At 68.4% G+C, this 112763-nt stretch carries 98 protein-coding genes, 4 tRNA genes and 55 pseudogenes (2 of these 157 only partly in view); 40 read left to right on the forward strand and 117 right to left on the reverse strand.

All coding sequences use genetic code 11. The features are described 5' to 3' along the window. The 5 genes from G7085_RS04255 to G7085_RS04265 form a co-directional block, all read right to left on the reverse strand. Positions 1–798, reverse strand: the 5' end (the start) of a protein-coding gene (locus G7085_RS04255) for an ABC transporter permease (protein WP_231979205.1). The gene continues 1740 nt to the left of window position 1, outside the view; 798 of the gene's 2538 nt are visible here — the first part of the coding sequence; the start codon lies at positions 796–798; the stop codon falls past the left edge of the window. Further along, a complete protein-coding gene (locus tag G7085_RS23980; protein WP_331715462.1) occupies positions 786–1523 on the reverse strand; it encodes an ABC transporter ATP-binding protein in 738 nt (245 codons plus the stop codon). Before G7085_RS23980 ends, G7085_RS04255 begins: the two co-directional genes overlap by 13 nt. 177 nt (positions 1524–1700) lie before the next feature. Next, positions 1701–2318 (reverse strand): carbohydrate ABC transporter permease, encoded by a 618-nt coding sequence (locus G7085_RS04260; protein ID WP_331715463.1) that lies wholly within the window; start codon positions 2316–2318, stop codon positions 1701–1703. After that, positions 2312–2464 (reverse strand): hypothetical protein, encoded by a 153-nt coding sequence (locus tag G7085_RS23985; protein ID WP_231979206.1) that lies wholly within the window; start codon positions 2462–2464, stop codon positions 2312–2314. The genes G7085_RS04260 and G7085_RS23985 overlap by 7 nt, the downstream gene beginning before the upstream one ends. Positions 2465–2495: 31 nt before the next feature. Then, positions 2496–3011: a carbohydrate ABC transporter permease gene (locus G7085_RS04265; protein ID WP_197510077.1), complete on the reverse strand. Its 516-nt coding sequence runs from the start codon at positions 3009–3011 to the stop codon at positions 2496–2498. Positions 3012–3026: 15 nt separating this feature from the next. On the opposite strand from G7085_RS04265, the gene G7085_RS04270 reads away from it, so the two are divergent. Further along, positions 3027–3299 (forward strand): hypothetical protein, encoded by a 273-nt coding sequence (locus G7085_RS04270; RefSeq protein ID WP_197510078.1) that lies wholly within the window; start codon positions 3027–3029, stop codon positions 3297–3299. A 74-nt stretch (positions 3300–3373) separates the two neighbouring features. Next, complete coding sequence (locus tag G7085_RS04275) at positions 3374–3640, forward strand: hypothetical protein (protein WP_197510079.1); 267 nt, start codon at positions 3374–3376, stop codon at positions 3638–3640. 192 nt (positions 3641–3832) lie between these two features. On the opposite strand, the gene G7085_RS04280 is transcribed toward G7085_RS04275, so the two are convergent. Continuing rightward, positions 3833–4999 (reverse strand): ABC transporter substrate-binding protein, encoded by a 1167-nt coding sequence (locus tag G7085_RS04280; protein WP_197510080.1) that lies wholly within the window; start codon positions 4997–4999, stop codon positions 3833–3835. Positions 5000–5434: 435 nt separating this feature from the next. On the opposite strand from G7085_RS04280, the gene G7085_RS04285 reads away from it, so the two are divergent. After that, the gene (locus G7085_RS04285) at positions 5435–5815 is read left to right on the forward strand and encodes a phage holin family protein (RefSeq protein ID WP_197510081.1); all 381 of its coding nucleotides are present in this window, start codon (positions 5435–5437) and stop codon (positions 5813–5815) included. A 35-nt stretch (positions 5816–5850) separates the two neighbouring features. Here G7085_RS04285 and G7085_RS31990 read toward each other — a convergent pair whose 3' ends face one another. The 11 genes and pseudogenes from G7085_RS31990 to G7085_RS32005 all read right to left on the reverse strand — a co-directional run bounded on the left by G7085_RS31990 (position 5851) and on the right by G7085_RS32005 (position 10770). Next, positions 5851–6393, reverse strand: coding sequence for a carbohydrate ABC transporter permease (locus G7085_RS31990; protein ID WP_331715464.1), 543 nt, complete (start codon positions 6391–6393; stop codon positions 5851–5853). Positions 6394–6395: 2 nt separating this feature from the next. Beyond that, positions 6396–6638 carry an ABC transporter permease family protein gene (locus G7085_RS23995; protein WP_231979207.1) on the reverse strand — a complete coding sequence of 81 codons (243 nt, stop codon included), beginning with the start codon at positions 6636–6638 and terminating at the stop codon, positions 6396–6398. Positions 6639–6696: 58 nt separating this feature from the next. Continuing rightward, on the reverse strand, positions 6697–7026 hold the full coding sequence (locus tag G7085_RS24000; protein WP_231979958.1) for a carbohydrate ABC transporter permease: 330 nt from the start codon (positions 7024–7026) through the stop codon (positions 6697–6699). Beyond that, a complete protein-coding gene (locus G7085_RS24005) occupies positions 6930–7574 on the reverse strand; it encodes a carbohydrate ABC transporter permease (protein ID WP_231979208.1) in 645 nt (214 codons plus the stop codon). Before G7085_RS24005 ends, G7085_RS24000 begins: the two co-directional genes overlap by 97 nt. Positions 7575–7700: 126 nt before the next feature. After that, a complete protein-coding gene (locus G7085_RS04300) occupies positions 7701–8246 on the reverse strand; it encodes a hypothetical protein (RefSeq protein WP_197510082.1) in 546 nt (181 codons plus the stop codon). After that, positions 8192–8593, reverse strand: coding sequence for an extracellular solute-binding protein (locus G7085_RS04305; protein WP_231979959.1), 402 nt, complete (start codon positions 8591–8593; stop codon positions 8192–8194). The genes G7085_RS04300 and G7085_RS04305 overlap by 55 nt, the downstream gene beginning before the upstream one ends. After that, positions 8476–8793 carry a hypothetical protein gene (locus tag G7085_RS24010; protein WP_231980814.1) on the reverse strand — a complete coding sequence of 106 codons (318 nt, stop codon included), beginning with the start codon at positions 8791–8793 and terminating at the stop codon, positions 8476–8478. The genes G7085_RS04305 and G7085_RS24010 overlap by 118 nt, the downstream gene beginning before the upstream one ends. Beyond that, positions 8757–9122, reverse strand: coding sequence for a hypothetical protein (locus tag G7085_RS04310; protein WP_197510084.1), 366 nt, complete (start codon positions 9120–9122; stop codon positions 8757–8759). The genes G7085_RS24010 and G7085_RS04310 overlap by 37 nt, the downstream gene beginning before the upstream one ends. Before the next feature lie 5 nt (positions 9123–9127). After that, positions 9128–9574 (reverse strand): DUF3459 domain-containing protein, encoded by a 447-nt coding sequence (locus tag G7085_RS31995; RefSeq protein ID WP_331715921.1) that lies wholly within the window; start codon positions 9572–9574, stop codon positions 9128–9130. Next, positions 9560–10300, reverse strand: a pseudogene (locus tag G7085_RS32000) (alpha-amylase family glycosyl hydrolase); the annotation flags it as partial. The pseudogene G7085_RS32000 and the gene G7085_RS31995, both read right to left, overlap by 15 nt. Then, positions 10228–10770, reverse strand: a complete 543-nt coding sequence (locus G7085_RS32005; protein ID WP_331715465.1) for an alpha-amylase family glycosyl hydrolase — start codon at positions 10768–10770, stop codon at positions 10228–10230. The pseudogene G7085_RS32000 and the gene G7085_RS32005, both read right to left, overlap by 73 nt. 153 nt (positions 10771–10923) lie before the next feature. On the opposite strand from G7085_RS32005, the gene G7085_RS04320 reads away from it, so the two are divergent. Both G7085_RS04320 and G7085_RS04325 read left to right on the forward strand, forming a co-directional pair. Next, positions 10924–11385, forward strand: coding sequence for a LacI family DNA-binding transcriptional regulator (locus G7085_RS04320; RefSeq protein WP_197510085.1), 462 nt, complete (start codon positions 10924–10926; stop codon positions 11383–11385). After that, positions 11382–11932: pseudogene (locus G7085_RS04325) on the forward strand (LacI family DNA-binding transcriptional regulator). Before G7085_RS04320 ends, G7085_RS04325 begins: the two are co-directional and overlap by 4 nt. A 70-nt stretch (positions 11933–12002) precedes the next feature. On the opposite strand, the pseudogene rpsQ reads toward G7085_RS04325, so the two are convergent. The 22 genes and pseudogenes from rpsQ to G7085_RS04415 form a co-directional block, all read right to left on the reverse strand. Next, positions 12003–12274: pseudogene (gene rpsQ / locus G7085_RS04330) on the reverse strand (30S ribosomal protein S17). A 2-nt stretch (positions 12275–12276) separates the two neighbouring features. Next, positions 12277–12510: a 50S ribosomal protein L29 gene (rpmC, locus tag G7085_RS04335; protein ID WP_197510086.1), complete on the reverse strand. Its 234-nt coding sequence runs from the start codon at positions 12508–12510 to the stop codon at positions 12277–12279. Further along, positions 12510–12929, reverse strand: coding sequence for a 50S ribosomal protein L16 (gene rplP / locus G7085_RS04340; RefSeq protein ID WP_197510087.1), 420 nt, complete (start codon positions 12927–12929; stop codon positions 12510–12512). The genes rpmC and rplP overlap by 1 nt, the downstream gene beginning before the upstream one ends. 3 nt (positions 12930–12932) lie before the next feature. Continuing rightward, positions 12933–13741 (reverse strand): annotated as a pseudogene (gene rpsC, locus G7085_RS04345) (30S ribosomal protein S3). Positions 13742–13746: 5 nt separating this feature from the next. Next, positions 13747–14125 (reverse strand): annotated as a pseudogene (rplV, locus tag G7085_RS04350) (50S ribosomal protein L22); the annotation flags it as partial. A 44-nt stretch (positions 14126–14169) separates the two neighbouring features. After that, positions 14170–14451 carry a 30S ribosomal protein S19 gene (gene rpsS / locus G7085_RS04355; RefSeq protein ID WP_187721361.1) on the reverse strand — a complete coding sequence of 94 codons (282 nt, stop codon included), beginning with the start codon at positions 14449–14451 and terminating at the stop codon, positions 14170–14172. Positions 14452–14469: 18 nt separating this feature from the next. Continuing rightward, a pseudogene (gene rplB, locus G7085_RS04360) lies at positions 14470–15305 on the reverse strand (50S ribosomal protein L2). 3 nt (positions 15306–15308) lie between these two features. After that, positions 15309–15637: pseudogene (gene rplW / locus G7085_RS04365) on the reverse strand (50S ribosomal protein L23). Positions 15638–15645: 8 nt separating this feature from the next. Next, positions 15646–16559: pseudogene (rplD, locus tag G7085_RS04370) on the reverse strand (50S ribosomal protein L4, sunset domain variant). Next, positions 16556–17211 (reverse strand): annotated as a pseudogene (gene rplC, locus G7085_RS04375) (50S ribosomal protein L3). The pseudogenes rplD and rplC overlap by 4 nt, the downstream one beginning before the upstream one ends. 11 nt (positions 17212–17222) lie before the next feature. Next, a complete protein-coding gene (gene rpsJ / locus G7085_RS04380; protein ID WP_015071250.1) occupies positions 17223–17534 on the reverse strand; it encodes a 30S ribosomal protein S10 in 312 nt (103 codons plus the stop codon). 328 nt (positions 17535–17862) lie between these two features. Further along, positions 17863–18354, reverse strand: coding sequence for a radical SAM protein (locus tag G7085_RS24015; protein ID WP_331715467.1), 492 nt, complete (start codon positions 18352–18354; stop codon positions 17863–17865). Next, complete coding sequence (locus G7085_RS34035) at positions 18245–18655, reverse strand: 4Fe-4S cluster-binding domain-containing protein (RefSeq protein WP_408647032.1); 411 nt, start codon at positions 18653–18655, stop codon at positions 18245–18247. Before G7085_RS34035 ends, G7085_RS24015 begins: the two co-directional genes overlap by 110 nt. A 63-nt stretch (positions 18656–18718) precedes the next feature. After that, positions 18719–18874 carry a glycine radical domain-containing protein gene (locus tag G7085_RS24020; protein ID WP_408647033.1) on the reverse strand — a complete coding sequence of 52 codons (156 nt, stop codon included), beginning with the start codon at positions 18872–18874 and terminating at the stop codon, positions 18719–18721. After that, positions 18814–19230, reverse strand: a complete 417-nt coding sequence (locus G7085_RS34040; RefSeq protein WP_408647173.1) for a glycine radical domain-containing protein — start codon at positions 19228–19230, stop codon at positions 18814–18816. Before G7085_RS34040 ends, G7085_RS24020 begins: the two co-directional genes overlap by 61 nt. Further along, positions 19204–21067 (reverse strand): annotated as a pseudogene (locus G7085_RS34045) (pyruvate formate lyase family protein); the annotation flags it as partial. The gene G7085_RS34040 and the pseudogene G7085_RS34045, both read right to left, overlap by 27 nt. 79 nt (positions 21068–21146) lie before the next feature. Next, the gene (locus G7085_RS24040) at positions 21147–21317 is read right to left on the reverse strand and encodes a beta-galactosidase small subunit-related protein (RefSeq protein WP_331715469.1); all 171 of its coding nucleotides are present in this window, start codon (positions 21315–21317) and stop codon (positions 21147–21149) included. Between the two features lie 140 nt (positions 21318–21457). Further along, positions 21458–22269 (reverse strand): annotated as a pseudogene (locus tag G7085_RS24050) (beta-galactosidase small subunit-related protein); the annotation flags it as partial. A gap of 134 nt (positions 22270–22403) precedes the next feature. Beyond that, a pseudogene (locus G7085_RS34050) lies at positions 22404–23404 on the reverse strand (glycoside hydrolase family 2 TIM barrel-domain containing protein); the annotation flags it as partial. Next, the gene (locus tag G7085_RS04405; RefSeq protein ID WP_197510091.1) at positions 23401–23907 is read right to left on the reverse strand and encodes a sugar-binding domain-containing protein; all 507 of its coding nucleotides are present in this window, start codon (positions 23905–23907) and stop codon (positions 23401–23403) included. The pseudogene G7085_RS34050 and the gene G7085_RS04405, both read right to left, overlap by 4 nt. Before the next feature lie 235 nt (positions 23908–24142). Continuing rightward, on the reverse strand, positions 24143–24346 hold the full coding sequence (locus tag G7085_RS04410; protein WP_197510092.1) for an NUDIX hydrolase: 204 nt from the start codon (positions 24344–24346) through the stop codon (positions 24143–24145). 34 nt (positions 24347–24380) lie between these two features. Further along, entirely contained in the window at positions 24381–24656 is a 276-nt protein-coding gene (locus G7085_RS04415; protein WP_269451769.1) for an NUDIX domain-containing protein, read from the reverse strand. 213 nt (positions 24657–24869) lie between these two features. Here G7085_RS04415 and G7085_RS04420 point away from each other — a divergent pair, with 213 nt between their 5' ends. The 6 genes and pseudogenes from G7085_RS04420 to G7085_RS34070 all read left to right on the forward strand — a co-directional run bounded on the left by G7085_RS04420 (position 24870) and on the right by G7085_RS34070 (position 29121). After that, positions 24870–25514: a cyclic nucleotide-binding domain-containing protein gene (locus G7085_RS04420; RefSeq protein ID WP_197510094.1), complete on the forward strand. Its 645-nt coding sequence runs from the start codon at positions 24870–24872 to the stop codon at positions 25512–25514. Then, positions 25514–26643, forward strand: a pseudogene (locus G7085_RS04425) (DUF294 nucleotidyltransferase-like domain-containing protein). Before G7085_RS04420 ends, G7085_RS04425 begins: the two are co-directional and overlap by 1 nt. Positions 26644–26742: 99 nt before the next feature. Beyond that, positions 26743–27621 (forward strand): 3'-5' exonuclease, encoded by an 879-nt coding sequence (locus G7085_RS34055; RefSeq protein WP_408647034.1) that lies wholly within the window; start codon positions 26743–26745, stop codon positions 27619–27621. Further along, positions 27552–27890: a DEAD/DEAH box helicase family protein gene (locus tag G7085_RS34060; RefSeq protein WP_408647035.1), complete on the forward strand. Its 339-nt coding sequence runs from the start codon at positions 27552–27554 to the stop codon at positions 27888–27890. The genes G7085_RS34055 and G7085_RS34060 overlap by 70 nt, the downstream gene beginning before the upstream one ends. A gap of 68 nt (positions 27891–27958) precedes the next feature. Beyond that, a complete protein-coding gene (locus G7085_RS34065; RefSeq protein WP_408647036.1) occupies positions 27959–28603 on the forward strand; it encodes a DEAD/DEAH box helicase in 645 nt (214 codons plus the stop codon). After that, complete coding sequence (locus G7085_RS34070; protein WP_408647037.1) at positions 28603–29121, forward strand: hypothetical protein; 519 nt, start codon at positions 28603–28605, stop codon at positions 29119–29121. The genes G7085_RS34065 and G7085_RS34070 overlap by 1 nt, the downstream gene beginning before the upstream one ends. Before the next feature lie 9 nt (positions 29122–29130). On the opposite strand, the gene G7085_RS29395 is transcribed toward G7085_RS34070, so the two are convergent. The 4 genes and pseudogenes from G7085_RS29395 to G7085_RS04455 all read right to left on the reverse strand — a co-directional run bounded on the left by G7085_RS29395 (position 29131) and on the right by G7085_RS04455 (position 31082). Continuing rightward, positions 29131–29382, reverse strand: coding sequence for a hypothetical protein (locus G7085_RS29395; protein WP_197513030.1), 252 nt, complete (start codon positions 29380–29382; stop codon positions 29131–29133). 157 nt (positions 29383–29539) lie between these two features. Then, positions 29540–29659 (reverse strand): annotated as a pseudogene (locus tag G7085_RS32020) (hypothetical protein); the annotation flags it as partial. A gap of 32 nt (positions 29660–29691) precedes the next feature. Next, a pseudogene (locus G7085_RS32025) lies at positions 29692–29901 on the reverse strand (ATP-binding cassette domain-containing protein); the annotation flags it as partial. After that, positions 29829–31082, reverse strand: a complete 1254-nt coding sequence (locus G7085_RS04455; protein ID WP_197510099.1) for an ABC transporter ATP-binding protein — start codon at positions 31080–31082, stop codon at positions 29829–29831. The gene G7085_RS04455 and the pseudogene G7085_RS32025, both read right to left, overlap by 73 nt. A 230-nt stretch (positions 31083–31312) precedes the next feature. Here G7085_RS04455 and G7085_RS32030 point away from each other — a divergent pair, with 230 nt between their 5' ends. After that, positions 31313–31636 carry a hypothetical protein gene (locus G7085_RS32030; RefSeq protein ID WP_331715470.1) on the forward strand — a complete coding sequence of 108 codons (324 nt, stop codon included), beginning with the start codon at positions 31313–31315 and terminating at the stop codon, positions 31634–31636. Between the two features lie 187 nt (positions 31637–31823). Beyond that, positions 31824–32267: a glutathione S-transferase C-terminal domain-containing protein gene (locus G7085_RS32035; protein ID WP_331715471.1), complete on the forward strand. Its 444-nt coding sequence runs from the start codon at positions 31824–31826 to the stop codon at positions 32265–32267. Here G7085_RS32035 and G7085_RS04465 read toward each other — a convergent pair. The 3 genes from G7085_RS04465 to G7085_RS04475 all read right to left on the reverse strand — a co-directional run bounded on the left by G7085_RS04465 (position 32164) and on the right by G7085_RS04475 (position 33457). After that, positions 32164–32574 carry an A24 family peptidase gene (locus tag G7085_RS04465; protein ID WP_197510100.1) on the reverse strand — a complete coding sequence of 137 codons (411 nt, stop codon included), beginning with the start codon at positions 32572–32574 and terminating at the stop codon, positions 32164–32166. The two genes, G7085_RS32035 and G7085_RS04465, sit on opposite strands and share 104 nt — an antisense overlap. 355 nt (positions 32575–32929) lie before the next feature. Further along, complete coding sequence (locus G7085_RS04470; protein WP_197510101.1) at positions 32930–33148, reverse strand: type II secretion system F family protein; 219 nt, start codon at positions 33146–33148, stop codon at positions 32930–32932. 126 nt (positions 33149–33274) lie between these two features. Next, positions 33275–33457 (reverse strand): hypothetical protein, encoded by a 183-nt coding sequence (locus G7085_RS04475; protein WP_197510102.1) that lies wholly within the window; start codon positions 33455–33457, stop codon positions 33275–33277. Between the two features lie 559 nt (positions 33458–34016). Between G7085_RS04475 and G7085_RS04480 the strand changes: the two genes are divergently transcribed. Further along, positions 34017–34235 carry a hypothetical protein gene (locus G7085_RS04480; protein ID WP_197510103.1) on the forward strand — a complete coding sequence of 73 codons (219 nt, stop codon included), beginning with the start codon at positions 34017–34019 and terminating at the stop codon, positions 34233–34235. Further along, on the forward strand, positions 34235–34720 hold the full coding sequence (locus G7085_RS04485; RefSeq protein ID WP_197510104.1) for a hypothetical protein: 486 nt from the start codon (positions 34235–34237) through the stop codon (positions 34718–34720). Before G7085_RS04480 ends, G7085_RS04485 begins: the two co-directional genes overlap by 1 nt. On the opposite strand, the pseudogene G7085_RS29405 reads toward G7085_RS04485, so the two are convergent. The 3 genes and pseudogenes from G7085_RS29405 to G7085_RS04495 form a co-directional block, all read right to left on the reverse strand. Then, positions 34687–35027, reverse strand: a pseudogene (locus G7085_RS29405) (family 1 encapsulin nanocompartment shell protein). The gene G7085_RS04485 and the pseudogene G7085_RS29405 overlap by 34 nt on opposite strands. A gap of 10 nt (positions 35028–35037) precedes the next feature. Further along, on the reverse strand, positions 35038–35478 hold the full coding sequence (locus tag G7085_RS29410; RefSeq protein WP_269451771.1) for a family 1 encapsulin nanocompartment shell protein: 441 nt from the start codon (positions 35476–35478) through the stop codon (positions 35038–35040). After that, entirely contained in the window at positions 35478–36497 is a 1020-nt protein-coding gene (locus G7085_RS04495) for a Dyp-type peroxidase (protein WP_331715473.1), read from the reverse strand. Before G7085_RS04495 ends, G7085_RS29410 begins: the two co-directional genes overlap by 1 nt. Positions 36498–36653: 156 nt before the next feature. Between G7085_RS04495 and G7085_RS04500 the strand changes: the two are divergent. Then, positions 36654–38368: pseudogene (locus G7085_RS04500) on the forward strand (NAD-dependent malic enzyme). A gap of 40 nt (positions 38369–38408) precedes the next feature. Here the strand turns inward: G7085_RS04500 and gltX are convergent. Then, a pseudogene (gene gltX / locus G7085_RS29415) lies at positions 38409–39869 on the reverse strand (glutamate--tRNA ligase). A gap of 56 nt (positions 39870–39925) precedes the next feature. On the opposite strand from gltX, the gene G7085_RS04510 reads away from it, so the two are divergent. Both G7085_RS04510 and G7085_RS04515 read left to right on the forward strand, forming a co-directional pair. Then, positions 39926–40462: a DUF4112 domain-containing protein gene (locus G7085_RS04510; RefSeq protein WP_197510105.1), complete on the forward strand. Its 537-nt coding sequence runs from the start codon at positions 39926–39928 to the stop codon at positions 40460–40462. 30 nt (positions 40463–40492) lie between these two features. Beyond that, positions 40493–42167 (forward strand): annotated as a pseudogene (locus tag G7085_RS04515) (glutamine--tRNA ligase/YqeY domain fusion protein). A 140-nt stretch (positions 42168–42307) separates the two neighbouring features. Here the strand turns inward: G7085_RS04515 and tuf are convergent. From tuf to rplJ, 10 genes and pseudogenes are all read right to left on the reverse strand, one after another. After that, positions 42308–43505: pseudogene (gene tuf / locus G7085_RS04520) on the reverse strand (elongation factor Tu). A 290-nt stretch (positions 43506–43795) separates the two neighbouring features. Further along, positions 43796–45839 (reverse strand): annotated as a pseudogene (fusA, locus tag G7085_RS04525) (elongation factor G). Positions 45840–45950: 111 nt separating this feature from the next. Then, positions 45951–46421 carry a 30S ribosomal protein S7 gene (gene rpsG / locus G7085_RS04530; RefSeq protein ID WP_197510106.1) on the reverse strand — a complete coding sequence of 157 codons (471 nt, stop codon included), beginning with the start codon at positions 46419–46421 and terminating at the stop codon, positions 45951–45953. Further along, the gene (gene rpsL, locus G7085_RS04535; protein ID WP_077685961.1) at positions 46421–46792 is read right to left on the reverse strand and encodes a 30S ribosomal protein S12; all 372 of its coding nucleotides are present in this window, start codon (positions 46790–46792) and stop codon (positions 46421–46423) included. The genes rpsG and rpsL overlap by 1 nt, the downstream gene beginning before the upstream one ends. Positions 46793–47241: 449 nt before the next feature. Then, a pseudogene (locus tag G7085_RS34075) lies at positions 47242–49558 on the reverse strand (hypothetical protein). Continuing rightward, positions 49559–49966 (reverse strand): annotated as a pseudogene (locus G7085_RS34080) (DNA-directed RNA polymerase subunit beta'); the annotation flags it as partial. It lies immediately after the preceding pseudogene. Positions 49967–49980: 14 nt separating this feature from the next. Then, a pseudogene (locus G7085_RS34085) lies at positions 49981–51176 on the reverse strand (hypothetical protein). 81 nt (positions 51177–51257) lie between these two features. After that, positions 51258–54730, reverse strand: a pseudogene (rpoB, locus tag G7085_RS04545) (DNA-directed RNA polymerase subunit beta). 336 nt (positions 54731–55066) lie between these two features. Next, a complete protein-coding gene (rplL, locus tag G7085_RS04550; RefSeq protein WP_197512741.1) occupies positions 55067–55462 on the reverse strand; it encodes a 50S ribosomal protein L7/L12 in 396 nt (131 codons plus the stop codon). A 96-nt stretch (positions 55463–55558) separates the two neighbouring features. Continuing rightward, a pseudogene (rplJ, locus tag G7085_RS04555) lies at positions 55559–56134 on the reverse strand (50S ribosomal protein L10); the annotation flags it as partial. Positions 56135–56715: 581 nt separating this feature from the next. Between rplJ and G7085_RS04560 the strand changes: the two are divergent. From G7085_RS04560 to G7085_RS04570, 3 genes and pseudogenes are all read left to right on the forward strand, one after another. Then, the gene (locus G7085_RS04560; protein ID WP_231979966.1) at positions 56716–57384 is read left to right on the forward strand and encodes a transporter substrate-binding domain-containing protein; all 669 of its coding nucleotides are present in this window, start codon (positions 56716–56718) and stop codon (positions 57382–57384) included. A 220-nt stretch (positions 57385–57604) separates the two neighbouring features. Continuing rightward, positions 57605–58334, forward strand: a pseudogene (locus G7085_RS32040) (amino acid ABC transporter permease). A 5-nt stretch (positions 58335–58339) separates the two neighbouring features. Then, positions 58340–59089: pseudogene (locus G7085_RS04570) on the forward strand (amino acid ABC transporter ATP-binding protein). Positions 59090–59237: 148 nt separating this feature from the next. Here the strand turns inward: G7085_RS04570 and G7085_RS34090 are convergent. Then, entirely contained in the window at positions 59238–59777 is a 540-nt protein-coding gene (locus G7085_RS34090) for a DUF559 domain-containing protein (RefSeq protein WP_197510107.1), read from the reverse strand. Between the two features lie 68 nt (positions 59778–59845). Here G7085_RS34090 and G7085_RS34095 point away from each other — a divergent pair, with 68 nt between their 5' ends. Next, a complete protein-coding gene (locus G7085_RS34095) occupies positions 59846–60031 on the forward strand; it encodes a hypothetical protein (protein ID WP_197510108.1) in 186 nt (61 codons plus the stop codon). Between the two features lie 14 nt (positions 60032–60045). Here G7085_RS34095 and G7085_RS04585 read toward each other — a convergent pair whose 3' ends face one another. The 14 genes and pseudogenes from G7085_RS04585 to G7085_RS04635 form a co-directional block, all read right to left on the reverse strand. Further along, entirely contained in the window at positions 60046–60336 is a 291-nt protein-coding gene (locus G7085_RS04585) for a type IV toxin-antitoxin system AbiEi family antitoxin domain-containing protein (RefSeq protein WP_197510109.1), read from the reverse strand. A 345-nt stretch (positions 60337–60681) separates the two neighbouring features. Next, the gene (locus G7085_RS04590; protein ID WP_197510110.1) at positions 60682–60897 is read right to left on the reverse strand and encodes a Clp protease/crotonase-like domain-containing protein; all 216 of its coding nucleotides are present in this window, start codon (positions 60895–60897) and stop codon (positions 60682–60684) included. Continuing rightward, on the reverse strand, positions 60864–61178 hold the full coding sequence (locus G7085_RS24095; protein WP_197510111.1) for an enoyl-CoA hydratase/isomerase family protein: 315 nt from the start codon (positions 61176–61178) through the stop codon (positions 60864–60866). The genes G7085_RS04590 and G7085_RS24095 overlap by 34 nt, the downstream gene beginning before the upstream one ends. Then, the gene (locus G7085_RS29425) at positions 61175–61447 is read right to left on the reverse strand and encodes an enoyl-CoA hydratase/isomerase family protein (protein WP_197510112.1); all 273 of its coding nucleotides are present in this window, start codon (positions 61445–61447) and stop codon (positions 61175–61177) included. Before G7085_RS29425 ends, G7085_RS24095 begins: the two co-directional genes overlap by 4 nt. A 61-nt stretch (positions 61448–61508) precedes the next feature. Then, complete coding sequence (locus tag G7085_RS24100) at positions 61509–61703, reverse strand: hypothetical protein (RefSeq protein WP_231979215.1); 195 nt, start codon at positions 61701–61703, stop codon at positions 61509–61511. A 23-nt stretch (positions 61704–61726) separates the two neighbouring features. Then, positions 61727–61954, reverse strand: a pseudogene (locus G7085_RS34100) (pyroglutamyl-peptidase I family protein); the annotation flags it as partial. 35 nt (positions 61955–61989) lie between these two features. Next, positions 61990–62121 (reverse strand): annotated as a pseudogene (locus G7085_RS34105) (pyroglutamyl-peptidase I family protein); the annotation flags it as partial. Positions 62122–62226: 105 nt separating this feature from the next. Continuing rightward, positions 62227–62924, reverse strand: a pseudogene (gene rplA / locus G7085_RS04615) (50S ribosomal protein L1). A 95-nt stretch (positions 62925–63019) separates the two neighbouring features. Further along, entirely contained in the window at positions 63020–63448 is a 429-nt protein-coding gene (rplK, locus tag G7085_RS04620; RefSeq protein WP_197510114.1) for a 50S ribosomal protein L11, read from the reverse strand. Positions 63449–63459: 11 nt separating this feature from the next. Continuing rightward, positions 63460–63822: a transcription termination/antitermination protein NusG gene (gene nusG, locus G7085_RS34110; RefSeq protein WP_408647038.1), complete on the reverse strand. Its 363-nt coding sequence runs from the start codon at positions 63820–63822 to the stop codon at positions 63460–63462. Further along, positions 63819–63869: a hypothetical protein gene (locus G7085_RS34115; protein WP_408647174.1), complete on the reverse strand. Its 51-nt coding sequence runs from the start codon at positions 63867–63869 to the stop codon at positions 63819–63821. The genes nusG and G7085_RS34115 overlap by 4 nt, the downstream gene beginning before the upstream one ends. After that, complete coding sequence (locus tag G7085_RS34120; RefSeq protein ID WP_408647039.1) at positions 63860–64315, reverse strand: transcription termination/antitermination NusG family protein; 456 nt, start codon at positions 64313–64315, stop codon at positions 63860–63862. The genes G7085_RS34115 and G7085_RS34120 overlap by 10 nt, the downstream gene beginning before the upstream one ends. Continuing rightward, positions 64315–64863: a preprotein translocase subunit SecE gene (gene secE, locus G7085_RS32045; protein ID WP_331715474.1), complete on the reverse strand. Its 549-nt coding sequence runs from the start codon at positions 64861–64863 to the stop codon at positions 64315–64317. The genes G7085_RS34120 and secE overlap by 1 nt, the downstream gene beginning before the upstream one ends. Before the next feature lie 88 nt (positions 64864–64951). Next, positions 64952–65024 (reverse strand) — tRNA-Trp (locus tag G7085_RS04635). 387 nt (positions 65025–65411) lie between these two features. Between G7085_RS04635 and G7085_RS24110 the strand changes: the two genes are divergently transcribed. Next, complete coding sequence (locus tag G7085_RS24110; protein WP_231979967.1) at positions 65412–65645, forward strand: hypothetical protein; 234 nt, start codon at positions 65412–65414, stop codon at positions 65643–65645. Here the strand turns inward: G7085_RS24110 and G7085_RS24115 are convergent. The 5 genes and pseudogenes from G7085_RS24115 to G7085_RS24130 form a co-directional block, all read right to left on the reverse strand. Further along, on the reverse strand, positions 65610–67229 hold the full coding sequence (locus G7085_RS24115) for an ABC transporter ATP-binding protein (protein WP_331715923.1): 1620 nt from the start codon (positions 67227–67229) through the stop codon (positions 65610–65612). The two genes, G7085_RS24110 and G7085_RS24115, sit on opposite strands and share 36 nt — an antisense overlap. Next, positions 67111–67935, reverse strand: a complete 825-nt coding sequence (locus tag G7085_RS32050) for an ATP-binding cassette domain-containing protein (RefSeq protein ID WP_331715475.1) — start codon at positions 67933–67935, stop codon at positions 67111–67113. Before G7085_RS32050 ends, G7085_RS24115 begins: the two co-directional genes overlap by 119 nt. Beyond that, positions 67899–68174, reverse strand: a complete 276-nt coding sequence (locus tag G7085_RS24120; RefSeq protein WP_331715476.1) for a hypothetical protein — start codon at positions 68172–68174, stop codon at positions 67899–67901. The genes G7085_RS32050 and G7085_RS24120 overlap by 37 nt, the downstream gene beginning before the upstream one ends. After that, entirely contained in the window at positions 68165–68467 is a 303-nt protein-coding gene (locus tag G7085_RS24125) for a hypothetical protein (RefSeq protein ID WP_231979217.1), read from the reverse strand. The genes G7085_RS24120 and G7085_RS24125 overlap by 10 nt, the downstream gene beginning before the upstream one ends. Continuing rightward, positions 68464–69215: pseudogene (locus tag G7085_RS24130) on the reverse strand (ABC transporter transmembrane domain-containing protein). Before G7085_RS24130 ends, G7085_RS24125 begins: the two are co-directional and overlap by 4 nt. Before the next feature lie 202 nt (positions 69216–69417). Here G7085_RS24130 and G7085_RS04655 point away from each other — a divergent pair. Genes G7085_RS04655 through G7085_RS04665 form a run of 3 tightly spaced genes read left to right on the forward strand, consistent with a single transcriptional unit; the run spans position 69418 to position 70612 of the window. Next, positions 69418–69711 (forward strand): hypothetical protein, encoded by a 294-nt coding sequence (locus G7085_RS04655; RefSeq protein ID WP_197510116.1) that lies wholly within the window; start codon positions 69418–69420, stop codon positions 69709–69711. Next, on the forward strand, positions 69711–70091 hold the full coding sequence (locus G7085_RS04660) for a M20/M25/M40 family metallo-hydrolase (protein WP_197510117.1): 381 nt from the start codon (positions 69711–69713) through the stop codon (positions 70089–70091). The genes G7085_RS04655 and G7085_RS04660 overlap by 1 nt, the downstream gene beginning before the upstream one ends. Beyond that, positions 70037–70612 carry a peptidase dimerization domain-containing protein gene (locus G7085_RS04665; RefSeq protein WP_331715924.1) on the forward strand — a complete coding sequence of 192 codons (576 nt, stop codon included), beginning with the start codon at positions 70037–70039 and terminating at the stop codon, positions 70610–70612. The genes G7085_RS04660 and G7085_RS04665 overlap by 55 nt, the downstream gene beginning before the upstream one ends. On the opposite strand, the gene G7085_RS24140 is transcribed toward G7085_RS04665, so the two are convergent. The 11 genes and pseudogenes from G7085_RS24140 to G7085_RS04710 form a co-directional block, all read right to left on the reverse strand. Continuing rightward, on the reverse strand, positions 70584–70946 hold the full coding sequence (locus G7085_RS24140) for a peptidoglycan-binding domain-containing protein (protein WP_331715478.1): 363 nt from the start codon (positions 70944–70946) through the stop codon (positions 70584–70586). The two genes, G7085_RS04665 and G7085_RS24140, sit on opposite strands and share 29 nt — an antisense overlap. After that, positions 70922–71095: a hypothetical protein gene (locus tag G7085_RS24145; protein ID WP_231979219.1), complete on the reverse strand. Its 174-nt coding sequence runs from the start codon at positions 71093–71095 to the stop codon at positions 70922–70924. The genes G7085_RS24140 and G7085_RS24145 overlap by 25 nt, the downstream gene beginning before the upstream one ends. 8 nt (positions 71096–71103) lie before the next feature. Next, positions 71104–71460 (reverse strand): hypothetical protein, encoded by a 357-nt coding sequence (locus G7085_RS24150; RefSeq protein ID WP_231979220.1) that lies wholly within the window; start codon positions 71458–71460, stop codon positions 71104–71106. Between the two features lie 309 nt (positions 71461–71769). Then, positions 71770–72848, reverse strand: a pseudogene (locus G7085_RS04675) (UDP-N-acetylmuramate dehydrogenase). Next, entirely contained in the window at positions 72841–73221 is a 381-nt protein-coding gene (locus G7085_RS04680) for a MaoC/PaaZ C-terminal domain-containing protein (protein WP_197512745.1), read from the reverse strand. Before G7085_RS04680 ends, G7085_RS04675 begins: the two are co-directional and overlap by 8 nt. Before the next feature lie 35 nt (positions 73222–73256). Further along, positions 73257–73663: pseudogene (locus G7085_RS04685) on the reverse strand (FAS1-like dehydratase domain-containing protein); the annotation flags it as partial. Positions 73664–73838: 175 nt separating this feature from the next. Then, on the reverse strand, positions 73839–74009 hold the full coding sequence (gene rpmG / locus G7085_RS04690) for a 50S ribosomal protein L33 (protein ID WP_077684751.1): 171 nt from the start codon (positions 74007–74009) through the stop codon (positions 73839–73841). Positions 74010–74055: 46 nt separating this feature from the next. Then, positions 74056–74131, reverse strand: a tRNA-Met gene (locus G7085_RS04695). A gap of 41 nt (positions 74132–74172) precedes the next feature. Next, positions 74173–74245: transfer RNA gene (locus tag G7085_RS04700), tRNA-Thr, on the reverse strand. Positions 74246–74344: 99 nt separating this feature from the next. Beyond that, positions 74345–74875 (reverse strand): purine-nucleoside phosphorylase, encoded by a 531-nt coding sequence (locus G7085_RS04705; RefSeq protein WP_231979221.1) that lies wholly within the window; start codon positions 74873–74875, stop codon positions 74345–74347. A gap of 241 nt (positions 74876–75116) precedes the next feature. Continuing rightward, a tRNA-Tyr gene (locus G7085_RS04710) sits at positions 75117–75199 on the reverse strand. 186 nt (positions 75200–75385) lie between these two features. On the opposite strand from G7085_RS04710, the gene G7085_RS04715 reads away from it, so the two are divergent. The 3 genes and pseudogenes from G7085_RS04715 to G7085_RS04725 form a co-directional block, all read left to right on the forward strand. Beyond that, on the forward strand, positions 75386–75877 hold the full coding sequence (locus G7085_RS04715) for a YajQ family cyclic di-GMP-binding protein (protein ID WP_197510119.1): 492 nt from the start codon (positions 75386–75388) through the stop codon (positions 75875–75877). Further along, positions 75874–76404 (forward strand): GNAT family N-acetyltransferase, encoded by a 531-nt coding sequence (locus tag G7085_RS04720; RefSeq protein WP_269452025.1) that lies wholly within the window; start codon positions 75874–75876, stop codon positions 76402–76404. The genes G7085_RS04715 and G7085_RS04720 overlap by 4 nt, the downstream gene beginning before the upstream one ends. Beyond that, a pseudogene (locus G7085_RS04725) lies at positions 76401–77276 on the forward strand (exodeoxyribonuclease III); the annotation flags it as partial. The gene G7085_RS04720 and the pseudogene G7085_RS04725, both read left to right, overlap by 4 nt. Positions 77277–77298: 22 nt before the next feature. On the opposite strand, the gene G7085_RS04730 reads toward G7085_RS04725, so the two are convergent. From G7085_RS04730 to G7085_RS04750, 5 genes are read right to left on the reverse strand one after another with little or no spacing between them, the layout of a single operon-like run. Further along, the gene (locus G7085_RS04730; protein ID WP_197510121.1) at positions 77299–77520 is read right to left on the reverse strand and encodes a hypothetical protein; all 222 of its coding nucleotides are present in this window, start codon (positions 77518–77520) and stop codon (positions 77299–77301) included. Then, positions 77505–78788: a polyprenol phosphomannose-dependent alpha 1,6 mannosyltransferase MptB gene (gene mptB, locus G7085_RS04735; RefSeq protein WP_331715479.1), complete on the reverse strand. Its 1284-nt coding sequence runs from the start codon at positions 78786–78788 to the stop codon at positions 77505–77507. Before mptB ends, G7085_RS04730 begins: the two co-directional genes overlap by 16 nt. Continuing rightward, a complete protein-coding gene (locus G7085_RS04740; protein WP_197510123.1) occupies positions 78781–79098 on the reverse strand; it encodes a 4Fe-4S binding protein in 318 nt (105 codons plus the stop codon). Before G7085_RS04740 ends, mptB begins: the two co-directional genes overlap by 8 nt. After that, positions 79095–79844 carry an NADH-quinone oxidoreductase subunit C gene (locus tag G7085_RS04745; protein ID WP_197510124.1) on the reverse strand — a complete coding sequence of 250 codons (750 nt, stop codon included), beginning with the start codon at positions 79842–79844 and terminating at the stop codon, positions 79095–79097. The genes G7085_RS04740 and G7085_RS04745 overlap by 4 nt, the downstream gene beginning before the upstream one ends. Further along, positions 79841–79990, reverse strand: coding sequence for a hypothetical protein (locus G7085_RS04750; protein ID WP_197510125.1), 150 nt, complete (start codon positions 79988–79990; stop codon positions 79841–79843). The genes G7085_RS04745 and G7085_RS04750 overlap by 4 nt, the downstream gene beginning before the upstream one ends. 216 nt (positions 79991–80206) lie before the next feature. Between G7085_RS04750 and G7085_RS04755 the strand changes: the two genes are divergently transcribed. The 8 genes and pseudogenes from G7085_RS04755 to G7085_RS04790 all read left to right on the forward strand — a co-directional run bounded on the left by G7085_RS04755 (position 80207) and on the right by G7085_RS04790 (position 89460). Continuing rightward, on the forward strand, positions 80207–80569 hold the full coding sequence (locus tag G7085_RS04755) for a hypothetical protein (RefSeq protein ID WP_197510126.1): 363 nt from the start codon (positions 80207–80209) through the stop codon (positions 80567–80569). A gap of 240 nt (positions 80570–80809) precedes the next feature. Continuing rightward, a pseudogene (locus tag G7085_RS04760) lies at positions 80810–82599 on the forward strand (DEAD/DEAH box helicase); the annotation flags it as partial. After that, a complete protein-coding gene (locus G7085_RS29430; RefSeq protein WP_331715925.1) occupies positions 82573–83196 on the forward strand; it encodes a DEAD/DEAH box helicase in 624 nt (207 codons plus the stop codon). The pseudogene G7085_RS04760 and the gene G7085_RS29430, both read left to right, overlap by 27 nt. Positions 83197–83357: 161 nt before the next feature. After that, positions 83358–85162, forward strand: a pseudogene (locus tag G7085_RS04770) (2-oxoacid:acceptor oxidoreductase subunit alpha). 31 nt (positions 85163–85193) lie between these two features. Next, positions 85194–86226, forward strand: a pseudogene (locus G7085_RS04775) (2-oxoacid:ferredoxin oxidoreductase subunit beta). A gap of 353 nt (positions 86227–86579) precedes the next feature. Next, the gene (locus G7085_RS04780) at positions 86580–87068 is read left to right on the forward strand and encodes a hypothetical protein (RefSeq protein ID WP_197510128.1); all 489 of its coding nucleotides are present in this window, start codon (positions 86580–86582) and stop codon (positions 87066–87068) included. Then, positions 86993–87484: a hypothetical protein gene (locus tag G7085_RS04785; RefSeq protein WP_197510129.1), complete on the forward strand. Its 492-nt coding sequence runs from the start codon at positions 86993–86995 to the stop codon at positions 87482–87484. Before G7085_RS04780 ends, G7085_RS04785 begins: the two co-directional genes overlap by 76 nt. Positions 87485–87515: 31 nt before the next feature. Beyond that, positions 87516–89460 (forward strand): annotated as a pseudogene (locus G7085_RS04790) (M13 family metallopeptidase). Positions 89461–89524: 64 nt separating this feature from the next. On the opposite strand, the pseudogene G7085_RS04795 reads toward G7085_RS04790, so the two are convergent. From G7085_RS04795 to G7085_RS04870, 16 genes and pseudogenes are all read right to left on the reverse strand, one after another. After that, positions 89525–90487 (reverse strand): annotated as a pseudogene (locus G7085_RS04795) (polyprenyl synthetase family protein). Between the two features lie 20 nt (positions 90488–90507). Next, positions 90508–92089 (reverse strand): annotated as a pseudogene (gene nuoN, locus G7085_RS34125) (NADH-quinone oxidoreductase subunit NuoN). Between the two features lie 22 nt (positions 92090–92111). Next, positions 92112–93593 (reverse strand): annotated as a pseudogene (locus tag G7085_RS04805) (NADH-quinone oxidoreductase subunit M); the annotation flags it as partial. 15 nt (positions 93594–93608) lie between these two features. Then, positions 93609–95510, reverse strand: coding sequence for an NADH-quinone oxidoreductase subunit L (gene nuoL / locus G7085_RS04810; RefSeq protein WP_197510130.1), 1902 nt, complete (start codon positions 95508–95510; stop codon positions 93609–93611). A gap of 12 nt (positions 95511–95522) precedes the next feature. After that, on the reverse strand, positions 95523–95822 hold the full coding sequence (nuoK, locus tag G7085_RS04815; protein ID WP_197510131.1) for an NADH-quinone oxidoreductase subunit NuoK: 300 nt from the start codon (positions 95820–95822) through the stop codon (positions 95523–95525). Beyond that, positions 95819–96638, reverse strand: a pseudogene (locus G7085_RS04820) (NADH-quinone oxidoreductase subunit J). Before G7085_RS04820 ends, nuoK begins: the two are co-directional and overlap by 4 nt. Further along, positions 96635–97179: pseudogene (nuoI, locus tag G7085_RS04825) on the reverse strand (NADH-quinone oxidoreductase subunit NuoI). The pseudogenes G7085_RS04820 and nuoI overlap by 4 nt, the downstream one beginning before the upstream one ends. An 8-nt stretch (positions 97180–97187) precedes the next feature. After that, positions 97188–98518 (reverse strand): annotated as a pseudogene (nuoH, locus tag G7085_RS04830) (NADH-quinone oxidoreductase subunit NuoH). A 3-nt stretch (positions 98519–98521) separates the two neighbouring features. After that, positions 98522–100865, reverse strand: a pseudogene (locus tag G7085_RS04835) (NADH-quinone oxidoreductase subunit G). Positions 100866–100908: 43 nt separating this feature from the next. Then, positions 100909–102217, reverse strand: a pseudogene (nuoF, locus tag G7085_RS04840) (NADH-quinone oxidoreductase subunit NuoF). Continuing rightward, a pseudogene (gene nuoE / locus G7085_RS04845) lies at positions 102214–102951 on the reverse strand (NADH-quinone oxidoreductase subunit NuoE). Before nuoE ends, nuoF begins: the two co-directional pseudogenes overlap by 4 nt. Then, a pseudogene (locus tag G7085_RS04850) lies at positions 102948–104294 on the reverse strand (NADH-quinone oxidoreductase subunit D). The pseudogenes nuoE and G7085_RS04850 overlap by 4 nt, the downstream one beginning before the upstream one ends. Next, positions 104294–104982 (reverse strand): annotated as a pseudogene (locus tag G7085_RS24155) (NADH-quinone oxidoreductase subunit C). Before G7085_RS24155 ends, G7085_RS04850 begins: the two co-directional pseudogenes overlap by 1 nt. A gap of 95 nt (positions 104983–105077) precedes the next feature. Further along, a pseudogene (locus G7085_RS24160) lies at positions 105078–105529 on the reverse strand (NuoB/complex I 20 kDa subunit family protein); the annotation flags it as partial. 18 nt (positions 105530–105547) lie between these two features. Next, positions 105548–105879 (reverse strand): annotated as a pseudogene (locus G7085_RS04865) (NADH-quinone oxidoreductase subunit A). Between the two features lie 45 nt (positions 105880–105924). After that, positions 105925–107203 (reverse strand): annotated as a pseudogene (locus G7085_RS04870) (geranylgeranyl reductase family protein). A gap of 279 nt (positions 107204–107482) precedes the next feature. Between G7085_RS04870 and G7085_RS24165 the strand changes: the two are divergent. Then, complete coding sequence (locus G7085_RS24165) at positions 107483–107815, forward strand: hypothetical protein (protein WP_231979222.1); 333 nt, start codon at positions 107483–107485, stop codon at positions 107813–107815. After that, positions 107812–108831 (forward strand): isochorismate synthase, encoded by a 1020-nt coding sequence (locus G7085_RS04875; protein WP_231979223.1) that lies wholly within the window; start codon positions 107812–107814, stop codon positions 108829–108831. Before G7085_RS24165 ends, G7085_RS04875 begins: the two co-directional genes overlap by 4 nt. On the opposite strand, the gene G7085_RS04880 is transcribed toward G7085_RS04875, so the two are convergent. Continuing rightward, a complete protein-coding gene (locus G7085_RS04880; protein ID WP_231979224.1) occupies positions 108821–109318 on the reverse strand; it encodes a hypothetical protein in 498 nt (165 codons plus the stop codon). The genes G7085_RS04875 and G7085_RS04880 overlap by 11 nt on opposite strands. A 104-nt stretch (positions 109319–109422) precedes the next feature. On the opposite strand from G7085_RS04880, the gene G7085_RS29445 reads away from it, so the two are divergent. Beyond that, complete coding sequence (locus G7085_RS29445) at positions 109423–109545, forward strand: hypothetical protein (protein ID WP_269451774.1); 123 nt, start codon at positions 109423–109425, stop codon at positions 109543–109545. Between the two features lie 8 nt (positions 109546–109553). Here the strand turns inward: G7085_RS29445 and G7085_RS34130 are convergent. The 4 genes and pseudogenes from G7085_RS34130 to G7085_RS04900 all read right to left on the reverse strand — a co-directional run. Next, positions 109554–110104: pseudogene (locus G7085_RS34130) on the reverse strand (carbohydrate-binding domain-containing protein). 134 nt (positions 110105–110238) lie between these two features. Beyond that, positions 110239–111126, reverse strand: a complete 888-nt coding sequence (locus G7085_RS04890; RefSeq protein WP_331715926.1) for a polyphosphate polymerase domain-containing protein — start codon at positions 111124–111126, stop codon at positions 110239–110241. Positions 111127–111241: 115 nt separating this feature from the next. Continuing rightward, positions 111242–111831: pseudogene (locus G7085_RS04895) on the reverse strand (DUF4956 domain-containing protein). Positions 111832–111897: 66 nt separating this feature from the next. After that, positions 111898–112763, reverse strand: the end of a protein-coding gene (locus G7085_RS04900; protein WP_408647041.1) for a DUF6297 family protein. Its footprint extends 883 nt past the window's final position; only the last 866 of its 1749 coding nucleotides appear in the window; its start codon lies off the right edge, out of view; the stop codon is at positions 111898–111900.

Raw genomic sequence — 112763 nt, forward strand, 5'->3', positions numbered from 1 at the left:
CACCTGGGCGTAGGTGAGGTCGAGCTTGTTGCCCGGCGTCTTCACGGGCTCCTCATTGATGATCTGCTCGACCATGGAGTCGAGCTCGGCCGGGTCACGCAGGCCCATCGCGTAGAGGGCGAGGTCGCTGATGCCGCCGCTCGGGCTGAGCACCACGATGGTCTCGTCCGCGGCGCTCGGCCAGCGGCCCGCGACGACGTCGTACTGCGTATCGACGAGCGAAAGGTCGTCCATCAGCTCGGCGAACACCGATGTGCTGCCCATGGAGCCCATCAGGTTGGACTGGGACGCACCCTGCAGCCCGATCCGGGAGAAGGTGTCGTCGGGGTTGACCTGGCGCACTGCCTTGGTGGTGTCGGCGGCGTAGATCTGCGGCGTCACGTCGTAGGAGTACTCGATGGCGTTGACGTACCCGTCGATGCCTCCGCCGTCGCCATCGAGGAATCTCTTGAGCGATCCGAGGTCGTTGGTGCCGATCCCGCCGAACATGCTGGAGACCATGTCGACCTCGTGGACGTCGCCTGTCCGCTGGGCCTTGCCATCCATCTCGTCCATCAGGCCGGCCGAGGCGGCGAGCATGGAGCCGAGGTCGAAGCCCTGCTTCTGGATCGACAACGGATACATCGAGAGGGTGTCCTCCTCGACTCCCTTGATGTACGCGTTGACACCGTTGGCGAGCGCGAGGATCGCGGCGATGCCGATGATCCCGATGCTGCCCGCGAACGACGTCATCAGGGTGCGGCCCTTCTTCGTCATCAGATTGTTGAACGACAACGCGATGGCGGTCAGGAACGACATCCGGGTGCGCCTCGGCGCGGTGCGGGGCCCTGAGGCTCTGTTTCGGGCGCGAACGGGTTGGTGTCGGAGGATATGACGCCGTCGCGGAGCGACACGATGCGGGTCGCGTAATCCTCGGCCAGTTCGGGGTTGTGGGTGACCATCACGACGAGGCGGTCGCGGGCGATGCTCGTCAGGAGTGCCATGATCGCGACGCTGGTGGTGGAGTCGAGGGCGCCGGTCGGCTCGTCGGCGAGCAGGATCTCGGGGTCGTTGATGAGGGCACGGGCGATCGCCACCCGCTGCATCTGTCCGCCGGAGAGCTGGTTGGGCCGCTTGTGGACGTGCTCGGCGAGGCCGACCTCGGAAAGGGCCTCCAGCGCGCGGCTCCTGCGTTCGGCGGGTGAGACGCCCGCAAGCGTCAGGGCAAGTTCGACGTTGGCTAGCACCGTCTGGTGCGGGATCAGGTTGTAGGCCTGGAAGACGAACCCGATGCGGTTGTTGCGGTAGGTGTCCCAGTCGCGGTCGCGGTAGCTGTGCGTCTCGACGCCGTCGATGATGAGGTTGCCGGAGTCGTAGTGGTCGAGGCCGCCGACGACGTTGAGCAGGGTCGTCTTACCGGAGCCGGACGGCCCGAGGATCGCGACGAACTCGTTGTCGCGGAACGCGATCGAGACGTCGTTCAGCGCCACCTGCGTGAAGTCACCCGTCGTGTAGGACTTCCTCACATTGCGCAGCTCAAGCACCTGCTGACCCCTCCGGACGCCCGCATCCGACATGGAACGCCACGCCAATGCTAGGTGGGTCACCCAAGCGCGCGGCAATCGGCCGGGCGTCCGGGCATGTCCGTCACTTCTGGGATCCGGCCAGCAGCGCCTGCACGAAGTAGCGCTGGAAGGCGAAGAACACGATCAGCGGGACGATCATCGACAGGAAGGCCCAGAGGAGAGCACATCGATGTTGGAGCCGTACTGCCTCAGCTGCGACTGGATCGCCACCGTCAGCGGCATCGACTCCGCGTTGGTGAAGATGAGCGCCACGAGCATGTCGTTCCAGGTCCAGAGGAACTGGAAGATGGCGAGTGACGCGATCGCCGGCCTGCCGAGCGGCAGCACGACCGAGTAGAAGATCCGCCACTCCCCCGCCCCGTCGACGCGGGCCGCCTCCAGCAGCTCACTCGGGAACTGCACGAAGAAGTTGCGCAGGAGGAAGATGGCGAACGGGAGGCCGAACGCCACGTGGAAGGCGATCACGCCGACCACGGAGCCGAAGATCCCGATCTGGCCGAACAGCCGGGCCAGCGGGATCAACGCGACCTGGACCGGGACGGCCAGCAGCACGATGATCGCGATCAGCAGCCAGTCGCGGCCCGGGAACTTCAGCCACGCGAACGCGTAGGCCGCCACGGCGGCCATCAGCACCACGAGCACTGTCGCGGGCACCGCTATCACCACGGTGTTCAGGAACGACCCGGTGATCACCGGGTTCCTCAGCAGGTTCGCGTAGTTCTCCACCGTCAACTGTGCCGGTGCCGTCAGCACCTTCCACCAGCCGGAGGCGGAGTTGTCGCCGCTGCTGCGCAGCGAGGTGAGCAGGAGCCCAGTGTCGGGATGAGCCAGAAGACCGCGACGACGGCGAGCACGACGTTGACGATCGTCGAGTTGAGCGCCCGCATCACCTTCTGCATGGGGTGCGCTTCTGCACGATGGTGAGTTCGCTCATCGGCTCCGCTCCTCCCGGAACCGCCGGACGTTGATGATCATCGACGGGAGCACGAGGATGAGCAGCAGGATCGCGAGCGCGGATCCGAGCCCGTAGTCGTTGCCGCCGCCGAACGACACCGTCCACATCTCCACGGCGATCACGTTGGCGGCGGGTCGCGAGGCTCCGGGCGGGATGACATAGACCAGGTCGAAGATCTTCAGGACGTTGATGATCAGCGTGACGAGGACGACGACGAGCACCGGGGCGAGCAGCGGCGCGGTGATCCTGGTGAACACCTGCCACTCGTTCGCCCCGTCCACCCTCGCCGCCTCCTGCAGGTTGCGGTCCATGGCGGAGAGGCCCGAGGCGATCATCACCATCGCGAATCCCGCCCAGATCCAGACGTAGGCGAGGATCACGACGGCGTTGATGAACGTGGAACTGAGCCACGACACCCCGCTGGCGCCCTCGTCGAAGTTGGAGGCCGGGAGCGCAACCCGGTAGGCCTGACCGCTGTCGAGGCCCTCCAACAGGAAGGTCCCGTCGTGCGCGGTGGTCGCGGTCGCCGCGACCGATCCGTCTGCCGTGACGGCGTCGACGCGGACGCCCGGCAGGCCGGACTTGCCCTCGTCGATGGAGCCCTGGGTGCCCCGCCACCGCGGACCAGATCGAGGAAGACGGTGCCCGCGACCTGGTCGGGCCCGGGCTGCGCCGCTGCGGCCGCCTGGGCGGCGTCCTGGGGCAGGAGATCCTGCCGGATCCCGATGAGCGGGAAGTTGACGATCCTGCCGGGCCCGACCTCCCCTCGGTGGCGATGATCCCCTGCTCGGCCGTGATGCCCTGCTCGTCGCGCGGCTTGGCCCCCGGGTAGCTGGACTCGGGGCTGAACGCGTTGCGTACCCCGACGATGGCCGCATTCACGGCGCCGAGTTGGGGGTTCTCCTGGAACAGACCGCGGAAGATGACGCCCGCGGCCAGCATCGAGATGGCCATCGGCATGAAGATGATCAGCCGGAACGCCGTCTTCCACCTGAGCTTCTCCAGCAGCACCGCGAAGATCAGCCCGAGGACGGTGCACAGCAGCGGCGCGACCAGCACCCACAGGATGTTGTTGCGGATGGCGGTGAATGTCGTTTCGTTGGTGAACATCGCAACGTAGTTCTGCCAACCGACGAACCGGCCACCGGACCGGTCGAAGAAGGACCGCACCAGGGTGAACACGATCGGGTACACCACCAGGGCGCCCAGCACCACCAGCGCGGGGAGCAGGAAGGAGGCGATGATCAGCCCCTCCGGAGCCGACCCGGAGGCCGACCCGGCGGGGCAATGGAGGCTGTCATCGTCACGTCGCTCACTTGTAGGCTGCGACCGCCGCCGCCTCGAGGCGGTCCATGGTGCCCTGGACATCCTTCGGGTTCTCGTAGAAGGTGATCATCTCCTGCCAGAAGCCCTGTCCCTGGGTGCCACCGAAGGCGCTCGGGGTGAGGTCGGACATGTCGAACCGGAACGACTCGGCGCCCGTCAGGGCCTCGGCGATCTGCCTGGAGATGTCGTCCGGGTAGAGCGACGTGTCGACCTTGTTGTTCGGTGAGGTGAGTCCGCCCTTCGACACCCAGATGGAGGCCGACTCCGGGGAGGCCAGGTACTTCATGAGTGCCGTGGTGGCCTCGTCATCGGTGAACTGGATGGCCACGTCACCGCCGCCGACGACCGCGGGACCCGAGTTGTTGACCGACGGGAAGTCGAACAGGAGAGCCGTCTTGCCGACCTCGGAGTTGCCGTCCTGGGCGATGACGCCCGCCACGAAGTCGCCCTCGAAGACGGTGCCAGCCTGCGGGTTCGCGCCGAACACCTGGGTGATGGACTCCGGGAAGGTGCGCTGGGCACCTCCCGGCTCGACGAGGTCGGTGCCGAACAGGGTCGCCAGCACGTCGAGGGCCTCCTTGACGGAGGGATCGGTCCACGGGATCTCATGCCTGGTCAGCTGGTCGTACTTCTCGGGCCCGGCGGTGCGCAGGTAGACGTTCTCGAACCAGTCGGTCAGCGGCCAGCCGACGTCGGCGCCGATGGAGATGCCCGCGTAGCCGCTGTCACGGATCAACCCGAGTTCCTTCAGGAAACCGTCCCAGTCCTTCGGCGGGGTCGCTCCCGCATCGTTCCAGATGGTGGCGTTGTACCAGACTGTGGACTTGTTGGCCGCCTTGAACCAGACGCCGTACAGCTTGGAGTCCACGGTGCCGAGGTCGATCCAGGACTGGGAGTAGTTGTCCTTCACCAGTGCGGCGACGTCATCGGCGACCGGCTTGATGTCACCCTTGGTTGCGAGCTGCTCCATCAGCGCCGGCTGGCCGACCACCGCGACGTTCGGTGGCGTCCCACCCGCGAGTTGTCCGGAGATGTAGGTCGGCCCGTTGTCACCGAAGCTGGTGTAGGTCACCTTCGCCCCGGTCTCCTTCTCGAACTGCGACAGGACCGCCTCGAAGTTGGTCTGTTCGGCACCGGACCAGGCGGCAACCACGTTCAGCGTCGTGCCGGTGAAGTCTCCGAGTCCACCGCCGCCGGTTCCGGGGCTCTCAGCGGGGGTGGTGACGCCACTGTTCCCGTCGGGGCGGGTGGGGTGGTGCCGCCGCCGCACGCGGTGAGCAGCAGCGCACCTGCGAGGGCTGCGAAGGCGAGTGCTGGTAGTCGGGTGGTCGTGTGCCTGAACATGCAGGTCTCCTCAGATCCCGGCACGGGGCAACCTTGCGACCCGCGCCGTCGCGGTCAGTTACCCGACCAACCTAAACCGGGACGGGTACGGCGGTCCCCGCCCGGCCGGATCGCCGACGCGACACGCCAATCGGACGAGGGCCGTTTCCGCTGTGGGTGGGCCGGAGCCCCGAGCCATCGGTTTCAGGGACGGATCAGGGCGATCCCTCCTGCGGTGACGGCCCGGGACTGGCAGGGTGGGACCATGCGATTCCTCATGCGACTCATCGTCACGGCCCTTGCCACCGCAGTGGCCGTCTGGCTGGTCCCGGGTATCCACCTCGGTTCCGACAACCAGGTGGTCACCCTGCTCCTGGTGGCCCTGATCTTCGGTCTCGTCAACGCGATCATCAAGCCCCTCGTCACGGTCGTCAGCACGTGCCTCGTCGTGCTCTCGCTCGGCTTGTTCATGCTGGTGATCAACGCGGGCATGCTGCTGCTCACCTCCTGGCTGGCGGGCAATTTCGGGCTCGGTTTCCACGTCGCCGGCTTCTGGCCCGCCCTCTGGGGATCGCTGATCATCTCCGTCGTCGGCGCGATCCTCGGCGGGCTCCTCGGGAACAACCGCGAGCACACCGCCTCCTGATCACCCCTTGACGGCGCCTCCCATTCCGGCGCCGTTCAGGAACAACCTCTGGAACGCGAGGAAGAGGCCCACGGGATCAGCGTGGCGATCGCGAGCGATGCCAGGAACACGCCCAGGTCTACGGATCCCGCGATGGCAGGGAGCCTCACGGAGAGCGGCTGGATGGCCGGGTCCTTCAACACCAGCATCGGCCAGAGGAAGTCCTTCCAACTCGCGATGATCGCGAACACGCTGACGACGCCGAGGATCGGGCGCGACATCGGTAGCACGATCGACCAGAACAGCCGGAAGTTGCCCGCACCGTCGACCCGGGCCGCCTCGAAGATCTCGCGGGGAAGGCTGTCGAAGAAGCGCGCGACGAGCACGACGTTGAATGCGCTCGCGCCCGCGGGCAGCCACACAGCCCAGAACGAGTTGATCAGCGACCGCCCGATCAGCGGCGGGTCGAGAACCGTCAGGTACAGCGGGACCAGCAGCACGACGGCCGGCACGAACAGCGTCGCGAGCACCATCGCGTTCAGCGCCTTCCCGTACTTCGGCCGCAGCACGGACAGGACGTAGCCGCCCGTGGTGGCCACGATCATCTGCGAGGCCCAGGCCCCATCGCGAGCCACACGGTGTTCAGGAAGTAGCGGCTGATCTGGACCCTGTTCCACGCCTGCTCGATGTTCCCGAGCTTGATGCCGTTCGGAAACAGGGCCAGCGGCGTGCGGAGGATGTCCTGCGTGGGCGTGACCGCGAACTTGGCAAGCAGCAGCATCGGCCCGAGGCCCGCGACGATCAGCAGGAACAGCAGCACCGCGTGCGTGGCGCCGAGGCCCATCCTGACGAGCGGGGCCCGCCAGTCCGCCGGGAGACGATGCCGCGCTGGGCCCGCGCCCTCATGACCGGCTCCAGGAATTCGTCAGGCGGAAGTAGAGCAGCGAGAACAGCGCGAGGAACGCAGCGAGCATGAGCGACAGCGCCGTCGCCGCACCGTAGTTGCCACCGAGGCTGTTGGCGAACGCGTAGTTGTAGATCAGCAGCAGGACGGTGATCGTCGCGTGTGCGGGCCCACCACCGGTGAACAGGTACGGCTCGAGGAAGACCTGCGCGGTGGCGATGATCTGCAGGATCAGCGTGATGTAGATGACGCCACGCAGCTGAGGAAGGGTGACATGCCAGATCTTGCGCCAGATGCCCGCGCCGTCCATCTCGGCGGCCTCGTACAGCTCTGGCGGGACGCCGGTGAGGGCCGCGAGGTAGATGATGATGGTGCCCCTGCGCCCGCCCAGGTGGCGGCCAGCACGAGCGACGGCATGGCCCAGCCCGCGTCCTGATACCAGGGGAAGGGGCCGAGCCCGATCCAGCCGAGGATCGTGTTGAACACCCCGGTCGGGCTCGCGTCGTAGAAGAACTTCCAGAGGAGCACCGATACGACCGGAGGCACAACCACCGGAAGGTAGGCCAGCGCCGAGTAGAGGCCCTTGAACCGTCGGACCTCGCTCATCAGGACGGCGACCACCAGCGGGATCGGGAAGCCTATCAGCAGCGCCAGGAACGCGAAGTACACGGTGTTGCGCACGGCTATGCCCAGCAGCGGATCGTTCAGGACGTAGGCGAAGTTGTCGAGGCCGACGAACACCGCGGGATCGACGAGGTTCGTCTTCTGGAAGCTCATCACCACCGATCTGACGATGGGCAGCCAGGAGAACAGCCCGAAGATGAGCAGCAGGGCAGAGCGAAGACGAGGGTGCTCACTCCCCCGTTGCCCACCCAAGCTCTGATGTGGGCGGTGATGCCCTTCGCGGGCCGGGACACGGTCGTTGTCACGTGGGTCTGGTCTTTCCCTGGATGGAGGTGGGCGTGGGTGCGCCGGGGCTGGCCGGCGCACCCACGTCGGCTGTCACTTTGCGTCGAGCAGTGCCTGGGCCTGCTTGTTCACATCGGCGAGGAGCTTGTCGATGTCCGCATTCCGGTCGGTCAGCACGGCCTGCACGACCGGGTCGAGCAGCGCGTAGATCTCCTGCGTCTTCTGGCTCGGCTCACCCACGAGGTTGAGGTCGAACATGGTCGAGGTGTAACCCGTCATCTGAGCGAGCGGCACGTTGATGAGGTCCTTGATCCACGCCTGGTTCTCCTCGTACTGGGCCTGGTTGAACATCGGCAGGACGGGGGTTCCGACGGGCTGGTTGTTGGCGACCAGCGTCTTGGCATCGGCGATGGCGCGGTCCTTGTCGATCAGCTTGGCCAGGTAGAAGAAGTCGATCCACTTGATGGCCGCGTCCTTCTCGGCGTCGGTGGCGGAGGCGGGCATCGCCACGAGGGTGCCTCCGGTGAGGACACCCGCGTCCGCGCCCTCCTGCGGCATGGCGCCGAGCCCGTACATCTCCGGCTTCAGGCCGTTGGTCTGCACCATCGAGGTGTACACGTCGGAGCCGGAGGTGAACATGCCGATCTGACCGGCCGCGAACGCCTGGTTGATGCTGCCCAGTCGAACATGAAGTTGGAGCCCATCGAGTTGTCGCTCCAGCGCATCTCCTTGAGCATCTGCAGGGCAGCCTTCGTGCCCGCGTTGTCGAGAGTCGAGGTCGCCGTGCCATCAGCGTTGAGGGTCTGGACGCGGCCACCGTGGGCGAACGTGTTCGCGACGAGTTGCCAGCCCCCGGTGTTGTTCTGGGTCATCTGCATGTAGCCGGCGACGCCGGGGTTTGCCTCGGCGATCTTCCTGGCGGCCTCGCGGACCTCGGTCCAGGTGGTCGGCGGCTTGTCGGGATCGAGCCCGGCCGACCTGAACAGGTCACGGTTGATGTGGAGGCCCACCCGTAGACGTTCTTGGCCGGGATCGCGTAGACATGTCCGTCCGGCCCCTTGCCCGCGGCGAGCAGCGACTCGTTGAACTTGGAGGCATAGGGGAGCGTCGTGAACTGTGCGTCAAGATCGGAGATCTGCTTGTTCTCGATCAGGGTCCTGCCGTCGGTGAACGGGATCTCGAACACGTTGGGGAGCGTGCCGCCGCGAGCTGGGCCGCGAAGGTCGTGGCCTTCCACTCATACTCCTCGGGAACGATGTCGATCCCTGGGTTGGCCGTCTCGAACTCGGCCACCTGGGCGTTGAAGGCATCGATCGCCGCCTGCTCCGAGCCGGGCAACAGCGAGACGACGCGGAGGGTGACGGTCTGGGCCGCCGGGCTGGTGGCGCCGGGCGACGAGGTCCCATCCGGGGTGCCGGTCGGGCCTGCGGGGGTCTGACCGGAGCAGCCGACGAGGGCACCGGCGCCCACGAGTGCTGCCACGAGTGCGGCAACGCCGCGACGTGTGGTTGACATGGAACTCACTTCTCCTTCTTGTGGTGGCCGAGCCAGACTGCGTTATCGGGCTCGAGTTGGTCGTCGTGCAGAGCGGCACTCGACAGCAGAACGTGGGCTCCCGCAGGGAGGGCAACCGGGGTTGGGCCCAGGTTGACAAGGCACGTGACCTCGTCGTCGCCGCGGCCCCGCGCGAAGGCGAGCACGCCTGCATCCGAGTCGATCCAGGCGAAGTCCTCGCCCGCGAGGCCGGGGCGGTGTGGCGCACGGAGAGCGCCCGGCGGTAGAGGTTGAGCATCGACCCCGCGTCGGCGGCCTGGGTGTCGGCCGCGTAGTCCCCCACCAGGCCGGCTGGGGAAGCCAGGTGGCGACCTCGACCGGCGAGAAACCGACGTTGGGCTCCCCGCGCGCCAGGGCAGCGGCACCCGGCACCCGTCGCGGCCGGGGTCGGTACCCCCGGAGAGCAGGTACATCGGGTCCCTGCGCGCATCGTCCGGGATGTCCTCAACCTCGGGGAGGCCGAGTTCGTCGCCCTGGTAGATGTAGAGCGAGCCCGGGAGAGCCGCGGTGAGCAGGGCCGCAGCGCGCGCCCTGCGTCGGCCGAGCATCGGGTCTGAGGTGCGGCCGAACCGCTTGTCCTCGAACGCGAAGCCGGAATCCCTGCGGCCGTACCGGGTGACCGGTCGCGTGATGTCATGGTTTGAGAGCACCCATGTCGGAGGGGCGCCCACCAGGGCGTGCGCCGCAAGGGTGGCGTCGATCGACTCGCGCAGCTGGCCCTCTTCCCAGGGCCGGATCATGAAGTCGAAGTTGAAGGCGGTGTGCATCTCGTCGTTGCGCAGATAGTTCGCGAACCGCGCAGCGTCGGGCAGCCACACCTCCCCCACCAGCACCCGGGTGCCCGGGTACGCGTCGGCGAGCCGTCGCCACGCGCGGTAGACGTCGTGCACCTGGTCACGGTCGGTGTTGGGGTGCTGGCCGGGCCCATGGTGGTCGACGACGTCAGCGAGCTCGGGGTCCTTGATGAGCAGGGCGGCCGAGTCGACCCGGATGCCGGCGACCCCGCGGTCGAACCAGAAGCGGAGCACCGACTCGTGTTCCTCCCACACCTCGGGGTTCGCCCAGTTCAGGTCGGGCTGCTCCGGTGCGAACAGGTGGAGATACCACTGGCCCGGCCGGCCGTCCGCCTCCGTGACGCGGGTCCATGTCGGCCCGTGGAAGTTGGACGGCCACCGGTTCGGGGGATCCCGCCGTCGTCGCCCGCGCCGTCGCGGAACCAGAACCGCCCGCGGGCTGCCGATCCGGGCCCGGCCTCGAGCGCCTCGCGGAACCACCGGTGGGCGGATGAAACATGGTTGGGCACCACGTCGATGATCGTGCGGATCCCGAGGGTTGCCGCCTCGGCGATCAGCAGTTCCGCCTCCTCCAGCGTCCCGAGGTCGGGATGGATGGCCCGGTAGTCGGCAACGTCGTAGCCGCCGTCGATCAGCGGTGACGCGTACCACGGCGTGAACCAGATGGCGTCCACACCGAGCTTCACGAGGTAGGGCAGTGCCGCGCGCACACCGGCCAGGTCGCCGATCCCGTCTCCATCGCCGTCGGCGAAGCTGCGCGGGTAGATCTCGTAGATCACGGCGCGCCGCCACCAGGATGTGTCGTCAGCGAACACGTTGTCCCTCCCCAGACCAATCGGCGTTTACCGGTACACGTTTACCGATAAACGCGATGCTAAACTCTCCCATGGGCAGCCGTCAACCCGTGTTATCGGATCGTGACCGGAACAACCGTCCACGGGTAGGCTGCCGATTTCGGAGGGGTCAGCATGACAACGGTCAGGGACATCGCGGCTGAGGCCGGCGTGAGTGCGATGACGGTCTCCAACGTCCTCAACGGCCGCACCGACAAGGTGTCGGCCGCCACCGCCGAACGCATCCGCAGCATCATGGCCCGCACGGGTTACGTCCCCAACAGACCCGCCACCGCACTCTCCACGAGCCGGTCCAACATCGTGGCTCTCATCCACGCGGCCAGCGGTCAGCGCAGCCAGCCCAGCCCGCACGACTCGATCTTCCTCGACGAGGTCGAGCGCCGGATCACCAGCACAGGCCGGTTCCTGATGATCCGCTCCGCCGACGACGTCTCACACACCTCCGCAGAGCTCCGCTCGTGGAGGGTTGACGGCGCCATCGTGCTGGGCGCCTTCACCTCGGAGGCCGACGAGGTGCAGGCGCAACTGGGCCTCCCCTGGTCTTCGTCGACAACTACTCGACCTCGAGCCGGGTGAGCAGGGTAGGGCTCGACGACTTCCAGGGCGGCCTGCTCGCCGCCCGCGAGTTGATCGCGGCCGGGCACCGTCGCCTCGCCCTGGTCGCTCCCGGCGTCGACCGCCCCGGCGTCATCCACCAGCGCTGCCTCGGTTTCCGCGCAGCCGTCGCTGAGGCCGGCCTCGACCGGGACTCATTGGAACTGATCGACTGCGAGCCGTTCTTCGACGCCAGCCGAGAACTGGGGACAAGCCTCGCGGAGCGGCCCGATCGGGCCACCGGCATCTTCGCCACCGCCGACATCATCGCCATCGGGCTGTTGAAGGGCCTGGTCGAGGCCGGGGTGCGCGTGCCGGAGGAGGCCTCCATCGTCGGCTTCGACGACCTGCCCGAGGCGCGCTACGTGACCCCTCGCTCACCACGATCCGACAGGACATCCCCGCCAAGGCGAAGGCGGCGGTCGACGCGCTGCTCCAACTCATCGACGGCAGGGAGCGACCCGCCGAGGTGCGTCTCCCCGTGACGCTGTGCCGGCGCGGCTCCGTCGCGGAGGCACGCACCAGCTGACCGGTCCAGCAGACGTAGCAGGCCCGCACCTCCGGGGAGGTGCGGGCCTGCTGCGGGTAGGGCCTGTGCCTTACTTGGCGCGCTCGATGATCTCGACCAGGCGCCAGCGCTTCTGCGCCGACAGCGGACGGGTCTCCATCACGCGGACGAGGTCACCGGTGGCGGCCTCGTTGTTCTCATCGTGGGCCTTCAGCCGGATGGACTTCGTCATGACCTTGCCGTAGAGGGGTGCTTGACCCGATCCTCGACCATCACGACGATCGTCTTGTCCATCTTGTCGGACACGACGACGCCCTGGGCGACCTTACGCCTGCTGCGCTCGGTGGTGTTCTCTTCGCTCATTGTCAGTTCTCCTCGACGGCCGGCTCGTCCTCGATACCGAGGTTGCGTTCCTGCAGCACCGTGTAGATGCGGGCGATGTCCTTGCGGACGCCGTTGAGGCGGCTGCTCGACTCGAGCTGCCCCGTGGCGGCCTGGAAGCGGAGCCCGAAGGCCTCTTCCTTCAGCTCAACGATCTTGGCGTTGAGCTGGTCACGCGAAAGACCACGGAGATCGTGTGCCTTGAGAGACTTGCTCATCAGTTGTCACCTGCTTCGCGCTTGATGAAGCGTGCCTTGAAGGGCAGCTTGTGGATGGCCAGACGCATGGCCTCACGGGCCACTTCCTCCGGAACGCCGGAGAGCTCGAACAGAACGCGTCCGGGCTTGATGTTGGCGACCCACCACTCCGGCGAACCCTTACCGGAACCCATGCGGGTTTCGGCCGGCTTCTTGGTCAGGGGGCGGTCCGGGTACACGTTGATCCAGACCTTGCCGCCACGCTTGATGTGACGGGTCATGGCGATACGAGCGGCCTCGATCTGACGGTTGGTCAGGTAGGACGACTCGAGCGCCTGGATGCCGTAATCGCCGAAGGCCAGCTTCGTGCCGCCCTTGGCCGCACCATCCCGCTTGGGGTGGTGCTGCTTACGGAACTTAACTCGACGAGGAATCAGCATGACTTATGCTCCTGCGTTCTCAGTTGCGGGCGCAGCGGGGCCTCAGCCTGCGCTGCGTCGGCGCGACGGCGACCGCCGCGCTCGGGACGATCACCGCGCTCGCCGCGGGCCGGACGACGGCCCGGACGCTGACGGCCGGCGGGCGCACTGTTGCGGGCAGCCTTCTGGGCGGCGCGCTCTGCGCGGGTGCCGACGACGTCACCCTTGTAGATCCACACCTTGACGCCGATGCGACCGAACGTGGTGCGGGCCTCGTAGAAGCCGTAGTCGATATCGGCGCGGAGGGTGTGCAGCGGCACCTGGCCGTCGCGGTAACCCTCGGAGCGCGACATCTCAGCGCCGCCGAGACGACCGGAGCACTTGATGCGAATACCCTTGGCGCCCGCACGCATGGCGGTCTGCTGGGCCTTGCGCATGGCGCGACGGAAAGCGACACGGGCACCGAGCTGCTCGGCAACGCCCTGGGCGACAAGCTGAGCGTCGATCTCGGGGTTCTTGACCTCGAGGATGTTCAGCTGGACCTGCTTGCCGGTGAGCTTCTCGAGCTCGGCACGGACGCGCTCCGCCTCGGCGCCGTTACGGCCGATGACGATGCCCGGACGGGCGGCGTGCAGGAAAATGGTCACCCGCTCCGAGCGGCGCTCGATCTCGATGGACGAGATGCCGGCGCGCTCGAGCGTCTTGGTCAGGTACCCGCGGATCTTGACGTCCTCACCGACGAACTCCGAGTACTGCTTGTCGCTGTACCAACGGGAGACGTGGTCGGTGGTGATGCCGAGGCGGAAACCAATCGGGTTGATCTTCTGGCCCATTATCAGGCTCCCTTCGTCTCGCGGGGTTCGACGACCACGGTGATGTGCGAGCCGCGCTTCAGGATGCGGCTGGCCGATCCCTTGGCCGGGGCGGATCCGGCGGAGGGTCACGCCCTCGTCGACGAATGCCTTGGAGATGTACAGGTCATCGCCGCGGAGACCCTCAGAGGTCTCAGCGTTCGCGACCGCCGAGGCCACGACCTTGTACACGGGCTCGGAGGCCGCCTGAGGGGCGAACTTCAGGGCGACAAGGGCTTCCTTGACGCTCATGCCACGGACGAGGTCGATGACGCGACGAACCTTGGTGGGGCTCATACGGACGTGACGCGCGATGGCGTACGAGCCGTCGCGGTCCCGAGCAGGGCCTCGCGACGACGGCTGTTGCCGTTCTCGTTGCTCATAGTTGAATCAGTTCCTTATCTCGCGCCTCAGCGGCGACGGGCCTTCTTGTCGTCCTTCACGTGCCCCTTGAAGGTGCGCGTGGGAGCGAACTCGCCCAGCTTGTGACCGATCATGGACTCGGTGACGAACACCGGGACATGCTTGCGACCGTCGTGCACCGCGATGGTGTGCCCGAGCATGTCGGGAATGATCATCGAGCGGCGCGACCAGGTGCGGATGACGTTCTTGGTGCCCTTGTCGTTCTGGACTTCCACCTTCTTGAGCAGGTGGTCGTCGACGAAGGGGCCCTTCTTAAGGCTGCGTGGCATTGTTCTTGACTCTCCCTATCAGCGCTTCTTGCCGGTCTTGCGTCGACGGACGATGAGCCGGTTGCTCGCCTTGTTCTTGTCGCGGGTGCGGCCCTCGGGCTTGCCCCACGGGGAAACCGGGTGACGGCCACCGGAGGTGCGGCCCTCGCCACCACCGTGCGGGTGGTCGACCGGGTTCATCACGACACCGCGGACGGTCGGGCGGATGCCCTTCCAGCGGTTGCGGCCGGCCTTGCCCCAGTTGATGTTGGACTGCTCGGCGTTGCCGACCGTGCCGATCGTGGCGCGGCAGCGGACGTCGACCATGCGCATTTCGCCCGAGGGCATACGCAGCGTGGCGTACTTGCCCTCACGAGCGACGAGCTGGATCGCCGCACCGGCCGAGCGGCCGAGCTTCGCGCCGCCACCGGGACGCAGCTCCACGGCGTGCACCGTGGTGCCGACGGGGATCTGACGCAGTTCGAGGTTGTTGCCCGGCTTGATGTCGGAGCCCTCGCCCGCCGAGATGACGGTGCCCTGGGTCAGCCCGTTGGGGCGATGATGTAGCGCTTCTCGCCGTCCAGGTAGTGGAGCAGCGCGATGCGGGCGGTGCGGTTGGGGTCGTACTCGATGTGAGCGACCTTGGCCGGAACGCCGTCCTTGTCGTAGCGCTTGAAATCGATGATGCGGTAGGCCTGCTTGTGGCCGCCGCCGATGTGGCGCGTGGTGATGCGGCCGGTGTTGTTACGGCCACCGGTCTTCGTCTTCGGTGCGAGCAGCGACTTCTCCGGGGTGGAGCGAGTGAGCTCGACGAAGTCGGACACGCTGGAGCCACGACGGCCCGGCGTAGTCGGCTTGTACTTACGGATACCCATGAGTCAAAAATCCTTCTTCTTTATGAGCACCCGGTCAGCCGACCGGGCCCCGAAGATGTCGATGCTCTCGCCCTCGGCGAGGGTGACGATGGCACGCTTGGTGTCGGCCTTCTTGCCGAACCCGTAGCGGGTACGGCGGCGCTTGCCCTGGCGGTTGAGGGTGTTCACCGATGCCACCTTGACCCGAAGATCGTCTCAATGGCGATCTTGATCTCAGTCTTGTTGGCGTCGGGAGCGACGACGAAGGTGTACTTGCCGTCATCGAGCAGGTTGTAGCTCTTCTCGCTCACCACGGGACGCAGGATGACGTCGCGGTGATCGCGGATCTTCAGCGCAGTCGTCACTTGTCCTTCTCCTCGTTGTTGTTCGCGACGGCCGGGATGAACCCGGCAGCCTCGGCGGCCTCAGAGCTGTTGAACCAGATCTCGGCCTTCGTGCGGGTGTACCAGGGCGACTCCGGCGTGTGGTACTTGCCGGTGTTGGCGTTGCCCTTGATGTCGTACCCGGCGGGGGCTCCTCGCCACGGTAGACGCCCTCGGCCTCGGCCTCAGCGGCCGGAGCGGCGGGGGCCTCGGCAGCAGCCTCGGACGCGGTGGCGACGGCCTTGGCCGACTTGCCGGTCGCGGGGCCGGCGACAAAAGCCGCGAGCGCTGCAGAGGTGAACACGACCTTGTCGTTGACCAGCACGTCGTACGTGTTGAGCTGGTCGACGGCCAGAGCGTGGACGGTCGGGACGTTGCGGAGGCTCAGCCAGGCCACGTCCTCGAAGCGGTCGAGCACGACGAGCACCTTGCTGATGTCGCCGGCGACGGCGGTCAGCGAGGCGATTGCCGCCTTGGTCGAGGGCTTCTCACCCGAGACGAGCTCGGAGATGACGAACACGTGACCGTCGCGGGCCCGGTCGGAGAGGGCGCCACGCAGAGCGGCGGCGATCATCTTCTTGGGGGTGCGCTGCGAGTAGTCGCGCGGGGTCGGGCCGTGGACGACGCCACCGCCGGTCCAGATCGGCGAGCGACGCGAGCCGTGACGCGCACGGCCGGTGCCCTTCTGACGCCAGGGCTTGATGCCACCGCCGCGGACCTCGCCGCGGGTCTTGGTGTCATGCGTGCCCTGACGGGCGGCGGCCAGCTGGGCCACGACGACCTGGTGGATCAGCGGGATGTTGGTCTGCGTGTCGAACAGCTCACCGGGAAGGTCGGCCTTGCCTGCCTTCTTGCCCTTGGCGTCGATCACGTCAACAGTCAGATCGCTCATGCTGCGACACCCTTCTTAGCTGCGCTGCGGACGACGACGAAGTCGCCGTTGTTGCCGGGATGGCGCCGCGGACCAGCAGGAGGCCACGCTCGGCGTCAACCGCGTGAATCTTGAGGTTCTGGACGGTGACCTTGTCATTGCCCATGCGACCCGCCATGCGGAGGCCCTTGAAGACCCTGCCGGGGGTGGCGCAGCCACCGATGGAACCGGGCGAGCGGTGCTTGCGGTGCACACCGTGCGAGGCGCGCAGACCCTTGAAGCCGTGGCGCTTCATGACACCCGCGGTGCCCTTGCCCTTGGAGGTGCCGGTCACGTCGACGATCTCGCCGTCGGCGAAGACCTCGGCCGTCAGCTCCTGACCCAGCTGGAACTCGGACGCATCAGCGGTGCGGAGTTCAACCAGGTGCTTGCGGGCGGTGACGTCGGCCTTGGCGAAGTGCCCGGCCTCCGGCTTGGTGACCTTCTTGGCCTTGACGGCACCGAAGCCGAGCTGCACGGCGTTGTAGCCGTCAACCTCGGGGGTGCGGACCTGCGTCACGACGCAGGGACCGGCCTGGATCACGGTCACGGGGACGACCTTGTTGTTCTCGTCCCACAGCTGGGTCATGCCGAGCTTGGTGCCCAGGATGCCCTTCACGATTCGTTCACTCATTTCAGCAGACCTCACGGGAGCTTGATCTCGATGTCGACACCGGCCGGCAGATCGAGACGCATCAGCGAATCGACCGTCTTCGGCGTCGGATCGAGGATGTCGATCAGACGCTTGTGCGTGCGCATCTCGAAGTGCTCACGGCTGTCCTTGTACTTGTGGGGCGAACGGATAACGCAGAACACGTTCTTCTCCGTCGGCAGCGGCACGGGGCCCGCCACCTTCGCACCCGTGCGAGTCACGGTGTCGACGATTTTGCGCGCCGAGCTGTCGATGACCTCATGGTCATACGCCCGCAGCCTGATGCGGATCTTTTGTCCAGCCACAGTCGTTCCTTCTTCTCGTCCCTTTGGAAATTTCAAGTTCCTACGGGGTAAAACCCCTTGTCGCCCCGACCCCGCGCTCGGGAGTGTCGCGCCATCAGCCGCAAGATGAGACGTCCTTCTCGGGCCATTCAGCCTCTGAAGGTCTAATCTCGCGCTTGGGCAATCAGACCTCGCTCGGTGGGCGTCAGGCGCTTTCGCACCCTGCACCCCTCGCGGAGCAACCGTCATATTCTTTCACGGTCTCCCCCGCTCGCCAAATCGGGGGTGGCGAACCGCCTGCGACACGCCCGGCCGCGGGGCACGGGGGTGTCGAGGCGGTCCGTGGCCGTCAGTAGGTCGTCAGGCCACGGGCGCGGAAGATCCCACGCGCGGCCTCAACCTCGTCGTTGCCGGGTGGTCGGGCATCGCCCAACTGATACGGCATCCCGATCTCCTCCCACTTCGCCCTGCCCATCTGGTGGAAGGGCAGCACCTCGACCCGCTCGACGTTGCCGAGGGTGGCCGTGTAGTCCGCCACCGCCGCGACGTTGGCAGGGTCGTCGGTCAGCCCCGGCACCAGCACGAATCGGATCCAGGTGGCGATGCCGAGCCCGTCGAGGCGGCGTCCGAAGTCGAGGGTGGGTTGGAGGTCGCGGCCGGTCACCCGACGGTAGGTCTCCTCGTCGCCCGACTTCACGTCCAGGAGCACGAGGTCGACGTCGGCCAGCATCTCATCGGTGGCGTTGCGCCCGAGGAAGCCGGAGGTGTCGATGGCCGTGTGGATGCCCATCCCCTTCGCGCCCCGCAGGATGCGCGCCGCGAACGCCGGCTGCTGCAGCACCTCGCCGCCCGAAAGCGTGATGCCCCGCGGGTGGCGCGGAACACCCGCGGTAGCGACGGATCCGCGCCAGCAGGTCATCGGAGCGCACCGGCACGCCGCGGTTCGCGGCCATCGTGTCAGGGTTGTGGCAGTAGAGACATCTGAGCGGGCAGCCCGCGAGAAAGGTGGTCATCCGGGTGCCCGGTCCGTCGACGGCCGTGACCAGCTCCCAGGAGTGGACCGACCCGATCTCTCCGAGCCGCTGCGCAAGCAGGAGCTCGGAGCGCTCGATGTCACCGACGACGGGGATGCCGCCGAGCATGGCCGCACCCGTCGCGGCGGACGCCCGGCGCCGGCCGGGGCGTCCCGCAGGACGTCGGTCACGTCAGAGCGCCTCGTGGAAGGTCCGTGACAGGACGTCGAGCTGCTGCTCGCGCGTCAGCTTGACGAAGTTGACGGCGTATCCGGAGACGCGGATCGTCAACTGCGGGTAGTTGTCCGGGTTCTCCATCGCATCGAGCAGCGTCTCACGGTTGAGCACGTTGATGTTGGCGTGGTAGAGCCCCTCCCCATGCCCGCGTCGAGGATGCCCACCAGGTTGGCGATGCGCTCCTCCTCGGTGCGACCGAGCGCGCCGGGAGTGATGGTGTTGGTCAGCGAGATGCCGTCGAGGGCGTCGTCGTAGGACAGCTTGCCGACGCTCATCATGGAGGCGAGCATGCCGTGCGTGTCCGCACCGTTTTCCGGGTTGGCGCCGGGCGCGAACGGGGTGCCGGCCGCGTGGCCGGACGGGAACGCGCCGGTCGCCTTGCCGTAGACCACGTTCGACGTGATGGTGAGCACCGACTGGGTGGGAACCGCGTCGCGGTAGAGGTGGATCTTCCTGATCTTGTCCATCACGGTCCTGACGACGAGCTGCGCGATGTCGTCTGCGCGGTCGTCGTCGTTGCCGTAGCGGGGGAAGTCACCTTCGGTGATGTAGTCGATGACAAGACCGGAGTCGTCGCGCACCGGCGTGACGGTCGCGTAGCGGATCGCGGCGAGCGAATCGGCCACGATCGAGAGCCCCGCCATGCCGCAGCCCATGGTGCGCACGATCTCGTCGTCGTGCAGCGCCATCTCCATCGCCTCGTAGGCGTACCTGTCGTGGCAGTAGTGGATGATGTTCAGCGCCTCGACGTAGGTCTGGACGGCCCAGTCCAGCATGGCGTCGTACCTGGCCCAGACGGTGTCGAAGTCCAACGGCTCGTCGCCGGTGACCGGCTCGTAGCCGTCCATGATCTGCTTACCGCTGACCTCGTCGCGGCCGCCGTTGATGGCGTACAGCAGTGCCTTCGCGGTGTTGAGACGGGCACCGAAGAACTGCATCTGCTTGCCGATGGCCATCGGCGACACGCAGCACGCGATGGCCGTGTCGTCGCCCCAGTGGCCGCGGATCTGCGCGTCGGACTCGTACTGGATCGCCGAGGTCTCGATGGAGATCTGCGAGCAGAAGTTCTTGTACCCGCGGGCAGAGCCGCATCCCAGTAGATGGTGATGTTCGGCTCGGGGGCAGGGCCGAGGTTACGCAGGGTCTGCAGCAGGCGGAACGACGTCTTCGTCACCAGGGTGCGGCCGTCGTTGGCGAAGCCGCCGTCGGACCAGGTGGCCCAGTAGGGGTCGCCGGAGAAGATCTGGTCGTAGTCGATGGTGCGGAGGAACCGCACGATGCGCAGCTTCGTGACCAGCGCGTCGATGATCTCCTGCGCGTCGGACTCGGTGATGAGGCCGGCCGCGAGGTCGCGCTCGGCGTAGACGTCGAAGAAGCCCGAGAGTCGACCGATGCTCATGGCGGCACCGTCCTGGCTCTTCACCGAGGCGAGGTAGGCCAGGTACGTCCACTGCACGGCCTCATGGAAGGTGACGGCCGGGCGCGACAGGTCGAAGCCGTAGCTCTCGCCGAGGTTCCTGAGCTTCTTCAGCGCCTTGATCTGCTCGGAGTGCTCCTCGCGGTAGCGGGCCCAGTGTTCGCTGAACGGCTTGTCGGCCACCGAGTCCTTGTCGGCCTGCTTGGCCTCGATCAGCCGGTCGACACCGTAGAGGGCGACGCGGCGGTAGTCGCCGATGATGCGGCCGCGGCCGTAGGCGTCGGGCAGGCCGGTGATCAGGTGCGAGCTCCGGGCGGCGCGGATGCGCGGGTGTAGATGTCGAAGACGGCCTCGTTGTGCGTCTTGCGGTAGCGGGTGAAGATCTCCTTGATCCGGGGATCGGGCTCGAGCCCGGCCTCGCGCGTGGCCGTCTCGACCATCCGCCAACCGCCGGCAGGCATCATGGGCCGCTTCAGCGGGGTGTCGGTCTGGAGCCCGACGATGACGTCGTCGTCGGCGCAGATGTAGCCCGCGGGGAACGCGTCCACATCGCCGGGGATCGCAGTCTCCACGTCGTAGACGCGCCTGGCCCGCTCGACGCTCAGGAACTCGCGCTGCAGCGTGTCCCACACGTTGAGGGTCTTGGTCGTCGGGCCCTCAAGGAAGGACGCGTCACCCTCGAAGGGGTGAAGTTGGTGAGGATGAAGTCGCGCACGTCGATCGAGGTCTGCCACGCACCGGGGACGAAACCTCCCCACGGATCTTCGGGTACGAGTGAGTCTTCGCGGGTGGGGGCCGAGGCCGTCATATCGCTCCTGGGAGAGTCTTATCGTGACACGACGTACCGGCGCCCGGAATCCGGCCAGTGGCTCGGAACCAGGCGACACGGTACGTCGCTGTGGACTAAATACTACTCCTTGTAGGAAGTCGCTCCGACCACACCCGGTCGGATCAGGTCGGCCCGGATCAGGCGACGGTCAGGTCGATCGACCAGCCCGCGGCACGTGGCCGCAGCAGGTACTCCGGACGGACATCCGGCCCGCAGGAGCGCGACCCGAGCCCATGCTGCCGGGCGTCGAGGTACAGGTGCGTCGCCGACGAGGCAGGCAACTCGTGCGGGTGAGCCGCCGCCGCCACCTGGTGCGCGTCGTGGGCGCGCAGGGTGAACCCTGGCAGCTCCCCGCCACCCGCGAGGCCCTGACCGTGACGCCGAGGCCGGGGAGCGTCAGTTCACGCAGGTCGCTGCGATGACCGCTCTCCTGCGGCACGGCGTAGTTCACGACGAGGTCGTCGACCGTTGAGGAGAAACGACCCACGATCGCAGCCGAGCGCGAATCCGGGTAGTTCTCGGCGGGCCGGTGCCGAACCACTCAACCGCGCCGACGTCGGCCTGAAGCTCGAAGTGGAGACCGAGCCTCGGCCAGGTGCCCGGCCATCCGGCGGTGGGCGTGGCGCTGGCGTCAAGATGCAGGTCCGACCCACGCAGGGTCCAGATCAACTCAACCTCGACGGCCTGCCGGGTCGCGGCGGGCGCGTACCTGTGCCGCACGACGAGGCGACCTGGGGTGGCCTCGACGGCGAGGACGCGGCGCTGCAGCCGGTCGAGGCCCGCCTCACGCCACTGCTCCGCCGACGATGGGGCGGGGGCTCCCGCGCCGCGGGAGGCGACGGCCTCGACGTCGACGTAGGAGGGGAAGTCGCCGAGCGAGTCATTCTCGGTGGGGCGCGCCACAGCTCGAGCCTGGGGCCGTTCACCTCGCGTCCGGCCATCCGCACCAGGTCGCCGGTGCGGGCGTCGAAGGTGGCCTGGCCGAACGTGATCGTCCCCCGACCGTCTCGGGCGACCGGTCGTCGAGCGGCCTGGCGTCCCAGGCGGCCACGGAGGAGAGGAGCTGCTGGGCGTGCGAGACGCGGTGCCCCTCCCCGCCCACGGCGTCGCCTCGACGGTGACGGCCTCGACGGTGCGCCACAGCTCCCGTCGTGGGGCGCGAAGCTCGGAAGCGGGAGGCTCGTCTCCCCGCCGGGAGCGACCGGCGGCACCGCCAGGTCGCCGCGGCCGATAACGCGGCCGTCGAGCTCGTCGATCCACCGGAAGAGGAGGTCGGAGGTGTCGCCGTCGTGGCGGTGGTTCTCAATTGTCACCTGCCCGTCTCCGAGCCGGAGCTTGACCGGGGTGGTGACCGCCGCGAACTCCGCGAGCATAGGTGTGGGGGTGCCGTCCGAGAGCAGCATGCCGTCGCAGACGAATGAGCCGTCGTGGACGACCTCACCGAAGTCACCGCCGTAGCCGAAGAACTCCACGCCGTCGGGGGTGGTGGTGCGCAGGCCGTGGTCACGCCACTCCCAGACGAAGCCACCGTGCCACTGCGGCAGCGTGTCGAAGAGCCGCTCGTACTCGAGGAGCGCTCCGGCGCCGTTGCCCATGGCGTGCTCGTACTCGCACAGGATCATGGGGCGACCCGCGAGGACCGCGTTGCGGCCGGGCGTCGCCTCATGGTGGTTCCCGGTGCCCGCGGCCATGTCCTCCATGCCCTCGACCGTCTCGTACATCCGCGAGACGATGTCGGTGTAGCGGCCCTCGTAGTCGGGTTCGTAGTGGACGGGGCGCTCCGGGTCGCGGCGGTGCACCCACGCCGCCATCGCGGCCGTGTTCCGGCCGGTGCCGGCCTCGTTGCCGAGCGACCAGGCCACGATCGACGGATGGTTCTTGTCGCGCTCGACCATGCGCTCCACGCGGTCGACGAGCGCCTCACGCCAGCGCGGGTCGTCGGAGGGGTTGTCGACCCAGTCGCCGTCCCCGAAGCCGTGGGTCTCGTAGTCGCACTCGTCGATGACCCACAGCCCAGCTCGTCGGTGAGGTCGAAGAAGCGGGGGTGCGGCGGGTAGTGCGAGGTGCGTACCGCGTTGATGTTGTGGCGCTTCATCAGCTCGAGCTGGGCGCGCACGGCATCCTCGTCGAAGACGCGGCCGTGGTCGGGGTCGTACTCGTGGCGGTTGACGCCACGGATCCGGAGCTTGCGCCCGTTGACGCGCCACTCATGGCCGACGATCTCGATGCGTCGGAAGCCGAGCCGCAGGGTGAGGGTCTCGGCCGCGTTGGCGACCGTCGCGTCGTAGAGGCGCGGCCGGTCGGCGCTCCACGGGGCCACCTCGCCGACGGCGATGGGAGCGACTTCGGCTGGGGAGGCGAAACTCGTCTCGATGCCCAGTTCGGGGATCGTCACCGTGACGGGGAACGCCGCGGCGCGGAGCTCCGGAAGGACGGTGCCGTGGCCGGTGGCCGGGTCGAAGTCGGCGCGCAGCCAGACGTCGTCGATCCCCCGGCGGGGCGGGCGAGCACGGTCACCTCCCGGAAGATGCCCGGCAGCCACCACTGGTCCTGGTCCTCCAGATACGTGGCGGCCGACCACTGGTGGACGCGCACATGCAACACATTGCGACCGACGCGGGCCTGATCGGTCACGTCGAGCTCCTGGGCGAGGCGGCTGCCGCGGATGACGCCCACCTGCGCACCGTTCAGCGACACGATCGCCAGCGACTCGACGCCGTCGAAGCGGAGGTGGATCCGCTCGGTGAAGGCCTCGGGAAGGTCGAAGTCGACGCGGTAGTCGCCGGTGGGGTTCTCGTCGGGCACGAAGGGCGGCTCGACCGGGAACGGGTACGAGATGTTGGTGTAGGCCGGGCGTCCCCAGTCGTCGCGCCCCTGCAGCACCCAGTGGCTCGGCACGGCGATGTCATCCCAGCCGGAGTCGTCGAAGTCGATCCCATCGGCGCCCTCGGGAGCCAGATCGGGCGGTCGGAGAACCGGAACCGCCAGGTGCCGCTCAGGTCGATGCTGGCAGCGTTGGAAGCCAACCGTGACCTCGGCTGCACACGGCGTCCCGAACCGGGCGAAAAGGAGTAGATCTCCGACACATTTCCTCCATGGGGATCAGCGGTCGGCGGTTCCGACTCCCGCAATCCTATTGTGATGACAATGACCGGGGCGACTCGCCCAGTCGACGGCAGGCGCCGTCCCAACCGGCCGCGAGTTGCCGGACCAGGCCGGGTAGCTCGGGAGGGAACACCTCGATGCCCACTTCCTCGAGCACCTCCACCGCCATCCAGCAGACCTCGTCCATCGACTCGCGTTCCCCGTCCGTCCAGCCCGCATCGTGGGTGGCCATGGCGGCCGATGGGACCGTGACGAGGTAGTACTCCTCATCCTGGATGACGTCCCCGCGGCGAAGTCCAGCACCGCCCGGCGGGTGGCGACGGGCCGAGAAGCTCGTCGGGTGCCAGAGCGATCCCGCTCTCCTCCAGCACCTCACGCACCGCGGCCTGGCGCGGGCCCTCACCGGGCCCGATGCCTCCGCCGAGCGTGTACCACCAGCGTCGCCCGGGGTCGTCGACGTCGTGGGAGGAGGCGAGCAGGACCATGCCTGCCGGGTCGAGCACGACGACCCGCGCCGCCCGCCGGTGAGGGGGTGGGAGCATCCTCCGATGCTAGCCACCCAGGCTGGCCCCCGGAAAAATCGGCCAGTGGCCACTTCTGGTCGGTCTGCCTGTAAATAGTGGCCACTGAGTGGAGGGACGAGGGCGTGACCGCCTTGTTTGCGTCTGTTCCCGGCCGTGCAGGCCCCGGGCCAGTAGGCTTCCCGACATGTCCGAAGTGGCGGAGACGACGCAGTTTCTCGCGGGCCGGGAGCCATGGTCGCTGCTGCCCCCGGCAGGGTGCCCGCCCTCGCCCGGCAGGCCGTCGGCAGCTACGTGCGACGCGGGACGGTGATCCTCGAGGCCGGGGCCGCGCCGTCGATGATGCACGTCATCCGCTCCGGCGCCGTCGAGGTGCTCGACGCCGACGGGGCGCTCGTCACCCACGAGGAACAGGGCGCCTGCTTCGGGCAGGCCTCCATCATCGAGGAGCGACCCTCCCGCTTCACGTTCACCGCGATCGAGGACACGCTGCTGTGGTCGTTCAACGCCACCGTCGTGGCGGAACTCGTGGCGCTCCCGGAGGTGCGCCGCTTCTTCACGGAGTCGAGGCTGGCCGACGCGACCCGCAAGGTGCCCGAGGGCGGGCCCGTGCTGCAGGTGCCGCTGGGCGACATCGTGTCGAGGGCCCCGGTCACGATCGGGGACGACGTCACCGTGGGCGAGGCGGCTCGCCTGATGGACAGGGAGCGGATCTCCGCGATCATCGTCACCCGCGACGAGCGGCTCGCCGGGATCCTCACCGACCGCGACCTGCGCCGGGTGGTCGCAGGCGCCCTCCCGAGCGACACGCCACTCGCCGACGTCATGACCACCACCCGCGCACCATCCAGGCCGACGTGCTGGCGCTCGACGTGCTGATGAGCCTCGTGGAGCACCGGATCCACCACCTGCCTGTGCTCGACGGCGAGCGGATCGTCGGCATGGTGACGGCGGGCGACCTGATGCGGCTCGAGCGGTCGAGCCCGCTGTACCTGGTCGGCGACCTCAAGCACCGCCACGACGTCGCGGGTGCCGCCGAGGTGATGGCCAGGGTGCCGACCCTGGTGTCGCGGCTGCTGCGGCAGGACGCTACGGCCGAGGACGTCACCCGGATCGTGTCGCGCACCTCCGACGCCCTCTGGGAGCGACTTGCTGCGCTGGCCGAGGACAGGCTCGGGCCACCGCCGGTGCCCTACTGCTGGGTGGCGCTCGGCTCGCTCGCGCGGCAGGAGCAGGCGATGGGGTCCGACCAGGACCACGCGATGATCATCTCCGACGACATGGCGCCGGAACACGAGCCGTACTTCACCGCACTGGCGGAATGGCTGACGGCGGCGCTCGCGGAATGCGGGTTCCCGCTCTGCAACGGGGAGGCCATGGCCTCCAACCCCCGCTGGCGCAGGCGGCTCTCCGCGTGGGCGGGCGAGTTCGGCAACTGGCTCGGTTCCCCGACGTCGGAGGCGGTGCTGAACTCGTCGATCTTCTTCGACATGCGGCCCATCCACGGCGACCACACCCTCTTCGCCGCCCTGCAGGGACGCGTCCTCGCGACGGCGCCGACCTCGACGCGCTTCCTCGGGCACCTCGCACGCCACGCCAACGACATCGAGGTACCGATCGGGTTCATGCGCGGCTTCGTGGTGGAGCGCCGCGGCAGGCACCGCGACCGGCTCGACATCAAGCTCGGCGGCATCACCCCATCGTCGACGTGGCACGCCTCTACGCCCTCCGCTGGGGCCTTCCCCAGGTGGGCACCCGGGCCCGGCTGCGGGCCGCGTCCGAGCACGGCGTCGAGGTGCACAACCTGCTGGATGCACACGAGTTCCTCGGTTACACCCGGCTCCAGCATCAGGGCCGCATGATCGCGCAGGGGAAGGTGCCGGACAACTTCATCGACCCCATGGCGATCTCCGACTTCGAACGCCGCCACCTGCGCGAGGCCTTCGCCATCGTGCGGCGTGCCCAGTCGGCGCTCAATGTGACGTTCCAGACCCAGTTCATCTCATGAGGTGGCCGCGACGGCGGGGCAACGCCGCCCTCGCCGCGTCGGTCCCCGACGGCGGGCTGCGTCGTTTCCTGGAGACGCCCCTCCCCGCGCGGCACCCGGGTGCGGGAGCTCGGCCTCCTCGCCGTCGATCTGGAGACCACGGGCCTCGAGCCGGCCACCGACCACATCCTGTCGGTCGGCGCGATCGGCGTCGACGGGCTGACGGTGCGCTTCGCGACGGCGTACGGCTGCCTCGTCAACGCCGGCGTCGACGTCGGTCAGTCCGCCGTGATCCATCAACTCACCGACGACGAGGTGGCGGCAGACGGGATCGACCTGCCCGACGCGCTCGACCGGCTCTTCGACGCCCTCGCCGGCCGGGTGCTGCTCGCCACCACACCGGCATCGAGGTCGGCTTCCTCACCTCCGCCGTCCGGTCGCTCCACGGCATCGACATCGACATCCCGAGCGTCGACACGATGCGCCTTGCCATGCGGGCAATGGGTGAGGACGAGCCGCGCAGGCCAGATGCGCTTCGGCTGTGGCGGTTGCGGGCGCGGGCGGGTCTCCCCGGCTACCGGGGCACGACGCGCTCACCGACGCGCTGGCCTGCGCCGAGCTCTATCTGGCCCTCGCGCAGGAGCTCGGCGCGGCCACACTCGGGTCGCTGCAACGAGGTTGAGGGCCCAGACCCGTCCGGCGGATGACACCGTTGGGATTTGGCACTCCCGATGGCTAAAGTGGCCGACCGTATGTCGTCCTCGGCTCTTGAACATCTCTCCCCGGCCTTCCCCAGCGCGCAGCCTGGGAACCGCGTCGTCCCTCCGCGCCTGGCAGCAGGAGGCCCTCACCCAGTACGAAACCGACCAGCCCGCGACTTCCTCTGCGTCGCTACCCCGGGCGCAGGCAAGACGACCTTCGCGCTGCGGGTGGCCCGCACGCTGCTGCAGACCCGCGAGGTGCGTCGGATCGTCGTGGTCACGCCGACGGAGCACCTGAAGGTGCAGTGGGCCGATGCCGCGGCCCGGGTCGGCATCCAGCTCGACCCCGGCACCGGCGGCTCCTCGCGGAAGGGCCGTTCGAAGGAGTATGACGGATCCGCCGTCACGTACGCGGGTGTCGCGGCCAGGTCGTATGTCTACGAGGCCCTCTGCGTCTCGAAGGACGTGCTGGTGATCTTCGACGAGATCCACCACGCGGGTGATTCCAAGAGCTGGGGGAGGCCATCGTCTACGCCTTCCAGAACGCGAAGCGCCGCCTGTCGCTGACCGGAACCCCGTTCCGCTCCGACGACAACCCCATCCCGTTCGTCGCCTACGACGAGCTCGCGCCCGGCGTGAGCCAGTCGCGGGCCGACTACACCTACGGCTACGCCGAGGCGCTGGCCGACCACGTCGTGCGCCCCGTGCTGTTCATGAACTATGGCGGGCCGATGCGGTGGCGCACCAAGTCGGGCGACGAACTGGCCGCCGACCTCGGCGTACCCATGACGAAGGACCTCACCTCCGCCGCCTGGCGGACGGCGCTCGCCCCGCAGGGCGAGTGGGTCTCGGCCGTGCTGCGCGCCGCCGACCGCCGGCTCACCGAGGTGCGCCGCCACGTGCCGGACGCAGGCGGCCTCGTGATCGCGACCAACCAGACGACTGCGCGGGCCTACGCGAAGCTGCTGACCGACCTGACGGGCAGGCGTCCGTGCGTCGTGCTCTCCGATGACTCGAAGGCCAGCGCGCGGATCGACGAGTTCTCCGCCTCCGAGGACCGGTGGATGGTGGCCGTGCGCATGGTGTCGGAGGGGGTCGACGTGCCCGGCTCGCCGTCGGCGTCTACGCCACCGCGACGTCGACACCGCTGTTCTTCGCCCAGGCCGTGGGTCGCTTCGTGCGCAGCCGTCGCCGCGGCGAGGTGGCGACCGTGTTCCTGCCGACGGTGCCCGTCCTGCTCTCGCATGCGGCCACCATCGAACGCCAGCGCGACCACGTGATGGGCCGCCCGAAGACTGACGAGATGGACATCTGGGCCGAGACCGAGGCGCTGATGGAGGCGGCCAACCGCACCGATTCGGCCTCCGACGACCTGCTCGGATCCTTCGAGGCGCTCGAGTCGCAGGCGACGTTCGACCACGTGCTGTTCGACTCGCAGGCCTTCGGCATGCACGCCGAGCCCTCGTCGCAGGACGAGGCCGACTACCTCGGGCTTCCCGGGCTGCTGGAACCCAATCAGGTGAGTGTGCTGCTCGCCGATCGGCAGCGCAGGCAGTTGCGTCGCCGGGAGCGCGAGGACCGCACCGCCGAGCCGGAGGTGGCGCTGCACCGGGCGATCGCCTCGAAGCGCAAGGAACTCAACTCGCTGGTGGCCCAGTACGCGCGTGTCAAGGGCATCCCGCACAGCCACGTGCACGCCGACCTGCGTCGCGAATGCGGCGGGCCGAAGCTCGCCCAGGCCTCGCAGAAGGAGGTCGACGAGAGGCTCCAGACGCTGCGCGGCTGGCTGCGCGGATAGGGGCTGCTCTCAGTCGACCTGGGCCCATCCCGCGACGCTCGTACCGTTCAGGCCTGCGAAGGCCACCACCGGCAGCACCTCGCCGTCCTGGCGCGGAGGCTTGTCGGCCCGACGTTCCGGGTAGGCCGTCGCTTCGACGCCCTCGATCTTGGCCGCCTCCATCTGCTGGGCGGCGAGGCTGGCGTACAGGCCGCCGCGCGCCAGCAGTTCGGTGTGTGTGCCCGACTCGACGATGTGGCCCGCCTCGATGACGTGGATCACGTCGGCCCGACCACGGTCGAGAGCCGGTGGGCGATGGACAAGGTGGTGCGACCCGGGCGACGTTGTCGAGCGCCTCCTGGACGACCCGCTCAGAGACCGTGTCGAGCGCGCTCGTAGCCTCGTCGAGCAGCAGCACAGGCGGGTCCTTCAGCAGCACCCGGGCGATCGCGATCCGCTGCTTCTCGCCACCGGAGAGCCGGTAGCCGCGCTCCCCACGACCGTGTCGTAGCCGTCCTCGAAACTGGTGATGATGTGGTGGATGTTGGCTGAGACGCACGCTTTCTCGATCTGCTCCTGTGTGGCGTCGGGCATCGCGTAGAGCAGGTTCTCGCGGATGGTCGCGTGGAAGAGGTACGTCTCCTGCGACACGATGCCGACGTGGTCGATGATCGAGGCCTGCGTGAGCCGACGCACATCGGTGCCCGCGAAGGCCACGCTTCCACCCGTCACCTCGTAGAGCCGGGGCGCGAGGTAGAGCACGGTGGACTTGCCAGCGCCCGAGGGCCCGACGAAGGCCACATGCTGCCCTGGCTCCGCGGTGAAGTTGATCCCCGACAGGGTGGGCCGGGTGTCGGGGCCGCGTCCGGGTAGCGGAAGGTAACGTCGCTGAACTCGATGCGCCCGAGCGGGCCGGGGCCGTCGACCACCTCGATGGCGTCGGGCGCGTCGGAGATGGCAGGTGTCATGTCCAGGTACTCGAAGATGCGGGCGAAGATCGCGCTGGACGTCTGCAGGTCGAGCGCCACGCGCATCAGGCCCATGAGCGGCTGCAGCAGGCGGGCCTGCACCGTCGTGAAGGCGACGATCGTGCCCGCGGTGATGGTGTCGGCACCGCCGCCCAGCAGGTAGCCGGAGACGAGGTAGATCACGGCCGGGATGCTCGCCATGATCACCTGCACCACGGCGAAGAAGCCCTGCCCGCTCATGGCCCGCTTCACCTGCAACCCGATCTGGTTGGCGTTCTCGCCCTGGTAGCGGCCCGACTCGGTGCGCTGCCGGTTGAACGACTTGGAGAGCAGGATGCCGGAGACGCTGAGAGTCTCCTGCGTGATGGAGGTCAGCTCGGAGAGCGACTCCTGGGTCTGCGCGGCGATCCTTGCGCGCACCTGCCCCACCCGGCGCTGGATCAGCACGAGGATCGGCATCAGCACGACGGCGATCAGGGTGAGGCGCCAGTCGATCAGGATCATCGCGACGAGCGCGGAGATGACCGTGACCACGTTGCCGAGGATGCTGGTGACGGTGTTGGTGAGCACCCCGGACACGGCGCCGACGTCGTTCTGCAGCCGGGACTGGATGACGCCGGTCTTGGTACGGGTGAAGAACCCGAGCTCCATTGCCTGCAGGTGCTCGAAGAGCCGCACCCGCAGGTCGCCGGTGACCCGGTTACCGACCGTGGAGGTGAGCCAGGTCTGGGCCACGCCGAGCCCGGCCGACAGCAGGTAGAGGCCCACCATGGCGGCCACCAACTGCGCGAGCAGCCGCAGGTTGGGCGCGCCACCCTGCGGGAACAGCGCATCGTCGAAGACGCGCTGCACCAGCAGCGGGGGGATCACCGCGATCGCCGCTCCGAGGATGACGATGGCCGCGGTGCCCGCGATGCGTCCCTTGTAAGGCTGGAACAGCGTCACGATCCGACTTCCGAGGTCGGGAATCTCCGGCGCCTCTGCGTTCAGCTTGCGCTGCGCTTCCTCGTCCACTCCCCGGAATCCCCGGCCTCCACCGCCAACTGACATGAAAACAGGCTAGTGGGAACGGCCCCGGCGCGGGCGGATGACCAACCGGTATCCCTGGCCCGCATCCAGGCCCGCAGCCGACACCGTCGCCGTGTGCTCGACTCGTCGGCCCTGCGCTACCTTCCGGTGATCGACGAGGAGGCGCCGTCACCGATCGGCGGCCGCAGGGCGATCGGCCCGGGTAGGTTGGGGCCATGAGCCAGCAGTCAGAACACGGCACGGGCGGCGTCTACTCCGTGAAGGGCAAGGAGTTCACCCGCGACTCCCGCTACATCACCACCCGCATCGTGAAGAACCCGACGGACGGCAGCGGCGACTACCCCGTCGAGCCCGGCCGCTACCGCCTGATCGCCGCCTACGCCTGTCCGTGGGCCAACCGCGCCATCATCGACCGCGACCTGCTCGGGTTGCGCGACGTCATCTCGATGGGCAACCCCGGCCCGACGCACGACGCCGACTCCTGGACGTTCGACCTCGACCCGGCGGTGTCGATCCCGTCCTCGGCATCCCCCGCCTGAAGGACGCCTACCTCAAGCGGTTCCCCGACTACCCGCGCGGCATCACGGTACCCGCCATCGTCGACGAGACCACGGGCGAGGTGGTCACCAACGACTTCCCGCAGATCACCGAGGACCTGTTCTTCCAGTGGCGCGACTTCCACAAGGAGGGGCCCCGGACCTCTGGCCCGTCGACCTGCGTGAGGAGATGGACGAGGTGATGCGCCGCGTCTACACCGAGGTCAACAACGGCGTCTACCGCTGCGGCTTCGCCGGCTCCCAGGCGGCCTACGACGCCGCCTACGAGCGGCTGTTCACCGCTCTGGACTGGCTGGAGGAGCGCCTCGGGCGGAGCCGGTACCTGATGGGTGACGCGATCACCGAGGCCGACGTGCGGCTGTTCACGACGCTGGTGCGCTTCGACCCCGTCTACCACGGGCACTTCAAGTGCAACCGCAACAAGCTGATCGAGCTGCCCAACCTGTGGGGCTACGCCCGCGACCTGTTCCAGACGCCCGGGTTCGGCAACAACGTGAACTTCCAGCAGATCAAGGATCACTACTACAAGGTGCACACCGACCTGAACCCGCTCGGCATCGTGCCGCAGGGGCCGGATCTGAGCGGGTGGACCACCGCGCACGGGCGCGGCTGAGCTCAGCGCAGCAGCAGGGAGAGCGCGGCGGGCGCCAGAAGCACCCCGCCACCATGAAGGGGCCGAACGCGATGTCGGTGTCGCGCCCGGCCTTGCCGCTGACGAGCAGCGCGACGCTGGTCAGGCCGAACAGCACGAATCCGACCGCGGTGCCGAGCAGCGCGTACACGACGCCCGCCCACCCGCCGGCGAGCCAGCCGAGCGCCGCGCCGGTGCTCAGCCCGAGCTTCACGTCGCCGAGGCCGAAGCCCCGCGGGTTGATGAAGGCGAGCACGAACAGGAGGATGGCGTTCAGCAGCGCCGTCACCAGCGTCATCCCCAGTGGCCGAGGCCGGGCCGCTGACGGCCACCGGCAGCAGGAGCGCCACGAAACCGAGGAAGCCGAGCAGGGTGTAGCGGTCGGGCAGTCGGTGGCGGGCCAGGTCGATCCCGATGGCGATCCCCCAGGCGGCCGCGAGCACGAGGTAGGCGGGCAGCGCCCAGGGCTGGGGCACGACGAGCAACGCCCAGACGGCTACGGCCGCGGCCGTCACGGCGACGACCCACCCGCGCACCGGGCGCGGTGGGGCCTCGGTCGCGGGGCCTCGCTTTCGGTCACTATCCGAGTCCGCCAAAGGCCTGGATGGCATTGATCACGGCCGGGCCGAGGATCACCAGGAAGATCACCGGCAGGATGCACAGGATGAGGGGAAGACCACCTTGACGGGGATCTCCATGGCCTTCTTCTCCGCGTGCTGCCTGCGGGCGATCCGCATCTCGTCGGCCTGCGCCGTGAGGACGTCGGCCAGCGGGATGCCGTACGCCTCGGCCTGCACGACGGTGCGGAGGAAGCGGCGCAGCGGGGTCGATCCGGTGCGCATGGCGAGGTCGTCGTAGGCCACCCGCCTGCTCTGCCCACCTGGATGTCCTGCAGGGTGCGCACCAGCTCCCTGGCCAGCACCCCTTGCCGTTGCGGGCGATGCGCACCAGCGCCGAGTCGAACCCGAGGCCCGCCTGCACCGCAATGCTCATCTGGTCGAGGGTGTCGGCCAGTTCCAGGTCGACCCGAAGGCGAGGGCGCTCACCACTGCTCTGATCCGCTGGGACACCAGGCAGCAGGGCCAGCTGGACTCCTCAGAGCTCTCCGCGTTGGCCGCCGACGTGCGGATCGCGTTCGACACCGCCCGGGCCCACTCCGAGGCCGTCGGCATGGGGCATTTCCCCACGGATCTCCGCCCCAGGCCGAACGGGCGCTCAAGACGGCCCGCCTCGTCACCGACGGCGCCACCGCCGGAGAGCGCGCCACGGCCCTGCGCCAGGTCGCCTCGATCCTCGAATCACTTGCCCTCTACTACCTTCCCTCCCCGGCGAGGCGGTCCGGATGGTCGAGGGGCACCGGGTGCTGGCACTTCCCGGCAGGCTCTCGCGGCCCACAGAGGAGACCCAGGAATGATCTTCCCGTTCTGGACCACCGTCCCCGAGGACACTCCCCCGAAAAGCTGCAGGACACCTCGCTGCTCCTGCTTCCCGACGACCACGCGCAGGCCGCGGTGATGACGGTGGAGTACCCCGACAACAACGGGCACTGGACGATCCGCACGGCCAAGGTCGCGAGCCTCGAGCGGAGCCGCACGTTGACGCTGCGCGCCTCGGCGATCGGCCCCAGCTCGGCAAGGTCGTCCCGGGCAACGTGGAGCTCATCTCGATCCCCCGGTCGACTGGGCCGCCCTGGGCAACGAACCGATGCGACTCCGCACTCCCGTGTGCGCCGTGGCCAGCGCCCTGGTAGTCGGGATCATGATCCTCAGCTTCAACACGGTGGCCATCGCGATGGCCCTTCCCATGGGAGCCGCCGTCTGGGGCGGGCTCTGGGCGCTTCTACGGAAGCGGCGGCCGCTCCGGCTCCGCACCGCGGGCGACCTGCATCTGGACGGCTCCAACCTCGTCGACTACGCCCTCGCCCGGCGGCGCGGGAACGACCTGAGGTGATGACGCGCATCGAACGCCGGGCACTCATCGAGGCCCGCATCGACGCCGTGCGCGACGAGTACGGGCGGCTGTCCTCCGACATCGTCTACCGGATCGAGAGCCCAGCATTGTTCGACGCGGCGAGCCCGTTGACGGGCGCCTTCGAGAACGCCCTGGTCAGGGCCGGTTCACACGTCGATGACCTCGAGGAGTTCGACGACCTCGCCACCGAACTGGAGATCAGCTTCGCGGTGGCACGCGACCACGCCGAGACCCTCGGCATCGCCCACCTCCCGGAGTCGGCCCGACCCGATGCACGACGGGCCGGGAAGGCCGCGCAACTGGCGGCGGGAGCGACCTCGGACGGCGAGCGGCAGGCCGCCCTCGCGCAGGTGGTGCGGATCCTCGACTCCCTGGCGCTGCACTACCTACCGGCGCCGGAGGCGGCCCGACGCGCCATCACCGCCGGCGTTCAGGCGAGCGGAACCGCGGCCTCCGACGTGTAGTCGAGGAAGGTGAACGTCTCCTGCAGGTACAGCGTCACCGACGCCAGGTCGTGCGTCAGGTAGCCGATCTCGACATCGCTGCCCAACTGCAGGTCGTAGTCTCCCCGCGGGTCGTGAGCACGAAGGCGCCGTCGATCGCGGGCGCCCAGATGATGGGTCCGTCCACGAGCCGCTGGATGTGTTCGAGGATCGGGTAGCCGTGATCGGACGCCTCCGCCACCAACGTGTAGCTCTCCGCCGACATGAGCACGCTGTACGGCCCCTGCACGCCCGCGAGGCGGAGTTCGGTGACCGCGTGCGCGATCACATCGGGGATGTCACGGGGCTCGTTCGGCAACGCGAGGGCTTGTTGGACGCGTTGGCCCGGATACCGGGAATGCCCGCGGCCTCGTACCCTCGAAGATCGCGCGGTCCTCGGCGAACGCGAGCCGCCGTGCGGCCTCCTTCACCGGGTCCCAGTCGGAATCCTCCGCACCACGCTCAGCGTTGTCGATGTCCTCGCGGCTCACGATGAAGGGCACCCGCAGCCGCACCATGGGCTGCGCGACGCGCAGGTTCGCCTCGATCCCGTCGGCGGGCGGCTCGGTGGGCGCAAGATGGCCGGTGTTGGTGGCCGCCGCCTCCGGGCCGAGCGGGCCGGTGACGTCGACGACGCGGCGCCCCGCGATGTGGCGGCGGAACGTGCGCGCGGCCTCCTCCTCGATCTGTTCCCAGGCCACCGCGTTGACGGGGGCGAGTTCGCGGTACAGGTTGTTCATCAGTTCTGTCCTTTCAGGCTGCCGATGCGGAGCTGGCCGGCCGGTGCCGCGGGTGGCGCGGTGACGGCTGGCGCGGGTTCAGGGATGACGCGGGCCGCGGGCGGAGGGTCGTCGAGCAGCGCGCCCGGAGCAACGAAGAAGAGGCAGCCGGTGTGCGCCGTCGAGAACTCGAGGATGGCGTCGGTGGTGCCGGGCGGATCGCCGATGAACATGTTGTCGAGCATCCGCTCGGTGATCCCGGGGTCGCGGGAGTAGGCGATGTAGAACGTGCCGAACTCGCCGCGGCCGAGATCGCCGAACGGCATGTTGAGCCGCACGACCTCCAACTCCCGCCCAGCCTCGTCCTCGATGGCGTTGAGCCGAATGTGGGCGTCGGCGGGCAGTTGCTCGTCGGGAAGCTCGGTGTCCTCGAGCTTCCTGCGCCCGATCACCGCCTCCTGCTCCTCCACCGTCAGGGCCTTCCAAGCCGCGAGGTCGTGCAGGTACTTCTGGATGTGCACGTAGGCGCCGTCGGCGAAGCGGGGGTCGTCGTCGCCGATGGTGGTGGCCCGGTCCGCCTCGGCGCCGGTGGGGTTCTCGGTGCCGTCGACGAAGCCGAGCAGGTCGCGGGTGTCGAAGTAGCGGAAGCCGTTGACGGCATCGACCACGGTGACGGCACCCTCCAGCGCTTCGAGGATCCGGGCGGCCAACTCGAAGCAGAGGTCTGCCGTATCGGCCCGGATGTGGAAGAGCAGGTCGCCCGGCGTCGACGGCGCCGTGTGCCGCTCCCCGTTCACCGCACGGAACGGGTGCAGCCCGGCGGGACGCGGCCCGGCGAAGAGCCGGTCCCAGGCATCGGAACCGATCCCCGTCAGCAGTGTGAGTTCGCGCTCGGGGTAGCGGAACCCCACCGATCTCGTGAGCCCGGCCAGTTCGGGCAGGACGGCGTGGACGGCCCGCTCGCCACCGTTGTCGATGGTGACGACCAGGAACATCGCGGCGGGGGTGATCCGCCAGTTGTCAGAGTGGGAGGTGACCACGTCACCCACCCTAGCCCGCCGCCCCAGCGCCCCGGCCGAAACCGCGAAACGGGACGGCCCTCATCACGGCCCACCGGTCGACGGCCTGCTGCGGGGAGGCGGCACCGTGTGCCGGAAGCGCAACGAATCACCGGCGCGTGACACTAGGCTGGCGGCATGCCCAAACGCCAGTACGAGGTGTTGCCCGGCGGACACGGTTCGCGGGTCAAGATCAACGCACGGGGGCGCGCAGTGCTGCGCAACCCCCGCATCAACCGCGGCACCGCCTTCACGCAGGAGCAGCGCGACAAGCTGCGCCTCATCGGCCTGCTTCCGAGCAACGTCACGCCGCTGGAGGCGCAGGCCCGACGCGCATACGAGCGGTTCCGCCACGCCGAGACCGCGCTCGAGCAGTTCGCCTACCTGCAGGCGCTGCGCGAACGCAACACGGTGCTGTTCTACCGGCTGCTGAGCGACCATCTGCCCGAGATGATGCCGATCGTCTACACCCCCACGATCGGCGAGGCGATCAAGGAGTTCAGCCTGTGGTACCAGGCGGTCAACGGTGTGTTCCTCTCGATCAACCAGCCCGACATGGTCGAGCGGGCGCTGCGCTCCAGCGAACACGGCCCCGACGACATCGACCTGCTGATCGTGACCGACTCCGAGGGCATCCTCGGCATCGGCGACCAGGGCGTCGGGGCATCCAGATCTGCATGGGCAAGAAGTCGCTCTACACGGCGGCCGCGGGATGGACCCCGACCGCATCCTCGCCGTCGTGCTCGACGTCGGCACCGACAACCTGCGGCTGCTGAACGACGAGTTGTACATGGGTGAGCGCCACGGCCGCGTCCGCGGAGCCCGCTACGACGAGTTCATCGAGCAGTTCGTGACGGCGGCGTCGAAGGTCTACCCCCACGCGATGCTGCATTGGAGGACTTCGGCGCCGACAATGCACACCGGCTGCTCGACACCTACCGCGACCGGATCTGCACCTTCAACGACGACATCCAGGGCACCGCGGCCGTCGTGGCGAGCGCCGTGCTCGCCGGGTCAAGGGCAAGCGGGAGAAGCTCAGAGACCAGCGCTTCGTGATCCACGGCGGCGGCACCGCGGGCATCGGCATCGCCGACCTCCTGGTCGACCTGATGGTCAAGGGCGGGCTCAGCCCCGAGGAGGCGCGCCAGCGGTTCTGGATCACCAGCAGCCGTGGCCTGGTCACCGACGACGCGACGCAGAAGTTCCGCGACTTCCAGCGCCCGTACGCCCGGGGCATCGGCGAGTTGGGTGACTGGACGCTCGACCAGGTCGGGCACTACATGCTGCCCGACATCGTCCGGAACGTGCACCCCACCGTGCTGATCGGCACCTCGGGCCAGCCCGGTTCATTCACAGAGGACATCGTGGTCGACATGGCCGGCCACGTCGAGCGTCCGATGATCATGCCGCTGTCGAACCCGACCTCACTGACCGAGGCCCTACCCTCCGACCTGCTGCGGTGGACCGAGGGACGGGCCATGATCGCGACCGGCTCGCCGTTTCCTCCGGTCAGCTACGAGGGCGTCGCGTACACGATCGCCCAGGCCAACAACGCCCTCGTCTTCCCGGGCCTCGGGCTGGGCGTGGCGGTGTGCCGCGCGAACCGGGTGACCGACGCGATGATCGCCGCATCCGCCGAGGCCGTCGCTTCGCTGTCGGTCGTCCAGATCCGCGGCGACTCGCTGCTGCCGGGCATGCAGGACCTGCGCCGCGTCTCGTCGACGGTCGCCCTCGCGGTCGCCGCGGCGGCCGCGGAGGACGGCGTCGCCGACCGACCGCTCGCCCACCCCGTCGAGGAGATCTTCGACGCGATGTGGCAGCCGGTCTACCCCGAGCTGATCATCGAGGACTAAGCGTCCGGCCCGGCCACGACCGGGCCGGACACCCGCGCCGTCAGAGCCGGGCGCGCAGCGCGCGGAGCCTGGCCAGCGACGAGTCGCGGCCCAGGATCTCCACGGACTCGAAGAGCGGCGGCGATACGCGGCGCCCGGAGATGGCCACCCGGATCGGAGCGAAGGCGAACTTGGGCTTGATTCCCATGCCCTCCACGATGCGCTCTCGCAGGCCGGCCTGGATGGCCTCCGGCGTGAGCTCCACCGTCTCCACCACCTCGATCGCCGCGTCAAGCACCTCGGCCGCGTTCCGGGAAGGGCGGCCACCGCCTCAGGGTCGAGCACCAGGTCGGCGTCGGAGCCGAGGAGATAGTCGAGCTGCGGCAGGGCGTCGGCCAGCAGGACGAGCCGCTCCTGGATGATCGGCACGGCACGACGCAGCGTTTCGCGCTGCTCATCGGTCGGGTCGCTCCACTGGCCCGTCGCGCTGGCGAAGGCCGCGATCCGGTCGGCCAACTCATCGGAGGTCAGCGAACGGATGTAGTGGCCGTTCAGCCAGTCGAGCTTCTTCAGGTCGAAGATCGGGCCGACGGTGTTGACCTTGGCCCACGAGAAGTTCTCGACGAACTCCTCGAACGTCGACACCTCGTTCTCCTCATCGCCGGCGTAGCCCAGCAACTGGAGGAAGTTGCGCACGGCCTCGGGCAGGTAGCCCTGCTCGCGGAACCAGACGAGGCGCGCCGCCGGGTTCTTGCGCTTGGAGATCTTGGACTTGTCGGTGTTACGCAGCAGCGGCATGTGCGCGAACGCAGGCAACTCCCAGCCGAGCCAGCGGTACAGCAGGATGTGCTTGGGAGTCGACGAGATCCACTCCTCTCCACGCACGACGGTGTTGATCCCCATCAGGTGGTCGTCGACGACCACGGCGAGGTGGTAGGTCGGGAAGCCGTCAGCCTTCAGGATCACCTGGTCGTCGGGCGGGGCGCCTTCACGGTGCCGCGGATGATGTCGGCGAACTCGAGCGGGGCATCGTCGGGATCAGCATCCGCACGACGGGGGTCTCACTGAAGCCGGGCAGCTGGGCGCGCTCCTCGCGCGTCTTCCCGACGCACAACCGGTCGTAGCCGGTGGTCGACAGCTTCTGCCGGTTCTGCTCCTCGCGGAGTTCGGCGAGTCGCTCCGAGGAGCACCAGCAGTAGTAGGCGTGGCCGTCGGCGACCAACTGCTCGACGAACGGCTTGTACGTGTCGAGTCGCTCCGACTGCTTGTACGGCGCGTAGGGGCCGCCGACAGCGGGGCTCTCGTCGGGCGCGAGGGCCAGCCAGTCGAGCGAGTCGTAGATCTGCTGCTCGGAACCCTCGACCAGGCGGTTCTGGTCGGTGTCCTCGATGCGCAGCACGAACTGGCCACCCGTCTTCCTCGCCCAGGCGAGATCGAACAGCGCCATGAAGGCGGTGCCGACGTGGGGGTCGCCGGTGGGCGACGGAGCTACCCGGGTACGGGCTGGAACCTCATTAGTCATAGTGCCCCCAACTCTAGTGCCCCGGCCCGGCCCGGACCTCAGGCACACTTGGGGACATGACCAGTGAGGAGACGCCCGGCGCCGACGTTGTACCGACCACCCTCGAATCCGCGCGCTCACAGGCGGAGGCTGCGCTCGAGCCGGATCGACCCGCCAAGCTGACGCGCACCCTGACCTTCATCCTCGAGGACCTCGTGCCTGTGCCCGGCACGAAGATCCGGCTGGGCATCGATCCCGTCCTCAGCCTCATCCCGTGGGCGGGCACCGCCACCGGCGCGGTGTTCGGCTCGGCCGTGATGATCGACGCCATCCGGCTCCGCACCCCGGTACCCGTGCTGGTGCGCATGCTCGGCAACTGGGCGATCGACTGGCTGCTCGGCGTCATCCCGGGTGTCGGCACCCTGCTCGACTTCGCCTGGCGATCCAACAGCAAGAACCTCAAACTCCTCAACCGCACCATCGACGACCGGGCCCAGGTGCGCGACGCCTCGATCGCCTACTGGATCTCTGCGGCCGCCATCCTGTTCAGCATGCTGGCGCTCGCTGTACTCCTGCCGATCGCGCTGTTCGTGTGGCTCCTCACCCGCGCCTGAAGCCCCTCACCGAACCGGTAGCATACGGGCATGACTGATCCCGCCATGCCCTCCAACTTCATCTACGACGTCGTCTCCGGCGACGTCGCGCAGGGTGTACGCGGCGGACGGGTCCAGACGCGGTTCCCACCGGAGCCCAACGGCTACCTGCACATCGGCCACGCCAAGGCGATCGTGGTGGACTTCGGCGTCGCCGCCGACTTCGACGGCACCTGCTTCCTGCGGCTCGACGACACCAACCCCGAGACCGAGGACTCCGACTTCGTCGACTCGATCCTCGACGACATCCGCTGGCTCGGCTATGAGCCCACCGAGGAGCGCTACGCCTCCGACTACTTCGAGCAGCTGTACACCTGGGCCGAGGAGCTCATCGGCCGCGGGCTCGCCTACGTCGACGACCAGGACGGCGAGACCATCTCCGCCGGCCGCGGTGGATTCGGCAGGCCGGGCACCAACTCCCCTACCGGGCCGGAGCGTCGAGGAGAACCTCGACCTGTTCCGCCGGATGCGCGCCGGGGAGTTCGCCGAGGGCAGCCGGGTGCTCCGCGCGAAGATCGACATGTTCCACGAGAACATGCAGATGCGAGACCCGGTGATGTACCGGATCCGTCACGCGCACCACCACCGCACCGGCGACGCATGGTCGATCTACCCCACCTACGACTGGGCGCACGGCCAGTCCGATGCCATCGAGGGCACCACACACTCGATCTGCACCCTCGAGTTCGACTCGCACCGACCGCTCTACGACTGGTTCCTCGAGCAGTTGGGCGTCCAGGACGCCCCGCGTCAGTACGAGTTCGCCCGCCTCGAGCTCACCTACACCGTCACGTCGAAGCGCCGCCTCGCGAAGCTGGTGGCCGACGGAATCATGGACGGCTGGGACGACGCCCGGATGCCCACCCTGCGTGGCCTGAAGCGTCGCGGCTACCCCGCCTCCGCGATCCGCGCGTTCTGCCGCGAGGTCGGCACGACACGCACCAACTCCCGCCAGTCGATCGAGTACCTCGAGAGCTACGTCCGCCGCGAGCTGAACGCCACCGCCCAGCGCCGGATGGCCGTCCTGCGCCCCCTGAAGCTGCGCCTGACGAACTGGCCGACCGACGGGAACGGGCAGCCGGTCGTCGAGCACTTCGAGCTCTCCAACAACCCGGAGAACCCCGAGGACGGCACCAGGCTCGTCCCGTTCACCGGCGAGCTGTGGATCGAACAGGAGGACTTCCAGGAGGTTCCCCGCCGAAGTACTTCCGCCTCTCCCCGGCCGCGAGGTGCGCCTCCGCGGCGCCTACTTCGTCACCGCCACCGAGGCCGTCAAGGACGCCGACGGCAACGTGGTGGAGGTGCTCGCCACCTATGATCCGGAGACGAAGGGTGGCAACGCCCCGACGGCCGGCGGGTGAAGTCGACGATGCACTGGGTCTCGGCGCCGCACGCCGAGCAGGCCGCCGTAGCCCTCTACGAGCGGCTGTTCACGGCCGAGGCCCCGGGCGAACGGACGGGTGAGGCACTGGACGACCTCAACCCCGACTCCCGCGAGATGCTCACAGGCGCGAAGCTTGAGGGCGCCCTCACGAGCACCACACCCGGTGAGGTCGTGCAGTTCGAGCGACTCGGCTACTTCGCCGCCGACCTGGACACCCCGATGCTGTTCCACCGCACCGTCGGGCTCCGGGACGAGTGGGCCTCGCTGCAGAAGCGCGGCTGACCCGGCCCCGAACGACCTGAGGGTCCTGCCTCCGAGGAGGCAGGACCCCTTCGTCGTCCCCTCCCGGGACCGGACCGGGACGCACAGAGGGGCCGCGCGGTGATCCGCGCGGCCCCTCAGAGACTCAGTGAGTCAGGAGATCACTTGATGATCTTGGTGACGTTACCAGCGCCGACGGTGCGGCCGCCCTCACGGATGGCGAACTTGAGGTTCTCCTCCATGGCGATGGGCTTGTTCAGGTGAACGGTCATCTCGGTGTTGTCGCCGGGCATGACCATCTCGGTGCCAGCGGGAAGCTGGACAACGCCGGTCACGTCAGTCGTACGGAAGTAGAACTGGGGCGAGTAGTTGGAGAAGAACGGCTTGTGACGGCCACCCTCCTCCTTGGTGAGCACGTAGACGTTGGCGTCGAAGTCGGTGTGCGGGGTGGTCGACCCGGGCTTGATGACGACCATGCCGCGCTCGACATCTTCCTTCTTGGTGCCGCGGAGCAGCAGGCCGACGTTCTCGCCCGCGCGACCCTCGTCGAGAATCTTGCGGAACATCTCGACACCGGTGACGGTCGAGGTCTGCTTGTCGTCACGGATGCCGACGATGTCGACGACGTCGCCGGTCTTGACGATGCCGCGCTCGATGCGGCCGGTGATGACGGTGCCACGACCGGTGATCGTGAAGACGTCCTCAACGGGCATCAGGAAGGGCTTCTCGATGTCGCGCTCGGGCTGCGGATGTACTCGTCGACAGCGTTCATGAGCTCGATGATCGAGTCGGCCCACTTCTCCTCGCCCTGCAGGGCGGGGAAGGCGGCGACGCGGACGATCGGCAGGTTGTCGCCGTCGAACTCCTGGGCGGAGAGGATCTCGCGGAGCTCCATCTCGACAAGGTCGATCAGGTCGGCATCCTCGTCATCGATCATGTCGCACTTGTTGAGGGCGACGACGATCGCCGGCACGCCAACCTGGCGGGCCAGGAGGATGTGCTCGTGGGTCTGAGCCATCGGTCCGTCGGTGGCGGCGACCACGAGGATCGCGCCGTCCATCTGGGCGGCACCGGTGATCATGTTCTTGACGTAGTCGGCGTGGCCGGGGCAGTCAACGTGCGCGTAGTGACGCTTCTCGGTCTGGTACTCGACGTGCGAGATCGAGATGGTGATACCGCGCTGACGCTCCTCGGGAGCCTTGTCGATCTGGTCGAACGCAGAGACAGCGTTCCACTCGGGTAGCGGTCGTGAAGCACCTTCGTGATCGCCGCGGTGAGAGTGGTCTTGCCGTGGTCGACGTGTCCGATGGTGCCGATGTTTACGTGCGGCTTGGTCCGCTCAAACTTGGCCTTTGCCACGAGGGCTCCTTCTAAGTCTCGCCACGCGGGATTGCGCGGCGTCGGGGTTGTTCCTCTTCGAGGGTCGGCTACCCGGCACACAGCCGAACGCCATACCTACCACATCGTAGCGACCTTGGCCCCGTACAACAAACCGTTCGCGCGCCGGAAGACATCCGGTTCCCCGACCTCCCACTCCCCGACCCACCGGGTCTCCCACGGCGTGGAGGCAGCGTCTCCCGCGGTGGAGAATGCAACCGGCCGGGAGGTTTCCCTCCCGGCCGGTCAGTGGGTTCAGCGAGCGGTCAGGCTCACTCGCCCTTCGCCTTGGCGATGATCTCGTCAGCGATGTTCTTCGGCGTCTCCGCGTAGGAGTCGAACTCCATGGAGTACGACGCCTGGCCCGAGGTCTTCGAGCGCAGATCGCCGACGTAGCCGAACATCTCCGACAGCGGCACGATCGCGTTCACGACGCGGTTGCCGTGCTGCTCGTCCATCGAACGGACCTGGCCACGACGCGAGTTCAGGTCGCCGATGACGGTGCCGAGGTAATCCTCGGGCGTCGTCACCTCGACGGCCATCATCGGCTCGAGGATGGCCGGGTCGGCCTTGCGGGCCGCTTCCTTGAACGCCTGGGAGCCGGCGAGCTTGAACGCCATTTCCGAGGAGTCGACGTCGTGGTACGCGCCGTCAGTCAGGGTCGCCTTGATGTTGTCGACCGGGTAGCCGGCGAGGACGCCGAACTGCATGGCCTCACGGATGCCCTGATCCACCGCGGGATGTACTCGCGGGGAACGCGGCCGCCGGTGACGGCGTTGACGAACTCGTAGCCCGAACCCGGCTCCGTCGGCTCCAGATCGATGATGACGCGCGCGAACTGGCCGGAACCACCGGTCTGCTTCTTGTGCGTGTACTCGATCTTCTCGACCTTGCGACGCAGGGTCTCACGGTAGGCCACCTGGGGCTTGCCGATGTTGGCCTCGACCTTGAACTCCCGACGCATGCGGTCGATGAGCACGTCGAGGTGCAGCTCGCCCATGCCCGCGATGATCGTCTGGCCGGTCTCCTCGTCGGTGTGGACGCGGAAGGTCGGATCCTCCTCGGCGAGCCGCTGGATGGCGGTGCCGAGCTTCTCCTGGTCGGACTTCGTCTTGGGCTCGATGGCCTGCTCGATGACCGGTGCCGGGAACGTCATGGACTCCAGGACGATCGGGTTCGACGGGTCAGCGAGGGTCTCACCGGTGGTGGTGTCCTTCAGACCCATCACGGCGCAGATCATGCCTGCGCCGATCTGGTCGATCTCCTCACGCTTGTTGGCGTGCATCTGGTAGATCTTGCCGATGCGCTCCTTGCGGCCCTTGGTGGTGTTGAGCACCTGGGATCCCGAGTGCAGCACACCGGAGTAGATGCGCACGAAGGTCAACTTGCCCAGGTGCGGATCGGCGGCCACCTTGAACGCGAGGATGGAAAGCGGCTCGTCGTCCGACGGCTGGCGCTCCAGCACGACCGACTCGTCACCGGGCTTGAAGCCGTCGATGGCGGGCACGTCGAGCGGCGACGGCAGGTACGCGACGACCGCGTCGAGCAGGGGCTGGACGCCCTTGTTCTTGAACGAGGTGCCACACACGACAGCGGTGAAGGTGTTGGTGATGACACCCTTGCGGATCGCGGCCTTGATCTGCTCCACCGAGGCTCTTCGCCCTCGAGGTACAGCTCCATGATGTCGTCGTCAACGTCCGCGACGCGCTCGATCAGGGTGGCGTGGGCCTCCTTGGCGGCCTCGACGAGATCGGCGGGGATCTCCTCGACGTCGTAGTCCTCACCCATCACGGTCTCGCCGTGCCAGGTGAGGGCGCGCATCTCGACGAGGTCCACGACTCCGACGAAGTCACCCTCAGAGCCGATCGGCAGCTGCAGGAGGACCGGGTCGGTGTTCAGGCGCTCGCGGATCGTCTTGACGACGTGGTCGAACGAGGCACCGGTGCGGTCGAGCTTGTTGATGTAGCAGATGCGCGGGACGCCGTACTTGCTGGCCTGGCGCCACACCGTCATCGACTGGGGCTCAACGCCCGCCACGCCGTCGAACACCGCGACGGCGCCGTCGAGCACGCGGAGCGAACGCTCCACCTCGACGGTGAAGTCCACGTGTCCGGGGGTGTCGATGATGTTGATCAGGTTCTCGTGCCAGAAACAGGTGGTGGCGGCAGAGGTGATCGTGATGCCACGCTCCTGCTCCTGCTCCATCCAGTCCATGGTCGCCGCACCGTCGTGCGTCTCACCGATCTTGTGGTTCTTGCCCGTGTAGAACAGGATCCGCTCGGTGGTGGTGGTCTTACCGGCATCGATGTGCGCCATGATGCCGATGTTGCGAACCTTATTCAGGTCGGTCACTAGCTATGTCCTTTTTCGAAAGTATCAAGGATGAAGCGGTGAGTGCCCCGGCCCCAGAGGGACCGGGGCAGCAAATCACCAGCGGTAGTGCGCGAAGGCGCGGTTGGCCTCGGCCATCTTGTGCGTGTCCTCGCGGCGCTTCACGGAAGCGCCGAGGCCGTTGGAGGCGTCGAGGATCTCGTTCATCAGACGCTCGGTCATCGTCTTCTCGCGACGGGCGCGGGAGAAGCTGACCAGCCAGCGCATGGCGAGCGTGTTCTGACGGTTCGGCTTGACCTCGATCGGGACCTGGTAGGTCGCGCCACCGACGCGGCGGGACTTGACCTCGATCGACGGCTTGACGTTGTCGAGGGCCTTCTTCAGCGTGATGACCGGGTCGATACCGGTCTTCTCACGGGTGCCCTCGAGGGCGTTGTACACGATCGCCTGGGCGACGGTCTTCTTGCCGTCGAGCAGGATCTTGCTGACGAGCTGGGTGACCAGCTGCGAGCCGTAGACCGGATCGATGACGACCGGGCGCTTCGGGGCGGGACCCTTGCGAGGCATTACTTCTCCTTCTTCGCGCCGTAGCGGCTGCGAGCCTGCTTGCGGCCCTTGACACCCTGGGTGTCGAGAGCGCCGCGGATGATCTTGTAGCGCACGCCGGGGAGGTCCTTCACACGACCGCCACGGACGAGCACCATCGAGTGCTCCTGCAGGTTGTGGCCGACACCCGGGATGTAGGCGGTGACCTCGATGCCGGAGCTCAGACGCACACGCGCAACCTTGCGGAGGGCGGAGTTCGGCTTCTTCGGCGTCGTGGTGTACACACGCGTGCACACGCCGCGTCGCTGAGGGGAACCCTTCAGCGCGGGGGTCTTGTTCTTCGAGATCTTGTCTGTCCGGCCCTTGCGGACCAGCTGCTGGATTGTTGGCACCTGCTGGTATCACTTTCGTCTTGGTGGACTGTACGTTTATCTTCCCTGGCTGCAGCTTCCCTGCCGCGGTCAGGACACCTTGCGACCACGAATCAGATTCACTGCCGTGCGGACTCAGCAAGTCCACGCTCTCGTCTGCAACGGTTGAGAGCGATCCACCATGCCAGGGCACGCACAAAGGGGCCCGAGCAACCGGGCACCGCTGCAACATGCTACTCCACGCGCTGGCGGTGACCAAATGCGCGGGCCGTACCTACCCAACCACAAGGCATGATGCGGTGGCGAACCCGGACACGCCCTCCGTCAGATCCGCCCGCTCCCCGTCGGCCTGCCCTCCCCGGGGAGCCCGTTTTCCACCCTCCGGGCCGATTCCGGGCAGCGCCGGCCCATACCGCCGGGACGCGGAAAGGGCCCGCGACCGAGGTCGCGGGCCCTTTCCGGGATCAGATTCAGCGGATCTCGCCGAAGTCCATCTCGTCGAGCGGGACGGCGGGCCGACCACATCGGAACCGAACGAGTAGTCGTACGGGTCGTAGCTCATGGTGAACGCCGAGGCGCGGGCCTCTTCGGTGGGCTCCACCCGGATGTTGCGGTACCGCTCGAGGCCGGTACCAGCCGGGATCAGCTTGCCGAGGATGACGTTCTCCTTCAGGCCGACGAGCGAGTCGCTCTTGCCCTGGATGGCGGCATCCGTGAGGACCTTGGTCGTCTCCTGGAAGGAGGCGGCCGACAGCCACGAGTCCGTCGCGAGCGACGCCTTCGTGATACCCATCAGCACCGGGCGACCCTCCGCGGGCTTGCCACCCTCGGAGAGGGCCCGGCGGTTGGCGGCCTCGTAGGACGCGCGGTCGACGAGCTCACCCGGCATCATCGTGGTCTCGCCGGAGTCGATCACGGTGACGCGACGCAGCATCTGGCGGATGATGATCTCGATGTGCTTGTCGTGGATCGGGGCGCCCTGCGTGCGGTACACGCGCTGCACCTCCTCCACCAGGTGCTCCTGCACCTTGCGGAGACCACGGATACGCAGGACGTCCTGCGGGTCCACCTGGCCGGCGGTCAGCTGCTGACCGATGGACACGTGGACGCCGTCGCGGATCGCGATGCGCTCACCGTTGTGATCCTCGAACTCGAGACGCGTACGACGACCGACCGGGTACTCCAGGTCCTCGCCACCGTCGTCGCGCACGATGACGATCTTCCGCGAACGGTCGCCGTCCTCGATTCGCACGACGCCGTCGGCCTCGGTGATCGGGCCTTGCCCTTGGGCTGACGGGCCTCGAAGAGCTCGGTGACACGGGGCAGACCCTGCGTGATGTCGTCGCCGGCCACACCACCGGTGTGGAAGGTACGCATCGTGAGCTGGGTGCCGGGCTCACCGATCGACTGGGCCGCGACGATGCCGACAGCCTCGCCGACGTCCACCGTCTTGCCGGAGGCGAGCGAGCGGCCGTAGCACATGGCGCAGGTGCCGACCGACGACTCACAGGTGAGCACGGAGCGGACCTTGACCTTCGTCACACCGGCGTCGACCAGCGTGCGGATCTCGGCATCGCCGAGGTCGGTGCCCGCGGAGACCAGAACGTTGCCGTCCTTGTCTGCCACGTCGACGGCGAGGGTGCGGGCGTAGACCGCGGTCTCGACGTCGCCGGAGGTCTCGACCGTGGCGCCCTTGGCGAACGGCTCGGCGGAGATCAGAACCGGGCGACCGCTCTCATCCAGGCCAGGGGTGCTCCACGTCGCGATGACCTTGTTCAGGCCGCGCTCGGTGCCACAGTCCTCCTCGCGGATGATGACGTCCTGCGACACGTCGACCAGACGACGGGTCAGGTAACCCGAGTCGGCCGTGCGCAGAGCCGTGTCGGCCTGGCCCTTTCGACCACCGTGCGTCGAGATGAAGTACTCGAGGACCGAGAGACCCTCACGGAAGTTCGACTTGATGGGTCGGGCGATGATGTCGCCCTTCGGGTTGGCCACGAGGCCTCGCATGGCTGCGATCTGACGCATCTGCGTCATGTTTCCTCGTGCACCCGAGTCGACCATCATGAAGATCGGGTTGTCCTCGGTGAAGTTCTCCTTCATCGCCTCGGTCAACTCGGCCGTCGCGTCGGTCCAGATCGCGATGAGCTCCTGGCGGCGCTCGTCCTCGGTCACGGATCCACGCTCGTAGAGCTTGTCGATCTTGACTGCGCGGCGCTCGTAGCCCTCGAGGATCTCGGCCTTCTGCGGCGGCGTCTGCACGTCGGAGATGGAGACCGTGACGCCGGAGCGGGATGCCCAGCGGAAGCCCATGTCCTTCAGCGCATCGAGGGCCGCGGCGACCGTGACCTTCGGGTAGCGCTCGGCCAGTTCGTTGACGATCCGGCCGAGGACCTTCTTGCCCACCACGGTGTTGATGAACTCGAAGTCGTTGGGCAGCGCCTCGTTGAAGAGGGCGCGTCCCAGCGTGGTCGTGACCAGGTAGCTGCCGTCCTGGCGCGGCTCGAGGCCGGCCACGTTGACATCACGGAGCAGGATGCGGATGTTGGATCCGAGATCCAGATCACCCGCGTCGAACGCCATGATCGCCTCGGCGAGCGACGAGTACGAGTTGCCCTCACCCTTGCCCGGACGCACGAGCGTCAGGAAGTAGTGGCCGATGATCATGTCCTGGGTCGGCATGGTGACGGGGCGACCGTCGGCCGGCTTCAGGATGTTGTTCGTCGACAGCATCAGGACTCGCGCCTCGGCCTGGGCCTCGGCGGACAGCGGCAGGTGCACGGCCATCTGGTCACCGTCGAAGTCGGCGTTGAACGCCGTGCAGACGAGCGGGTGGATCTGGATTGCCTTGCCCTCGATGAGCTGGGGCTCGAACGCCTGGATGCCGAGGCGGTGCAGGGTAGGTGCACGGTTCAGCAGCACCGGGTGCTCGGCGATGACCTCTTCGAGGACGTCCCACACGACCGGGCGCTGACGCTCGACCATGCGCTTGGCGGCCTTGATGTTCTGGGCGTGGTTCAGATCGTCCAGTCGCTTCATGACGAACGGCTTGAACAGCTCGAGCGCCATGGCCTTCGGCAGGCCACACTGGTGCAGCTTGAGCTGCGGGCCGACCACGATGACCGAACGGCCCGAGTAGTCGACACGCTTACCGAGCAGGTTCTGACGGAAACGTCCCTGCTTGCCCTTGAGCATGTCGGAGATCGACTTCAGGGGACGGTTACCGGGCCGGTCACCGGGCGTCCGCGACGACCGTTGTCGAACAGGGAGTCGACGGCCTCCTGGAGCATGCGCTTCTCGTTGTTCACGATGATCTCGGGGGCGCCGAGATCGAGAAGCCGCTTCAGGCGGTTGTTGCGGTTGATGACGCGGCGGTACAGGTCGTTCAGGTCGGAGGTCGCGAAGCGGCCACCGTCGAGCTGCACCATCGGGCGGAGATCCGGCGGGATGACGGGGACGGCGTCCAGCACCATCGAGGCCGGGTGGTTGCCGCCGGTGAGGAAGGCGTTGACGACCTTGAGGCGCTTGAGCGCGCGGGTCTTGCGCTGGCCCTTGCCGGTGGCGATGGTTTCACGCAGCGACTCGGACTCGGCCTTGAGGTCGAAATCCTGGAGGCGCTTCTGGATCGCCTCGGCGCCCATCGAGCCCTCGAAGTACTTCGAGAAGCGCTTCTTCATCTCGCGGTAGAGCATCTCGTCGCCCTCGAGGTCCTGGACCTTGAGGGTCTTGAAGCGCTGCCACACCTCGTCGATGCGGTCGAGCTGACGCTGGGTGCGGGTGCGGAGCAGGCCCGCCTCCTTCTCAGCGGCCTCACGGACCTTGCGCTTGACGTCGGCCTTCGCGCCCTCTTCCTCGAGCTGGGCCAGATCCTCCTCGAGCTTGCGCATGCGCGCCTCGATGTCGGCGTCGCGGCGGGCGGCGACCTGCTTGGTCTCCACCTCGACCTTCGACTGCAGCGAGGCGAGGTCGCGGTGGCGGCCCTCCTCGTCGACGGAGGTGATCATGTGCGCGGCGAAGTAGATGACCTTCTCGAGGTCCTTCGGCGCGATGTCGAGCAGGTAGCCGAGGCGGCTGGGGACGCCCTTGAAGTACCAGATGTGGGTGACGGGGCGGCCAGCTCGATGTGCCCCATGCGCTCACGACGCACGTTGCTGCGGGTGACCTCGACGCCACAGCGCTCACAGATGATGCCCTTGAAGCGCACCCGCTTGTACTTGCCGCAGTAGCACTCCCAGTCACGGGTGGGGCCGAAGATCTTCTCGCAGAAGAGGCCGTCGCGCTCGGGCTTGAGCGTGCGGTAGTTGATGGTCTCCGGCTTCTTGACCTCGCCGTGTGACCATTCACGAATCTGGTCGGCGCTTGCGAGACCGATTCGCAGTTCGTCGTAGAAGTTCACGTCCAGCACGTTTTGCTTCTCTTTCCCCTACTTCGTGGCAGTAGGTGCCTTTGGAAAAGTCTGAGTTGTAGATCGGTGACTGAGGTGAACTCAGACTTCGCCGACGTCCAGGAAGTTGTCGGAACCGGGACGGCGACCGAGGTCGATGCCGAAGTCCTCGGCGGAGCGGATGTCGTCCTCGGACTCGCGCAGGTCAATGACCCGGCCGTCGTCGGAGAGCACCTCCACATTCAGACACAGCGACTTCATTTCCTTGACGAGAACCTTGAACGACTCCGGGATGCCCGGCTCGGGGATGTTCTCGCCCTTGACGATGGCCTCGTAGACCTTCACGCGGCCGGGGACGTCATCAGACTTGATCGTGAGGAGCTCCTGCAGTGCCCATGCGGCGCCGTAGGCCTCGAGGGCCCACACCTCCATCTCGCCGAAGCGCTGGCCACCGAACTGCGCCTTGCCACCGAGCGGCTGCTGGGTGATCATCGAGTACGGGCCGGTCGAACGTGCGTGGATCTTGTCGTCGACCAGGTGGTGGAGCTTCAGCATGTACATGTAGCCCACGCCGATCTTCTCCGGGTACTTGTCACCCGTGCGCCCGTCGAACAGCGACGCCTTACCGGACGAGTTGATGAGACGCTCACCGTCACGCGTCGGCAGGGAGTTGTCGAGCAGGCCCGCGATCTCGCGCTCGTTGGCGCCGTCGAAGACGGGCGTCGCAACCTTGGCGTCGCCCTCGACCCGGCCGAGGCCGACGTCACGGAGACGCTCGGCCCAGTCGGCCTGGACCTCGGTGATGTCCCAACCGGTCTTGGCGATCCAGCCGAGGTGGTTCTCCAGCACCTGGCCCACGTTCATGCGGGAGGGCACGCCGAGGGGGTTCAGGACGATGTCGACGGGGGTGCCGTCCTCGAGGAACGGCATGTCCTCGACGGGGAGGATCTTCGAGATGACGCCCTTGTTGCCGTGACGGCCTGCGAGCTTGTCACCGTCGGAGATCTTGCGCTTCTGGGCGACGTGGACGCGCACCAGCTGGTTGACGCCGGGCAGCAGCTCGTCGTCGTCCTCGCGGTTGAAGACGCGCACACCGATGACGGTGCCGGTCTCACCGTGGGGAACCTTCAGCGACGTGTCGCGGACCTCGCGGGCCTTCTCGCCGAAGATGGCGCGCAGCAGGCGCTCCTCGGGGTGAGCTCGGTCTCGCCCTTCGGGGTGACCTTGCCGACGAGGATATCGCCGGCGCCGACCTCGGCGCCGATGCGCACGATGCCACGCTCGTCGAGATCGGCGAGCATGTCGTCGGACACGTTCGGGATCTCACGGGTGATCTCCTCGGCGCCCAGCTTCGTGTCGCGGGCGTCAACCTCGTGCTCCTCGATGTGGATCGAGGTGAGGACGTCGTCCTGGACGATGCGCTGGCTGAGGATGATCGCGTCCTCGTAGTTCAGGCCCTCCCAGGGCATGAACGCCACCAGCAGGTTGCGGCCGAGCGCCAGCTCGCCCTGGTCGGTGCAGGGGCCGTCGGCCAGCGGGGTGCCGACCTCGACGCGGTCACCGGGCGCGACCAGCGGGCGCTGGTTGATGCAGGTGCCCGCGTTGGAGCGCACGAACTTGTCAAGCTTGAAGCTCGAGTAGGTGGCGTCGTCGTTGGTGATCTCGATGATGTCGGCGGCCACGGAGGTGACCACACCCGGCTTCTTGGCCAGGGTGACGTCACCGACGTCGACCGCAGCGCGGTACTCCATGCCGGTGCCGACGAACGGCGACTCGTTGCGGATCAGCGGGACGGCCTGACGCTGCATGTTGGCGCCCATGAGGGCTCGCGACGCGTCGTCGTGCTCGAGGAACGGGATCAGCGCGGTGGCGATGGAGACCATCTGACGCGGGGACACGTCCATGTACTCGACCTCGGCGACGGGAACCTCGTCGGCGTCGCCGTGCTTGAGGCGCACCAGCACGCGCTCCTCGGAGAGGTTGCCGTTGGAGTCGACTGCGGCGTTGGCCTGCGCGATCGAGTAGCGGTCCTCCTCGTCGGCGGTGAGGTAGTCGATCTGATCCGTGACCTTGCCGTCGACGACCTTGCGGTACGGCGTCTCGATGAAGCCGAAGGCGTTGACGCGGGCGAAGGAGGCGAGCGAGCCGATCAGGCCGATGTTCGGGCCTTCAGGGGTCTCGATCGGGCACATGCGGCCGTAGTGCGACGGGTGGACGTCACGGACCTCCATGCCGGCGCGGTCACGGGACAGACCGCCGGGGCCGAGCGCGGAGAGGCGGCGCTTGTGGGTCAGGCCCGCGAGCGGGTTGTTCTGATCCATGAACTGCGACAGCTGCGAGGTGCCGAAGAACTCCTTGAGCGCGGCGGTCACCGGGCGGATGTTGATCAGCGTCTGCGGCGTGATCGCCTCGATGTCCTGCGTGGTCATGCGGTCGCGGACAACGCGCTCCATGCGGCCGAGGCCGGTGCGGAGCTGGTTCTGGATCAGCTCACCGACGGTGCGGAGGCGACGGTTTCCGAAGTGGTCGATGTCATCGGCCTCGACGAGGACGTCGTCCAGCTTCTCCTGGTGCTCGTGGAGCGCGACGATGTACCGGATGGCCGACACGATGTCGTCGATCGTCAGGGTCTGCTGGTCGAACGGCAGCTCGAGACCGAGCTTCTTGTTGATCTTGTAACGACCGACCTTCGCGAGGTCGTACCGCTTCGGGTTGAAGTAGTAGTTGTCCAGCAGCTGCTGGGCCGCGTCGCGTGCCGGGGGCTCGCCCGGACGCAGCTTGCGGTAGATGTCGAGGAGCGCCTCGTCCTGGGTCTTGACCGAGTCCTTCTCGAGGGTCAGTCGCATCGACTCGTACTCGCCGAACTCCTCGAGGATCCTGTCCTCGCTCCAGCCGAGCGCCTTCAGCAGCACGGTGACGTTCTGCTTGCGCTTGCGGTCGAGGCGCATGAACACCATGTCACGCTTGTCGATCTCGAACTCGAGCCACGCGCCGCGCGACGGGATCACCTTGCAGGAGAAGATGTCCTTGTCGGACGTCTTGTCCGGGGTCTGCTCGAAGTAGACGCCGGGCGAGCGGACGAGCTGGGACACCACGACACGCTCGGTGCCGTTGATGATGAAGGTGCCGCGGTCGGTCATCAGCGGGAAATCGCCGATGAAGACGGTCTGCGACTTGATCTCGCCGGTGTCGTTGTTGACGAACTCGGCGGTCACGAAGAGTGGGGCGGCGTACGTGACGTCGCGGTCCTTGCACTCCTCGATGCTGTACTTCGGCTCCTCGAAGCGGTGGTCGCGGAACGACAGAGACATGGTCTCGTTGAAGTCCTCGATCGGGGAGATCTCAGCGAAGATCTCCTCGAGGCCGGAGCGGGTATTGACGTCGGTGCGTCCAGCGGAGAGCTGGGACTCCACCTTCTCGCGCCAGGTCTCGTTGCCGATCAGCCAGTTGTAGGCGTCGATCTGCAGGTCCAGGAGGTTGGGAACCTCCAGCGGCTCATGAATCTTCGCGAACGAGATTCGGCCAGTGGACGAGACGACATTGGTGTTCTTCAACGCAGAGCGCGAGGCGGCCAAGATTCGGTCCTTCCAAGAACGCTTGAAGCAGTTTTTCCGTGCACAGCGAACGACCCGTGTCAAGTAAACGGGCAGGGCGCATAGGCGGGCAAATGACCACTATATACCAAACGGTCATAGCACACAACTACCCCATCCCCGGGGGGGCATGCGGCTCAGAAGCAGGTCGACGTTGACCTCGCGCAAAATGATAGCGACTCGCCGCCACTGCGCAACCCTGACGCGCCGATTCCACGTCACCGGGCGGCATCGGGCGTGGTCAGCCGCAGAAGAGCCGTGGCCCGCCCCTCAGAGGGGACGGGCCACGTGCAGTTCAGATGCGCTACGCGCGTCGGGTCACTTGACCTCGACGGAGCCTCCGGCGGCCTCGAGGGCCTCCTTGGCCTTGGCAGCGGTCTCCTTGTCGACGCCCTCGAGCACCGGCTTCGGGGCGCCCTCAACGAGGTCCTTGGCCTCCTTCAGGCCGAGGGAGGTCAGAGCGCGCACCTCCTTGATGACGGCGATCTTCTTGTCGCCACCGGAGGTCAGGATGACGTCGACCTTGTCGGAGCCCTCCTCAGCGGCACCGGCATCGTCGCCACCGGCGGCGGCCGGGGCGGCAGCGGCAACCGCGACCGGGGCGGCAGCGGTGACCTCGAAGGTGTCCTCGAACAGCTTGACGAACTCGGAGAGCTCGATCAGGGTCATCTCCTTGAAGGCGTCAAGGAGCTCGTCGTTGGTGAGCTTCGCCATGTTGGCGTTCCTTTCGTAGAAAGCTTTGTGTGATCGCAGCGGGAGCTGCATCGCATCACTGATCAGCGGGCGCTGCTTCAGGTGCCGCTTCCGCGGCGGGGTCTCGTCCGTGGCGTCGGCGACAGGCGCGGAGCCTGCGCCACCGATCAGGGAGGGGTTGGCCTCTGCAGCGGTCTGCAGCGCACCAAGGACGCGGGCGCCCTTCGCGAGCGGGGCAGCCAGCATGTAGGCGGCCTTGGCCAGGTTGGCCTGCATTGCGCCGGCAAGCTTGGCAAGCAGGACCTCGCGGGATTCGAGGTCGGCAAGCTTCAGCACAGCCTTGGCGTCGAGGAACTTGCCCTCGAGGACGCCACCCTTGATCGACAGGGACGGATTGGCCTTTGCGAAGTCACGCAGCCCCTTGGTGGCGGCGGCGATGTCACCGGTGACGAACGCGATGGCAGTGGGGCCGGTGAGGGAATCCTCGATGCCCTCAATGCCAGCCTCACGGGCAGCGATCGTCGTCAGGGTGTTCTTCGCAACGGCGTAGGTGGCGTTCTCACCGAGGGATCGACGGAGTTCCTTCAGATCCTTGACGGTGAGACCGCGGTACTCGGTAAGCACTGCCGCCGCGGAGTTGCTGAACGATTCCGTCAGCTCCGCGACCGTGGCAGCCTTGTCCGGCCTCGCCATGTGGTCTCCTTCCGATTAGCAACCTCGGCGCTCCCGGCGGGAGCCCCAAGGGCCTCGACCACAACAAAAAAGCCCCTGCGCCGGTGGCGCGGGCTTGGCCCAGACAGGTCTGGACGGCTCTACGATCACCTGCGCGGGTGCCTTTCGGCTTTATGACTGGTGTCACCTGCGGTCTTCGGCAGGTTGTAGATTACCTGCGATGTCGCGGCCCGCCAAATCCGGCGGGACCGTGGTCGCCCCACGGGACCGCTGATGTTCCGGCTGGGGCGCTACTCGCGCGTGCATTACTCTCGTGAGGGTTGAATTCCTGCACCAGATACTGAAAGTGAACCCGATGCGTCGACTCCTCGCCCTCGGCCTGCTGGCCCCCTCGCCCTCACCGCCTGCGGTGGCCAGGGTAACCCGACCGAGCCCGGAAGCAGCGCGGGCAACTCTGACAGCACCGACCGCAGCTACGACGTGTCGGGCGTGGCGAAGGTCGACGAGATCGCCGCCCTCCTCCCCAGGCCGTCCAGGACAAGGGCACGCTCATCGTCGGGGCCTCCGCCGACTACGCTCCCGCCGAGTTCCGCGCCGACGACCTGAAGACCTACCTCGGCTATGACGTGGACCTGAGCAAGGCGCTCGGCCGCGTGCTGGGGCTCGAGACCGAGGTCGTCGACGGCGAGTTCGCCTCCCTCCTGCCCGGCATCGGCAGCAAGTACGACGTCGGCATCTCGTCGTTCACCATCAACGGGGAGCGGACCGCCAGCTACAACATGATCAGCTACATCACGGTGGGCTCCAGCTACGCCGTCAAGACCGGCAACCCGGAGGGGTTCAACCCCGACGACGTGTGTGGCAAGTCGATCGCCGTGCAGACCGGCACCTACCAGGACGAGGAACTCGCCGGCTTCTCCGCCACCTGCGAGGCCGACGGCAAGGAGAAGATCGACATCCTCCAGTACGGCCGCCAGTCCGACGCGACCACCAACGTCGTGGGCGGCAAGGCCGTCGCGTTCTACGCGGACTCCACCGTCGCCGACTACGCTTCAACGCTGACCAACGGGCAGATGGAGATCGTCGGCGGCATCCGCGACGCCGCCCCGCAGGGCATCGTCGTGGCGCAGGATGACACGGCCATGACCGAGGCCATCCAGAAGGCGATGCAGTCGCTCATGGACGACGGCACGTGGGGCAAGATCCTCGACGCCTGGGGCATCGAGGCCAACGCCGCGCTGACCACCGCCGAGCTGAACCCGCAGGGCTGAGCGACCCATGTCCGAACCGACACCCGAGCTGATCCACGCCCGTCCGGTCTTCAGGCCGAGCGTCTGGATCTGGGCGGCGATCGTGCTGGTCCTCGTCGCCATGTTCGTCCATGGCCTGATCACGAACCCCAACTACCGTTGGGACGTCGTGTTCGAGTACCTGTTCGACCCGCGGATCCTCTCGGGTGTCGGCTGGACGCTCATCCTGACCGTCGCCGCGATGGCGCTCGGCATCATCATCGCCGTCACGATGGCGATCATGAGGATGGGCACGAACCCGGTGCTCCAGGCGGTCTCCTGGGTCTACATCTGGTTCTTCCGCGGCACCCCGATCTACACGCAGCTGGTGTTCTGGGGCCTCATCGGCGTGCTGTACCCGCGGCTCAGCCTCGGCATCCCGTTCGGGCCGGAGTTCTTCGAGTTCCGTACCCAGGACGTGATCAACGCCACCGTCGCGGCCATCCTCGGCCTCGGCCTGAACGAGGGCGCCTATCTCGCCGAGATCGTCCGGGGCGGTCTCCAGTCGGTCGACAAGGGGCAGTGGGAGGCGGCCAACGCGCTGGGCATGAAACGGTCGACGACGCTGCGTCGCATCGTCATCCCGCAGGCCATGCGCGTCATCGTCCCCCGACCGGCAACGAGACGATCTCCATGCTGAAGACCACCTCCCTGGTGATCGCCGTCCCGTTCTCACTGGAGTTGAACTTCGTCTCCAACGCGATCGGCAACAAGAACTTCCTCCCCATCCCCTGCTTCTGGTGGCGGCCTTCTACTACCTGCTGATCACGTCGATCCTCATGGTGGGACAGATGCGGCTCGAGGCGTTCTACGGACGCGGCTTCGACGGCGAACGCCCGACGAAGGCGGCCCGCGGCATGTCACGCAAGCAGCAGTCCATCCTCGCGGCCGGCACCGTGAAGGACGATCCCAACCTGGAGGTGACCCCGTGACCGCGATGGTCGAGGCACGCGACATCCACAAGCTGTTCGGCGAACTGCACGTCCTGAAGGGGATCAACCTGACCGTCGAGCGTGGCGAGGTCGCCGTGCTGCTCGGACCCTCCGGTTCGGGCAAGTCGACGCTGATCCGCTGCATCAACGAACTGGAGCAGATCAGCGCCGGCCGGATGTATGTCGACGGCGAGTTGATGGGGCTGCGCGAACGCAACGGGCGCCTGTCGCGCCTGAGCGACAAGGAGATCGCCAGGCAACGCTCCCGCATCGGCATGGTGTTCCAGCGGTTCAATCTGTTCCCACACATGACGGCGCTTGCGAACGTGATGGAGGCCCCCGCCAGGTGCTGGGCATGTCACGCACCGAGGCCGAGGCCGACGCCCGCGAGCAGCTCGAGCGGGTGGGGCTCTCAGACCGGGCCGACCACTACCCGTCGCAGCTCTCCGGCGGCCAGCAGCAGCGCGTCGCGATCGCCCGCGCGCTCGCCATGAAGCCGGAGCTGATGCTCTTCGACGAGCCGACGTCCGCGCTCGACCCCGAACTGGTGGGCGAGGTGCTCGGTGTGATGCAGGACCTGGCGGCCTCCGGCATGACGATGATCGTGGTCACACACGAGGTCGGCTTCGCCCGCGAGGTTGCCGACAAGGTCGTGTTCATGGATGACGGGGTCATCGTCGAGGCGGGCTCCCCGCCGAGGTGATCGACAACCCGCAGAACCCCGCACCCGGGAGTTCTTCGCGAAGGTCCTCTGACGCCCCTCACGGGGCCGGACCCCCGGAAAAATCGGCCAGTAGCCGATTCTGATCGGTCACGTCGAAACTATCGGCCACTGACATCAACGCGGACTACACCACCACCCGGGCCCGCCGGAAAAATCGGCCAGTAGCCGATTCTGATCGGTCACGTCGTAACTATCGGCCACCAACCCGGAGCACCGCTGACCGACGGCCCCGAAAGTCCCGGCCAGTAGCCGATTCTGACCGGTCCGGCCACAACTATCGGTCTCCACCCTCGGCAGACGGTGCCGAAGCCGCTACCCAGTGAGTTGGGCCCCCGCGTCGTCGTCAACGTGACGCCCGAAAGTGCAGCGGGCCCCACAGCGACGACCGCCACCCTGCCCGCCGATACCGGGCCAACCGCGTTGATGCAGCACGGTCGCGAGCATCCCGGCCACTCGGCAGGGGTCAACACAACATCGTGCCATCCGAACCGGAGTGTGACATAGCCACTCAGGAGGTGCCGGTTGTCACGATAGGCGTCGCGCCACTTCGCCTCGCCTTCGTGGCCGCGCCGTCCGTCAAGCTCGACGACGACGCGGTACTCCTCGAGAACCACATCGCTCCGCGTCCCCTTGGACAGTGAGATCTGTCGGACGCCCTCCGGAAGCTGGTGCGACCGTAGGACCTGGTGCAGGAAATGAGACTCGAGTGTGCTCTGCACCCCGCGTCCAGTTCGGGCAGTAGTTGCAGGATCAGTCGGCGATGCCGCAGCCGTGACAGGTCGACGGCGTGTTCACGGAGCCGTTGCGGTGTCGTGACCCGGTTGACGAGTGCGGCGGTGAGCAGATCGAGCACCTGTCGGGGCCTCACCTCGGCGCAGGCCTCGAGGACGGCATCCTCGGGCCCGACCATCGGCGGGTCGCCGACCGGTGGACGCTCCCCCCGGCGAAACTGCCACGGACCCTGGGCGCGTGAGCGATCGCCCCAGATCAGGATGCGCCCGGCTCGTCGCACAGCCCGCGTAGGTGAGCGGCGGCGAGGCCGCCGACCGCCGCTGGGCCGTCCGCAAGCAGGAGCCCTCCCCAGCAGAGGGCCTCGAAGTTTGGTGGCCGGGTCGAGTAGACGCCTTGGCCGAGTCTGATCCAGTCGCCGTTGCGGAGGAGCCTGTTCAGCATGGTCTGGGTGCCACCACCTGCGAGCACCTGAGGTCTGCTGAGCACGCCGCCCTGGGCACGGGCGGTCTCAGCTAGGTGGGGTGGGGTCTGGGTTGTTGTGTGCATGACCTAGTCATCCGGCGCCGGGGCGCTGTGGTAACGCCTATCCACAGGCGAATCACGCGGACAGCAGCGTCAGTGGCCCAAACTTCCGCCAGGACCAACCAGAATCGGCTACTGGCCGATTCTCCCGACACCCCACCCACAGCGAGACGCCACGCGCCGTCGTCACACCGGGACAGTGGCCCAAACTTCCACCAGGACCAACCAGAATCGGCTACTGGCCGATTCTCCCGACACCCCACCCACAGCGAGACGCCACGCGCCGTCGTCACACCGGGACAGTGGCCCAAACTTCCACCAGGACCAACCAGAATCGGCTACTGGCCGATTTTTCCAGAGGGGGCGCGGCTAGACGCCCGGGTCGTCGTCGTGGCGCCAGGTGAACACCGGATCCCGCCGCTCGCCGAACGCCGCGATCCCCTCCCGCAGGTCGGGGCCGTCGTGGGCCTGCCTGACCCACGAGATCGCCCGCTCCGCGTCGAGGTCGCGCCTCACGAGGCCGTCGACGATCTCCTTCGACGCGCGCAGCGTCAGCTGGCTGAGCCCGGACATCGACTCAGCCACCTCGAGCGCTCTGCCGAACGCCTCCCCTCACCGGTCACCTCGTTGACGAGGCCCACCTTGACGGCGCGCCGCGCGTCGATGCGGCCGGCCGTGAACAGGAGTTCCTTCGTCACGGCAGGCCCCATCAGATCGATCATGCGTCTCGTGGCCGAGACGGGAAAGACGATGCCCAGCTTGGCGGGAGGCACCGAGAACAGGGCCCCTCCCCGCGATCCGCAGGTCCGCCCGAGCGCCAGTTCACAGCCACCGCCGTGGCAGTGCCCCTCGATCGCGGCGATCACCGGCTTCGGGCTCTGCGCCAGCGCCGCCTCCGCCCGGATCGGCCCTCTGCGTGGTGCAGCTCATCGAGGTTCGTGATGTCGGAGCCCGCGCAGAACGAGTCGCCCGCCCCGTGGATGATGGTCGCGGTCACCTCGTCATCGACGTCGATGAGGGACATCAGGCGCGGGATCTCCCGCCACATCGCATCGCTCATGGCGTTGTGCTTGTGCGGCCGGTCGATGGTGAGGACGGCGACGCTGCCGTGACGGCTCAACTCGATGTGGGACATGTGCCCATCATGGCGCAGCGCGGCCGACCGTGGGGCAACGGTGACCCCGGCGTCGGCTTCTTCAGGCCAGGGCCCGGACCACCGCCGACAGCGCCCGCGTCAGGTCGTCGATGGTCAGCGTCGCAGCCCTGGGTTCGGCCCCGTCGGTCTCGGCTCCCACCCTCGCCATCCCCACCTCCCGCACCGCGGGCACGTGGACGAATCCGGCCGGGCCGTCGAACGATGTGAGCGCGGCCCGGAAGACGGCGTTGCACACGAACCGGCCCGCGTCCCGGATGCCTCCGCGGGCACGCCGACCGCCCGCACCGCCGCGACCAGCCGGTCCACGTCGAGCCGTGACTCCAACACATCGGGGCCGGCGTCGATGGCTCCGCTGGGCTGCGCCCCGTCATTGTCGGCGATCCTGGCGACCCGCCCGTTGACGGCGTAGCGCTCGGGTGTGACGGCGACCCGGCCACCCGCCTCACCCACGCACACCACGGCATCGGGTAGGTGCTCCTCCACCACGCGCGCCAGCGCGAGCGGCGCCCCTCGAACGACACCGGCAGGATGGTGGTGGTCAGCTCGATGCCCGCGTCGTCCCAACCGGCCGCCAGGCGGCGCACCGCCTCCCCACTGGCGTTGACGGCGTCGCCGCCGAACGGCTCGAAGCCGGTCACCAGCACCCGCCTCATGCCCGGATCCGCCACATCATCAGACCCTCCGATACGCACGAACAAGGCAGCGGTGGGCGGGCACCCTCACAGGTACCCGCCCACCGCTGAAGTCGGATCAGTCGATCACTCGGCGGCCTTGGCCACCGTGGTGTCGATCAGAACGCTGGGGCTCATCGTCGAGGAGACGGCGATCTTGCGCAGGTAGCGGCCCTTCGAGGAGGACGGCTTGAGACGCAGGATCTCGTCGAGCACGGCGAAGTAGTTGTCGGCCAGCTGCTCACCGGAGAACGACGCCTTGCCGATGATGAACTGCAGGTTGGCGTGACGGTCCACGCGGAACTCGATCTTGCCGCCCTTGATGTCGGAGACGGCCTTCGCGGTGTCCATCGTGACGGTGCCGGTCTTCGGGTTCGGCATCAGGCCGCGGGGCCGAGCACGCGGCCGAGGCGGCCGACCTTGCCCATCATGTCCGGGGTGGCCACGACGGCATCGAAGTCGAGGTAGCCGCCGGCCACCTTCTCGATGAGCTCGTCGGTGCCGATCTCGTCGGCGCCGGCCTCGCGGGCGGCTTCAGCCTTGTCACCGGCGGCGAAGACGAGGACCCGTGCCGTCTTGCCAGTGCCGTGAGGGAGGTTGACCGTGCCGCGGACCATCTGGTCGGCCTTACGGGGGTCGACGCCGAGGCGGATGGCGACATCGATGGTCTCGTCGAACTTCGCCGTGGCCATCTCCTTGATGAGGCGGAGCGCCTCATCCGGGGAGTACGCCTGGTCCACGCCGCGCTTGTCAGCTGCGGAGCGGTAGCCCTTGCTGTGCTTCATGCTGGTTCCTATTCGTCGGCCGGGCCGTCGGGCCCGGTCACCAGTTGTGGTGTGGGGAGCACTCCCCTGCCACGAGTTGTGTTGTGTGGGTGGTCTCAGTCGACCGTGACGCCCATCGAGCGCGCGGTGCCCTCGATGATCTTCATGGCGGCCTCGACGTCGTTCGCGTTGAGGTCGGGCAGCTTGGTGGTGGCGATCTCGCGGACCTGGTCCTTGGTGATCTTGCCGACCTTGGTGGCGAGCGGGTTCGCGGAACCCGAAGCGACACCGGCCGCCTTCTTGATCAGCTCGGCCGCCGGGGGCGTCTTCGTGATGAAGGTGAACGTGCGGTCCTCGTAGATGGTGATCTCGACGGGGATGACGTTGCCGCGCTGGGACTCGGTCTGGGCGTTGTACGCCTTCACGAACTCCATGATGTTGACGCCGTGCGGACCGAGGGCGGTACCGACGGGCGGGGCAGGCGTAGCTGCGCCGGCCTGCAGTGCGACCTTGACGAGGGCCGCAACCTTCTTCTTGGGAGGCATGGGTGGGTCCTTTACCTGTATGGATGGATGCGTCGGCGGAAACCGGCGCAACGCACAATCTTAGACCTTCTCGACCTGCTTGAATTCCAGGTCGACCGGGGTCTCGCGGCCCAGGATCTCGACGAGAGCCCGGAGCCGCTGATTGTTGGCGTTGATTTCGGTGATCGTGGCGTGCACACCGGTGAAGGGCCGTCGGTCACCATGACGGAGTCGCCGACCGCGAAGTCGACGACCTCGACCTTCTTCCTCCGCGTCGCGGCGGCGCCGGCGTGGGCCGCGTTCACCTTCGCGATGACGGAGGGAGTGAGCATGTGGATGACCTCGTCGATCGACAGGGGCACCGGCTGCTGGCCGTGCCCGACGATGCCGGTCACCGACGGGTCTGGCGCACGAGGCTCCACGATTCGTCGGTCAGCTCCATGCGGATGAGCACGTAGCCGGGGTCACGCTGCGCGTTACGGTCTTGCGTGCGTTGTTGCGGACCTCCACGACCTCTTCGGTCGGGACGATCGTCTCGAAGATGTAGTCCTCCATGTTGAGGCTCTGGGCGCGGGAGTCCACGTTCTGCTTGACGCGGTTCTCCATGCCCGAGTAGGTGTGGATGACGTACCACTCACCCCACTTGCCCTCAAGCTCCTCGCGGAGCTCGGCGACGGCCTTCGTGACGGCGTCGTCCTTGTCGAGGTCGTCCTCGTCGGGCTCGTCGTCCTCATCCTCGCTGAGCTCGGCGAGCTCGACATCGGTGTCATCGTCGCTGTCGGCCTCGATGGCACCCAGGTCGATCTCGATGTCGAGGTCGTCGGAGGTCGGCTCGGGCTCGAAGGCGCCGAGGTCGATCTCGAAGTCGTTGTTCTCGGATTCAGTCATCACTTGCTCCCAAACACTTTGAGCAGGCCCCACGCGAACACGAAGTCCAGGACCCCGACGATCGCGATCATGATGAGCACGAAGGTGAGCACTGCGGTGAACATGGACACGGTCTGGGGCCAGGTCGGCCACACCACGCGCTTGAGTTCGGCGGCCGACTGGCCGATGAACTCGGCCGGGTTGCTGGCCTTGTAGGGATCGTCGTGCTCCTCGAGGGCCTCGCTACGCTTGCGCGTGCGGGTCTCCTTCTTGCGCACGGGGGCCTTGGCGGTCTTGCGGACGATCGGGGCGGCGGCCGCCTCGCGCTCCTCGGGAGTGAAGTTCTCCTCCTCGAGAGCGGCGATCGCCTCATCGTCGGCCGAGAGGTCATCGGACGGCGGGATCACCTCGAGGGCGTTCTCGTCCTCGGCGACCGCCTCCTCGGCGGCCTCGAGTGCCTCAGGGTCGTCGATATCGGAGATGCGGAGCTCGTCAGCTTCGGCCTCGGCAGCGTCAGGTCCGCCCGGCACGAGGTCGTCGTGCTCGGCGTCACGCGACTTGTCGCTCACGCTGCTTCCCTTCGGTTGACAAACAAAATGCCTCACCGGTGGGCCGGCAGGCGTGGCGAGGTATCCACCGTTTCCGGCAGACACCTAGCAGGGCAGGAGGGACTCGAACCCCCAACCTGCGGTTTTGGAGACCGCTGCTCTGCCAGTTGAGCTACTACCCTTTTACCGGCCTTGTTCCTTGGCAGGGTGCCTTTTGAGCACGCTTCGACCTTGGCGCTTCCAACCGGTGCTCCCCAACTATAGGCGGTTTCGTGGCGTGAGTCGAACCGGCGTCGGGAGCCTCCGGATCGGTGGGCGGCGCCACACTTGTGGTATGCCGAACGTCAGCCGCGTACCGGCCGCCATGGCCGCCACCCCCGTGAGGTGCACCTCCCCGCCGACCAGGTGGCCTCTGCCCGGATGGACATTCCGTTGCCGCTGTTCAACGGGTCGACCAACTCGCAGCCGTCGACGGTGGCGCGCATGCTGGCACTGCTGGACGTTCCGGAGGGGCCTCGGCGCTGGACATCGGCGCCGGCTCGGGCTGGACGACCGCCCTGCTGGCCTGGCTGGTCGGGCCGGCGGGCCGGGTGCTCGGCCTCGAGCTGGATCCGGAGGTGGCGACGTGGGGAGCGACCCGCCTCGCGGCCACCGGCCGCCCCTGGGCCCGGCTCGAGGCGGCCGATCCCGAGGTGCTCGGCCGTCCCCGGGAGGGCCCGTTCGACCGGATCCTCGTCTCCGCCATGGCCGAGCGGCTGCCGGAGCCCTCATCGGGCAGCTGGCAGACGACGGCGTGCTGGTGATCCCCGTCGCCGGGCAGCTGTGGACGGCGCAGCGGCAGGGCAGCCACCTGGCGGTGCGCCGCTCTGGTGCGTACCGGTTCGTGCCCCTGGTGCTCCCCGGAGGCTAGGCCAGCGACGACATCCAGGCTCGGTGGAGGTCGGCGTAGCGCCCCTCCCGGCCACCAGGGCGGCCGGATCGCCGTCCTCGACGACCTCGCCGTGCTGCAGCACGAGCACCCTGTCCGCGATCTCCACGGTGGAGAGCCGGTGGGCGATGATGATCGCCGTCCGGTCGGCCAGGATCGTGGTGAGCGCCCTCTGGACGAGCCGCTCGGTCGGGATGTCCAGGGAACTGGTGGCCTCGTCGAGGATGAGGACGCGGGGGTCGGCGAGCACCACGCGCGCGAACGCGATCAGCTGGCGCTGCCCGGACGAGAGCCGCGCCCCACGTTTGCCGGTGTCGGTGTCGTAGCCGTCGGGGAGCGACCCGATGAAGGCGTCCGCGCCCACCAGCCGGGCGGCGTCGACCACCTCCTCGCGGGTCGCCCCGGGTCGCCCGAATGCGATGTTGTCGGCCACGGATCCGGCGAAGATGAAGTTCTCCTGCGTCAGCAGCGTGACGGCGCCACGCAGGGTGTCGTCGGACAGGTCACGCAGGTCGACGCCGTCGAGGCGGACGGCGCCCTCCTGCGGGTCGTAGAAGCGCGCGATCAGCTTCGCGATCGTGGTCTTGCCCGCGCCAGTGGTGCCGACCAGAGCGACGGTGGAACCGGCCTCCAGGTCGAGCGAGAGGCCGGGCAGCACGGTGGTGTCGTCCAGGTAGCCGAAGCGCACGCCGTCGAACACGATGCGCCCCTGCCGGTCGGGCAGCGGCACCGGGTCGGTGGGATCGGCGACCGCCGGTTCCTCCTCCATCACGCTGGAGATCTTCTCGAGCGCGGTCAACGCGGATTGGAGGGTCGAGACGAACTGACCGAGGTCGGCGATGGGGTCGAAGAACATCCGCAGGTACAACACGAAGGCGGCCATGGTGCCGATGCTGACGTCGCCGCCGACGGCGAGGTAGCCGCCCACCACCACGACGAGCACGATGCCCAGGTTGCCGATGGCCTGGATGCCGGGCATGGCGCGGGCGAACGTGCGCATGGCCGTGACGTTGCGGTCGCGGTACTGGAGTGCCACGTCGGAGAAGATCTCGGCCGAGCGTGTCTCGCGGCGGAAGGCCTGGACGGCCTTGATACCGGTCATGGTCTCGATGAACTGGACGATGACGATCGCCGAGTAGGTGCGCACCGCCCGGAACGCCCTGGTGGACGCCCTCACGAACCAGCGCATCACGAGGAACAACAGCGGGTAGGTGGCGAACGCGACCAGCGCGAGGCGCCAGTCGAGGGTCAACATCACGATGGTCGCGCCGATGATGGTCAGCACCGAGATGACCACGACGTCGATGCCCTGCAGCACCAGTTCGGCGACGGCCTCGACGTCACTGGTCATGCGGGAGACGGCGCGGCCGGAGGTGTAGCGGTCGTGGAATCCGATGTCGAGCCGCTGGAAGTGGTTGAACAGCCTGCGGCGCAGGTCCAGCAGGATGGCGTTGCCGATGCGGCCCGTGCGGCGCAGGAACGTGACGCGCGACGCCAACTGGGCGAGGATGGCCAGTCCCATCAGGGCCGAGCGACGTCCACAACACCGCCGTGTCACCGCCGAGCCCGTCGTCGAGCACCCGCTGCACCAGCACCGGGATGAAGAGGCGGGCCGCGGCCTCGACGACGACCACCCCAATCAGCACGAGAAGCCACCGCCGGTGGGAGCGACCAGGGTGCCGAGCAGGCGGCGCGACGGGCCGCGGAACCCGACGCCCGCGGCGCGCTCCGCGTCGATGTCCTGTTTGACGCCACGCCACGCCGCGGTGGGGTCCTCCCGGTCCCGTTCCGGTTCGATGCTCACCGGCTCTCCTCCATCGCGATCGGGTAGTCGGCCGCCAACAGCTCGCGGTACTCGGGTACCCGGCCAGCAGTTCGTGGTGGGTTCCGACGTGCGCGATGCGACCCTCGACGAGGACGGCGACGCGGTCGGCGAGCAGCACGGTCGAGGCGCGGTGCGCCACCACGATGCCGGTGACGCCCACCAGCGTCGACTTCAGGGCCTCCTCAACCTCCGCCTCGGTGTGGATGTCGAGCGCGCTGAGGGTGTCGTCGAGCACCAGGACGCGGGGCCGCACCAGGATCGCCCGGGCCAGCGCGAGGCGCTGCCGCTGGCCTCCGGAGAGGCTCAAACCCTGCTCACCCAGCCGGGTGTCGAGCCCCATGGCAGGTCGTGTACGAAGTCGGCGCGCGCCACCCGCAGCGCCTCGGCGATGTCCTCCTCCGACGCGTCGGCCCTGCCGAGCGTCAGGTTCTCCCGGGCCGACATCGAAAAGAGGATCGGGTCCTCGAAGGCGGCCCCGACCATGCCGCGCAGCTGCGGAAGGTCGAGGTCGCGCAGGTCGACGCCGTCGAGCAGGATCCGGCCGCCTGTGACGTCGGCGAGCCGGGGGATCAGCGACACCAGCGTCGACTTGCCCGACCCGGTGCCTCCGACCAGTGCGACGGTCTCCCCGGCTCGAGCGTCAGGTTGAGCCCGTGGAGCGTCGGCTCCGTGGCGTCGTCGAACGTGAACGACACGTCGCAGAGCTCGAGGCGGCCCCTCGGCTCGGCGATCCGGGTCGCTCCCGACGCGATCGTGACGGGCGCGTCGAACACCTCGACGACGCGGTCGGCGGCGGTGGCCGCCTCCCGCGCGAACGACAGAAGGTAGCCGAGGCTGCCGACGGGCCAGGCCAGCGACAGCAGCAGCGTCACGAAGGCGACGGCGTCGCCGAGCGACACACCCCGTACGGAACGGCCAGGCCGATGCCCGCCAGCACCACCAGCAGCAGCACGTTGGGGAACACCTCGAGCAGGGTCCACAGGATGGAGGCGAGGTTCATCCGCGCCACCCCGGTTTCGGCCAGCCGGGAGGCGCGCTCGTCGTAGCCGCGGAACGCGAATCCCGCGCGCCCGAAGGAGCGGATCACGCGGATGCCGTGGAGGGACTCCTCCGCCGCCGACGCGACGTCGCCGGTCTCGTCCTGCAGGCGACGTGAGAGGGTGCCGAAGCGGCCCATCAGGGCGAACGTGGCGATCACGACGGGGATGACGGCGATCAACACGGCGACACCGACCTGCCAGAGCCGGGCCACCATGATGACCACGACCACCACGATGTGGATCGAGTTCATGAACAGCATGACGAGTCCGAACGACATGAACCGCCGCAGCAGGCCCAGGTCGCTCATCATCCGCGACAGCAGCTGCCCGACTCCCATGCCTTGTGGAAGCCCATCGGGAGCCGCTGCAACTGGTCGAACAGGTCGAGGCGGATGTTCGCCTCGATGTGGGAGGTGGCCCGGGACATGATCCACCGCCGGATCAGTGACAGGCCGGCGTCGGCGATGCCGAGGCCGAGCAGGGCGAGCGCGAACCAGAGCAGGCCAGGCACATCGCCGTGCGCGATCGGCCCGTCGACGACCGCGCCGAGCAGCAGCGGGATCGACACGCTCACCAGCACCCGATGGGGCCATCGTGAACGACACGGCGAACTGCCACCGGAACGGGCGGATGTACGGGAGGAACCGCAGCACGGAGGGCAGCCGGGGAGCCGCCGGGGACAGCGGGTAGGAGGGTGTCACGGCCGGGAGCATCCGTTCACCCTACTGCCGGGCTGAGCCAGCCACGACCACCCGGAAACGATCGGGGTTAAGCTCAGCGCCATGACGTCCGAGCTGCTACCAGCGCTCAAGGTGGGGATCACATCGGCGCTGCCCGTGGCCGCCGCCCTGCGTCGCGTGCTGCATGCCCAGCCCCGCCTGAGCGGGCAGGAGGGTGACACGCGCGACGAGATGCGCCGCGCGCTCGACTGGCTGGCCTGGTCGCCGGTCGCCGGCACCGGCGCCTGGAGCAGGCTCGGCCCTGACGGCCCGGCCGTCGGGCTGCGGGCCGAACTCGACGCGCTGCCCGTCAACGAGACCACCGGCGTGGAGTGGGAGTCGCGGCTGCCCGGGTGATGCACGCCTGCGGACACGACGTGCACCTGGCCGCGCTGTGGGCGGTGCTGACGGCGGCGCGCGGCCTGGACCTGCCCGCCGCAATGGTGCCGATCCTGCAACCCCGCGAGGAGGTTACCCCGCCGGGCGCGAGCGACGTGGTGGCCTCGGGGCTCCTCGACGAGGAGGGCGTGGAGGCGATGATCGGGGTGCACGTCCAGCCCGGTGTCGAGGCGGGGATCGTGTCCACCGGCGCCGGTGCCGTCAACGCCGCCTACGACTCGTTCGAGATCGAGATCGCGGGCTCCCCGCCCACGGCGCCTACCCGCACCAGGCGGTCGATCCCATCACCGCACTCGCCGCCGTCATCGGTGAGGTGTCGTCGCTGCCCACCCGGCTGATCAACCCGATCCATCCGACGGTGGTGTCATTCGGCCAGGTCGCGGCGGGCACCGCACCCAACGTGATCCCCGACCGCGCCGTCTGCCAGGGCACCATCCGCACCTACCACGAGGCCGACCGTGCCCTGCTGCACGAGGCCATCACGCGCACCGCCGAGTCGGTCGCGGCCGGGCGCGGGGCGACCGGGCGGGTGCGGTTCGTGCGCGGCGGGCCGGCCCTGGTCAACGATCCCGGCCTGGTGCGCCGCACCGACCGGCACCTGGCGGGCATCGGGCTCACCGTGGCCGAGTCGCCGTTCCGCTCGTGCGGGTCGGACGACTTCGCCGAGTACGGCGCGGCGACGGCGTCGCTGATGTGCTTCGTCGGCACAGGCCGGATCAACGGTGTCGGGCTGCACCACGGCGCCTACCTGCCCGGGCGCGATGCCCTGGAGCTGTGCGCGCAGGCCCTCGCCTGCGGTTATGTGGCCGCGGTCGAGTCGCTCCAGGGGGTCAGTCTCCGATCAGGCGGGCCCAGGTGAGGGCGTCCACCTCACCGGTCACCTTGATGCGGTGCACCGTCTGGAACGCGCTGACGGCCTTCCGGGTGGCCGCGTCGAACGTGCCGTTGACGGTCACGGCCTGCCCCGCGGCCTTCAGCTCGGTCTGCAGGGCGGTGACGGCGCCACCGTTTGCGCCCTGCCTGAGCGCGGGCACCAGTTTCCCCCACGTCTTGTCGTCCATCAGGCCCGTGCCGCTGAGGCCCTGCTTCTTCTGGAAGGCGATGACGGCCGTCTTGGTCTTCGCTCCGTAGACGCCGTCGGCGGTGATCCCGGCGGAGTTCACGGCGTTCAGCAGCGACTGCAGGGTCTGCACCCCGTCGGCCTTGCTTCCGGAGAGGTAGGCCGGGAAGTCGGTGCCCGCGACGAACTGCGCACCACCGCTGCTGCCCCGCTGCCCATGCCCGGCGGGTAGCCGGGGCCGGCGCCGTTGAGGTTGTACTGGTACAGGTCGTTGCTCTTCATGATGTTGATCACGAGCGACGCGTACTTCGGGTCGGTGGCGTAGCCGCCCTTGCGGACCTCGGTGACGAACTGGTCGGGTAGGCCTTGTACTCGAACGCCGCCGCGTAGCGGGAGGCGGTGGTGAGCAGGCGGCCGTAGTCGAGGATCGAGTCGCCCCAGTTCCGGTAGGTGCGGAACTCGTCGATGATGTAGTAGACGCTGCCGTCCTCGCGGTACTCGGCGGTGCGGACGGGGACGCAGCCGGTCTGGTACGGCGATACGGCCTTGGTGCACTTGATGTTGAAGAGGGTGTTGACGGAGTAGACCTTCTCCGTCGGTAGCCCTTGTCGACGGTGTAGTCGGTCGCCATCTTCGAGCGCCCCCAACCGGTCTCCAGCGCGGCCATGCCGATGGCGACGGAGGTCGGGATGCCGGTCTTCCGCTCGTTCTCCTGGGCCGGCTTCACCAGCTTCGCGATGAACTCGGACTGCACGGTGGCGGTCGCCTGGGTCGGTGCCACGGCGGCGATGCCGAGCACGAGTGACGCGGCGAGCGCGATCTTGATCCAACGCATGAGAAGGTGGCCTCTCCCAGGGGCAGGTGGCAGGTTGCCGATGAGGCTAGCCTCCGGCACCCGGCGGACGGAAGTTCCTCAACTTCAGGTTGAGGTCCCCCGCTTGAGGGTTGCTCCCACCTCAGAGCTGGACGCCTACGAGGTTGACCTCAGGCACCAGCGTGACGCCGAACCGCGTCAGGACGCCGTCGCGCACCTCACGCGCGACCGCGAGCACATCGGCCGCGGTCGCTCCCCGCGGTTGGTGAGGGCGAGCACATGTCTGGTGGAGAGCCCTGCCCTGGCCGTTCCGTGGCCCTTCGCGAACCCGGCGTGCTGGATCAGCCAGGCGGCGCTGGTCTTGACCCGCCCGTCAGCCGTCGGGAACCGGGGGCACCGTCGGGCAGCGCTGCCGCCGCGTCGGCGTCGAGGATCGGGTTGGTGAAGAACGACCCCGCGCTCCACGTGTCGTGATCGGTGGGGTCGAGGACCATCCCCTTGCTCGCGCGGATCTCGAGGACGGTGTCGCGCACGACATGCGAGGGCACCCGCTCCCCCACCACGGTGTCGAGGCGGCGGGCCAGTTCGGCGTAGGCGATGGGCTGGCTGAGCGACCCGAGCGTGAACTGGTAGCCCACTTCCAGCACCAGGTAGCGTCCCGGCTCCCGCTTGAAGAGCGAGGTGCGGTACCCGAAGCCGCAGTCGGCCACCGGGAACGTCTTCTGGGTCCGCCGGGCGCGGTCCCAGGTGCGCACGGAGGTGATCGTCTGGGCGACCTCGCTGCCGTAGGCGCCGACGTTCTGGATCGGGGTCGCGCCGACGCTGCCGGGGATGCCGGAGAGCGATTCGATGCCGCTCCACTCCTGCTCGACGGCGCTGGCGACCAGGTCGTCCCAGGTCGCTCCCGCGCCGACGCGGACGGCAGCGCCCCGCAGGTGGACACATCGGCCTTCACTCCCCCGAAGCCGACGTGCACGACGGTGCCCGGGAAGCCCTCGTCCGCGACGAGGAGGTTGGATCCTCCGCCGAGCACCAGCACGGGGGTGCCCGCCTTGTCGCACACCGTCACGACGTCGATGAGCTCGGCCTCGGTCTCCGCCACGATGAACTCGCGGGCGGGCCACCGACGCGCAGCGTGGTGTGGTCGCTGAGCAGCGGCGAGGCGCTGACGCCCGCCACCGTCGCGGGGCTGTCGAACCGCTCGACGTTGCAGCTAGTCAACGCGCACCTCCGCGCGGGCGGCGCCGAGGACCGCCTCGTCGCCGCAGGTGGCGGTGACGGTGATCTTCGCGACGCCGTCCTCGATGGAGGTGACGGTGGCCGTGTAGACGACCTCGGTGCCCTCGTCGGTGTCCGGCACGACGACGGGTCGGGTGAAGCGGACGAACCAGCTCAGCACGCGGGCCGGGTCGCCCACGGCGTCGGTGACGATCTTCAGGCCGGCGCCCATCGTCCACATGCCGTGCGCTACGACGCCGGGCAGCCCGATGGCGCGGGCGTGCCGGTCGGAGAAGTGGATCTCGTTGAAGTCGGTCGACGCACCGGAGTAGCGCACCACGGTCGACCTGGTGACGTTGACGCGGAGCTGCGGCAGCTCCTCCCGACGAAGAACTCAGGCATCGGAGCCTCCCTCGTGTGCATGAGCGTGGAACGTGCCTCGCAGACGCTCTCGCCGTCGACGCTGAGGTCGACGAGGATCGTGACCATGTCCAGGTTGCCGCGGTTGCGGACCTTCTCGATGGTCAGCTGCGCGACCACGGCGTCGCCCGGCCGCAGGGGCCGGGTGAACGCGAAACCCTGGTCGGCGTGCATGGTGCGGTTCAGCGCGAGGTCGAGCTCGGGATCACCGAACAGCGCCTCCCAGGCCTGGGCCGCGATGACCGCAGCGAAGGTCGGTGGGCGACCGGATCGGCGCCACGGTAGGCGGGGTTGTCGTCCCTGAGGGCGTCGGCGAACTCGGCGATCTTGGCGTGGCTGACGAGGTACGGCTGCGCCGGTGGGTAGGCGCGGCCCACGTGCTCGGGGGTGATCGGCATGGGGTTCACCCTATCGCGGGAACGCGGAACGGCCGCCCGTCGGGAACGCAGAACGGCCGCCCCGTCGGGAACGCAGAACGGCCGCCCCGTCGGGAACGCAGAACGGCCGCCCGTCGGGAACGCAGAACGGCCGCCCCGTTGGGGACGGCCGTTCCTGCTGTACTGAGGTCCGCGGTCAGCGGGTTTCGCGGTGCAGCTGGTGCACGCGGCAGCGCGGGCAGAACTTCTTGAGCTCGAGACGATCGGGATCGTTACGGCGGTTCTTCTTGGTGATGTAGTTGCGCTCCTTGCACTCGGTGCAGGCGAGCGTGATCTTCGGACGAACGTCCTGAGACTTCTTAGCCATTTCGCATTTCCTTCAAGTGATTTCTGGAGCACTAGATGATCGGTTGTGGTGACGAGGGCGGGACTTGAACCCGCGACACAGCGATTATGAGCCGCTTGCTCTACCGACTGAGCTACCCCGTCGAGGAGTCCATTGCCGTGGGTGGTGCCACGACAATGGACAGAGCCCCCATGCGGAATCGAACCGCAGACCTTCTCCTTACCATGGAGACGCTCTGCCTACTGAGCTATAGGGGCCAGCGGGAGACAACCCTACACGGACTTTCAGGCGCTAGCCAAATCGGGGGTGCCGACGCCGTCTGCGCCGGCCCCGATCGGCAGGCAAACCCGCCCCGGTCAGGCCTTCAGCGCCGCGATACCCGCCTCGAGCGCATCCTGGAAGAGGGACTCACGCTCATCGGAGGTGAGGTCGCCCGATCCGTCGAAGAGATGGTCCGAGACGGTCAGGACGGCCGCGGCCTCCTTCCCTGCTGCGAGCGCGCAGCCGAACAGGCCGGCCGCCTCCATCTCGACGCCGAGGGTGCCGAGCTTGTCGAGCGCGGGCACGATGTCCATCCGCGAGCTGTAGAAGAAATCGCTGGTGTAGACGGGCCCGACGTGGACACGCTTCCCGGAGCCGCGCGCCTGGTCGACGGCCCCTCGGAGCATGTCGTACGACGCGGCGAGCGAGAGGCTGACGCCGGGGATGTCGATGGTGGCGACGCCGGAGTTGGTGTGCGCCGACGACGCGACGATCACGTCCTTGACGGCGACCTTGCGGGAGATGCCTCCGCAGGTGCCCACGCGGCAGATCCGCTCCACCCCGTACTGCCCGTACAGCTCCGTGGCGTAGATCGAGAGGCTCGGCACGCCCATGCCGGAGGCCATCGCCGTGACGGGGACGCCGTCGATGAGGCCGGTCCATGCCCCGATGCCGCGGACGTCGGAGACCAGCCTGGCCCCTCCATCCTCGTGCGCGCGATCCGTTCGGCCCGCTTCGGGTCGCCGGGCATGAGCACCAGCGGGGCGATGTCGCCGGGCTCGCAGGAAATGTGTGGAGTGGCCATCTTCGGCCCCCTATCTGTGGGTGAAACAGAACCAGGCCCGAATCAATCCGATTCGGGCCTAGTGGCAGGTGTTGGATTTGAACCAACGTAGGACGACGCCGACGGTTTTACAGACCGCTCCCTTTGGCCACTCGGGCAACCTGCCGTGCCGGTTTCCCGGCGCGGATGAGCTTAGCAGGGTGGCACCGGCCTCGGCAAAGCGGCCATTCCGGCACACCCGCACCCTTCGGCTGCGCGCGGAGCGCCCGCTGCCCGACCCGCCGACATCGCCGAAGGGCCTCAGGCTGGCACAATGGCGGGACGACACCCGCCCATCTGAGAGGGAACCCCCATGGCATCGGATAGCTCGTTCGACATCGTCAGCAAGGTCGACCGTCAGGAGGTCGACAACGCCCTGAACCAGGCGGCCAAGGAGGTCTCACAGCGGTTCGACTTCAAGAACACCGACTCGAAGATCGCCTGGTCGGGCGAGGCCATCGAGATGGAGGCCATCTCCGAGGAGCGCGTCAAGGCGATCCTGGACGTGTTCCAGTCGAAGCTGGCCCGCCGCGGCGTGAGCCTGAAGGCCCTCGACGCGGGCGAGCCCCGTCAGTCGGGCAAGCTCTGGAAGATCACCGCCACCACCAAGGAGGGGATCACCCAGGAGAACGCGAAGAAGATCTCGAAGCTGATCCGCGACGAGGCAGCCAAGGGCGTCAAGGCGCAGATCCAGGGCGACGAGCTGCGCGTCTCCTCCAAGAGCCGCGACGACCTGCAGGACGTGCAGCGGCTCATCAAGGATCAGGACTACGACTTCGCGGTCCAGTACGTGAACTACCGCTGACCCAGGAGAGACCCCTTGCTTGCGCTGCGCCACCTCCGCCCCGACGACGCCCCGACGTCCTCGCGGCATTTGCATCCGACCCCGGCATGGCCCGTCAGGGCACCGTGACGACCCTCGCTGAGGCCGAGGCGTACGTCGCGGCCCTGCAGGAGCGCGGCGATCTCGCGTTCGCCATCACCGACGATGACCGGCTCGTCGGCCTCGTCGGGGTCAGCGTCGACGCAGTCAACCGGGTGGGCTGGTTCTGGTACTGGATGAACGCGTCGCACCGGGGCCGCCGTTGGGCCTCGCTCGCCGCGACGGCTGTGGCGAACTGGGCGCTCTCCTCCGGTGGCTGCGAGCGCCTCGAGTTGGGGCACCGCGCCGACAACCCGCTGTCGGGCAATGTGGCGGGCGCCGCGGGCTTCGTCCACGAGGGCCGTGAGCGCGGGAAGTTCCTGATCGACGGACAGCGCGTCGACGTGCTCACCTACGGCAGGCTCGTGAGCGACCCGTGGCCGATCGCGACCCTCGAGATCACCCGATGAGGCGGATCGGCACCCACAACGTCAACGGGATCCGCGCGTCGCTCAAGCGCGGCTTCCGGCCGTTCTGGGACTCCCAGGCAGCCGACGTCATCGCGCTGCAGGAGGTCCGCTGCCGCGTGGCCGACCTGCCGCTGGAGGCCTTCGACGGCTACCACACGACGCTGGACGCGGGCACCCTCGCAGGCCGCAACGGCGTCGCGCTGCTGACCCGCAGCGCGCCGACCCGCGTGCGGGCGCTCGGCGACACCGTCACGGTCATCACCCCGGGTGGGGCTCCGGCGGAGGCGCAGGCCGAACGCATCGGCGGGCGTGACCTCGCCCCTTCGCGGACGAGGGCCGCTACCTCGAGGTCGACCTCGCGGATGCGCCGCTGCGGGTCGCCTCGCTGTACCTGCCGAAGGGCGCGGCGTGGCCCCACGAGGAGGGCACCGAGGAGAAGTACCGACGCAAGATGCGGTTCATGCGCGGGCTCGCCCGCACGATGGCGGCGTCCCGCCGGGAGGCGGCAGGCGAGGGGCGCGAGTTCCTCGTGATGGGCGACTTCAACATCGCGCACACGAAGAACGACCTGCGTAACTGGCGAGGCAACCAGAAGTCCGAGGGCTTCCTGCCCGAGGAGCGCGAATGGTTCGGCTCGGTCACGGGGCCGCGCTCGATGGTCGACGTCGTCCGTTCGCTCCACCCCGACACCGACGGCCCGTACAGCTGGTGGTCGTGGCGTGGGCAGGCCTTCGTCAACGACTCAGGCTGGCGCATTGACTACCACCTGGCCTCCCCGCGGCTCGCGAGGGCCGCGATGGGGCGCTCGTGGGGCGTGAGGCCAGCTATGAGGAGCGGATGAGCGACCACTCCCCGTGATCGTCGACTACGACACCTCGACGCTCGTGGCCTGACTCAGGCCACCGACTCGGGCATCCGCTCGGGTTCCTCGGCCATCGGTTGGCTGAGCTCGTGGGAGTGCATCGTCCAGTAGGTGGCGCCGAACAGGATGAACACGAGCATCCAGAGCCCGTTGCGGATGCCGAAGTTCATGGCGTTGAACCCGAGCAGCACCACGGTCGCGACGATGGCGGCCCGCAGTACGCGCGAACTCGGCTTCGTCATCGGCAGCAGCACCGCTCCCCAGAGCAGGTACCACGAGTGGATCGCGGGGCGCACAGCGCGAACCAGATGAACGAGTAGCTGATGAAGTGCAGCGGCCTCCTGCCCAGGTGCCGCCACGCGAAGTAGCCGATCCCGACGACGGCGGCGACGGTGCCGATACCGCGGAACACGGTGACTGCCGTCCGGCCGCCCTGGTCCAGGCCGAGCAGGTTGATCGGGTACTGCACGATGTGGCCGAGCACCGTGAACGGCGAGACCGTGTCGACCATGCCGGGCACGTTGATGGCGTTGACCCAGCCGAACCCGAGGCCCGAGGCGAACGAGAACCCGACGAACACTGCCACCGAGATGCCGAGCGAGGCGAGCGCCTTCGCGGCGGCCCACGCCACGTCACGCGGTCGCCATGAGGTCCAGGGCACCACGAGGAAGGGCAGGGCGACGGCGACGAGGAAGGCCGGCTGCTTGATGGAGGCGGCGACGCCGACCACGAGCGCCCCGAGCCACCAGCGCCGGTGGCGCATGGTGAGCCAGATGCCGAGCAGCATCAACCCGGTCATCTGTGAGTCGTTGTGGGCGCCGCCGATGAAGTCGATGATGAGGATCGGGTTGAGCACCGAGAACCAGCTCGCCGCGGCGGGGTCGACCCCGACGCGGCGGGCGATCCGAGGCACCAGGGTGCCGATCAGGGCGACCCCGATCAGCGCAGGCACCCGCATCAGCACACCGGAGAGGAACGGGTCGAGCCCGGCCAGGTGGACGATGCCATGGCTCATCCACAGCGCGAGCGGACCGTAGGGCGCGGTCGTCTCGCGCCACACCCAGGCCACCTGGTCGGCGTAGTAGCCGGGCAGGATCCCCGGGCCGACGGAGTAGGGGTTCAGGTTGTTGTGGATGAGCCAGCCGTGCGCCGCATAGGAGTAGGCGTCGTGGGAGAAGATCGGCGGGCCGAACAGCAGCGGGAGCGACACGATCGCGAGCACAGCCCAGTGTCTGAGCTGCGGCCTACCCTGGGCGCGCCGCTTTGCCGGGCGCAGCCGGAACCACGACTCGAGCAGCAGCGCGAGGCCCAGGAGGGTGGCGACGGTGCCGACCACCTTCGTGGTGGGGCCGTCGATGCCGAGGGCGCGCAGCAGGTCCCACACCGGTGACGCCTGCGGCAGGTAGGCCGGGCTGAGCGATCCGATCAGGATGCCGAAGGACCCCGCGAAACCGGCCCACACCGCCCGCGACGAGGCGGCCTGACGCAGGTCACGCAACGCACCCCGGACGGGGCTAGGCACCGTCGCCCCCGACCAACTGCTCCCTGCCGTAGAGCAGGTCGACCAGCCGGTCGGCGGAGGGGACGTGGGCACCGTCCCAGACGAGCGCGTCGGTCGGGCACTGCTCGATGCAGACGCCGCAGTACATGCAGAGCGACCAGTCGATGGTGAACGTGTCGAGCACGTTGTGGGTGCGGGGCCGCGCGCCGGGCGCGGGCACCGTCTGCTCCATGTGGGAGGTGAGCGTGATGCACCAGGTTGGGCACTCGCGGGCGCAGATCATGCAGGAGGTGCACAGGTCGTCGATGAGGGCGATCGAGCCGTGGATCATCGGAGCCTCCTGACGCGGGCGCCGGTGGCCGACAGCGCCACATCGGCCGGAGTGGACGCCGGGTCGGCGAGCACGGCGGGGTCGGGCACCCCGGCGGGACGAGCTTGCGGCGGCTGGGGAGGCGCCCGACTCCCCGGCTCCAGGGCACCCGGCCAGCCGGTCACCTGACGCTGCTCGAGGAGCACATCCTTGCGCATGGGGGCCCCACCGCCGTGATGGATCAGGGGCCGGTTGTCGCCGCCGACGAACTCGACGCCGAAGAAGTCGTGGGCCTGCCGCTGCAGGAAGGTGGCCCCGGCGAACAGGTCCGAGAGGTCGGGCAGCGCCGGGTGGTCGCGGTCGGTGCGCGCCTCCAGCGCCGACTCCTCGCCCGTGTCGGGGTTCAGCAGGCGCACCACGACGCGGATCTCGTCGGCGACGCCCACCTCGTCGAAGGCGGTCAGCCCGAGCAGGAAGGTGAAGCCTGCGCCCTTGGCCGCGGCCACATCGTCGTGCAGGCTCATGCTCCCACCCGCTCCGCGGCCAGGTAGTCGTCGAGCGCGGTCGGGGCGGCGGGCACCCCGCGATGAAGTGGTCGACGGGCACCAGCGCCTCCGCGCCCGCACCACCGCGTACGAGTCCCAGTAGGGCCCGCCGACGCAGGCGCAGGCGCCGAACGCGACGACGCGGGCGTCGTCGGGCACCGATCCGAGCACCTGCGTGACGGACGGCAGCATGGGGGCGGTGATGGTGCCCGAGAGGGTCACCACGACGCGGGCCCTGCCGGGAGATCGGCGAGCGGCACCTCGGGTCGTTGGCCGGCCGCGGCCTGGGTCTCGAGGGCACAGCAGGCCAGCGGCACGTCGACGACGAAAAGCGATCCGTCGCCGAACCAGTCCCTTGCTGCAACCATGCGCGAGAGTCTACGCGCCGGGGCCGTCTTCGCTCCCCGACCCGGTGCGCATAGACTCTGCTTCCCGATGATGAACTTCCCTGACTGGCTGGCCGAGGCCGACGACGCCGCGCTGAACCGGCGCTTCGGCGCTGCGACCGTTGCGCGGGCAGACAGTACGCCGCACTCGGCCGGGTCGGAGCGATCCGCACCTCGGGCACCCTCGCGACGGCGCCGGTGCGGGGCAGCGGCTACCGCACGTACTCGACGACCGTGACCAGCCCCGCCGGGATCGACTCGCTCGTGGCCACCTGCAGCTGCCCGATGCGGATGGACTGCAAGCACACCGTCGCCCTGATCCTCACGATGCGCACCCCTGGGCGCCACCGGCAGCCGCCGACGTGGCAGCAGGTGCTGGCACCGTTCGGTGGACGCGGCACGTCCAGCGGGAGGCCCTGGCGCTGCGGTTCTCGGAGGAGGGCCCCAACCTCGCCGTGCGACCCATGCGGATGGGCGCCCGCGGCAACTGGGTCCGCACCGGCGCCAACTGGGACGACCTGGCCCGCGGCGACTTCATCCCCGCCCAGCGCGACGCCCTGATGGGGCTGCTCGCCTGCCGCTCGTCAGCCACGCCGCAGGGCCGGGCCGAGGCCCTCGCCGTCAACGAGTTGACGGCGGCCGTCTGGCCGGCGCTGCGGCGGGCCGTCGACAGCGGGGTCACGCTGCTCGGGGGCACCACCGTGTCGGGTCGCGAGCTTCCCGGCCCGGTGCTGGCCGCGGATCCTGCGACGCCGGTCGCCAACGTCACCCCGGCCCCGGGAGACGGTGCTGGTGCAGGCCATGGTCTCCTCGCCGGACCTCGGAACCGTGTCGCTCCAGCCGCGCGCCTTCCTCGGCCGCCCCGCTCACGGCGTGGGCGTCGTCCGTGGCGACGCGCTCCTCCTCACCCCACTGGTCCGCCCGCTGGATTCGGGCGAGCAGCCGCTGTTCCAGCACGGCAGCGTCACGGTGCCCGCCGCGGATGTGGCCGAGTTCGCCGGGCGCTTCCTGCCCCGGCTCCGCGCCCACCTGACGACCACCGTCGACGACTCCCTCGACCTCCCGGAGCCCAGACCTCCGCGGCTGCTGTGCCGGGTCGAGTTCCACGAGCGGACGGCGTCGGTGCACTGGGGTTTCCGGTACGGGCTCGGTTCCCGGCAGGTCGACGTCGGGCTGAGCGGAGGAGGCCACGATTCCGTGGCCCGCGACCCGGGTGCCGAGCGGGAGCTCCAGACGCTCGTCGCGGAGGGACCGTGGCGGGGCCCGAACGGGCTGCAGCCCGCCTTCCTGACCGGCCGCAGCCTCATCGCGTTCGTCACGACGGCGCTTCCCGCTCTCCGCGCCGACGGGCGGGTCGATCTGGAGCTCAACGAGGAACCGCCCGACTTCCGGGAGGCCGACGAGGCACCCGAGGTGCGTCTGGCCGTCGGCGAGGCCGAGGTGGGCGACTGGTTCGACCTCTCGATCGACGTGACAGTCGACGGTGAGCACGTCCCGCTCGGCGAGCTGATGCGCGCGCTGGCCGCGGGCGACGACCATCTGCTCCTCGACAGCGGCACCTGGTTCCCGCTCGAGGCGCCCGAGCTCGTCGAGCTGCGCCAGCTGATCGAGGAGGCCCGCCTGATCGCCGACAGCGAAAAGGAGTCGGTGTTCCGGCTGCGCCCCGAGCATGCGGGCCTCTGGGACGAGCTCGTCCGGCTCGGCATCGTGACGGGCCAGGCTGAGTCTTGGCGCGCGTCGGTCGGCGCCCTGCTCGATCCGTCATCCCTCCCCGACGAGCCCGTGCCCGCCGGCCTGCTCGCGACGCTGCGGCCCTACCAGGAGACCGGTTTCCGATGGCTGCGGTTCCTCTGGCGCACGGGGCTGGGCGGGATCCTCGCCGACGAAATGGGCCTCGGAAAGACGCTGCAGGCGCTGGCCGCCGCGCAGGCCGCCCACGACGCGGGCGAGCTGACCGAGCCGATGCTGGTGATCGCCCCGACCTCCGTGATGGGTACCTGGGCGGCGGAGGCGGCCCGGTTCGCGCCGGGGCTGTCCACCACGACGATCTCCTCGACGCTGGCCAAGCGCGGCATCCCGCTGTCCGAGGCGGTCGGTGGTGCCCAGATCGTGATCACCTCGTACACGCTGCTGCGGCTCGAGGCCGACGCCTACCGGGATCTGACCTGGTCGGCCGTGCTGCTCGACGAGGCGCAGTTCGTGAAGAACCACGCGTCGAAGGCCTACCACGCGGTGCGGGCGCTCAACGCCAGGGTGAAGGTGGCCCTCACGGGTACCCCGCTCGAGAACAACGTGATGGACCTGTGGTCGCTCCTGTCGATCACCGCCCCGGGCTGTTCCCCGACCCGAAGCGGTTCACGTCCGAGTACCGCAAGCCCATCGAGGCGGGCGAGGTGGAGGTGTCTGCACGGCTGCGGCGCCGGATCCGGCCGCTGATCCTGCGCCGCACCAAGTCGGCAGTCGCAGCCGAACTGCCCGAGAAGCAGGAGCAGATCGTGCCCGTCGAGCTGCTGCCGGGCCACCGCCGCACCTACGACCGGCGCCTCGCCCGGGAGCGCCAGGTGGTGCTCGGGCTCCTCGGTGATCTCCAACGCAACCGGTTCTCGATCCTCCGCTCGCTGACCATCCTGCGTCAGCTGAGCCTCGCTCCGTCGCTCGTCGACGAGGAGGCGGCGGCTGGCTCGGCGAAGATCGACGCGCTCGTGGAGATGCTCAACGAGATCGTGGCGGAGGGCCACCGCGCGCTGGTGTTCTCGCAGTTCACGAGCTTCCTCTCGCTCGTGAAACAGCGGCTCGACCGGGAGGCCATCGGGTTCGAGTACCTCGACGGCCGCACCAGGGACAGGGCCGCGCGGGTCGCCGCCTTCCGGGAAGGGGATGCCCCGGCCTTCCTGATCAGCCTGAAGGCGGGCGGCTTCGGCCTGACGCTCACCGAGGCGGACTACGTGTTCATCCTCGACCCGTGGTGGAACCCCGCGGCCGAGAACCAGGCCATCGACCGGGCCCACCGGATCGGCCAGGACAAGCCGGTCAACGTCTACCGGCTCGTCTCGACCGACACCATCGAGGAGAAGGTGCTCGCTCTCCAGGAGCGCAAACGCAACCTCTTCGACGCTGTGGTCGGCGAGGGATCCGACTCGGGATCGCACCTGAGCGCCGACGACATCGTGGGGCTGCTCGGCCCCTGAGGTGCCTTTTCTCTGACGGCGGAACGGTCAGATCGTTAGATGCGGGGCGGGGTCCTAGAATGACTGGGACGCCCACGAGAACTCCGAGGTAGACAGCAAGTGCCTGAAAAGCTCCCCTGCAGCGAGTTGTGATCCGCTTTGCAGGCGACTCCGGCGATGGAATGCAGCTGACCGGTGACCGCTTCACGGCGGAGACCGCGATCTTCGGCAACGACATCGCGACCCTCCCCAACTTCCCGGCCGAGATCCGCGCGCCCCAGGGCACGCTGCCCGGCGTGTCGAGCTTCCAGCTGCACTTCGCCAGCTTCGACATCGTCACCCCAGGCGACGTACCCGACGTCCTGGTGGCCATGAACCCGGCAGCGCTGAAGGCCAACCTGCGCGACCTGCCACGCGGCGGCGTCATCATCGTCGACACCGCCGACTTCACGAAGCGCAACCTCGCCAAGATCGGCTGGGCCTCCAACCCACTCGAGGACGGCACGCTCGCGAACTACTCGGTGCACGCCCTCGACCTGACCGGCCTCGCGACCGGCGCGGTGGCCGAGTTCGAGCTCAGCCGCAAGGACTCGTCGCGCACGAAGAACATGTTCGCGCTCGGCCTGCTGAGCTGGCTCTACTCCCGCCCCACCGAAGGCACGGAGCGCTTCCTCGCCGAGAAGTTCGCGAAGAAGCCGCAGATCCGCGACGCCAACATCGCCGCGTTCAAGGCGGGCTACGCCTACGGCGAGACCACCGAGGTGTTCGAGGTCCAGTACCACGTCGAGCCCGCCCCGATGCCGAAGGGCCGCTACCGGCAGGTTTCGGGCAACCTGGCCACCGCCTACGGCCTGATGGTCGGCGCGGAGAAGGCCGGGATGCAGCTGTTCCTCGGCTCGTATCCCATCACCCCGGCCTCCGACATCCTCCACGAGCTGTCGCGCCGCAAGGACGTCGGCGTGATGACGTTCCAGGCCGAGGACGAGATCGCGGCCGTCGGCGCGGCCATCGGTGCCTCATTCGCGGGGGCGCTTGGGATGACGTCGACGTCCGGCCCGGGTGTGGCGCTCAAGTCGGAGGCCATCGGGCTCGCGGTGATGACCGAGCTCCCGCTCGTCGTGGTCAATGTGCAGCGCTCGGGCCCGTCGACCGGCATGCCGACCAAGACCGAACAGGCAGACCTCGTGCAGTCGATCTGGGGCCGCAACGGCGAGGCGCCCGTGCCGGTGCTCGCCGCGAAGTCGTCGACCGACTGCTTCGACACCGCGGTTGAGGCGTGCCGCATCGCGGTGAAGTACCGCACCCCCGTGATCATGCTGTCCGACGGCTACCTGGCCAACGGCGCGGAGCCGTGGAAGATCCCCGACCTCGACACCATCGAGCCGATCGAGCCGAACTTCGCCACCGAGATGAACGGCGAGGTCGACGGTAAGCCGCACTTCATGCCGTACGAGCGCGACCCGGAGACCCTCGCCCGCGCGTGGGCCATCCCCGGCACGCCCGGCCTTGAGCACCGCATCGGGGCATCGAGAAGGCCGCCCGCACGGGCAACGTGTCGTACGACCCCGACAATCACGAGCTGATGGTGCGCACCAGACACGCCAAGATCAAGGGCATCGTGCGCGACATCCCCGATCTCGAGGTCGACGACCCGGACGGCGATGCACGCGTGCTGGTGCTCGGCTGGGGATCGACCTACGGGCCCATCACCGCCGCGGCCCGCCGCATCCGCAAGACCGACCGGAGCATCGCCACGGCACACCTGCGCCACCTCAACCCGATGCCCGCGAACCTGGGCGAGGTGCTGAACGCCTACGAGAGCGTGATCGTGCCCGAGATGAACCTCGGCCAACTCTCCACCGTGCTGCGCGCCCGCTACCTCACCGACGTGACCACGTACTCCCGGGTGCGCGGCCTGCCCATCTCGATCACGGAACTAGAGAACGACCTGATCGCCGAGATCGAAGCGCTGAAGGAGAAGAACTGATGACCGCCCCTCCAGCCACGCGGGTGTCCCGTTGAGCGGCCTCGCGGGTGTCCCGTTGAGCATCGAGCCCCTCACCAAGAAGGACTACACGACCGATCAGGAGGTCCGTTGGTGCCCGGCTGCGGCGACTACTCGGTGCTCGCCACGTTCCAGTCGATGATCGCGACCCTGGGCATCCGGCGTGAGAACACCGTCATCGTCTCCGGCATCGGCTGCTCGTCCCGGTTCCCGTACTACGTGGATTCCTACGGTATGCACTCGATCCACGGCCGCGCCCCCGCCATCGCCACCGGCGTGGCGATGACCCGTCCCGACCTCAACGTGTGGGTCGTCACGGGCGACGGCGACGCCCTGTCGATCGGCGGCAATCACCTGATGCACGCGCTGCGCCGCAACGTGAACATGACGATCATGCTGTTCAACAACCGCATCTACGGCCTCACCAAGGGCCAGTACTCCCCCACCTCCGAGTTGGGGAAGATCACCAAGTCGACCCCGTTCGGGTCGCTCGACACCCCGTTCAACCCCATCTCGCTCGCGATCGGCGCCGAGGCGTCCTTCGTGGCCCGCAGCATCGACTCCGACCGCAAGCACCTCACCGAGGTGCTCACCGCGGCGACCGCGCACCGCGGCACCTCGCTCGTGGAGATCTACCAGAACTGCCCGATCTTCAATGACGACGCCTTCGAGACCCTGAAGGGCCCTGACGGCGCACTCATCTCGCTGGTGCACGGCGAGCCGGTCATCTTCGGTGGCGGCCGCTGGTGCGTGGTGCGGACCGCGACCGGGGAGCTCAAGGTGGCCGAGACGGCCGACGTGGACCAGTCGACGATCGTCGTCCACGACGAGACCCGCGCGGATCCGTCACAGGCGTTCGCCCTGTCCAGGCTGACCGAACCCGGCATCCTGCGTCAGGCCCGATCGGCATCTTCCGTCGCGTCGAGCGCCCCGCCTATGACGACATGGCCCGCGCCCAGATCGCAGAGGCCCGGGCGACTGACCCCACCAGGACGCTAGCCTCGGTGATCGCAGGTAAGGACACGTGGGAGGCTGACGAGAGATGAGCGGAGGGCAGCAGGGCTGGCGTCCAGCCGTGCCCGGCGCCCACCACCAGCCTCCTTCGCTCTACTCTCCCCGGCGGCAGCGCCGGGCCCCGACACGCATGCCACCCCGACGCGCATCGCCGCGCCGGACGTGGCGCCGGAGGCACCCACCTTCGACGCCCGCGGCATGCAGTCGGTACTCACCCGGGCCCGGGACCGCAGCCGCTTCGTGGCCCCGAGATCGAGGAGGACCGCGAGGCTCGGCCGTTCCCGCTGCGCGCTCTGTTCATCGGTTCCGTCGGCATCCTCGCCCTCGGTGTGCTGGCGGGCTTCATCTACGTCGGCTACCTGCGGCCCGCGCGGTCGATCCCGACGTGATCGCCAAGCCGACGGCGGCCGCGACGAACCGGGTTCTGGCGCAGACCCCGCAGGAGATCGTCACCGAGTACTTCCAGGCTCTCGCCGACGGCGACATCGGGCGGGCGCTCGCGATGGGCCCCCGCGGAGGCAACGGATCGGAGCGGCTCCTGACGCCCGCCGCGTTCGCCGCCACGCGCGAACTCTCGCGGATCAACGGGCTCGAGATCCTCACCACCGACCCGGAGGCAACCAGGGTCCAGGTGCGCTACCGGATCGGTGACAGCCCGGTGAAGGCAGAGATCGCCCTGGAGCGGCTCGACACCGGCGAGTACCAGCTCAAGCGCACCACCGTCCCGATCCAGTTGGACGTGCCAGGGGCGAGGGCGTCCCGCTGCTCGTCAACGGGGAGACGATCGACCAGGGCCAGGTGTACGAGGTCGTTCCCGGCCTGTACCGCCTCGACACCGGCCTGCCGTTCGTGGCGTACCCGGAGACGTCGATGATCTCGGTGATCGCGCTCGAGGACGTCGGGGTGCAGAAGGCGAGCCCGGTTCCGCAGCTCACCCGGGAGGGCGTCAGCGCCTTCATCGGGGCGGCCCGGCGGAGCCTCTCCGACTGCATGGCGGCCAGGCGCAAGGCGCCTCCCGGCTGCCCGATCGGAATGAGCGGCAACTCCGGCATCGTCGAGTCGAGCATCACCCGCACCATGACCGGCGACCCCTGGGCGGCGGCGAGGCCGAGCCTCACCGCGAGCAGGCAGGCGGAGGCGCAGATGACCGTCACCATCAACTACACGCTGGCCTACACGTGGAGCAACGGGTCGGAACAGAAGCCGCGGCCGGAACAGAAGGTCGCGACCGTCAGCGCGGACATGCTCGGTACCACGGCCGACCAGGTGAGCGTCACCTGGGACCAGTGACCCACCTTCCCGACCCACTAGTCTGGCGGGCATGACAGACGCCATCGAATTCTCCAACGCCGACCCCTCCATCCGTCCCCAGGACGACCTGTTCCGCCACGTCAACGGCACCTGGCTCGCCACCGCCGCGATCGACCCGGACAAGTCGTCGGCCGGCGGTTTCATGGATCTCAGGGACGCGGCGGAGCTCGATGTCAGGGAACTGATCGAGGGGATCGCACCCACCGGCGACGGCAGCGACGAGGACAAGATCGCCCGGCTGTACGCGTCGTTCATGGACGAGACGACTGTGGAGGCCCTCGGCTCCACCCCGCTGCACCCCGTCTTCGACGCCATCACGCGGATCGCGACGCCCTCCGACCTGGCCCGGCACCTGGGCTGGTCGCTCCGGCACGGCCTCAGCCCTCTCGTCGCGCTCTACGAGGAGTCGGACCCGGGCGACCCCGGACGCTACGCCGCGTTCACGGCGCAGGCGGGCCTCGGCCTGCCCGACGAGGCCTACTACCGACAGGACGAGCACGCCGCCGTCCGCGAGGCCTACCTGGCGCACCTCATGACCGTCTTCAGCCTCGCGGGCTTCTCCGATGCCGGGGAGCAGGCGGCCGCCGTCCTGGACCTCGAGACCCGCATCGCGGAGCACCACTGGGACCGCGTCCGGCTCCGCGACCTGCGGGCCATGTACAACCCGATGACGCTCGACGAGGTCGTCGCAGCCTCCCCGGCTTCGACTGGGACGCCTACCGCGAGGGTGCGGGCATCGACGCGGCGACCCTCGCCGAGGTGATCGTGGGCCAGCCGTCCTTCCTTGAGGGGGTCGCACCGCTGGTGGCCTCGCACCCGATGGACGCCTGGCGCTCGTGGGCCCGGTGGAAGGCCATCTCCGGCCTCTCGGCGTATCTGTCGACCGACTTCGTGTCGGCCCGGTTCGACTTCTACGAGCGCGTCCTCTCGGGCAACGAGGAGCAGCGCCCACGCTGGAAGCGCGGCGTCGCGCTGGTGGAGGGCGTCCTGGGTGAGGCCGTCGGCCGCGGCTACGTGGCCGCGCACTTCCAGCCGGAGAAGAAGGCGGCGATGGACGAGCTGGTGGGCAACCTGCTCGCCGCCTACCGCACCTCGATCGAGGGCCTCGGCTGGATGACGGATGCGACGCGCGAGGAGGCGCTGCGCAAGCTCGCCAAGTTCACGCCGAAGATCGGCTACCCCGACGCGTGGCGCGACTACTCGGCCCTCGAGGTCGGCGACGACCTGGTGGCAAACGTGTTGGCGGCCAACTCGTTCGAGCTCGACTGGACGCTCGGCCGCATCGGCCGCCCCGTCGACCGCGCCGAGTGGCAGATGTTCCCGCAGACGGTCAACGCCTACTACCACCCGCTGCGCAACGAGATCGTCTTCCCGGCCGCCATCCTGCAGCCCCCGTTCTTCAACGCGGACGCCGACGACGCCGTCAACTACGGTGCCATCGGCGCGGTCATCGGCCACGAGATCGGCCATGGCTTCGATGACAAGGGCTCCACCTGCGACGGGGACGGCCGCCTGCGCGACTGGTGGCAGCCGGCCGACCGGGAGGCATTCGAGGCCCTCGCCGACCGGCTGGTCGGCCAGTACGACGGGCTCGTGCCCGAGGGCGTCGAGGAGGGCAGCGTCAACGGGAAGCTCACGGTCGGCGAGAACATCGGCGATCTGGGCGGGCTCGACATCGCCTACGAGGCGTGGCTGCTCGCCGGTGGCGACCCGGATGGCGAACCCGTCGACGGGCTCACGCCCGCGCAGCGGTTCTTCACCGGCTGGGCCCAGGCCTGGCGCGGGAAGCGTCGCCCCGAGGCGATGAAGATGCTGCTGGCCACCGACCCGCACTCCCCAACGAGTTCCGGTGCAACCAGATCGTCCGCAACATCGACGCGTTCTACGACGCGTTCGACCTCGGCGAGGGAGACGCCCTGTGGCTGGCCCCGGACAGCCGGGTCTCAATCTGGTGACCCGCCGCTGACGAAGACTGCCTCCGGGCCCGGAGCGGGCGGCCGGAGGCAGTCGGTCGGCGGATCAGTTGGTGCGGTCCACCAGGTCGGTGCAGACCTGGAGGAGGGCCTCCTTGGCCTCTCCGTCCGGCAGGCATTCCAGGTGCGAGCGGGCCACGTCGGCGCGGCGCTCCACCTCCCCCTTCGCCCGCTCCATCACGGGATGGGCGCGCAGCCCCGCGAGGGCGGCCGCAAGGGCCTCGTCGGAGCTGAGGTCACCGTCGATGAGCTCGAGCAGCGCGGCGTTGGCAGGGTCGTTTCCGGCGCGCAGCATGAGAACCGGCAGCGTGGGGACGCCCTCGCGCAGATCGGTCCCCGGGGTCTTGCCGGTGGTCTCGGAGGTGATGTCGATCAGGTCGTCGGAGAGCTGGAAGACCAGCCCCACCTCCTCGCCGAACGCCGTCAGCGCGTCGAGCCGCTCGGGCGTCGCGTCGGAGACCATGCCACCGAAACGCGCGGAGGCCGCGATGAGCGAGCCGGTCTTGTCTGCGATCACCTGGATGTAGTGCGCCAGCGGGTCCTGCCCTCGTCGGGGCCCTTCGTCTCCGCGATCTGCCCCTGGACGAGCCGGGAGAAGGTCTCAGCCTGAAGGTGGACATACTCGACGCCCAGCGCGGCAACCGTGGTGGAGGCGCGGGCGAAGAGGAAGTCGCCGACCAGGATCGCGACCGAGTTGCCCCACAGCCGGTTGGCCGAGGGGCTCCCTGCGGAGGTCCGCGACATCCATGACGTCGTCGTGGTAGAGGCTTGCGACGTGGGTCAGTTCCATCACCATGGCCGCCCGCATGAGGTCCTCCTCTGAGACCTCGCCGCCGAAGCGCGAGGCGAGGAACACCAGCAGCGGCCGGAACCTCTTGCCACCCGCCGCGATGATGTGGCGGGCGGCCTCGGTCACGAACGGCGAAGTCGCAACGGCCGCGTCGACCAGGCGCTCCTCGAAGGTTTCGAGGAGGCCGGTCAACTGGTCCTCAAGCGGGGCTTCCGCCACGTCGCACTCTCCTGATCAGGTCAGCGGATGAACTGGGCCGCGTCGGCAAACAGGCTGAGCAGGCTGCCGGGCACGAGGCCGAGGACCAGCGTAGCGACGGCCGACACGATCAGCACAACCCAGGTCCACAGCGACGGCGTCTCGACGGTGCCGACCGTCTCCTCGTCCGCCTCCTGGAACCACATGACCACGATGACCTTGACGTAGAAGAACGCCGCGATCGCCGAGGTGAGCAGCGCGATCAGCACCAGCCAGCCGAAGCCGCCGACCCAGGCCGCCGAGAAGACGGTGAGCTTCCCGATGAAGCCGGCCGTCGGCGGGATGCCCGCGAAGCTCAGCATGAACAGCGTCATCAGCACCGCGAGCACCGGGTTGCGGCGCCCGAGGCCCTTCCATGCGTCGAGGCCGTTGGCCTCACCGCCGGAGCGGCGCACCATGGTGACGATCGCGAACGCACCGAGCGTGGCGATGCCGTAGGTGAGCAGGTAGAAGGCGATGGAGCTGACCGACGAGACGCCCACGCCCTCGCCGCCCGCGACCGCACCGACGACACCCACGAGGATGAAGCCCGCGTGGGCGATGGACGAGTAGGCCAGCAGCCGCTTGATGTCGGTCTGGGCGAGCGCAACCGTGGAGCCGAGCAGCATGGTCGCGACGGCGACCGTCGCGAACAGCGGCTGCCAGTCCCACTGGGCCCGCCGAGTGCGACGTAGAAGACGCGCAGCAGGCCCGCGACGGCGGCCGTCTTGGTGGCGACGGCCATGAACGCGGTGACCGGCGTCGGGGCGCCCATGTAGACGTCGGGCGTCCAGGCGTGGAACGGGACGGCACCGATCTTGAACAGCACACCCACCGAGGTCAGCAGGAGGCCCGCGACAAGCAGGCCCGCGCTCGCGGTGCCGGTGGTGATAGCGGAGTCGACGTCGGCCAACTGCAGGCCACCGGAGTAGCCGTAGAGCAGCGCGATGCCGTAGAGCATGATCGCGGACGCGAGCGAGCCGAGGAGGAAGTACTTCAGCGCGGCCTCCTGGCTGAGCAGGCGGCGACGGCGCGCCATCCCGGTCAGCAGGTACAGCGGCAGCGAGAAGATCTCGACGGCGACGAACAGCACCAGCAGGTTGTTCGCCGAGGCGAACAGCATCATGCCGAACAGAGCGAACAGCAGCAGCGGGAAGATCTCGGTGTGCTCGCGACGGAGGCGGTCGGCCTCACGCTCGAGCGGCGAGCCCGGGACCGTCGACGCCGCGGACGCGAAGGCCGAGCGGCCCTCGTAGCCACGCTCGGCGAACAGCGCGATGCCGCCGAGGCCGGTGACGAGCAGGATCGACCAGAACACGTAGGCGGGGCCGTCGAGGGCGACGAGCCCCTCCCCACGATCTGCGGGTCGGTGGTCAGCCAGTTGGTGATGGTCAGCGCGAGCGCCGCCGCGACGGCGAACACCGCGAGCACGCTCTGCACCAGGTAGCGGTAGGCCCTCGGGACCATGCCCTCGAGCGCGATGCCCAGCGCGCCCGCGCCGAGCAGCACGAGCAGCGGCGACAGCATCATCCACTCGGGCTCGACCGCCGGAATGGTCGGAAGAGTCTCCAAAAGGTCGATCATCGGTTGCCTTCCTGGACCTGCGGGCGGGATCCGTCACACCGACGGTCACCATCGTCTGGGTGGCCGACTCATCCGCGACCGCAAGCACCGGCTTCGGGAAGAAGCCGAAGGCGAGCAGCAGGATGATCAACGGGGCGACGACCGCCTTCTCGCGGAGCGAGAGATCTGTCGTGAAGTGGGTTTCGACCTGCTCGGTGACGGGGCCGGTCATGGTTAGGAGGTACATCCGCAGCACGTAGACGGCGGCGAGCACCGTGCCGAGTGTGATGACCGCGGTGTGGATCGGGAAGCGCTGCCAGGCGCCGGCCATCACCAGGAACTCGGACACGAAGCTGCCCATGCCGGGCAGCGCCAGGGACGAGAGGCCGGAGAACAGCAGCACGCCCGCGGTCACCGGGGCGACCTTCTGGACGCCGCCGAAGGCGTCGATGTCCGCGGTTCCGCGGCGGCGGATCATGAACCCGACGACGAGGAACATCGCGGCGGTGGACAGCGCGTGGTTCAGCATGTAGAAGATCGAGCCGCTGAGCGACTGGGTGGTCAGCGCGAAGATGCCGAACACCATGAAACCGAAGTGGCTGATCGAGGTGTAGGACACCAGGCGCAGCAGGTCCTTCGACTGGATCGCGAGCAGCGCACCGTAGAGCACCGACACGACGGCCCAGATCAGGATCACCGGCGTGGCCCACTGCGAGGCCTCCGGGAACACCCACAGGCAGACCTTGATCATGCCGAAGGTGCCGATCTTGTCGAGGATGCCGACCAGCAGCGTCGAGGTTCCCGCCGTCGCCTGCTCCGCGGCGTCGGGCAGCCAGGTGTGCAGGCCGACCAGCGGCGCCTTGACGGCGAACGCGAAGAAGAAGCCGGCGAAGAGCCAGCGGCCGATGCTGTTGTCCATGTCGAGCTCGGTGAGCTCGGCCAGCAGGAAGGTCGGCTGACCGGCGGCCGACGACACGGCGTAGAGCCCGGCGACGGCCACCAGCATGACGAGCCCGCCGACCAGCGAGTAGATCAGGAACTTGATGGCCGCGTGACGACGCCTCGGGCCGCCGAAGCCGGCGATGAGGAAATACGTCGGGATCAGCGTCGCCTCGAAGGCGATGTAGAACAGCAGCACATCGTCGGCCATGAACACGAACAGGGCGAAGCTCTGCAGCATCAGGGCCAGCGCGAAGAAGACGTTGCTCCCCAGCGGGCCCCTCCGCCTCACCGGCGTGCCACTCGGCGAGCAGCACGACGGGGACGATGATCACGGTGGTCAGGACGAGGATCGCGCTGATCCCGTCGAAGCCGAGGGCGTAGTGCGCGCCGATGGCGGGGATCCAGTTCAGGTTGACGGAAAGTTCCGCCCCTGCGTGCTGAGCACGAAGGCGAGGACACCGAGCACCGCAGTGGTGAGTGCGATCCCGTAGCCGACGAGACGCGCTGTCCGGCCCTTGAGGAGGAACACCACCAGGGAGCCGACGAGCGGCAGGAGGGCGAGGATGGTCAGAATCAATGACATGTTGGCTGTTTCTCCTTAGCCCAGACGCCCGAGCAGCATGACGACGGCGAGCAGCACGATTCCACCCGTGAGTGTGAGGCCGTAGGTCCGCACGTAGCCGTTCTCGGCCTTGCGGAACCACTCTCCGAGCCCGGTGGCGAGCGTCGCGGAGCCGCGGGCGGCGCCGTCGACGACGGTGTGGTCGAGGGCTGCGAGGCCCTCGGCCGCAGCCAGGGTCGGGCGGATGACCGCGTACTCGTTGGTCGCGTCACCGAACAGGTCGTTGCGGCCCGCGTAGACGAGCGGGTTGTGGGTCGGGGTCTCCTCGCGTGCGATGGCTCCGCGGAAGAGGAACCAGCCGACGGCGACACCGATCGCCACGACGGCCATGGTGAGCCAGCCGATCGGGGTGATGTGGAGCAGGCCCGTGTCGTGCGGCTCCTGACCCGTGGTCGGGGCGAGCCATCCCTGGATCCAGCCGTTCATCAGCAGGCCGGCGACGACCGAGGCGACCGCGAGGATGATGAGCGGGATCGTCATCACCAGCGGGGACTCGTGCGGGTGCGCGTCCTTGTCCCAGCGCTTCTCGCCGAAGAAGGTCATCATCATGAGGCGGGTCATGTAGTACGCGGTGATGCCCGCGCCTGCGAGCGCCAGGAGGCCGACCAGCATGTTCTGATCGAACGCGGCCTCGATGATGTGGTCCTTCGAGTAGAAGCCCGAGGTGAACGGGAATCCGATGATGGCGAGGAAGCCCATCGCGAAGGTGAGGAACGTGATCCGCATGGCCTTGGACAGCCCGCCGTAGTGGCGCATGTTCACGTCGTCGTTCATGCCGTGCATGACAGAGCCTGCGCCGAGGAACATGTTGGCCTTGAAGAAGCCGTGCGTGATCAGGTGGAAGATGGCGAACGAGGCGCCGATCGGGCCGAGGCCGGCGGCGAGCATCATGTAGCCGATCTGCGACATGGTCGAGCCCGCGAGGACCTTCTTGATGTCGTCCTTCGAGGTACCGATCCAGGCGCCCATCAGCAGCGTGATCGTGCCGACCACGACCACCGCGGTGCGGGCGATCTCGGAGACGTCGTAGATGGCGTTGGAGCGCACGACGAGGTAGACACCCGCGGTGACCATGGTCGCTGCGTGGATCAGCGCCGACACCGGGGTCGGGCCCTCCATGGCGTCCAGCAGCCAGGACTGCAGCGGGAACTGCGCCGACTTGCCACAGGCGCCGACCAGCAGGAAGACACCGATCAGCGTGGCCCACACCGGGGTGAGGCCGGCGGCGCCTGCGTTGACGTCCTCGAAGCGGACGGAGCCGAACTGGGCGAGCATCGTGAAGATCGCCATCGAGAGGCCGAGGTCACCGACGCGGTTGACGATGAACGCCTTGTTGCCTGCCTTGGAGGCCGAGGGCTTGTGCGCCCAGAAGCTGATGAGCAGGTACGAGGCGAGGCCCACACCCTCCCAGCCGAGGAACAGCACGAGGTAGTTGTCGGCGAGCACCAGGATGAGCATCGCGGCGATGAAGAGGTTCAGGTACGCGAAGAAACGGCGGCGCCGCTCGTCGTCAGCCATGTACCCGATCGAGTAGATGTGGATCAGCGAGCCGACGCCCGTGATGAGCAGCACGAACAGGATGGAGAGCTGATCGACCAGCAGGCCGAGCTCGATCTTCCAGCCGCCGGTGGCGATCCACTCGTAGACGGCGGTGTTGATCGCGCGGGCGTCCTCGGCCGAGCCGAGGAGCTGGATGAACAGCACGAGGCCGATCACGAACGAGGCGATCACCGCGGCGGTGCCGAGGAGGTGGCCCCATGCGTCGCTCGCCCTGCCCGCGAGCAGGAGGACGGTCGCCGAGACGAGGGGAATGGCGATGAGCAGCCAGACCAGCAGGCCCGGGCTCGTCAGTGCGGAAACGGTTTCGAGGAATTGCACGCTTCAATACCCTTAGAACTTCATCAGGTTGGCGTCGTCGACCGACGACGAGCGGCGGGCACGGTACACGGCGACGATGATCGCGAGGCCCACGACGACCTCGGCGGCCGCCACGACCATCACGAAGAAGGCCGCTATGACCCCTTCGAGGTTGCCGTGGAACCGGGCGAACGCCACAAATGCCAGGTTGGTCGCGTTGAGCATGAGCTCGATGCTCATGAAGGCGATGATCGCGTTGCGGCGCAGCAGGAAGCCTGCGATGCCGATCACGAAAAGGATCGCCGAGAGAACAAGAAAGCCCTCGGGGTTCATTCGTCGTCTCCTTCGATCTCGGCGTCGCGCGCCTCGAGGACGGCGTAGGCCGCGCTGGTGGGGCCCTCAGCTCATCCACGTTGACGATTGCGCCGCGCATGGTGAGCGTCCGGCTGACCGACTTCTCGGCGATCGAACCGTCGGGCAGCAGCGCGGGCGTCGCGATCGAGTTGTTGCGGGCGAACACACCGGAGTTCGGCAGCGGCGTCGGGGCCACCCCGTCCTCGGCGTAGGCGCGCACGCGCTCGGTCACGGCCTCACCCTGCGTCAGCTTCTTCTTGAGGCGCTCGCCATGGGCGAGCAGCATCGCGCCGACCGCCGCGGTGATCAGCAGTGCGGCGGTCGCCTCGAACAGGAAGACGTACTTCGTGAACAGCAGCGCCGCGATCGACTGGATGTTGCCGCCGAAGGCGTCGTTCGCGGCCGTGAGGCCCGCGGGGCCTTACCGAGAGTGAACTGGCCGACGGCCGTGATCAGCAGGATGCCCATGCCGACGGCCACCAGGATGGAGGCGCCGCGCTGACCCTTCAGGGTCTCGATGGGCGAGTCGGTGGAGTCGACACCGACGAGCATCACGACGAAGAGGAACAGCATCAGGATCGCGCCGGTGTAGACGACGATCTGGATGACGAACAGGAACGGGGCGTCCTGCGCCGCGTACAGGACGGCGAGCGCGATCATCACGCCGGCCATGCTGATCGCGGCGTGTACCGGCCTGCGTGCGAGCAGCAGGCCGAGCGCACACAGCACGGCGATCGGGGCGCACACCCAGAAGGCGACCGTGCTTGCGGTCACCAGCGGGATCATGGGGATCATTTGGCCGCTCCTGTGGTCGAGGCGGTGCGGGTGTCGGGGATGCCGGTGTCGGGCAGCCCCAGGAAGTACGCCTGCTCGTCGTCGCCGAGCCTGCGCGGGTGCGGTGGCTGCTCCATGCCGGGCAGCAGCGGGGCCAGCAGGTCCTGCTTCTCGTAGATCATCTTGGTGCGCGAGTCATTCGAGATCTTGAACTCGTTGGTCATCGTCAGCGCGCGCGTCGGGCATGCCTCGATGCACATGCCGCAGAAGATGCAGCGCAGGTAGTTGATCTGGTAGACGTGCCCGAACCGCTCACCGGGCGAGTAACGCCCGTCCTCGGTGTTGTCCGCGCCCTCGACGTAGATGGCGTCCGCGGGGCAGGCCCATGCGCACAGCTCGCAGCCGACGCACTTCTCCAGGCCGTCGGGCCAGCGGTTCAGCTGGTGCCTGCCGTGGAAGCGGGGCGCCGTGACCTTCTCCTGGCCCTTCTGGGGGTACCCTGCGTGAAGGTCTTGCGGAACATCGTGTTGAACGTGATGCCGAATCCGGCCCACTGCTCCATGAATCCCATCAGGATTCCTTCCCTTCGGTTTCGACCTCGTCGAACGTTTCCTCGGCCGGGGCGCCCGCCAGGACGCCGACGAGCTCGGGCAGCTGCTGCCCCGGCATCGGCGGCACCGGGTAGCCGCCGGCGAACGCGTCGAAGCGTTCGGCCGTCGGGGTCTCGATCTCCGGTTCGGTGGACTGGGGCCGGTTGCTGCCGAACAGCCAGTAGAGGCCGAGCATCACCAGAAGGCCGAGGCCGATGGTGGCGTTGCGCCACGGCGTGTTCGCGACGAGGGCGATGATGATGATCCAGATCAGCGCCAGCTCGATGAGCACCTTCCAGCCGAGGTTCATGAACTGGTCATAGCGGAAGCGGGGCAGCGTGCCGCGCAACCACACGAAGACCGAGAACAGGAACTGGACCTTCAGCACGAACCAGATCGGGCCGAACCACGGGTTGTTGAGGAACTCGATGTTGTTCAGCGGCCACGGTGTCAGGTATCCGCCGAGGAACAGCGTGGTGCACACCGCGGAGACGGTCGCCATGTTGATGTACTCGGCGAGGAAGTACAGCGCGTAGCGGAAGCCGCTGTACTCGGTGAGGTAACCGGAGACGAGCTCCGACTCACACTCGGGCAGGTCGAACGGAGCGCGGTTGGTCTCGCCGACCATCGCGATCACGTAGATGATGAACGACGGGAACAGCAGCAGCGCGTACCAGCCGGGAGACCGAAGTTGATCTCCTGGTTGATGAACGGGATGAAGAAGCTCACCGTCTCGCGCTGCGACTCGACGATCTCGTGGGTCGACATGGTGCCGGACATCAGGAAGACGCCGACCATCGCGAGCCCCATGGAGATCTCGTAGGAGATCATCTGGGCCGTCGAGCGGATCGAGCCGAGGAACGAGTAGGTCGAGTTGCCCGCCCAACCGGCGAGCACGATGCCGTAGATGCCGATCGAGGCGGTGGCGAGGATGAACACCGCCGCCACCGGGAGGTCGGTGACCTGCAGGTGCGTCTCGACGCCGAACATCGTGACCTTGCCGCCGAACGGGATGACCGTCCAGCAGGTGAAGGCCGCCACGGCGGTGAGCACCGGCGCCAGGTTGAAGATGACCTTGTCGGCCTTCTTCGGGCGGAAATCCTCCTTGACGAGGAGTTTCGCACCGTCTGCCAGCGCCTGTCCCAGACCGAACGGGCCGTTCATGATCGGGCCGAGGCGGTGCTGCATCTTGCCGACGAGGCGTCGCTCGTACCAGACGTTGAAGATGGTCCAGACAAGCAGGATGACGAAGAGCGCCACCACCTTGATCAGGATGAGCCACCAGGGATCCTGGAAGAACCAGTTGGGCATCTCTTACTCTCCTTCGTCCGCGAAGAGGGCCGTGACCGTGACGGGGGTGCCGGGCGTGGCCCAGAGCCGATCGGTCGGGCTCGGGTTCATGGGCACCCACACGACGTCGTCGACCATGCCGACGGTCACGTCCACCGGCAGCAACAGGGCGTTGTCGTCGGTGCTGATCCGCGCGACGTCCGCGAGGCCGAGCCGCTCCGCGGTCGCGGGCGAGACCCGGGCGACCGCAGGGCGGGCGGTGGCCCGCAGGGCGATCTCGAAGTCGTTGCCCTGCGAGGCATCGAGCAGCTCGCGCCACGTGGCGAGCCTGACGCCCTCGGCCTGGTCGCCGGGGCCTCGGCGGGATCTGCTGGGCGTGCGCCGTCCCAGGCGCCGAGCTCGTTGAGATCGGCGAAGGCCGGTTTGGCCGCACGGAAGCCGAGGTCGGCCCCGAACCCATCGGCGAGCGCGGCCAGGATGCGCAGATCGGTCATCGGAGTGACGGGCTGCCGGTTCACGTTGCCGACGCGGCCGACGCGGTGCTCCCAGTTCAGGAAGTTGCCTGCCTGCTCCTCCAGCAGCGAGGCCGGGAAGACGACGTCGGCGCGTTCGGTGACCGCGCTCTGGCGCTGCTCGATGCTGACGACGAAGTCGGCGGCGTCGAGGCCTGCGAGAGCCGCGGCCGGGTCGGCCAGGTCGGTGGGATCGACACCCGCGACGAGCACGGCCTTGAGGCTGCCGTCGGCGAGGGCCGCGTACTGCTGCTCGGCGGTGAGGCCGGGCTGCGCGGGAGGCTGTCGACGCCCCAGTGGGCCGCGATGTCGACGCGGGCACCCGCGTCGGTGACGGGGCGGCCGCCGGGAGGAGACCGGGCAGGCAGCCCGCCTCCAACGCGCCGGGTTCACCTGCGCGGCGCGGGATCCAGGCGAGCCTGGCGCCGGTGCGCTCGGCGGTCGCCGCCGTGGCGCTCAGCACACCGGGAGGGCGGCTGCCCGCTCCCCACCAGAATGACGGTGCCCGCGTCGAGCCCCTCGAGATCGGCCAGCGCGATCGCCTCCGCGCCCGGAGCGACCGGGATCACCGTTGCGTCGAGCTTCTCGGAGCCGCGGGAGGCGAACGGAGCGAGCGTGGTGACCTTGAGCCGGTTGTTCCGCACCGCCTTGCGGAGGCGCAGGAACACGATGGGCGACTCGTCCTCGGGCTCGAACGACACGAGCACGACGTGGCGCGCGGCGTCCAGGTCGGAGTAGGTGACCGACTCGCCCAGGCCGCGGCCCGCGACGCGGGCGGCCAGGAACGCGGCCTCCTCGTCGGAGGAGGGACGCGACCGGAAGTCGATGTTGTTCGTGCCGAGCACCGCACGGGCGAACTTGGAGTAGCCGTAGGCGTTCTCGACCGTCAGGCGGCCGCCGGTCTGGACCGCGACGGAGGCGCCCGCCGCGCGGAGGCCGTGGACGGCCGCGTCGATGGCCTCGGGCCAGGACGCGGGCTCGAGCACCCCGTTGCGACGCACGAGCGGGCGGTGATGCGGTCGTCGCCGCGGCTGTACATGAAGCCGAAGCGGCCCTTGTCGCAGCTCCACTCCTCGTTCACCTCGGGCAGGTCGCCGGCGAGGCGACGCTTGACCTGATGGTGCCGCTGATCGGTGCGCAGCTGGCAGCCGGCGGCGCAGTGCTCACAGGTGGTGGTCGTCGACACCAGGTCGAACGGACGCGACTGGAAGCGGTAGGCGGCCGACGTCAGCGCACCGACCGGGCAGATCTGCACCACGTTGCCGGAGAAGTACGAGTCGTACGGGTCCTGCTCGTAGGTGCCGATCTGCTGCAGGGCGCCGCGCTCGACGAGCGCGATGAACGGGTCACCCGAGATCTGCTCGGAGAAGCGGGTGCAGCGGGCGCAGAGCACGCAGCGTTCGCGGTCGAGCAGGATCTGCGCCGAGATGCTGACGGGCTTCGGGAAGGTCCGCTTCAGATCGGTGAAGCGCGATTCGCCGTAGCCGTGGCTGAGCGACTGGTTCTGCAGGGGCATTCGCCGCCCTTGTCGCAGATCGGACAGTCGAGCGGGTGGTTGATGAGCAGCATCTCGAGCATGCCCTCTTGGGCCTTCTTCGCCACCGGGCTGCTGACCTGGGTGTTGACCTTCATGCCCTCGGCCACCGGCATGGTGCAGGAGGCCTGCGGCTTGGGAAGCCGCGCCCGTTGCCCGCATCCGGGATCTCGACCATGCACTGGCGGCAGGCGCCGACCGGATCGAGCAGCGGATGGTCGCAGAAACGCGGGATCGCGGTGCCGATCATCTCGGCGGCGCGGATGATGAGGGTGCCCTTCGGCACGCTGACCTGCGTGCCGTCGATGGTCAGGGTGACCAGGTCGGGCTTCGGGTCACCTCACCCGAGGTCTTCGCGTCGACGGTCATCGCGCGTCTCCTTCCACGGTGAACAGGGCGCTCTTCTCGTAGGGGAACAGCTCCCAGGCTGGGGTGTGGTAGCCGAGCTCGAACTCGGAGCGGAAGTGCTTCACGGCACTCGTGAGGCACGCGACGGCGCCGTCGGCCAGCGCGCAGAACGAGCGGCCTCCGATGTTGTCGCAGACGTCGAGCATCTTGTCGACGTCACCCTCCTGGGCGGTGCCGGCCTCGAACTTCATCAGCATCTGCACGAGCCACCACGAGCCCTCACGGCAGGGGTGCACTTGCCGCAGCTCTCGTGCTTGTAGAACTCGACGAACCGCAGCGTGGTGCGCACGATCGACGTGGTCTCGTCGAAGATCTGCAGCGCCTTGGTGCCGAGCATCGTGCCCGCGGCGGCCATGCCCTCGTAGTCGAGGGCAGGTCGAGCGCGTCGGCGGTCAGGATCGGGGTGGACGAGCCGCCGGGGTGAAGAACTTGAGTTGGTGGCCGTCACGGATGCCGCCGGCCAGCTCGATCAGCTGGCGCAGCGTGATGCCCATCGGGCCTCGAACTGGCCGGCGTTCTTCACGTGGCCCGACAACGAGTACAGCGTGAAGCCCTTCGACTTCTCGGTGCCCATCGACTGGAACCAGTCGGCGCCGTTGGCGAGGATCGACGGCACGGAGGCGATCGACTCCACGTTGTTGATCACGGTCGGCGAAGCGTACAGACCGGCGACGGCCGGGAACGGCGGGCGGAGGCGCGGTTGGCCGCGGCGACCCTCGAGCGAGTCGAGCAGCGCCGTCTCCTCGCCACAGATGTAGGCGCCCGCGCCGGCGTGGACGATGATGTCCAGGTCGTACCCGGTGCCGAGGATGTTCTTGCCGAGGTACCCCGCGGCGTAGGCCTCACGGACCGCCTGCTGCAGGCGCCGGATGACGTGGAGCACCTCACCGCGACAGTAGATGAACGACGTGTGCGAGTTGATCGCGAACGACGAGATGATGATGCCCTCCACCAGCGTGTGGGGCTGGCCATCATGAGCGGCATGTCCTTGCAGGTGCCCGGCTCCGACTCGTCGGCGTTGACGACGAGGTACTTCGGGTTGGGATTGTCCTGCGGGACGAACGACCACTTCATGCCGGTCGGGAAGCCTGCGCCTCCACGGCCGCGGAGGTTGGCGTCCTTGACGAGCGTGATGATGTCGGTGGGCGCCATGGTGAGCGCCTTGCGCATCGCGCGGTAGCCGCCCGTCGCCTCGTAGCGCGAGAGCTTCCACGAGTTGTCCTCGCCCCAGTTGGCGCTGAGGACCGGGGTTAGAAGATCGGTCACTTGGCATCTCCCTGCTGCGGTGCGGGCTTGGCGTCGGCGTTCGGCGCGGTCCAGGAGTTCTCCGCCGCGATGCGGCGGCCGAGCAGCGAGGCCGGGCCCGCGGAGGGCCCTCGTCGGCACGGCCGTCCGGGAAGCCCGCGAGCACGCGCTCGGCCTCACGCCAACTCGTGATGGTGGCACCGCGCGGGGAGACGACCTCGCGGTCGGCGACCAGGTCGCCGAGCAGGTGCTCCAGCTTCTGCGGCGTCATGTTGTCGAAGAACTCCCAGTTGACCATGGTCACGGGGGCGAAGTCGCAGGCCGCGTTGCACTCGAGTCGCTCGAGCGAGACCTGGCCGTCGGGGTGGTCTGGCCCTCGTCGATGCCGAGGAACTCCTTGGCACGTTCGAGGAGGATGTCGCCACCCATCACCGCACACAGGGCGGTGGTGCAGACACCGACGTGCTGCTTGCCCGCCGGGCGGCGCTTGTACATGGTGTAGAAGGTCGCGACGCCGGACACCTGGGCGGTGGTGATGCCGAGGACCTCGGCGCACACCTCGATGCCGCGGGGCTGACCCTGCCGTCGAACGACTGCACGAGGTGCAGCATCGGCAGCAGCGCGGAGCGGGGCTCCGGGTAGCGGCCCGCCAGCTCGCGGAGCTCCGCGACGGCGGCGTCGTCGATGTTGCTCGACTGGTCGGAGTAGTCGACCGACCCCGAGTCGGGGAAGTGGCTGGCAAAGTGGCCGCTCATCGGTCCACACCTCCAAGGACAGGGTCGATGCTTGCGACGGCGACGACCACGTCGGACATCATGCCGCCCTCACACATCGCCGGGACGGACTGCAGATGGTTGAAGCCCGGGTCGCGGAAGTGCACCCGGTAGGGGCGGTTGCCGCCGTCGGAGACGACGTGACAGGCGAGCTCGCCCTTGGGCGATTCGATGGCCTGGTACACCTGACCGACCGGGACCTTGAAGCCCTCGGTGACGATCTTGAAGTGGTGGATCAGCGCCTCCATCGACTCCCCATGATGTGGCGGATGTGCTCGTTGGAGTTGCCCTGGCCGTCGGCCCTACGGTGAGCTGAGCCGGCCACGCGATCTTCTGATCGGCGACCATCACGGGCTGACCCTGGGTGTTCTGCAGGCGCTCGAAGCACTGCTCGACAATCTTCAGCGACTCCCAGCACTCCTCGAGGCGGATGCGGAACCGGCCGTAGGCGTCGTTGGATGCCCAGGTGACGGTCTTGAAGTCGTAGGTCTCGTAGCCGCAGTAGGGCTGCGTCTTGCGGAGATCCCAGTCGTAGCCGGTCGAGCGCAGCGGCGGGCCGGACACGCCGAGCATCATGGACGCGGTGAGGTCCATCACGCCGACGCCGGCCATGCGGCCGATGAAGATCGGGTTCTCGTTGCAGAAGCCCGCGTACTCGGGCAGGTGCTTCTGCAGCCAGTTGATGACGCCGCGCAGCTGCTCGAGCCCGCCCTCGGGCAGGTCGTTGGCGACGCCGCCGGGGCGGATGTACGCGTTGTTCATACGCAGGCCGGACACCGCCTCGAAGAAGTCGAGGATCATCTCGCGCTCACGGAACGCGATGGTCATCATGGTGAGCGCGCCGATCTCCATGCCGCCGGTGCCCATGGCGACCAGGTGGGAGGCGATGCGGTTGAGCTCCATCATGAGGACACGGATCACGGAGGCGCGCTCCGGGATGTCGTCGGTGATGCCGAGGAGCCTCTCGACGGCCAGGCAGTAGACGGCCTCGTTGAAGATCGGGGCGACGTAGTCCATGCGCGTGACGTAGGTCACGCCCTGGGTCCACGTCTTGAACTCCATGTTCTTCTCGATGCCGGTGTGCAGGAAGCCGATGCCGGGGCGGATGGAGGTGACGGTCTCACCGTCCATCTCGAGGATGAGGCGGAGCACGCCGTGCGTGGACGGGTGCTGGGGCCCATGTTGACGACGATGGTCTCGTCGCCGCGCTCGGCCTGCTCGGCCGCGATGTCCTCCCAGTCGCCGCCCTGTGCCAGGTAGACGCGGTCGACCTTCTCATCGCCGGAGCCGGCGAAGATGTCCTCGGTAGCTGCGTGCGTGCTCATCAGGAGTAGGACCTCCGGTTGTCGGGAGCGGGCACCTTGGCGCCCTTGTATTCGACGTCGACGCCGCCCAGCGGGTAATCCTTGCGCTGCGGGTGGCCCTTCCAGTCGTCAGGCATCAGGATGCGGGTCAGGGAGGGTGGCCGTCGTAGACGATGCCGAACATGTCCCAGGTCTCACGCTCGTGCCAGTCGACCATCGGGTAGACGGCCGCGAGCGACGGGATGTGGGGATCGTCGTCGGAGCAGGTGACCTCGAGGCGCACCCGGCGGTTGTGGGTGTAGCTCAGCAGGTGGTAGACCGAGTGCAGTTCGGCTCCGGTCTCCTCCGGGTAGTGCACGCCGCTGACGGAGACACACACCTCGAAGCGGAGGTGCGCGTCGTCACGGAACGCCTGCGCGACCTCGACCAGGTTCTCACGGGGAACATAGATGGTCAGCTCGCCACGGTCGAACAGGAACCGGGCGCCGGACAGGGCGGGAACCAGCTCGATGGCGCGGGAGTGGATGGCGTCGAACGGGTCGCCGAACGGGGGCTCGGTGCGTCCGGGCATGGCCTTGCTCACGACGAGGCCGTTGTAGCCGGAGGTGTCGCTCGATCCGGCGGACCACATGCCCTTGCGGGTCTCGAACACCGGGGCCGGCGTCGGCTCACCCTGGCTGACCGGAAGGTCTGGGGTCTGCTCGCTCATCGCATGAGGCCCTTCATCTCGATCTTTGCGGGGGCTGCGAGGCGGCCTGCTCGGCCTCCTCGATGGCTGCGGCCTCGTTGGCCCGATGGGTCTGGTCTGGACCTTCTCACGCAGCTTGAACATGGCCTCGATGAGCATGTCCGGGCGGGCGGGCAGCCGGGGATGTACATGTCGACGGGCAGGAAGTGGTCACAGCCCTGCACGATGGCGTAGTTGTTGAACATGCCGCCCGACGAGGCGCACGCGCCCATGGAGATGACCCACTTGGGGTTCGGCATCTGGTCGTAGACCTGGCGGATGACCGGAGCCATCTTCTGCGACACGCGGCCCGACACGATCATCAGGTCGGCCTGGCGCGGCGACGCGCGGAAGACCTCCTGGCCCACCGTCCGGAGTCGTAGCGGGGCGTGCCGAAGGCCATCATCTCGATGGCGCAGCACGCGAGGCCCATGGTGGCGGGCCAGAACGAGGCCTTGCGCAGCCAGCCGAAGACACCCTCGACCGTGGTCAGGAGGATGCCGCTGGGGAGCTTGTCTTCGATACCCATGTGTGAGGTGCCTTCCGATCAATCCCAGTCGAGGCCGTTGCGGCGCAGGACGTAGAAGTAGGGGACGAAGAACAACACGATGAACACGATCATCGCGACGACCGCGAAGGTGCTCAACTGGTTGTAGGCCACCGCCCACGGCAGGAGGAAGACAACCTCGATGTCGAAGACGATGAACATCATCGCGGTGATGTAGTACTTGACGGGGAACCGGCCGCCGCCGATGGGCTGCGGGTGGGCTGGATGCCGCACTCGTAGCTGTCGAACTTGGCGCGGTTGTACCGGCTCGGCCCGACCACGAGGGAGAGGCCCATGGAGACGAGCACGAACGCCGTCGCCAGGACCACCATGCCCACGATGGGATATAGGGGTTCATCCTTGATCGTTCCTTCCGGTCAGGCCGAGGGCGCTGCCTTGCTGAGGGCGTTGATGATGCGGTCGAACGCATCCCCGCCGTGCGAGTCGGTGAGGTTGGCCAGCAGCTTCATCACGAAACGCATCAGCGTCTTGCGCGGCAGGCCGTAGGTGGTGCAGAGATGCATGATGCGGGGATCCCCGATCAGCTTCACGAAGATGGTGCCGAGCCGGTAGTAGCCGCCGAGGCTGTCCTTGAGCGCCTGCGGGTAGGCCTGCATGGCCTTCTCCGCCGACGCGGTGCCGAACCCCTCGACTTCGCCTCGGCGATGGCGGCGGCGGCAAACTCGGCCGACTCCATCGCGTACGCGATGCCCTCACCGTTGAACGGGCTGACCATGCCGCCTGCGTCACCGACGAGCACGAGCCCGCGCCCGTAGTGCGGCTGGCGGTTGAAGGCCATGGGGAGCGCTGCCCCTGGATCTTGCCGACCATGTTCTGGTCGCGGAAGCCCCACTCCTCCGGGTGCCGTCGACCCAGCGCTTCAGGAGGGCGCGGTAGTCGGTCTGCCCGAAACTCTTCGAGGTGTTGAGCACGCCCAGGCCGACGTTGCTGGTGCCGTCGCCCATGCCGAACACCCAGCCGTAGCCCGGCATCAGGTTCGACCTGCCGCGTTCGCCGTCCCACAGCTCGAGCCAGGACTCGAGGTAGTCGTCGTTGCTGCGCGGGTCTCGTAGTAGGTGCGCACCGCCACGCCCATGGGACGGTCGGCGCGCTTGTTGATACCCATGGAGACGGACAGTCGCGACGAGTTGCCATCGGCGGCCACGACGATCGGCGCGGTGAAGCGGCGGCCGTCCTTCGTGGTGACGCCGGTGATGCGGCCGCTGCGCTCGTCGAGGATGGCGCCGTCGACATTGGCGCCCTCTACGAGCTCGGCCCCCTGGGCGACCGCGTGCCGGGCGAGCATGTCGTCGAAGTCGGCGCGGGGACGCACGAGGCCGTACGGCGGGAAGTCGGTGAGGTCGGGCCAGGGCAGCTCGAAGGGTTCGGTGCGGCCGCCGTAGACGCGGAGGCCCTTGTTGTGCAGCCAGCCGTTCGACTCGGAGGTGTCGATGCCGATCCGGGTGAGGGCGCGGGTGGCGCGGGGCGTGAGGCCGTCGCCGCACACCTTCTCACGGGGAAGTGCGACTTCTCGAGGAGCGTGACACTCAGGCCGTGCCGGGCGAGATACGCGGCCGTGGATGAACCACCCGGTCCAGCGCCTACGACGACGACGTCAGATTCGACGGCCGCGCCCTCGGGCTTGGCGAACGACATACACGCTCCTGGGTCTGTGACGCATGGATTTCTCCGGTCAGTCTAAGGGTGGCCGGGACAATCGGCCAACCGGACATCTCCCGATCCTAAACCCTTCTGACTAGGTATGGAATGAACCTTTTTGCAAGGGAAATGTTGCGTTAACCGTCTGTCCAAGCCAACGGTGGGGTAGCGGATGTCGCCGGTGACACTTCCATGGCGCCACGCATCGGCTCAGGTGGCTCCGCAGGCTCCCGGGGCTATCCTCGCAGGGTGATTCTGGACTTCGGCAACGCACGGATGCGCGCCACGACGGTCGCCATCGACGACCCGGGTCCGCTCGAGCGTTTCCTGCCCGAGTCCGGTCCCGGCACCGCCTTCCTGCGCAGGGGCGAGGGATTCGTCGGCCTGGGCGAGGTCGCCCGTTTCGAGACCGACACCCTCGAGGCGGCCGACGTCTGGTGGGAGGAGATCGCCAACCAGATCGACCACGACTCCGAGTTACCCGGCGAGTTCGGTACCGGACCGCTCGCGGTGGGCGCCTTCACGTTCAACCCGGACAACACGCGGCGGCACTCGGTGCTGACCGTCCCGCAGACCATCATCGGGCGCAGGGCGGCATCTTCTGGATGACGAAGCTCGGGGCCTCGCACAACGACATGGCCCTGCCCAAGCTCCGCGAACCGGTGCGGCCGCCCGTGAACCCGCGCGCCACAGGCGGTGCGATGGCTGAGGTGCGGTGGACCGACATCGTCGGCGAGGTGATCGGCCGGATCCGCAATGACGAGGTCAGCAAGGTGGTGCTCGCACGCGACCTGACGGTGGCAGCCGACGAGCCGATGGACCTGCGGTTCCTGCTGGACCGGCTCCTCGAGTTCTATCCCATGACGTGGGCCTACCTCGTCGACGGCATGGTGGGAGCGACCCCGGAGCTTCTGCTCCGGCGGCAGGGCGGGCTCGTCACCTCCCGGGTGCTCGCGGGCACCGTGTGGCGCAACGGCGAGGGCGCCGATCCGCTGCAACTGGCCGCCGAGCTCAGCCGCTCCGAGAAGGACATCTCCGAGCACGAGTTCGCGGTGGCCTCGGTGGCCGAGGCCCTGGCCCCGTACTGCAAGGCCATGAACGTGCCCGACTCACCCTCGGTGCTGCGCCTGCCCAACGTGATGCACCTGGCCACCGACATCACCGGTGTCGTCGACGAGGGCGCCTCCGCCCTCGGGCTCGCGGCGGCGCTGCATCCGAGCGCCGCGGTGTGCGGCACGCCGAGGCACCTCGCCATGGACATCATCAGCGACCTCGAGTCCCTGGACCGGGGCCGCTACGCCGGGCCCGTCGGCTGGACCGACACGCACGGTGACGGTGAGTGGACGATCGCGCTGCGTGGCGGCCAGGTCGAGCCGGGCGCTCCGGAGAGGATCCAGCTGTTCGCCGGGCCGGGGTCGTCGCCGACTCGGACCCCGAGGTCGAACTGGCCGAGACCGGCGCGAAGCTCGTCCCGATGCTGCAGGCGCTCGGCCTGGCCTGAGCCGGCTCACGGCCTCCGGCCAGGGCCACCGCCCATGCCGCCACCGGGGCCGCCGGGCATCCCGCCCGCGACGGCGGTCCTCGTAGCCGTCGCGACCGTGGCGCCGTCGACGGTCACGGCGTAGGACACGCCGTCAGGCAACTCCGGCGAGGAGTAGAAGACCATCGAGGCCGTCCGGGGTGAGGTCGCCCCCGCCACCCCGGCGCCCGCGCCGTCGACCACCCCACTGCGGAGCCGGCCGGCACGTCCGCGGTTGCCGCCACCCAGCCCTGGGAGCCCTCGCCTGGGGTCTCCGCCATGCCGCTCGAGCCGATACCGAGCAGCGTGCCCCGGTGACGGTGAAGGTCCCGTCCGCGTCGAACACGCCGTTGCCGTCGTTCGACGGCCCGAACACCGTGATGTCTCCCCCGAGACGGTGAGGGTGCCGTTGGAGTCGAGCCCGTCACCCGCTGCGTCGACGAGGACCGTGCCGCCGGAGATGGTGAGGGTCTCCCCGAGCCCGCCCCGCGCCGTCGCCCGGCGCCGCCGGGGCACCCCCTCGGTGGAGGAAGCCGGGGCACCCCCTCGGTGGAGGAACCGGAGGCCGCGTTGATGCCGTCGTCGGTGGCCACCACCGACACGTCTCCCCACCGATGGCGATGTCGGTGCCCTCGATGCCCTCTGTGGACGCGGTGATCCCGACCGAACCGCCGGTGATGGAGAGCGTCTGCTCGGCGTGCATGCCGTCGTCACCTGCGGCGAGCCGCAGCTCTCCACCGGTGACCCCATCGAGCCGTCGCTGTGGACGGCGTCGTCGGCCGCGTCCGCCGAGACGCTCCCGCCCCGATCACCAGGGTGACCCCGCCTTCAGCCCCTTGGCCGTCGCCTCCTCGGCGGCCGCCCGGTGCCGCCGCCCGCGCCGACGGTGAGGGTGCCGCCCTCGACGATGAGATCGGTGGTGGCGTCGATCCCCTCATCGCCCGCGGTCAGCGCGAGCGTGCCGTCGACGATCCGCACGTAACCGGCGGTCGCGTCGTCGTCCTTGTCGGATTTCAGCGCGTCGCCGCCCGCCGTGACCGTGAGGGTTCCCCGCGCACGGTGAGCGAGTCCTTCCCGACCAGGCCGTCGTCGACGGCTTCGACGGTGTAGTCGCCGGAGAGCACCAACAGGTCGTCGCTGCTGAAGATCGCGTCGTTCCCGTTGCCGTGCACCGTGAGTGAACCGGTGCCGGTCAACGTGAGGTCGGCCACCGAGTGGATGGCCGCGTCGGCGGTGTCCGAGCCGTCGCCCGGGTAGGACGAGGCGTCGGAGACGGCGTTGCTGGACCCTCCCGCGAGCGAGATCGCCACGTCGTCGGCGCCGGTGACAGCGATGGCCGCGCCGTCCGCATTGGTGATGCCGGCCCCGTCGAGAATCAGGACGACCCGCGCGTCGTCGGGGCGGCGACCACCACCTGCCCCGGAGGCTCCCGGAGAGCCGGAAGACGCCCGCGGCGGTGATTCTCACCGTGGCCCCTTCGACGGTGACATCGGCCGAGTCGGTTGCGGCACCGTCACCCTCCAGCTCGATCCCGACCGCGTCCTCCTCCGACCACTCGTCGTCGTTCAGCGCCGTGGCATCGGCATTGGCGGTCACGACCGCGTCGGTGGTCAGGACGCCGGCGGGTACCGCGATGGCGGTGGCCGTCGAGGTGGCGGCGTCGGCAGTGGCGGACGGTGCGGAACCGTCGGCGGGTGCCGACGAACATCCGGCGACCCCGATGAGGGCCAGGGCGGTGAGAGAGGCGATCAGGCGACGATGCATGGGAGTTCCTCGGGTGTGAAATGGTCGCGCAGGACGCGCGCCCAACGGTTGCGGGCAGGTCCGGCCTCAGCGCTGCCAGCCCGGTGGCGTACTTGCTGAGGGAGACCGGACGGATGCCCGAGCGCCACAACAGCCGGTCGATCCCGGTTGCGGCCCCCGGGGACTTGGTCTCCACGATGACAAGGTTCTCCGCCGTCAGGCGGGTTCCGTCCGGGAGTTCCCAGGTGAGGTCGGTGTCGATGGTGACGCGCACGTCGTCGGTGAGCAGGGTCGACCGGCGGTAGCCGGTGGAGAGGGTGGCGGTGAGGCGCTCGGCGAGCTCGGGACGCTGCCCCACGTCACACAGCGCCTCCGCGGCGTAGCGCCGCGCCCCCTCGTCGAGGCGGGTCGGCTGGTCGGCGGGATGGCCGGTGCGCCGCTTCACGGTCAGCCCCGCCAGCCGGGTCTTGGCTTCGAGGTAGGCGTCGCCCGATTCGACGTAGCAGCGGGTGCGCAGCTTGATCCGCCTGCGACGCTGCTGGATGCACATCCGGTATGTGACGAGGTCGGGCGTGTCGAAGTAGACGCTCTCGTAGCCCGAGCTGCGCCGGCCGTCGATCTCCAGCACGCGCGTGGCCGGGTCGAGTCGCCCCAGCAGTTCCCCGCCGCAGCGGGCGTCATGACGTACTTGCGGTCGACGCGCGTGAGGAGCTCGGCGCGTGAGACCAACTCGTCCAGCGTCAGCGGCAGGAACCGGTCCAGTCCCGGCCCGCTCATGCCACGACGCTCAGTCCGGTGGTTGTGGCCGGCTGTGGGGCCTCCGCCCGGTTGAACCTGACCTCGACGAGCGTGGTGTCATTGACCAGGTTGACCTCCTGGACGTTGAGTCCGGTCACCTCGATCCCGAGCCGGTGGCCGAGCTCGCGGCGCAGGTGCGTCTCGTCGGAGATGGCACGGTTGAGTCGGACCAGCTGGGAGGCCGCGCGCGGGAGCAGCGCGGGTGGTCGGCGACGAACAGGACGGCGACGATCAACGCCATCAGCCCGGCGGGCAGCGCGATCCCGTCGTGGGGCAGCCCCGCGATCAGGCCCAGCGCGAGCATCGAGAAGTAGTAGGCCACCTCACGCTGCGAGATCTCGGAGGATCGCAGCCGGATGATCGACAGCACCCCGAACAGCCCGAGGCCGAGCCCCAACGCAACCTCGGCCGTCCCCAGCACGATGGCCACGGCCAGCACCCCGACGTTGACGCCGAGGAACGCGACGACCAGGTCGCGCCTGCGGTGGCGCCGGTAGTAGAGGGCGAAGGTGAGGACGGAGGCTGCCACCAGGTCGAGGCCGACGAGCGTGAGTGTTGTGGTCATGTGACCACAACACCGCCCGCCTCTTTGCGCTACCTGTGAACCGCGTCTGCCCGGACTGTGAGTCGGCTAGCGCTTCCGCTGGACCTGGATCTTCTGCTTCGCGGGGCCCGTGCCGTTGCGGCGGGCCTTCTCCTCCTCGAGTTGGCGCTTCTGTTCCTCCTGCTGCTCCATCAGGGAGTCGCGGTCGAGACCGGAGCGCAGGATGGCGAACGCGACGGCGGCGATGGCGATCGAGACCCAGGTCGGGAGCCCGAAGACGATCGGCAGGGTGACCAACGCCACCATGTCGAAGCCGCGCAGCAGCGAGAACATCAGTCCGGGCGGCATGGCGCCCACACCGGTTGCCACGATGGGCCCGGAGTAGTCGGCGGGCTTTGCCGAAATCCACCGCACCGCGGCCAGGAAGCCGGCGATGCCGGTGACCAGCGCCTTCGTACCCGCCTCGACCGGATCGGCCGCGACTCCGCCGGCCAGCCCCATGAACGCCGGGAACGAGCCGACGGCCCAGAGGAGGGCCAGGACGCCGGGAACGACCATCGCCGCCTGCTTGACCTGGCCCGGGTCGAACGGGAAGCAGCGCTGCAGGCCCTTGGTGCGGGTGAGCACGCGCAGGGAGTTCATGAACGGCACCAGGGCCGTCATGAGCACCAGCGCCGAGATCGGCGGGTTCAGCGCGGCGAGACCCAGCGCCTGGACGGCGTAGGGCACCACGACCGTCGCCGCGAGGATCAGCAGCGGCAGGGGCTGGCGCCAGAGCCGCTGCACGTCGCGCATGACGAGCGCCTTCATACCGGAGCCGACACCGCGCGTCGGCTTCACGTGGCCCCTCGCCTTCGACTTGCTCTCGACGAGGATGTCTCGGATCAGCGCGAACTCGAGCGCGAAGGCCGCGCCCTGCAGGCCGGAGAGCAGCGATCCGCCGGAGGTGACGC

Origin of the sequence: Tessaracoccus coleopterorum, from assembly GCF_011174705.1 — a bacterium.
In the GTDB taxonomy this organism is placed as follows: domain Bacteria; phylum Actinomycetota; class Actinomycetes; order Propionibacteriales; family Propionibacteriaceae; genus Arachnia; species Arachnia coleopterorum.

What these genes read in the sequence shown, in the direction of transcription:
- G7085_RS23985 (WP_231979206.1), bottom strand. Translation starts at nt 2,464, where the DNA reads ATGCAGAAGGTGATGCGGGCGCTCAACTCGACGATCGTCAACGTCGTG.
- G7085_RS04285 (WP_197510081.1), top strand. Translation starts at nt 5,435, where the DNA reads ATGCGATTCCTCATGCGACTCATCGTCACGGCCCTTGCCACCGCAGTG.
- G7085_RS23995 (WP_231979207.1), bottom strand. Translation starts at nt 6,638, where the DNA reads ATGGGCCTCGGCGCCACGCACGCGGTGCTGCTGTTCCTGCTGATCGTC.
- G7085_RS04300 (WP_197510082.1), bottom strand. Translation starts at nt 8,246, where the DNA reads ATGTTCACCTCCGGCTCCGACGTGTACACCTCGATGGTGCAGACCAAC.
- G7085_RS04310 (WP_197510084.1), bottom strand. Translation starts at nt 9,122, where the DNA reads ATGTCAACCACACGTCGCGGCGTTGCCGCACTCGTGGCAGCACTCGTG.
- G7085_RS31995 (WP_331715921.1), bottom strand. Translation starts at nt 9,574, where the DNA reads ATGTACCTGCTCTCCGGGGGTACCGACCCCGGCCGCGACGGGTGCCGG.
- G7085_RS04320 (WP_197510085.1), top strand. Translation starts at nt 10,924, where the DNA reads ATGACAACGGTCAGGGACATCGCGGCTGAGGCCGGCGTGAGTGCGATG.
- rpmC (WP_197510086.1), bottom strand. Translation starts at nt 12,510, where the DNA reads ATGAGCAAGTCTCTCAAGGCACACGATCTCCGTGGTCTTTCGCGTGAC.
- rplP (WP_197510087.1), bottom strand. Translation starts at nt 12,929, where the DNA reads ATGCTGATTCCTCGTCGAGTTAAGTTCCGTAAGCAGCACCACCCCAAG.
- rpsS (WP_187721361.1), bottom strand. Translation starts at nt 14,451, where the DNA reads ATGCCACGCAGCCTTAAGAAGGGCCCCTTCGTCGACGACCACCTGCTC.
- G7085_RS34035 (WP_408647032.1), bottom strand. Translation starts at nt 18,655, where the DNA reads ATGCTCGGCGGCATCCCCGTCGTCGGTGACATCGAGCGCTCCGAGCTC.
- G7085_RS34040 (WP_408647173.1), bottom strand. Translation starts at nt 19,230, where the DNA reads ATGGACAAGATCAGGAAGATCCACCTCTACCGCGACGCGGTTCCCACC.
- G7085_RS04410 (WP_197510092.1), bottom strand. Translation starts at nt 24,346, where the DNA reads ATGGCCACCCACGATGCGGGCTGGACGGACGGGGAACGCGAGTCGATG.
- G7085_RS04415 (WP_269451769.1), bottom strand. Translation starts at nt 24,656, where the DNA reads ATGCTCCCACCCCCTCACCGGCGGGCGGCGCGGGTCGTCGTGCTCGAC.
- G7085_RS04420 (WP_197510094.1), top strand. Translation starts at nt 24,870, where the DNA reads ATGGTCGCTGCTGCCCCCGGCAGGGTGCCCGCCCTCGCCCGGCAGGCC.
- G7085_RS34070 (WP_408647037.1), top strand. Translation starts at nt 28,603, where the DNA reads ATGGGCCGCCCGAAGACTGACGAGATGGACATCTGGGCCGAGACCGAG.
- G7085_RS32030 (WP_331715470.1), top strand. Translation starts at nt 31,313, where the DNA reads ATGAGCCAGCAGTCAGAACACGGCACGGGCGGCGTCTACTCCGTGAAG.
- G7085_RS32035 (WP_331715471.1), top strand. Translation starts at nt 31,824, where the DNA reads ATGGACGAGGTGATGCGCCGCGTCTACACCGAGGTCAACAACGGCGTC.
- G7085_RS04475 (WP_197510102.1), bottom strand. Translation starts at nt 33,457, where the DNA reads ATGCCGACGGCCTCGGAGTGGGCCCGGGCGGTGTCGAACGCGATCCGC.
- G7085_RS04485 (WP_197510104.1), top strand. Translation starts at nt 34,235, where the DNA reads ATGACGCGCATCGAACGCCGGGCACTCATCGAGGCCCGCATCGACGCC.
- G7085_RS29410 (WP_269451771.1), bottom strand. Translation starts at nt 35,478, where the DNA reads ATGAACAACCTGTACCGCGAACTCGCCCCCGTCAACGCGGTGGCCTGG.
- G7085_RS04510 (WP_197510105.1), top strand. Translation starts at nt 39,926, where the DNA reads ATGACCAGTGAGGAGACGCCCGGCGCCGACGTTGTACCGACCACCCTC.
- rpsG (WP_197510106.1), bottom strand. Translation starts at nt 46,421, where the DNA reads ATGCCTCGCAAGGGTCCCGCCCCGAAGCGCCCGGTCGTCATCGATCCG.
- rplL (WP_197512741.1), bottom strand. Translation starts at nt 55,462, where the DNA reads ATGGCGAAGCTCACCAACGACGAGCTCCTTGACGCCTTCAAGGAGATG.
- G7085_RS04585 (WP_197510109.1), bottom strand. Translation starts at nt 60,336, where the DNA reads ATGCACACAACAACCCAGACCCCACCCCACCTAGCTGAGACCGCCCGT.
- G7085_RS29425 (WP_197510112.1), bottom strand. Translation starts at nt 61,447, where the DNA reads ATGTCCCACATCGAGTTGAGCCGTCACGGCAGCGTCGCCGTCCTCACC.
- rplK (WP_197510114.1), bottom strand. Translation starts at nt 63,448, where the DNA reads ATGCCTCCCAAGAAGAAGGTTGCGGCCCTCGTCAAGGTCGCACTGCAG.
- G7085_RS34120 (WP_408647039.1), bottom strand. Translation starts at nt 64,315, where the DNA reads ATGACTGAATCCGAGAACAACGACTTCGAGATCGACCTCGGCGCCTTC.
- G7085_RS32050 (WP_331715475.1), bottom strand. Translation starts at nt 67,935, where the DNA reads ATGGGGCTCGACACCCGGCTGGGTGAGCAGGGTTTGAGCCTCTCCGGA.
- G7085_RS04655 (WP_197510116.1), top strand. Translation starts at nt 69,418, where the DNA reads ATGACGTCCGAGCTGCTACCAGCGCTCAAGGTGGGGATCACATCGGCG.
- G7085_RS04660 (WP_197510117.1), top strand. Translation starts at nt 69,711, where the DNA reads ATGCACGCCTGCGGACACGACGTGCACCTGGCCGCGCTGTGGGCGGTG.
- G7085_RS24145 (WP_231979219.1), bottom strand. Translation starts at nt 71,095, where the DNA reads ATGAAGAGCAACGACCTGTACCAGTACAACCTCAACGGCGCCGGCCCC.
- rpmG (WP_077684751.1), bottom strand. Translation starts at nt 74,009, where the DNA reads ATGGCTAAGAAGTCTCAGGACGTTCGTCCGAAGATCACGCTCGCCTGC.
- G7085_RS04705 (WP_231979221.1), bottom strand. Translation starts at nt 74,875, where the DNA reads ATGGCCTCCGGCATGGGCGTGCCGAGCCTCTCGATCTACGCCACGGAG.
- G7085_RS04715 (WP_197510119.1), top strand. Translation starts at nt 75,386, where the DNA reads ATGGCATCGGATAGCTCGTTCGACATCGTCAGCAAGGTCGACCGTCAG.
- G7085_RS04740 (WP_197510123.1), bottom strand. Translation starts at nt 79,098, where the DNA reads ATGATCCACGGCTCGATCGCCCTCATCGACGACCTGTGCACCTCCTGC.
- G7085_RS04750 (WP_197510125.1), bottom strand. Translation starts at nt 79,990, where the DNA reads ATGGTTGCAGCAAGGGACTGGTTCGGCGACGGATCGCTTTTCGTCGTC.
- nuoK (WP_197510131.1), bottom strand. Translation starts at nt 95,822, where the DNA reads ATGAACCCCGAGGGCTTTCTTGTTCTCTCGGCGATCCTTTTCGTGATC.
- G7085_RS24165 (WP_231979222.1), top strand. Translation starts at nt 107,483, where the DNA reads ATGCGCGCCACGACGGTCGCCATCGACGACCCGGGTCCGCTCGAGCGT.
- G7085_RS04875 (WP_231979223.1), top strand. Translation starts at nt 107,812, where the DNA reads ATGACGAAGCTCGGGGCCTCGCACAACGACATGGCCCTGCCCAAGCTC.